At 67.0% G+C, this 111,184-nt stretch carries 106 protein-coding genes, 1 tRNA gene, 3 pseudogenes and 1 riboswitch (1 of these 111 cut by a window edge); of the genes and pseudogenes, 58 read left to right on the top strand and 52 right to left on the bottom strand.

Annotated elements, in window-relative coordinates:
* Window positions 1-145, top strand: the end of a protein-coding gene (locus G0Q01_RS04470) for a GatB/YqeY domain-containing protein (RefSeq protein WP_108968104.1). The gene continues 323 nt to the left of window position 1, outside the view; the window shows 145 of its 468 coding nt (coding positions 324-468); its start codon lies beyond the left edge, outside the window; the stop codon is at window positions 143-145.
* A 54-nt stretch (window positions 146-199) separates the two neighbouring features.
* On the opposite strand, the gene G0Q01_RS04465 is transcribed toward G0Q01_RS04470, so the two are convergent.
* The 7 genes from G0Q01_RS04465 to gatC all read right to left on the bottom strand — a co-directional run bounded on the left by G0Q01_RS04465 (window position 200) and on the right by gatC (window position 6,986).
* Window positions 200-1,111, bottom strand: coding sequence for a hypothetical protein (locus tag G0Q01_RS04465; RefSeq protein ID WP_164190716.1), 912 nt, complete (start codon window positions 1,109-1,111; stop codon window positions 200-202).
* Between the two features lie 17 nt (window positions 1,112-1,128).
* Window positions 1,129-1,623 (bottom strand): DUF2244 domain-containing protein, encoded by a 495-nt coding sequence (locus G0Q01_RS04460; protein ID WP_164190713.1) that lies wholly within the window; start codon window positions 1,621-1,623, stop codon window positions 1,129-1,131.
* A 328-nt stretch (window positions 1,624-1,951) separates the two neighbouring features.
* Window positions 1,952-3,625 (bottom strand): cytochrome c oxidase subunit I, encoded by a 1,674-nt coding sequence (ctaD, locus tag G0Q01_RS04455; RefSeq protein WP_108968098.1) that lies wholly within the window; start codon window positions 3,623-3,625, stop codon window positions 1,952-1,954.
* A 193-nt stretch (window positions 3,626-3,818) separates the two neighbouring features.
* Window positions 3,819-4,526, bottom strand: coding sequence for an N-acetylmuramoyl-L-alanine amidase (locus G0Q01_RS04450; RefSeq protein WP_164190806.1), 708 nt, complete (start codon window positions 4,524-4,526; stop codon window positions 3,819-3,821).
* Window positions 4,487-5,170: a hypothetical protein gene (locus G0Q01_RS04445; protein WP_164190710.1), complete on the bottom strand. Its 684-nt coding sequence runs from the start codon at window positions 5,168-5,170 to the stop codon at window positions 4,487-4,489. The genes G0Q01_RS04450 and G0Q01_RS04445 overlap by 40 nt, the downstream gene beginning before the upstream one ends.
* 44 nt (window positions 5,171-5,214) lie before the next feature.
* Window positions 5,215-6,702, bottom strand: a complete 1,488-nt coding sequence (gene gatA / locus G0Q01_RS04440) for an Asp-tRNA(Asn)/Glu-tRNA(Gln) amidotransferase subunit GatA (protein ID WP_164190708.1) — start codon at window positions 6,700-6,702, stop codon at window positions 5,215-5,217.
* On the bottom strand, window positions 6,699-6,986 hold the full coding sequence (gatC, locus tag G0Q01_RS04435; RefSeq protein ID WP_164190706.1) for an Asp-tRNA(Asn)/Glu-tRNA(Gln) amidotransferase subunit GatC: 288 nt from the start codon (window positions 6,984-6,986) through the stop codon (window positions 6,699-6,701). Before gatC ends, gatA begins: the two co-directional genes overlap by 4 nt.
* A 258-nt stretch (window positions 6,987-7,244) precedes the next feature.
* Here gatC and G0Q01_RS04430 point away from each other — a divergent pair, with 258 nt between their 5' ends.
* Window positions 7,245-7,826: a hypothetical protein gene (locus tag G0Q01_RS04430; RefSeq protein ID WP_108968089.1), complete on the top strand. Its 582-nt coding sequence runs from the start codon at window positions 7,245-7,247 to the stop codon at window positions 7,824-7,826.
* A gap of 3 nt (window positions 7,827-7,829) precedes the next feature.
* Here the strand turns inward: G0Q01_RS04430 and G0Q01_RS04425 are convergent, their stop codons facing one another.
* Window positions 7,830-9,233 (bottom strand): short-chain fatty acyl-CoA regulator family protein, encoded by a 1,404-nt coding sequence (locus G0Q01_RS04425; RefSeq protein WP_108968088.1) that lies wholly within the window; start codon window positions 9,231-9,233, stop codon window positions 7,830-7,832.
* A 39-nt stretch (window positions 9,234-9,272) separates the two neighbouring features.
* A complete protein-coding gene (locus G0Q01_RS04420; protein WP_164190704.1) occupies window positions 9,273-10,505 on the bottom strand; it encodes a multidrug effflux MFS transporter in 1,233 nt (410 codons plus the stop codon).
* 175 nt (window positions 10,506-10,680) lie between these two features.
* Here G0Q01_RS04420 and G0Q01_RS04415 point away from each other — a divergent pair, with 175 nt between their 5' ends.
* The 7 genes from G0Q01_RS04415 (at window position 10,681) to G0Q01_RS04390 (ending at window position 16,659) form a co-directional block, all read left to right on the top strand.
* A complete protein-coding gene (locus G0Q01_RS04415; protein WP_108968084.1) occupies window positions 10,681-12,213 on the top strand; it encodes an acyl-CoA carboxylase subunit beta in 1,533 nt (510 codons plus the stop codon).
* A gap of 13 nt (window positions 12,214-12,226) precedes the next feature.
* The gene (locus tag G0Q01_RS04410) at window positions 12,227-12,565 is read left to right on the top strand and encodes a hypothetical protein (protein ID WP_164190701.1); all 339 of its coding nucleotides are present in this window, start codon (window positions 12,227-12,229) and stop codon (window positions 12,563-12,565) included.
* 33 nt (window positions 12,566-12,598) lie between these two features.
* Window positions 12,599-13,015: a DUF6497 family protein gene (locus G0Q01_RS04405; protein ID WP_164190699.1), complete on the top strand. Its 417-nt coding sequence runs from the start codon at window positions 12,599-12,601 to the stop codon at window positions 13,013-13,015.
* 214 nt (window positions 13,016-13,229) lie between these two features.
* Window positions 13,230-13,373: a hypothetical protein gene (locus tag G0Q01_RS26555; protein ID WP_193989079.1), complete on the top strand. Its 144-nt coding sequence runs from the start codon at window positions 13,230-13,232 to the stop codon at window positions 13,371-13,373.
* Between the two features lie 102 nt (window positions 13,374-13,475).
* Window positions 13,476-13,838: a hypothetical protein gene (locus G0Q01_RS04400; protein WP_108968078.1), complete on the top strand. Its 363-nt coding sequence runs from the start codon at window positions 13,476-13,478 to the stop codon at window positions 13,836-13,838.
* Window positions 13,839-14,289: 451 nt separating this feature from the next.
* Complete coding sequence (locus G0Q01_RS04395) at window positions 14,290-14,496, top strand: hypothetical protein (RefSeq protein WP_095882092.1); 207 nt, start codon at window positions 14,290-14,292, stop codon at window positions 14,494-14,496.
* A 162-nt stretch (window positions 14,497-14,658) separates the two neighbouring features.
* Window positions 14,659-16,659, top strand: a complete 2,001-nt coding sequence (locus tag G0Q01_RS04390; RefSeq protein WP_164190697.1) for an acetyl/propionyl/methylcrotonyl-CoA carboxylase subunit alpha — start codon at window positions 14,659-14,661, stop codon at window positions 16,657-16,659.
* A 117-nt stretch (window positions 16,660-16,776) separates the two neighbouring features.
* Here the strand turns inward: G0Q01_RS04390 and G0Q01_RS04385 are convergent, their stop codons facing one another.
* On the bottom strand, window positions 16,777-17,256 hold the full coding sequence (locus tag G0Q01_RS04385; protein WP_108968074.1) for a DUF4174 domain-containing protein: 480 nt from the start codon (window positions 17,254-17,256) through the stop codon (window positions 16,777-16,779).
* Window positions 17,257-17,420: 164 nt separating this feature from the next.
* Here G0Q01_RS04385 and scpA point away from each other — a divergent pair, with 164 nt between their 5' ends.
* The 6 genes from scpA to G0Q01_RS04355 all read left to right on the top strand — a co-directional run bounded on the left by scpA (window position 17,421) and on the right by G0Q01_RS04355 (window position 23,275).
* On the top strand, window positions 17,421-19,556 hold the full coding sequence (scpA, locus tag G0Q01_RS04380) for a methylmalonyl-CoA mutase (RefSeq protein WP_164190696.1): 2,136 nt from the start codon (window positions 17,421-17,423) through the stop codon (window positions 19,554-19,556).
* Between the two features lie 342 nt (window positions 19,557-19,898).
* A complete protein-coding gene (locus G0Q01_RS04375; RefSeq protein ID WP_370457177.1) occupies window positions 19,899-20,516 on the top strand; it encodes a VOC family protein in 618 nt (205 codons plus the stop codon).
* Window positions 20,516-20,995, top strand: coding sequence for a GNAT family N-acetyltransferase (locus G0Q01_RS04370; protein WP_164213027.1), 480 nt, complete (start codon window positions 20,516-20,518; stop codon window positions 20,993-20,995). The genes G0Q01_RS04375 and G0Q01_RS04370 overlap by 1 nt, the downstream gene beginning before the upstream one ends.
* Before the next feature lie 97 nt (window positions 20,996-21,092).
* A complete protein-coding gene (locus G0Q01_RS04365; protein WP_108968068.1) occupies window positions 21,093-21,776 on the top strand; it encodes a molecular chaperone DjiA in 684 nt (227 codons plus the stop codon).
* Window positions 21,777-21,780: 4 nt separating this feature from the next.
* Entirely contained in the window at window positions 21,781-22,782 is a 1,002-nt protein-coding gene (locus G0Q01_RS04360; RefSeq protein ID WP_164190694.1) for an endonuclease/exonuclease/phosphatase family protein, read from the top strand.
* Between the two features lie 55 nt (window positions 22,783-22,837).
* Complete coding sequence (locus G0Q01_RS04355) at window positions 22,838-23,275, top strand: hypothetical protein (protein WP_203594895.1); 438 nt, start codon at window positions 22,838-22,840, stop codon at window positions 23,273-23,275.
* A 1-nt stretch (window position 23,276) separates the two neighbouring features.
* Here G0Q01_RS04355 and G0Q01_RS04350 read toward each other — a convergent pair whose 3' ends face one another.
* The 4 genes from G0Q01_RS04350 to G0Q01_RS04335 all read right to left on the bottom strand — a co-directional run bounded on the left by G0Q01_RS04350 (window position 23,277) and on the right by G0Q01_RS04335 (window position 29,104).
* Window positions 23,277-24,848, bottom strand: a complete 1,572-nt coding sequence (locus G0Q01_RS04350; protein WP_164190693.1) for a Ppx/GppA family phosphatase — start codon at window positions 24,846-24,848, stop codon at window positions 23,277-23,279.
* A 217-nt stretch (window positions 24,849-25,065) separates the two neighbouring features.
* The gene (locus tag G0Q01_RS04345; RefSeq protein WP_164190691.1) at window positions 25,066-27,240 is read right to left on the bottom strand and encodes an RNA degradosome polyphosphate kinase; all 2,175 of its coding nucleotides are present in this window, start codon (window positions 27,238-27,240) and stop codon (window positions 25,066-25,068) included.
* 80 nt (window positions 27,241-27,320) lie between these two features.
* Window positions 27,321-28,001 (bottom strand): DnaA/Hda family protein, encoded by a 681-nt coding sequence (locus tag G0Q01_RS04340; RefSeq protein WP_164190689.1) that lies wholly within the window; start codon window positions 27,999-28,001, stop codon window positions 27,321-27,323.
* A gap of 2 nt (window positions 28,002-28,003) precedes the next feature.
* Window positions 28,004-29,104: an AI-2E family transporter gene (locus G0Q01_RS04335; RefSeq protein WP_164190686.1), complete on the bottom strand. Its 1,101-nt coding sequence runs from the start codon at window positions 29,102-29,104 to the stop codon at window positions 28,004-28,006.
* Window positions 29,105-29,388: 284 nt separating this feature from the next.
* Between G0Q01_RS04335 and proS the strand changes: the two genes are divergently transcribed.
* Window positions 29,389-30,735, top strand: coding sequence for a proline--tRNA ligase (gene proS, locus G0Q01_RS04330; RefSeq protein ID WP_164190684.1), 1,347 nt, complete (start codon window positions 29,389-29,391; stop codon window positions 30,733-30,735).
* A gap of 217 nt (window positions 30,736-30,952) precedes the next feature.
* The gene (queG, locus tag G0Q01_RS04325; protein WP_164190682.1) at window positions 30,953-32,023 is read left to right on the top strand and encodes a tRNA epoxyqueuosine(34) reductase QueG; all 1,071 of its coding nucleotides are present in this window, start codon (window positions 30,953-30,955) and stop codon (window positions 32,021-32,023) included.
* A 391-nt stretch (window positions 32,024-32,414) separates the two neighbouring features.
* On the opposite strand, the gene G0Q01_RS04320 is transcribed toward queG, so the two are convergent.
* Window positions 32,415-32,954 carry a hypothetical protein gene (locus G0Q01_RS04320; protein WP_164190672.1) on the bottom strand — a complete coding sequence of 180 codons (540 nt, stop codon included), beginning with the start codon at window positions 32,952-32,954 and terminating at the stop codon, window positions 32,415-32,417.
* 314 nt (window positions 32,955-33,268) lie between these two features.
* On the opposite strand from G0Q01_RS04320, the gene msrB reads away from it, so the two are divergent.
* The 3 genes from msrB (at window position 33,269) to G0Q01_RS04305 (ending at window position 34,974) form a co-directional block, all read left to right on the top strand.
* On the top strand, window positions 33,269-33,718 hold the full coding sequence (gene msrB, locus G0Q01_RS04315) for a peptide-methionine (R)-S-oxide reductase MsrB (protein WP_164190669.1): 450 nt from the start codon (window positions 33,269-33,271) through the stop codon (window positions 33,716-33,718).
* Window positions 33,715-34,224 (top strand): peptide-methionine (S)-S-oxide reductase MsrA, encoded by a 510-nt coding sequence (gene msrA / locus G0Q01_RS04310; RefSeq protein WP_164190659.1) that lies wholly within the window; start codon window positions 33,715-33,717, stop codon window positions 34,222-34,224. Before msrB ends, msrA begins: the two co-directional genes overlap by 4 nt.
* 129 nt (window positions 34,225-34,353) lie before the next feature.
* Window positions 34,354-34,974, top strand: a complete 621-nt coding sequence (locus G0Q01_RS04305) for an exopolysaccharide biosynthesis protein (protein ID WP_108968045.1) — start codon at window positions 34,354-34,356, stop codon at window positions 34,972-34,974.
* A 23-nt stretch (window positions 34,975-34,997) separates the two neighbouring features.
* Here G0Q01_RS04305 and G0Q01_RS04300 read toward each other — a convergent pair whose 3' ends face one another.
* The 3 genes from G0Q01_RS04300 to G0Q01_RS04290 are packed head-to-tail and all read right to left on the bottom strand — an operon-like array spanning window position 34,998 to window position 37,087.
* Entirely contained in the window at window positions 34,998-35,216 is a 219-nt protein-coding gene (locus G0Q01_RS04300; protein WP_164190657.1) for a hypothetical protein, read from the bottom strand.
* A gap of 27 nt (window positions 35,217-35,243) precedes the next feature.
* A complete protein-coding gene (locus tag G0Q01_RS04295) occupies window positions 35,244-36,098 on the bottom strand; it encodes a metallophosphoesterase (protein WP_108968042.1) in 855 nt (284 codons plus the stop codon).
* The gene (locus G0Q01_RS04290) at window positions 36,095-37,087 is read right to left on the bottom strand and encodes a diacylglycerol kinase family protein (RefSeq protein WP_164190655.1); all 993 of its coding nucleotides are present in this window, start codon (window positions 37,085-37,087) and stop codon (window positions 36,095-36,097) included. The genes G0Q01_RS04295 and G0Q01_RS04290 overlap by 4 nt, the downstream gene beginning before the upstream one ends.
* Before the next feature lie 132 nt (window positions 37,088-37,219).
* Here G0Q01_RS04290 and G0Q01_RS04285 point away from each other — a divergent pair, with 132 nt between their 5' ends.
* Window positions 37,220-38,203 (top strand): YihY/virulence factor BrkB family protein, encoded by a 984-nt coding sequence (locus G0Q01_RS04285; protein WP_164190653.1) that lies wholly within the window; start codon window positions 37,220-37,222, stop codon window positions 38,201-38,203.
* A gap of 255 nt (window positions 38,204-38,458) precedes the next feature.
* On the opposite strand, the gene G0Q01_RS04280 is transcribed toward G0Q01_RS04285, so the two are convergent.
* The 3 genes from G0Q01_RS04280 to G0Q01_RS04270 all read right to left on the bottom strand — a co-directional run bounded on the left by G0Q01_RS04280 (window position 38,459) and on the right by G0Q01_RS04270 (window position 42,034).
* On the bottom strand, window positions 38,459-39,292 hold the full coding sequence (locus G0Q01_RS04280) for a hypothetical protein (protein ID WP_164190651.1): 834 nt from the start codon (window positions 39,290-39,292) through the stop codon (window positions 38,459-38,461).
* 168 nt (window positions 39,293-39,460) lie between these two features.
* Window positions 39,461-40,498, bottom strand: coding sequence for an AI-2E family transporter (locus tag G0Q01_RS04275; protein WP_108968036.1), 1,038 nt, complete (start codon window positions 40,496-40,498; stop codon window positions 39,461-39,463).
* Between the two features lie 183 nt (window positions 40,499-40,681).
* On the bottom strand, window positions 40,682-42,034 hold the full coding sequence (locus G0Q01_RS04270) for an LLM class flavin-dependent oxidoreductase (protein ID WP_164190649.1): 1,353 nt from the start codon (window positions 42,032-42,034) through the stop codon (window positions 40,682-40,684).
* 249 nt (window positions 42,035-42,283) lie between these two features.
* Here G0Q01_RS04270 and hutI point away from each other — a divergent pair, with 249 nt between their 5' ends.
* The 10 genes from hutI (at window position 42,284) to hutC (ending at window position 52,850) form a co-directional block, all read left to right on the top strand.
* Window positions 42,284-43,489, top strand: a complete 1,206-nt coding sequence (gene hutI, locus G0Q01_RS04265; RefSeq protein WP_164190646.1) for an imidazolonepropionase — start codon at window positions 42,284-42,286, stop codon at window positions 43,487-43,489.
* Window positions 43,486-45,003: a histidine ammonia-lyase gene (gene hutH, locus G0Q01_RS04260; protein WP_164190644.1), complete on the top strand. Its 1,518-nt coding sequence runs from the start codon at window positions 43,486-43,488 to the stop codon at window positions 45,001-45,003. Before hutI ends, hutH begins: the two co-directional genes overlap by 4 nt.
* Window positions 45,000-45,800: an N-formylglutamate deformylase gene (gene hutG / locus G0Q01_RS04255; protein WP_164190642.1), complete on the top strand. Its 801-nt coding sequence runs from the start codon at window positions 45,000-45,002 to the stop codon at window positions 45,798-45,800. Before hutH ends, hutG begins: the two co-directional genes overlap by 4 nt.
* 24 nt (window positions 45,801-45,824) lie before the next feature.
* Window positions 45,825-47,516, top strand: a complete 1,692-nt coding sequence (hutU, locus tag G0Q01_RS04250; protein WP_164190640.1) for a urocanate hydratase — start codon at window positions 45,825-45,827, stop codon at window positions 47,514-47,516.
* Window positions 47,513-48,880, top strand: a complete 1,368-nt coding sequence (locus G0Q01_RS04245; RefSeq protein ID WP_164190638.1) for an FAD-linked oxidase C-terminal domain-containing protein — start codon at window positions 47,513-47,515, stop codon at window positions 48,878-48,880. Before hutU ends, G0Q01_RS04245 begins: the two co-directional genes overlap by 4 nt.
* 183 nt (window positions 48,881-49,063) lie before the next feature.
* The gene (locus G0Q01_RS04240) at window positions 49,064-49,885 is read left to right on the top strand and encodes a transporter substrate-binding domain-containing protein (protein WP_108968022.1); all 822 of its coding nucleotides are present in this window, start codon (window positions 49,064-49,066) and stop codon (window positions 49,883-49,885) included.
* Window positions 49,886-50,009: 124 nt separating this feature from the next.
* Window positions 50,010-50,654 (top strand): amino acid ABC transporter permease, encoded by a 645-nt coding sequence (locus G0Q01_RS04235; RefSeq protein WP_164190635.1) that lies wholly within the window; start codon window positions 50,010-50,012, stop codon window positions 50,652-50,654.
* Window positions 50,654-51,322, top strand: coding sequence for an amino acid ABC transporter permease (locus tag G0Q01_RS04230; RefSeq protein ID WP_164190633.1), 669 nt, complete (start codon window positions 50,654-50,656; stop codon window positions 51,320-51,322). The genes G0Q01_RS04235 and G0Q01_RS04230 overlap by 1 nt, the downstream gene beginning before the upstream one ends.
* Window positions 51,319-52,110: an amino acid ABC transporter ATP-binding protein gene (locus G0Q01_RS04225; protein ID WP_164190631.1), complete on the top strand. Its 792-nt coding sequence runs from the start codon at window positions 51,319-51,321 to the stop codon at window positions 52,108-52,110. The genes G0Q01_RS04230 and G0Q01_RS04225 overlap by 4 nt, the downstream gene beginning before the upstream one ends.
* 11 nt (window positions 52,111-52,121) lie before the next feature.
* On the top strand, window positions 52,122-52,850 hold the full coding sequence (gene hutC, locus G0Q01_RS04220; RefSeq protein WP_164190629.1) for a histidine utilization repressor: 729 nt from the start codon (window positions 52,122-52,124) through the stop codon (window positions 52,848-52,850).
* A 6-nt stretch (window positions 52,851-52,856) separates the two neighbouring features.
* On the opposite strand, the gene G0Q01_RS04215 is transcribed toward hutC, so the two are convergent.
* Window positions 52,857-53,525: a TetR/AcrR family transcriptional regulator gene (locus G0Q01_RS04215; protein WP_164190626.1), complete on the bottom strand. Its 669-nt coding sequence runs from the start codon at window positions 53,523-53,525 to the stop codon at window positions 52,857-52,859.
* A 139-nt stretch (window positions 53,526-53,664) separates the two neighbouring features.
* Between G0Q01_RS04215 and G0Q01_RS04210 the strand changes: the two genes are divergently transcribed.
* The 3 genes from G0Q01_RS04210 to G0Q01_RS04200 all read left to right on the top strand — a co-directional run bounded on the left by G0Q01_RS04210 (window position 53,665) and on the right by G0Q01_RS04200 (window position 59,222).
* Window positions 53,665-54,822, top strand: a complete 1,158-nt coding sequence (locus G0Q01_RS04210) for an efflux RND transporter periplasmic adaptor subunit (RefSeq protein ID WP_108968008.1) — start codon at window positions 53,665-53,667, stop codon at window positions 54,820-54,822.
* Window positions 54,823-54,844: 22 nt separating this feature from the next.
* The gene (locus G0Q01_RS04205; RefSeq protein WP_164190624.1) at window positions 54,845-57,979 is read left to right on the top strand and encodes an efflux RND transporter permease subunit; all 3,135 of its coding nucleotides are present in this window, start codon (window positions 54,845-54,847) and stop codon (window positions 57,977-57,979) included.
* A 274-nt stretch (window positions 57,980-58,253) separates the two neighbouring features.
* A complete protein-coding gene (locus G0Q01_RS04200) occupies window positions 58,254-59,222 on the top strand; it encodes an acetamidase/formamidase family protein (protein ID WP_164213026.1) in 969 nt (322 codons plus the stop codon).
* Between the two features lie 42 nt (window positions 59,223-59,264).
* Here G0Q01_RS04200 and G0Q01_RS04195 read toward each other — a convergent pair whose 3' ends face one another.
* The 4 genes from G0Q01_RS04195 to G0Q01_RS04180 form a co-directional block, all read right to left on the bottom strand.
* Window positions 59,265-60,551: a TRAP transporter large permease gene (locus G0Q01_RS04195; protein WP_108968002.1), complete on the bottom strand. Its 1,287-nt coding sequence runs from the start codon at window positions 60,549-60,551 to the stop codon at window positions 59,265-59,267.
* Window positions 60,548-61,138 (bottom strand): TRAP transporter small permease, encoded by a 591-nt coding sequence (locus G0Q01_RS04190; protein ID WP_203594894.1) that lies wholly within the window; start codon window positions 61,136-61,138, stop codon window positions 60,548-60,550. Before G0Q01_RS04190 ends, G0Q01_RS04195 begins: the two co-directional genes overlap by 4 nt.
* Before the next feature lie 71 nt (window positions 61,139-61,209).
* Window positions 61,210-62,199 carry a TRAP transporter substrate-binding protein gene (locus tag G0Q01_RS04185; protein WP_108968000.1) on the bottom strand — a complete coding sequence of 330 codons (990 nt, stop codon included), beginning with the start codon at window positions 62,197-62,199 and terminating at the stop codon, window positions 61,210-61,212.
* 45 nt (window positions 62,200-62,244) lie between these two features.
* Entirely contained in the window at window positions 62,245-63,315 is a 1,071-nt protein-coding gene (locus tag G0Q01_RS04180) for a 4-hydroxythreonine-4-phosphate dehydrogenase PdxA (RefSeq protein WP_164190619.1), read from the bottom strand.
* Between the two features lie 107 nt (window positions 63,316-63,422).
* Here G0Q01_RS04180 and G0Q01_RS04175 point away from each other — a divergent pair, with 107 nt between their 5' ends.
* Window positions 63,423-64,094, top strand: a complete 672-nt coding sequence (locus tag G0Q01_RS04175; RefSeq protein WP_164190616.1) for a GntR family transcriptional regulator — start codon at window positions 63,423-63,425, stop codon at window positions 64,092-64,094.
* Between the two features lie 327 nt (window positions 64,095-64,421).
* On the opposite strand, the gene G0Q01_RS04170 is transcribed toward G0Q01_RS04175, so the two are convergent.
* Window positions 64,422-65,018: a hypothetical protein gene (locus G0Q01_RS04170; protein ID WP_164190614.1), complete on the bottom strand. Its 597-nt coding sequence runs from the start codon at window positions 65,016-65,018 to the stop codon at window positions 64,422-64,424.
* Window positions 65,019-65,363: 345 nt separating this feature from the next.
* Here G0Q01_RS04170 and G0Q01_RS04165 point away from each other — a divergent pair, with 345 nt between their 5' ends.
* Genes G0Q01_RS04165 through G0Q01_RS04160 form a run of 3 tightly spaced genes read left to right on the top strand, consistent with a single transcriptional unit; the run spans window position 65,364 to window position 66,753 of the window.
* On the top strand, window positions 65,364-65,561 hold the full coding sequence (locus G0Q01_RS04165) for a hypothetical protein (RefSeq protein ID WP_235939605.1): 198 nt from the start codon (window positions 65,364-65,366) through the stop codon (window positions 65,559-65,561).
* A complete protein-coding gene (locus G0Q01_RS26725) occupies window positions 65,551-65,703 on the top strand; it encodes a hypothetical protein (protein ID WP_235939602.1) in 153 nt (50 codons plus the stop codon). Before G0Q01_RS04165 ends, G0Q01_RS26725 begins: the two co-directional genes overlap by 11 nt.
* A complete protein-coding gene (locus G0Q01_RS04160) occupies window positions 65,704-66,753 on the top strand; it encodes a recombinase family protein (RefSeq protein WP_370457181.1) in 1,050 nt (349 codons plus the stop codon).
* Here G0Q01_RS04160 and G0Q01_RS04155 read toward each other — a convergent pair.
* The 7 genes and pseudogenes from G0Q01_RS04155 to G0Q01_RS04125 form a co-directional block, all read right to left on the bottom strand.
* A pseudogene (locus tag G0Q01_RS04155) lies at window positions 66,723-67,154 on the bottom strand (transposase); the annotation flags it as partial. The gene G0Q01_RS04160 and the pseudogene G0Q01_RS04155 overlap by 31 nt on opposite strands.
* Window positions 67,155-67,169: 15 nt before the next feature.
* Entirely contained in the window at window positions 67,170-67,424 is a 255-nt protein-coding gene (locus G0Q01_RS26550; RefSeq protein ID WP_203594892.1) for a hypothetical protein, read from the bottom strand.
* Window positions 67,425-67,821: 397 nt separating this feature from the next.
* Window positions 67,822-68,622: an endonuclease/exonuclease/phosphatase family protein gene (locus tag G0Q01_RS04145; RefSeq protein ID WP_164190610.1), complete on the bottom strand. Its 801-nt coding sequence runs from the start codon at window positions 68,620-68,622 to the stop codon at window positions 67,822-67,824.
* Between the two features lie 25 nt (window positions 68,623-68,647).
* Window positions 68,648-69,193, bottom strand: a pseudogene (locus G0Q01_RS04140) (tyrosine-type recombinase/integrase).
* A gap of 140 nt (window positions 69,194-69,333) precedes the next feature.
* A complete protein-coding gene (locus tag G0Q01_RS04135) occupies window positions 69,334-72,384 on the bottom strand; it encodes an efflux RND transporter permease subunit (protein ID WP_164213025.1) in 3,051 nt (1,016 codons plus the stop codon).
* A gap of 4 nt (window positions 72,385-72,388) precedes the next feature.
* The gene (locus G0Q01_RS04130; protein WP_164213024.1) at window positions 72,389-73,342 is read right to left on the bottom strand and encodes an efflux RND transporter periplasmic adaptor subunit; all 954 of its coding nucleotides are present in this window, start codon (window positions 73,340-73,342) and stop codon (window positions 72,389-72,391) included.
* A gap of 13 nt (window positions 73,343-73,355) precedes the next feature.
* Window positions 73,356-73,637, bottom strand: a complete 282-nt coding sequence (locus tag G0Q01_RS04125) for a hypothetical protein (protein WP_164213023.1) — start codon at window positions 73,635-73,637, stop codon at window positions 73,356-73,358.
* Window positions 73,638-74,252: 615 nt separating this feature from the next.
* On the opposite strand from G0Q01_RS04125, the gene G0Q01_RS04120 reads away from it, so the two are divergent.
* Window positions 74,253-74,951: an SDR family NAD(P)-dependent oxidoreductase gene (locus G0Q01_RS04120; RefSeq protein ID WP_235939596.1), complete on the top strand. Its 699-nt coding sequence runs from the start codon at window positions 74,253-74,255 to the stop codon at window positions 74,949-74,951.
* Window positions 74,952-75,133: 182 nt separating this feature from the next.
* Window positions 75,134-75,481, top strand: a complete 348-nt coding sequence (locus G0Q01_RS04115; protein ID WP_164190548.1) for a hypothetical protein — start codon at window positions 75,134-75,136, stop codon at window positions 75,479-75,481.
* Between the two features lie 184 nt (window positions 75,482-75,665).
* Here G0Q01_RS04115 and G0Q01_RS04110 read toward each other — a convergent pair whose 3' ends face one another.
* The 8 genes from G0Q01_RS04110 to nikR form a co-directional block, all read right to left on the bottom strand.
* On the bottom strand, window positions 75,666-76,418 hold the full coding sequence (locus G0Q01_RS04110) for an ABC transporter ATP-binding protein (RefSeq protein ID WP_164190605.1): 753 nt from the start codon (window positions 76,416-76,418) through the stop codon (window positions 75,666-75,668).
* Window positions 76,415-77,425 (bottom strand): iron ABC transporter permease, encoded by a 1,011-nt coding sequence (locus G0Q01_RS04105; protein ID WP_203594900.1) that lies wholly within the window; start codon window positions 77,423-77,425, stop codon window positions 76,415-76,417. The genes G0Q01_RS04110 and G0Q01_RS04105 overlap by 4 nt, the downstream gene beginning before the upstream one ends.
* 29 nt (window positions 77,426-77,454) lie before the next feature.
* Complete coding sequence (locus tag G0Q01_RS04100) at window positions 77,455-78,495, bottom strand: ABC transporter substrate-binding protein (protein WP_164190601.1); 1,041 nt, start codon at window positions 78,493-78,495, stop codon at window positions 77,455-77,457.
* 70 nt (window positions 78,496-78,565) lie between these two features.
* Window positions 78,566-78,750, bottom strand: a riboswitch (cobalamin riboswitch).
* Complete coding sequence (locus tag G0Q01_RS04095) at window positions 78,730-80,226, bottom strand: ABC transporter ATP-binding protein (protein ID WP_164190599.1); 1,497 nt, start codon at window positions 80,224-80,226, stop codon at window positions 78,730-78,732. It overlaps the preceding riboswitch by 21 nt.
* Window positions 80,223-81,041: an ABC transporter permease gene (locus tag G0Q01_RS04090; RefSeq protein WP_164190597.1), complete on the bottom strand. Its 819-nt coding sequence runs from the start codon at window positions 81,039-81,041 to the stop codon at window positions 80,223-80,225. The genes G0Q01_RS04095 and G0Q01_RS04090 overlap by 4 nt, the downstream gene beginning before the upstream one ends.
* Window positions 81,038-81,967 carry an ABC transporter permease gene (locus G0Q01_RS04085; protein ID WP_164190596.1) on the bottom strand — a complete coding sequence of 310 codons (930 nt, stop codon included), beginning with the start codon at window positions 81,965-81,967 and terminating at the stop codon, window positions 81,038-81,040. The genes G0Q01_RS04090 and G0Q01_RS04085 overlap by 4 nt, the downstream gene beginning before the upstream one ends.
* Window positions 81,964-83,469 (bottom strand): ABC transporter substrate-binding protein, encoded by a 1,506-nt coding sequence (locus G0Q01_RS04080; RefSeq protein WP_164213022.1) that lies wholly within the window; start codon window positions 83,467-83,469, stop codon window positions 81,964-81,966. The genes G0Q01_RS04085 and G0Q01_RS04080 overlap by 4 nt, the downstream gene beginning before the upstream one ends.
* 287 nt (window positions 83,470-83,756) lie before the next feature.
* Window positions 83,757-84,224, bottom strand: coding sequence for a nickel-responsive transcriptional regulator NikR (gene nikR / locus G0Q01_RS04075; protein WP_164190591.1), 468 nt, complete (start codon window positions 84,222-84,224; stop codon window positions 83,757-83,759).
* A gap of 125 nt (window positions 84,225-84,349) precedes the next feature.
* Between nikR and G0Q01_RS04070 the strand changes: the two genes are divergently transcribed.
* The 5 genes from G0Q01_RS04070 to G0Q01_RS04050 are packed head-to-tail and all read left to right on the top strand — an operon-like array spanning window position 84,350 to window position 89,076.
* Window positions 84,350-85,915, top strand: a complete 1,566-nt coding sequence (locus G0Q01_RS04070) for an ABC transporter substrate-binding protein (RefSeq protein ID WP_164213021.1) — start codon at window positions 84,350-84,352, stop codon at window positions 85,913-85,915.
* Entirely contained in the window at window positions 85,912-86,895 is a 984-nt protein-coding gene (locus G0Q01_RS04065) for an ABC transporter permease (protein ID WP_370457172.1), read from the top strand. Before G0Q01_RS04070 ends, G0Q01_RS04065 begins: the two co-directional genes overlap by 4 nt.
* A complete protein-coding gene (locus tag G0Q01_RS04060) occupies window positions 86,892-87,749 on the top strand; it encodes an ABC transporter permease (protein WP_164190586.1) in 858 nt (285 codons plus the stop codon). The genes G0Q01_RS04065 and G0Q01_RS04060 overlap by 4 nt, the downstream gene beginning before the upstream one ends.
* Window positions 87,746-88,468: an ATP-binding cassette domain-containing protein gene (locus tag G0Q01_RS04055; protein WP_164190584.1), complete on the top strand. Its 723-nt coding sequence runs from the start codon at window positions 87,746-87,748 to the stop codon at window positions 88,466-88,468. The genes G0Q01_RS04060 and G0Q01_RS04055 overlap by 4 nt, the downstream gene beginning before the upstream one ends.
* A complete protein-coding gene (locus tag G0Q01_RS04050) occupies window positions 88,462-89,076 on the top strand; it encodes an ATP-binding cassette domain-containing protein (RefSeq protein ID WP_164190582.1) in 615 nt (204 codons plus the stop codon). Before G0Q01_RS04055 ends, G0Q01_RS04050 begins: the two co-directional genes overlap by 7 nt.
* Before the next feature lie 150 nt (window positions 89,077-89,226).
* On the opposite strand, the gene G0Q01_RS04045 is transcribed toward G0Q01_RS04050, so the two are convergent.
* The 3 genes from G0Q01_RS04045 to G0Q01_RS04035 all read right to left on the bottom strand — a co-directional run bounded on the left by G0Q01_RS04045 (window position 89,227) and on the right by G0Q01_RS04035 (window position 90,500).
* A complete protein-coding gene (locus tag G0Q01_RS04045) occupies window positions 89,227-89,772 on the bottom strand; it encodes an AAA family ATPase (RefSeq protein ID WP_164190580.1) in 546 nt (181 codons plus the stop codon).
* A 169-nt stretch (window positions 89,773-89,941) separates the two neighbouring features.
* Window positions 89,942-90,017 (bottom strand) — tRNA-Ala (locus G0Q01_RS04040).
* Window positions 90,018-90,182: 165 nt separating this feature from the next.
* Entirely contained in the window at window positions 90,183-90,500 is a 318-nt protein-coding gene (locus tag G0Q01_RS04035) for a TIGR02300 family protein (protein WP_108967958.1), read from the bottom strand.
* 106 nt (window positions 90,501-90,606) lie between these two features.
* Here G0Q01_RS04035 and G0Q01_RS04030 point away from each other — a divergent pair, with 106 nt between their 5' ends.
* The 3 genes from G0Q01_RS04030 (at window position 90,607) to G0Q01_RS04020 (ending at window position 92,964) form a co-directional block, all read left to right on the top strand.
* A complete protein-coding gene (locus G0Q01_RS04030) occupies window positions 90,607-91,299 on the top strand; it encodes a M48 family metallopeptidase (protein WP_164190578.1) in 693 nt (230 codons plus the stop codon).
* 34 nt (window positions 91,300-91,333) lie between these two features.
* Window positions 91,334-91,987: a GntR family transcriptional regulator gene (locus G0Q01_RS04025; RefSeq protein WP_092423177.1), complete on the top strand. Its 654-nt coding sequence runs from the start codon at window positions 91,334-91,336 to the stop codon at window positions 91,985-91,987.
* Between the two features lie 74 nt (window positions 91,988-92,061).
* On the top strand, window positions 92,062-92,964 hold the full coding sequence (locus G0Q01_RS04020; protein WP_108967954.1) for a DUF1206 domain-containing protein: 903 nt from the start codon (window positions 92,062-92,064) through the stop codon (window positions 92,962-92,964).
* A 724-nt stretch (window positions 92,965-93,688) separates the two neighbouring features.
* Here G0Q01_RS04020 and G0Q01_RS04015 read toward each other — a convergent pair.
* Together G0Q01_RS04015 and G0Q01_RS04010 are read right to left on the bottom strand one after the other, a co-directional pair.
* Window positions 93,689-94,651 carry an acetyl-CoA carboxylase carboxyltransferase subunit alpha gene (locus tag G0Q01_RS04015; RefSeq protein WP_164190575.1) on the bottom strand — a complete coding sequence of 321 codons (963 nt, stop codon included), beginning with the start codon at window positions 94,649-94,651 and terminating at the stop codon, window positions 93,689-93,691.
* A 106-nt stretch (window positions 94,652-94,757) separates the two neighbouring features.
* Window positions 94,758-95,351, bottom strand: a complete 594-nt coding sequence (locus G0Q01_RS04010; RefSeq protein WP_108967950.1) for a LysE family translocator — start codon at window positions 95,349-95,351, stop codon at window positions 94,758-94,760.
* A 72-nt stretch (window positions 95,352-95,423) separates the two neighbouring features.
* On the opposite strand from G0Q01_RS04010, the gene G0Q01_RS04005 reads away from it, so the two are divergent.
* Together G0Q01_RS04005 and G0Q01_RS04000 are read left to right on the top strand one after the other, a co-directional pair.
* Window positions 95,424-95,876, top strand: coding sequence for an Lrp/AsnC family transcriptional regulator (locus tag G0Q01_RS04005; RefSeq protein ID WP_164190572.1), 453 nt, complete (start codon window positions 95,424-95,426; stop codon window positions 95,874-95,876).
* A gap of 70 nt (window positions 95,877-95,946) precedes the next feature.
* Window positions 95,947-97,773 carry a GMC family oxidoreductase gene (locus G0Q01_RS04000; RefSeq protein ID WP_164213020.1) on the top strand — a complete coding sequence of 609 codons (1,827 nt, stop codon included), beginning with the start codon at window positions 95,947-95,949 and terminating at the stop codon, window positions 97,771-97,773.
* Between the two features lie 146 nt (window positions 97,774-97,919).
* Here the strand turns inward: G0Q01_RS04000 and ilvD are convergent, their stop codons facing one another.
* From ilvD to G0Q01_RS03985, 3 genes are all read right to left on the bottom strand, one after another.
* Window positions 97,920-99,749: a dihydroxy-acid dehydratase gene (gene ilvD, locus G0Q01_RS03995; RefSeq protein ID WP_164190568.1), complete on the bottom strand. Its 1,830-nt coding sequence runs from the start codon at window positions 99,747-99,749 to the stop codon at window positions 97,920-97,922.
* Window positions 99,750-99,965: 216 nt separating this feature from the next.
* A complete protein-coding gene (gene rimK / locus G0Q01_RS03990) occupies window positions 99,966-101,363 on the bottom strand; it encodes a 30S ribosomal protein S6--L-glutamate ligase (protein ID WP_164213019.1) in 1,398 nt (465 codons plus the stop codon).
* A 213-nt stretch (window positions 101,364-101,576) separates the two neighbouring features.
* The gene (locus G0Q01_RS03985; protein WP_164190563.1) at window positions 101,577-102,536 is read right to left on the bottom strand and encodes an L-malyl-CoA/beta-methylmalyl-CoA lyase; all 960 of its coding nucleotides are present in this window, start codon (window positions 102,534-102,536) and stop codon (window positions 101,577-101,579) included.
* Window positions 102,537-102,846: 310 nt separating this feature from the next.
* Between G0Q01_RS03985 and dgcN the strand changes: the two genes are divergently transcribed.
* From dgcN to G0Q01_RS03970, 3 genes are all read left to right on the top strand, one after another.
* Window positions 102,847-103,848, top strand: a complete 1,002-nt coding sequence (gene dgcN, locus G0Q01_RS03980) for an N-acetyltransferase DgcN (RefSeq protein WP_164190560.1) — start codon at window positions 102,847-102,849, stop codon at window positions 103,846-103,848.
* A 90-nt stretch (window positions 103,849-103,938) separates the two neighbouring features.
* A complete protein-coding gene (dgcA, locus tag G0Q01_RS03975) occupies window positions 103,939-104,904 on the top strand; it encodes an N-acetyl-D-Glu racemase DgcA (protein ID WP_164190558.1) in 966 nt (321 codons plus the stop codon).
* A gap of 109 nt (window positions 104,905-105,013) precedes the next feature.
* Window positions 105,014-105,874, top strand: coding sequence for a D-amino-acid transaminase (locus G0Q01_RS03970; RefSeq protein ID WP_164190556.1), 861 nt, complete (start codon window positions 105,014-105,016; stop codon window positions 105,872-105,874).
* A gap of 93 nt (window positions 105,875-105,967) precedes the next feature.
* Here the strand turns inward: G0Q01_RS03970 and G0Q01_RS03965 are convergent, their stop codons facing one another.
* Window positions 105,968-107,158 (bottom strand): TIGR03862 family flavoprotein, encoded by a 1,191-nt coding sequence (locus G0Q01_RS03965; protein ID WP_164190554.1) that lies wholly within the window; start codon window positions 107,156-107,158, stop codon window positions 105,968-105,970.
* Window positions 107,159-107,267: 109 nt separating this feature from the next.
* On the opposite strand from G0Q01_RS03965, the gene G0Q01_RS03960 reads away from it, so the two are divergent.
* Window positions 107,268-107,570, top strand: coding sequence for an HNH endonuclease (locus G0Q01_RS03960; protein WP_108967931.1), 303 nt, complete (start codon window positions 107,268-107,270; stop codon window positions 107,568-107,570).
* A gap of 43 nt (window positions 107,571-107,613) precedes the next feature.
* Here G0Q01_RS03960 and G0Q01_RS03955 read toward each other — a convergent pair whose 3' ends face one another.
* Window positions 107,614-108,801: an APC family permease gene (locus G0Q01_RS03955; RefSeq protein ID WP_164190552.1), complete on the bottom strand. Its 1,188-nt coding sequence runs from the start codon at window positions 108,799-108,801 to the stop codon at window positions 107,614-107,616.
* 130 nt (window positions 108,802-108,931) lie between these two features.
* Between G0Q01_RS03955 and ybgC the strand changes: the two genes are divergently transcribed.
* The 4 genes and pseudogenes from ybgC to G0Q01_RS03935 all read left to right on the top strand — a co-directional run.
* Window positions 108,932-109,321, top strand: a complete 390-nt coding sequence (gene ybgC, locus G0Q01_RS03950) for a tol-pal system-associated acyl-CoA thioesterase (RefSeq protein ID WP_164190550.1) — start codon at window positions 108,932-108,934, stop codon at window positions 109,319-109,321.
* A 295-nt stretch (window positions 109,322-109,616) separates the two neighbouring features.
* Entirely contained in the window at window positions 109,617-110,312 is a 696-nt protein-coding gene (gene tolQ / locus G0Q01_RS03945) for a protein TolQ (RefSeq protein WP_108967926.1), read from the top strand.
* Between the two features lie 3 nt (window positions 110,313-110,315).
* Window positions 110,316-110,810: a protein TolR gene (tolR, locus tag G0Q01_RS03940; protein WP_108967924.1), complete on the top strand. Its 495-nt coding sequence runs from the start codon at window positions 110,316-110,318 to the stop codon at window positions 110,808-110,810.
* Between the two features lie 10 nt (window positions 110,811-110,820).
* Window positions 110,821-111,184 (top strand): annotated as a pseudogene (locus G0Q01_RS03935) (cell envelope biogenesis protein TolA); the annotation flags it as partial.

Raw genomic sequence — 111,184 nt, 5'->3', positions numbered from 1 at the left:
CGACGCGGCGGTCAAGGAAGTGGGCGCCAGCTCGATCCGCGATATGGGCCGGGTGATGGGCGTGCTGAAGACGCGCTATCAGGGCCGCATGGATTTCGGCGCCGTAGGGCCGATGGTCAAGGACCGGCTCGCGGCGGCCGGCTGAGGCACGTTCCCTCCAAGAAATTTGCACCTCTCTTCGAAGAGAGGTGCCGCGCGTTCAGGGGGCGGGGAATGCCTCCGCCACCTGCGAAACCTCGGTTGCATCGGCGATCCGGAAGCGCTGAACGAAGCGCGTCTTGAACCCGACCCGCCCGCGCCGGGCGCCGAAATTTTCCCCGTGGTTCAGCACGTAGAGAACAGCAGGCGTGCGGAATGGCACCAGCGTCCGCCCGGCCAGCGCCGCGAGATAGGGGAACATCCGGTGCTCATGCTGGGTCATCTCGCGCAGGAAATCCGCGCTCTGCGGCAGCGCCGGGTCGTGGTGCAGCGCGAGGCATGAGCCGCAGAGCTTCCAGAACGGCTTGCGCAGCGGCAGCGCGGCAGTCGGCGGTCCGGCCAGCGCGACGTCGCCGGTGGCGTGGTCCATGACGTAGCCCTCTTCGACAAGATAGCCCGCCTCCTGCCGCTCCAGCATTTCGGCCACGGTGCCGTCCCGCAGCAGGTCGTCGGCATCGAAACTCATGACGTAGGAGGGTCTCGTGACGATCTTTCCAAGGTGATCGCAGAGCGCCGCAAGCTTGCGCCACTTGTCGTTGCCGGGGGTCGGATCGTCGAAGGGCAGCCAGCTGATCCGCGCATCTGCGGCCAGCGCAGCGGGCAGGGTCGGGCGCTCCTGGCAGCAGATCACTGCCTTCCAGGCGCCTTGCTGCCGCCGGAAGCTCTCCAGCGTCTGCGCCAGCCGGGCGATCACCGCCTCCCAGTCGCCGACGTGGTGCGGGCCGACCAGAGGAATGAGAAAGAGCACCTGCTCGGCGCGGGGGCGCTGCCGTCCGGTTGTCGCGACCCGCAGCGCGAGCGCGGCGCGTTCCGAGGCCACGGGCGAGAGCTTTCCGGCCAGCGCCGGGCTCACGGCGGCGGCAAGGCGCAGCGCCCGGCGCTTCATCTTCTTGGTGGCAGGGACCTGGGCCATGGAAACCTTTCGCGCGGTCAGGGCCGCGCCAGATGCCGCAGCCGGTCGGAAAGCTCGAGATAGAGCATCTTGCGCTCCTCTTCGCTCAGAAAGGCGCCGATCTCAACCTCGCGTCCCGCGCCCTTGAGCGTGACGTAATGGGGCACCGGTCCGCCGGTCTCGTGCATCTGGGCAGTGACCCAATAGGTATTGCACTGCCAGTCCTGCGCCGCGCCCCGCGGGTTCTGGCGCAGCAACTGCGTGATCTGCGGCGAAAGCGTCAGCACCTCGACGATCTGCCGGTCCCGCTCGTTGCGGCGCAGCGCGTACCAGATGCCGCCGAGCGCTGCGAGCATGAAGGGCAGCAGCGCCCAGAGCAGATGCGTGCCGAGCAGCCCGTAGAAGGGGATCAGCGCCATGAAGAAGAAAATCCCGATGAAGGTGACGAAGCCCTTGGCCGAAAGCGACTGGTGCGGCCAGAGCGTCAGCTCGCCGCCCGTGTCGTCAGGGGCTGGGGTCCACCGGTAGGGCATGGGCGGAGACTAGCACCCGCGCGCGGCCTGTCGAAGGGAATTGCCGGTCAACCGCTGATCCTGCCGGACTCGAGCGCCGCGGCCCAGTCGTCGCGGCCGCCCTTGCGGGCAAGGGCAACCATGCGAGCGGGATTGTAGGGTATGTGCTGGTGCGCCACCTGCCAGCACTGCCTGCCGCGGGTCGGCATGGCCGTGGATGTCGGCGATCACAGCGAAGCGGTCGGGCAGGGTCATCGCGGTCTGCTCGGGACGCGGCCCCGCAAAGGAGAACCGGCCCCGAGGGTTTCCCCGGGGCCGGCGCTTGTCACTCTCTCTGAGCGTCAGCCGCTCAGTGGGCGGGATGCTTGTCCCAGTCCTCGCGCTTCGGCAGCTGCTCGAAGGTGTGCTCGGGCGGCGGCGAAGGCAGGGTCCACTCCAGCGTGTCCGCGTATTCGTTCCACGGGTTCGCGGCGGTGCAGGCGGCGCCTTTGCGCAGCGAGTGCCACATGATCCAGAAGAAGAACAGGAACGAGGCGAAGGAGATGATCGCGCCCCAGCTCGACACGTGGTTCCAGAGGGCGAATGCCTCGGGATAGTCGATGTAGCGGCGCGGCATGCCCTGGCGGCCCAGGAAGTGCTGCGGGAAGAAGGTCAGGTTCGCACCGATGAACATGACGTAGAAGTGTAGCTTGCCGGCCCATTCGGGGTACATCTTGCCGGTCATCTTGGGGAAGTAGAAATAGATCCCTGCGAAGATCGCGAACACCGCACCCAGCGACATCACGTAGTGGAAGTGTGCCACGACGTAGTAGGTGTCGTGGTAGGCACGGTCGACGCCTGCCTGGCTCAGCACCACGCCGGTCACGCCGCCCATGGTGAAGAGGATCAGGAAGCCGATCGCCCAGAGCATCGGCGTCTTGAACTCGATCGAGCCGCCCCACATCGTGGCGATCCAGCTGAATACCTTCACGCCGGTCGGCACCGCGATGACCATCGTCGCCAGCATGAAGTAGCTCTGCTGGGTCAGCGACATCCCCACGGTGTACATGTGGTGCGCCCAGACGACGAAACCAAGCGCGCCGATCGCGATGATCGCCCAGACCATCGGCAGGTAGCCGAAGACCGGCTTGCGCGAGAAGGTAGCGATCACGTGGCTGATGATGCCGAATCCGGGCAGGATCACGATGTACACTTCCGGGTGGCCGAAGAACCACAGGATGTGCTGGTAGAGGATCGGGTCGCCGCCGCCCGCCGGGTTGAAGAAGGTCGTCCCGAAGTTGCGGTCGGTCAGCAGCATGGTGATCGCGCCGGCCAGAACCGGCAGCGACAGCAGGATCAGCCAGGAGGTCACGAAGATCGACCAGGAGAACAGGGGCACCTTGAACAGCGTCATGCCCGGGGCACGCATGTTCAGGAAGGTGGTGATCATGTTGATCGCGCCGAGGATCGAGCTGGCACCCGAGACGTGCACCGCGAAGATTGCGAGGTCAGTCGAGAGGCCGGACTCAGTGGTCGAAAGCGGCGGGTAGAGAACCCAGCCGATGCCCGAACCGAGCTGGCCGTTGCCGCCGGGGGCGAAGACCGAGCAGACAGCCAGGGTCGAGCCGGTCACGTAAAGCCAGTAGCTGAGGTTGTTCATCCGCGGGAAGGCCATGTCCGGCGCGCCGATCTGCAGCGGCATGAAGTAGTTGCCGAAACCGCCGAACAGCGCCGGGATGACCACGAAGAACATCATGAGGATCCCGTGGCCGGTGATCATCACGTTCCACAGATGCCCATTGGGGGTACAATTCTCGACCGAAGTCGGGAAGAGGCGTGCGCCCTCCATGCACATGAACTGCACGCCCGGGCTCATCAGCTCCAGGCGCATGTAGACGGTGAAGGCCACGGAGATGAGGCCCACGAATGCCGCGGTAATCAGGTAGAGAATCCCGATATCCTTGTGATTCGTGGACATGAACCATCGGGTGAAGAACCCGCGGTCGTCCTCGTGCTCGTGGCCGTGAATGGCTGCATCTGCCATTGCGTGCCTCCTGTTGGTCCTTGTTAGGTACGTCCCTCGCAAGGGCGCGCACTTACTCCTCCACGCCCCTCGTCTGGCAATCCTTTTAGATGCCGACCAACGGCCGGGCAATCATCTCCTTTGATCTAGATCAAAATTAATTGTCGCACCCCCCCCTTGCGCTTCTCGGGCGGCGGCTTCGCGACCCCGAGGCTCAGGCGGCGGGCCAGCGCGTCGCGAGACCGGCCATCAGCGCGCGGTCGGTGTCGTCGAGTGGGCCGCTGGCGCCAGGGCGGAAACGGTCGCGGAAGGAGGTGAGAAGCGCGGGGAGCTGTTCGGGCGCGACCCGGTAGCCAAAGCGCCAGGCGTCCTTCAGGAAATCGCCCGGCTCGGTGGGCGCGGCGCACACCGCTAGGCCCTTGGCGACGAGGCGGGACCAGTCGAAGAGCGGGCCCGGGTCGATCTTGCGCCCCGGCGCCATGCAGGCGTGGCCGATGACACGTTCGGGGGGAATCGACCAGCGCGCGAGGATGCCCGAAAGCAACACCTCCAGCGCCGCCATTTGCGCCTCGGGGAAGGGCTCGGCGCCGGTATTGGCGATCTCGATGCCGATGGAGCGGGAATTGACCTCTTCCACCGAGCCCCAAGCACCGAGCCCGGCGTGCCAGGCGCGCATTTCCTCGGTCACCAGCTGCCAGCAGGTGCCGTCGTAGCCAAGCACGTAATGGGCCGAGACGCCGGCCTCGGGGGAACACAGCCAATCGCGCGCCGCCTCCGCGCTCTTCATCGCGGTATAGTGCAGCACAACGAGATCGGGCCGCGCGCCGTAGCGTCGCGGCCCGAAATTGTCAGACGGGAACCAGATCGGGTCCAAGGCCCGGTTCAGTAGCCGCGCACCGCGCGGAAGGGCGCGGGATCCCAGCTGCAGGCGAAGCCGTCGCCATCCGGGTCGAGCCCGTTGCGGTCCTTCTCGGGGCCGCCGCCGGACAGGAAGGCTTCCTGTGCACGGTCGCTGGTCTCGTACTTGGCGCAGTTGCGCTGGCCCTTTTCTTCGGAGGCAAAGGCCGAGCGGCTGTAGAGCGGCGTGCCGACCGGGTTGTTGGTCTGCAGCGCATAGGCGACGATGTTCGGCGCATCCGAATCCGGCCGCGCCGGCAGATCGGTCGGGGCGACCACCTCGTATTGCGCGCGGTTCTGCTGGATCAGCGTCTTGTCGTCCTCGATGGTGCGTTCGGACGAGACCGCGTCAAAGCTGTTCTCTTCCGACAGGCCCGAGGAATCGGTGACCGACTGCGGCGCCGGGGTACCGGCTGTCGTGGGCAGCGGCGTGCCCGCGGGGGCGTCGAGCACCGAGGTCGCCGCGGCGACCGCCGGATCGTCGCTCCGCCCCGCCGGGGGGAGCTCCGAGGAGGTGACCGCCGGGCTGCTCTCGAGCACCGCGTCGCGCTGCGCACGCTCGGCCTGGTAGCTGTCGTAGTCGTTGAAGCCCGCCCCGCTGTCGGGGATCGGTGTGGTGCAGGCGGCGAGGGCCAGCAAGGCCGCGCCACCGAGGAGAATGCGTGTCATAACCGCTGCCCTAGTCCTTTTCTGGCGCCTTTTTTAAGGGGCCTTTACCACCATTTCGCCGGTTTTGCCACAAACCCGGCGGCTTGTTCCAGCGCGTAGGCGGTGTTCAGAAGATCACCTTCCTCCCACGGACGGCCGATCAACTGAAGTCCGAGCGGCAGGCCCTTGGAGTCCAGCCCGGTCGGAACTGCAACGCCCGGGAGCCCGGCAAGGTTCAGCGTGACGGTGAAAACATCCTGCAGGTACATCTGCACCGGGTCCGCGGTCTTCATCTCGCCGATGCCGAAAGCCGACGACGGGGTGGCCGGCGCGAGGATCGCGTCGACCCCTGCGGCGAAGGCATCCTCGAAGTCCTTCTTGATCAGCGTGCGGACCTTGCGGGCGCGGTTGTAGTAGGCGTCGTAGAAGCCTGCCGACAGCACGTAGGTGCCGACCATGATGCGGCGCTGCACCTCGAGACCAAAGCCCTCGGCGCGGGTCTTCTCGTACATGTCGTTGATGCCCTCGCCCTGCGCCAGCTTGGCACGGTGGCCGTAGCGCACCCCGTCGTAGCGGGCGAGGTTGGACGAGGCTTCCGCCGGCGCGATCACGTAATAGGCCGGCAGCGCGTACTTGGTGTGCGGCAGCGAGATCTCGACGACCTTCGCGCCGGCATCCTGCAGCATCTTCGCGCCCTCGTCCCAGAGCTTGGAGATCTCCTCGGGCATGCCCTCGACGCGATACTCCTTGGGAATGCCGATGGTCTTGCCGCGGATGTCGCCGGTCAGCATGGCCTCGAAGTCGGGCACGGGCAGGTCGGCGGAGGTGGAATCCTTGGGGTCGTGGCCGCACATCGCCTGCAGCATGATCGCCGCGTCGCGCACGTCCTTGGTCATCGGGCCGGCCTGATCGAGCGAGCTGGCATAGGCGACGATGCCCCAGCGCGAGCAGCGCCCGTAGGTCGGCTTGATGCCGGTGATGCCGGTGAAGGCGGCGGGCTGGCGGATCGAGCCGCCGGTGTCGGTGCCGGTGGCCGCAAGGCAGAGGTCCGCCGCAACCGCCGAGGCCGAGCCGCCCGACGAGCCGCCTGGGGTCAGCTGGGTGTCATCGCCGGTCCGTTTCCACGGGTTCACCGCAGGGCCGTAGCAGGTGTTCTCGTTCGAGCTGCCCATGGCGAACTCGTCCATGTTGAGCTTGCCCAGCATGACCGCGCCGGCGTCGAAGAGCTGGCTGGTCACGGTCGACTCGTACTCGGGGGTGAAGCCCTCGAGGATCGCCGAGGCCGCCTGCGACGGCACGCCCTTGGTGCAGAAGAGATCCTTCACGCCGATCGGAAGGCCGCACATGGCGGGCGCATCGCCAGCCTTGATGCGCGCGTCGGCGGCCTTGGCCTGCTCCAGCGCGATCTCGGGGGTCTTGTGCACGAAAGCGCCGAGCGCATCCGCGCCCTCGATGGCCGAAAGGCAGGCTTCGGTCAGCTCCACCGAGGTCACGTCGCCCTTGCGCAGCGCGTCGCGGGCCTCGGACAATTTCATCTTGGTCAGCTCGGTCATTCCACCACCTTCGGCACGGCAAAGAAGCCCTCGCGGGCATCGGGGGCGTTGGCGAGGATCTTGTCCTGCATGCCGCCGTCGGTCACGCCGTCGGCGCGGCGCTTCAGGCGCATCGGGGTCACCGAGACCATCGGCTCGACGCCCTCCACGTCCACCTCGTTCAGCTGCTCGATGAACTCGAGGATGTTGCTGAATTCCTGTGCCAGCGCCGGAAGCGCCTCGTCTTCCACGCGGATGCGTGCCAGCTTGGCGACACGCGCCGCCGTCTGAATGTCGATCGACATGGGTTCCCCCTGTCCGTGAATGTCCGTCAAAGTCCCGTTGCCTTTACCCCCCCACGCATCGCCCCGCAAGGCGCAGAGAGGGGGCCAGGGGGCGGGTTCCCGGAATCACGGTCGAGCCGCCGGTCGGATGCCGCGCCCCGGCAGGCGCGCGTAGGGGCGACGCTGCGCCATGTGTCGAACGCTCCCCGCTCGACAGGCTCATTCCCGCGCGCTAGGTCAGGCCCTGTTCCATTTCCCAGCAACAAGACCTCCCGAGCCGTGTCCCAGTTCTTCTCCCGCCTCTCCGTGCTGCCGCTGCTGCTGGCCGCCTCGCTTCTCTCGGCCTGCGCGGCTGCGCGCGATCCGCATGTGCCCGCCCCGCCGCCCTCGGAATACGCCGCGCTGGCGCAGTCGATCCAGAATCTTGGTCCCGGCGTCGATCCCGAAGAGGCGCAGCGGATGGCGCGCATCTCGATCGACTACCCGCGCGAGCTCGCAGTGGCGTGGAACGTGACCGACCCGGCCTACATCCACAACATCAAGGTCAACAACGGCACCCGACCCCGCGGGCTGTGCTACCAGTGGGCGGACGATCTGCAGGCGCGGCTCGAGCAGGAGAACTTCCGCACCCTCGACCTGCACCGCGGCATCGCCAACGCGATGAAGACCTTCCGCATCGAGCACAGCTCGGTCATCGTCAGCCAGAAGGGCGGCACGATGAAAGAGGGGATCGTTCTCGATCCCTGGCGCTTCGGGGGCGAGCTCTACTGGGGGCCGGTGGTGGATGACCACAAGTACCCCTGGGTCGAGCGGCAGGAGGTCTTTGCCACCAAGCGCGCGCTGCGGCTACAGGAGGGCTGAGCGCTACTCCAGCGTATAGGGCAGGATGTCCCGGCGCTCGGGGTGAATGGAAATCCGCTTCTCAAGCGGCGGCACCGAGCGTTGGTGACAATCGGTGCGCTCGCAAATCCGGCAGGAGATGCCGATCGGCTCGAAGGCGCGGTCCTGCCCCAGATCCAGCCCGTCGGCATAGACCAGCGCGCCGGCGTGTTTCACCTCGCAGCCGAGCGCGATGGCAAAGCGCCGCACCGGTGCGCCAAAGCGGCCCGCGGGCTTGGTCACGTCGCGCGCCAGCAGCACGTAGCGCACCCCGTCAGGCGTTTCGGCGAGCTGGCGCAGGAACTGGTTCGGCGTCTCGAAGGCCTGGTGCACGTTCCACAGCGGGCAGGCGCCGCCGAAACGGGCGAACTGCAGCCGGGTCGAGGAGTGCCGCTTGGTGATCGTTCCGGCCTGATCCACCCGCGCGAAAAAGAATGGAATGCCTTTTGCGCCGGGTCGTTGAAGCGTCGAGAGCCGGTGCGCCACCTGCTCGACCGAAGCGCCGAAGCGCGCCGCCAGAAGCTCCAGGTCATGCCGGGTCTCCTGCGCGGCTTCCAGTAGCCGCATATAGGGCATCATCACCGCACCGGCGAAGTAATTGGCGAGCCCGAGCTTGGCGATGGCACGGGCCGTGTCGGACTGGAAACGGGCCAAATCGAGCGTCGCCTCGAGCAGCTTGTCCTGCCGCAGCAGCGCCACCTGGATCAGCATCTGGAAGGTCAGCGTCTCGGGCTGCGCCAGCGACGACATGGTCAGCACCCGCTGCTCGGCGTCATAGCTGCGCAGCGGCGCGGATTGCGAGAATTCCAGGGTGATGCCGCGCTCGCGCAAGTGGGCGATGACCGCCCCGCGCAGGTCGGCGCCGCCCTCTCCCAGCGAATGCGCGTAGTGCTCGGCGGCGCGGTCCACCGCGTCGATGTAATTGTCGCAATAATGGAAGAAGTCGCGCACCTCTTCCCAGGGCGACGGCTGCATCTGCGTGCCCTCCCGCCCCAGCGCCTCGTCGAGCGAGGCCAGCCGCTCGTGGGTCTGCCGATAGGCGCGGTGCAGTTCGAGAAAGGCCCGGGCGAGGGCGGGGGCATTGGAGGCGGTGAGCCGCAGGTCGGCCAGCGGCGGCGCATGCTCGCCGAAGACCGGGTCGGCCAGCGCCTCGCGCATGTCCGAGATCAGCCGCTCCGAGTCGCCTTGGCCCAGCTCTGTGACGTCGAAGCCGAACTCCTGCGCCAGCGCCAGCACCACCGTGGTCGAAACCGGGCGGTTGTTGTTCTCCATCTGGTTGAGATAGGGCAGCGACACGCCGAGTTTCCCGGCAAAGTCCTTTTGCGTCAGCCCCAGCCGCCCGCGCAGGTCGCGCAGCTTCGCGCCCGCGTAGAGTTTTCGTGTCGCCATGTTTGCACCTTTGCCCCCATCTCTGGCAATTTTGCAAACTCACCCGGCGGCGTCCAGCCCCCCGAGCCGACGTTCGCGGCGGATCACCAGCAGGATCGAGATCACCGAGCCGACGGCGGTCGCCAGCATGAGCCAGAGCAGCGGCCAGGCGCCCGTGCCCGGTTGCAGAAGCGCCCCCGCCAGCGCCGAGAGCGCGGCGCCGCCGCCGATCATGATCGCCCCGCCAAGGCCCGAGGCGGTGCCCGCGAGATGCGGCCGCACGGAAAGGGTGCCCGCCGTGGCATTGGGGATGGTCATGCCGTTGCCAAGGCCGACAAGGGTCATGAAGCCGAAGAAGATCAGCGCCGAGCCACCGTCGGTCAGCGCGAAGGTGAGTAGTGCGGCCGCGAGTCCGCCGGTGAGGATCAAGGAGCCCCAGAGGATCATGCGGTTGAGGCCGACCCGCGCCGAATAGCGTCCCGAGATTCCGTTCCCGATGAAATACCCCACGGCAGGGGCGCCGAAATGCACACCCAAGGATGCCGGGCTCAGCCCGTAGACCTCGGAGCCGACAAAGGGCGCGCCGCCGAGGTAGGAGAAGAAGGCGCCCGAAGAGAGCGCGCAGGCCATGGCGTAGCCCCAGAAGCGCGGGCTCTTCAGCAGCTCGGGGTATTCGCGGAACTGCGCGGCCAACGACAGGCCGCTGGAGACCGAGGTCTCGCCGAGGTCGCGCCAGCTCAGCCAGAACACCGCACCGCCGAGCGCGAAGAGCAACCAGAAGATCGCCTTCCAGCCCAGCAGCTCGCCGAGCGCGCCGCCGATCACCGGGCCAACCATCGGAACCACCGCGACGCCCATGGTGACATAAGCGATCATCGAGGCGGCCTCTTCCTGGCCGACCATGTCGCGCACCACGGCGCGGCTCAGCACCATGGCCGTGACGATCACCGCCTGGCACATGCGGAACAGCAAGAAGAGCGTGATGTTGCTGGCGAAGATGCATCCCAGCGTTGCCAGCATGAACAACGCGACCCCCCAGAGAATCACCGGCCTGCGGCCCAGCTTGTCCGAGATCGGCCCGATCAGTATTTGCAGCGCGGCATTGACCCCGAGGTAGATCGCAACCGAAAGCTGCATCAGCCGGTACTCGGTGTCGAAATAGGCCGTCATCTGCGGCAGCGACGGCAGAAAAACGTTCATCGCCAGCGCCGACAGCCCGGCAAGCAGGACTAGCGTGACAAGATGCGGTGGGGTCGAGGGGTCGAGAAAGCGCCCGCGCGATGATGTGCTCATGAGGTTTCCGTATGTCGCGCGCTTCTCAAAGTCCACGTGTATCACATCAGTGGGACGATATTTGCTGATTTGCTATTTGCTATCACGGCTGTTTTCAAGATTTGCAAATTTGCCGAATTTGACTTGAGCGGTGGGGCCTCCACTGTATGGTCCGGGCAAACGGAGAGGACTGGCCATGAAAGACATTCTTCACGAACTGGAGGCGCGCCGCGCAGACGCCCGCCTCGGCGGTGGGCAGAAGCGGATCGACGCGCAGCACGCCAAGGGCAAGCTGACCGCGCGCGAACGCATCGAGCTCCTGCTCGACGAGGGCAGTTTCGAAGAATACGACATGTTCGTCTCGCACCGCTGCACCGATTTCGGGATGGAGAACAACCGTCCCAGCGGCGACGGGGTGATCACCGGCTGGGGCACGATCAACGGCCGCATGGTCTATGTATTCAGCCAGGACTTCACCGTCCTTGGCGGGTCCGTCTCGGCCACTCACGCGATGAAGATCTGCAAGATCATGGACATGGCCATGCAGAACGGCGCGCCGGTGATCGGGCTCAACGACTCCGGCGGCGCGCGCATCCAGGAGGGGGTCGACAGCCTCGCGGGCTATGCCGAGATCTTCCAGCGCAACATCATGGCCTCGGGGGTGATCCCGCAGATCTCGGTGATCATGGGGCCCTGCGCCGGCGGCGCGGTCTACTCGCCGGCGATGACCGACTTCATCTTCATGGTGAAAGACACCTCCTATATGTTCGTCACCGGCCCCGACGTGGTGAAGACGGTGACCAACGAGGTGGTGACCGCCGAGGAGCTGGGCGGCGCGACCACCCACACCCGCAAATCCTCGGTCGCCGACGGCGCCTTCGAGAATGATGTCGAGGCGCTTGCCGAGGTGCGGCGCCTTGTCGACTTCCTGCCGCTGAACAACCGCGAGAAGCCGCCGGTGCGGCCCTTCTTCGACAACGTGGAGCGGGTGGAAAGCTCGCTCGATACGATCATCCCGGAAAACGCGAACCAGCCCTACGACATGAAGGAGCTGATCGGGAAGGTCGCCGACGAGGGTGACTTCTACGAGATCCAGGAAGAGCACGCCAAGAACATCATCACCGGCTTCATCCGACTCGAGGGGCAGACCGTCGGCGTGGTGGCCAACCAGCCGATGGTGCTCGCGGGTTGCCTCGACATCGACAGCTCGAAGAAAGCCGCGCGCTTCGTCCGCTTCTGCGACTGCTTCGAGATCCCGATCCTGACCTTCGTCGACGTGCCGGGCTTCCTGCCGGGGACCTCGCAGGAATACGGCGGCGTCATCAAGCACGGCGCCAAGCTGCTCTTCGCCTTCGGCGAGGCGACGGTGCCGAAAGTGACCGTCATCACCCGCAAGGCCTATGGCGGCGCCTACGACGTGATGAGCTCCAAGCACCTGCGCGGCGATGTGAACTATGCCTGGCCGACCGCCGAGATCGCGGTGATGGGAGCCAAGGGGGCGACCGAGATCATCCACCGCGCGGACCTCGGCGACGCCGAGAAGATCGCCAAGCATACGGCGAGCTACGAGGACCGTTTCGCGAACCCCTTCGTCGCGGCGGAACGCGGCTTCATCGACGAGGTGATCCAGCCGCGCTCCACCCGTCGCCGGGTGAGCCGCGCCTTCGCGATGCTGAGGAACAAGAGCCTTAGCAACCCGTGGAAGAAGCACGACAATATTCCCCTCTGACTCGGAGGCCGCGATGCAGGTGAAGGGATGGCACGTGGCACGCGAGGGCGAGGCGGTAACGCTTGCCCGGCGCTGTCCGGCGCGCTTCGATCTAAAGGTCGAGACGCTGCTGCCGCCGGTGGGCCGGCTCGATCGGCTGGCGCATCAGGTGCGGCAGGACATGTGGCGGGCGCTGCGCGACCTGCGCGGCTTCGCCCCGGTGGTGCGCGTGACGCCCCGCGAAGGCGGCGTCACCGTCGAAGCGGGCGGAGAGGTGGCCGGCGCCGTGCCGCGACAAGCCGTCGAAGCGCGCATCGCCGACGTTCTGGAAGATCGCGCCAACCGGGCGCGCTGGGTGAACTGGGCGGCCTGAGTTGCCGCGTAAGATGAGGAACGGGAGGTCCTTGTGACGCTCGATTGCACGAGGCTGAGCAAGATCGGGACTCTGGCTCTGGCGCTTGCCATGACGCCGGGCCTGGCCACGGCGCTAGAGGAGAGCGTCGTGGCAGTGCCCTCGGGCATGCCGGTCACCTTTTACGACGCGCTGTGGGATGCCTCGGCCGCGATCAAGCGCTTCCGCTTTCTGGCACCGCAGATCGGCGGTGCGACCCCTCGCAGCTTCGACGAAGTCGCCGCCGACATGCAGCATCTTTGCGACAGTTTCGCCCTGCCGCAGCTCGGAGGCGCGGAGGTGATTCCGTCCCTGATCGTCATTTCGCTCATGGCCGAACCAGTTGCCCATGGGGAAAGCGCACCTGAGATCCGTCAATATTTCGAAGCCTATAGCCCCCGAAACGGGGTCTGTGTCTGGGAGGCGTTCTGATGTTGTTCTCGTCGTGCGCGGAAATCCGCTCAGATTTCTCCAATTTTGTGCCCCCCGATCGGAAAAATCTGCCGACGAAGCGAGTTACGTATTTCTTTTTCGTAACTTGCGCTATGTTGGGGGGTGATTGCACATTCGCAGTCGAAACACCCGAACGAGGGCAGACCGGGCCGCAAGGTTCCGTAGGGCCCAGAGAATCTGACAGGAGAATAAGATGTCCAAGAGCATCCATCTGCTTGCAATGCTTGGCTTCGTCGCAACCCTTTCCGCTTGCGGCGGCCAGCAGGAAGAAGAATACGTGGTTGTGGATCCGGAGCCCGTTACCGCGGAGCCCGTTTACACCGGCAAGTACAAGTAACTTGTCGCCGGGGCGGGCCTTCGGGTCCGTCCCGCACTCCCGGCCCCGCAGGGCCGCATCTCACCGCCCGCTTCCACGGGCCCTTATAGAGGGGGGCCCGGTATGCTGAAGCACCGCGGCTTTCCGAGCCGACTTCCTGGCACGGACTTTCAATTCACCATCCGCCGCGCGAACCCCAAGGGGATCACCGCCATCATCCGGCGGGAGCGCTTCCGCGACCGCAAGGCGGCGGACAAGCGCGCCGACCTGGCCTTCATGGCCTCGCTCTGGGCGCACTTCGGTACCGAACCTTTCGAACGTGGCAATCTCGACGCCGGGCGGCTTTCCTGGCTCTTCGGCCGCGAAGTGCTGCCCTACGATGATCCCTTCGACCCCGAGAGCTACGAGGCGATGCTGGTGATCAACGAGGCCGCCGCCCGCGCGTCTTTCCCCGAGGCTTTCGACGAGAACGACGAATGGGCGTAAACTCGCTCTTCCTTTCGCGCCATGCGCGAAAAGGGGCCGGTCTGGCCTATCCTACGGGGTATGGCTTTGACCGGGCCGGCGAGTCGTGCACTCTCAAGACGTTGCGGGCAATGACGCAGTCTCTGGCTGCGCCCATTGCTCGCCGTTACCCTTCCCCTCGCGGGCGTTGCGGCACATCCCCTGACCGCGCGCCCGCTTCTTTTTTCTCTCCGTCCGAACAAGGTGCCCGTCTGACGGCGCAGGCAGATCGCCGCGCCGCGCAAAGAGCTTCGGACGGGGGCATTCCGTCGCGTCAGTGGGGCGGGAAATGCGCGGGGTTGCGCCCGCAGGGCGCCCTGCGTCGGCGGAGCGGCGCGCATGCCGCAAGAAAACGAAATGATGTGTGGAACCTTCACCAAATCCGTGGCGTTGAAGAGCAAGTTCAACTTACACAAATCGGGGAGTGTCCCTCATGCAAAACGTTATCCGTATCCTTGCCGTCCTTGGTGTCTTTGGTGTCGCTGCTTGCGAGAACTCCGACCTCCAGCGCGGCGCAATCGGCGCAGGCAGCGGCTATCTCATCGACCGCGCGGTCGGCGGTGACGGCATGGTCGGCGCAGCGGTTGGCGCAACCGCGGGCGTGGTCTGCGACGACGTCACCCCGCAGTACTGCAACTAATCTGACGCGGCACGGCGGCGGCGTTCGCCGCACGCCGGCTTACACGTTTTCCAAGGCCACCGGAGCAATTCGCTCCGGTGGCCTTTTTGCTGTCCTCAGCCAGCATTTTGCCGAAGCCGCGGCGCTGCCCGCCGGCCAAGAAACGCAACGAAAGGGAGAGACATGTTCGACAAGATCCTGATCGCCAACCGCGGTGAGATCGCCTGCCGGGTCATCAAGACCGCGCGCAAGATGGGCATCAAGACCGTGGCGGTCTATTCGGATGCCGACAAGCACGCGCTGCATGTCGAAATGGCCGATGAGGCGGTGCACATCGGCCCGCCGCCCGCCAATCAGTCCTACATCGTGATCGACAAGATCATGCAGGCGATCAAGGACAGCGGCGCGCAGGCGGTGCATCCGGGCTACGGTTTCCTGTCGGAGAATCCCAAGTTCGCCGAGGCGCTCGAGGCGGCCGGTGTCGCCTTCATCGGCCCGCCCAAGGGCGCGATCGAGGCGATGGGCGACAAGATCACCTCCAAGAAGATCGCGCAGGACGCGGGCGTCTCGACCGTGCCCGGCTACATGGGGCTGATCGAGGACGCCGACGAGGCGGTGAAGATCTCGGGGGAGATCGGTTATCCCGTCATGATCAAGGCCTCGGCGGGCGGCGGCGGAAAGGGCATGCGCATCGCCTGGACCGACGAGGAGGCGCGCGAGGGCTTCCAATCGTCCAAGAACGAGGCGGCCAGCTCCTTCGGCGACGACCGCATCTTCATCGAGAAATTCGTCACCCAGCCGCGCCACATCGAGATCCAGGTGCTCTGCGACGCGCATGGCAATGGCATCTATCTCAACGAGCGTGAATGCTCGATCCAGCGACGCAACCAGAAGGTTGTCGAAGAGGCGCCGAGCCCCTTCCTCGACCCCGAGACCCGCAAGGCGATGGGCGACCAGGCCGTCGCCCTGGCCAAGGCGGTGGGCTACACCAGTGCCGGAACCGTCGAATTCATCGTCGACGGCGACAAGAACTTCTACTTCCTCGAGATGAACACCCGCCTGCAGGTGGAGCACCCGGTGACCGAGCTGATCACCGGCGTCGATCTTGTCGAGCAGATGATCCGCGTCGCCAACGGCGAGCCGCTGTCGATCACCCAGGACGACGTGCAGATCAACGGCTGGGCCATCGAGAACCGGCTCTACGCCGAGGATCCCTATCGCGGCTTCCTGCCCTCGATCGGCCGCCTGACCCGCTATCGGCCACCCGCCGAGGGCGAGCTGCTGGGCGGCGTCGTGCGCAACGACACCGGCGTCTTCGAGGGCGGCGAGATCTCGATGTACTACGACCCGATGATCGCCAAGCTCTGCACCTGGGCGCCGACCCGCGAGCAGGCCATCGAGGTCATGCGCAACGCGCTCGACAGCTTCGAGGTCGAGGGCATCGGGCACAACCTGCCGTTCCTTGCCGCGGTCATGGACCACGAGCGGTTTGTCTCGGGCAATATCACCACCGCCTTCATCGCCGAGGAGTATCCCGACGGTTTCCAGGGCGTCACGCTGGGCGCTGACGCGCTGCGCGATGTTGCCGCCGCCTGCGCCGCGATGAACCGCGTCGCCGAGATCCGCCGCACCCGAATCTCGGGCACGCTCGACAACCACGAGCGGCAGGTGGGCGACCATTGGAACGTGTCGCTGCAGGGCGAGAGCCTCGACGTGGTGCTGGCCGCAGACAAGCAGGGCACAACGGTGAAATTCGAGGATGGCGCGGAAATTCGCGTCACCGGCGACTGGACCCCGGGCCACGCGCTCGCGCACATGCAGGTCAACGGCAAGCCGCTGGTGCTGAAGGTCGGCAAGATCTCGGGCGGCTTCCGCATCCGCACCCGTGGTGCCGACCTCAAGGTGAACGTGCGCACCCCGCGTCAGGCCGAGCTCGCACGGCTGATGCCCGAGAAGCTGCCGCCCGACACCTCGAAGATGCTGCTCTGCCCGATGCCGGGTCTCATCGTGAAGGTGAACGTCTCGGAGGGCGACGAGGTGCAGGAGGGCCAGGCGCTCTGCACCGTCGAGGCGATGAAGATGGAGAACATCCTGCGCGCCGAGCGCAAGGGCAAGGTCTCCAAGATCAACGCAGGCCCCGGCGACAGCCTCGCCGTGGACGACGTGATCATGGAGTTCGAGTGATCCATGGCGGACGGGGGGCACATGGTGGCAGACGGGGCAGGGCGCCACGCCCGAGGCCGACCGCTGCCGTGCGCCCCTCGGTCTGTCCGGATCGCCGGTCTGGCTGACTGGCTTGGCTTATTGGCTCGGCGCGTATGGCTCGCGCAGCGTGTCGCGACGGTCGCGGACCTCCTGCTGGCGCAGCGGCTGCTTGTCGATCGACCGGGTGATCTCGCGCACGTCCCAGGGGCTGGCCTTGCGGATGATCACCGAGCCGTCCTTGGCCAGCTGCATCAGCATGAAGCCGCGCGGCCGCATGGCGCGGCGGATCGGGCTGCGCGCGGCCGGGTCGGTGTCGGTGATGACCACCACGTCGCGCTCGACCAGCACGTCGAGCCGCTCGGTGATCAGCTGCATCTGCTGCACGTATCGCGGATCGCTGGGGTTGTCGGCAAAGACCAGAAGGGGCCGCTTGAGCCAGAGAAACTCGTCGAGCGTGGTCTCGCCCGCCGGGCGGATCGACTCGTCGAGGCTCGGCGTTTCCGCGCTCTGCGCCGCGCCGAGTCCCGCGGTGAGCGTCAGAAAGGCAAGCAGGACAAGGGCAATACGGCGTGTCATGCAACAAGATATAGGCAAGCGGGGCGCCACTGCACAGGCCCTGCCTGCTTGGGTGACGAAAAAATTAGCCGCCGCCTGACCGCGGCAGCTCGCGCGTGAACGAAGGGGTGCTGCGCGCGCCGGGACCGCCCGGCCCGACGCCCGCTAGGAGAGAGGACGAGACGATGACGGCGAAGAAGGACGATTGGCGCCAGCTCGCGGAGAAGGAACTGAGAGGGCGTCCGCTGGACGATCTGACCTGGCACACGCTCGAAGGCATCGACGTGCAGCCGCTCTATACCGCCGAAGACACGGCGGATCTGCCACACATGGGCACGCTGCCGGGCTTCGGTCCGTTCACCCGCGGGGTGAAGGCGACCATGTACGCGGGCCGTCCCTGGACCATCCGGCAATACGCGGGCTTCTCGACCGCCGAGGAGTCGAACGCCTTTTACCGCAAGGCGCTGGCGGCGGGGCAGCAGGGGGTTTCGGTCGCCTTCGACCTCGCCACTCACCGCGGCTATGACAGCGACCACGCGCGGGTGGTCGGCGATGTGGGCAAGGCGGGCGTTGCCATCGACAGCGTCGAGGACATGAAGATCCTCTTCGACGGCATCCCGCTCGACAAGATTTCCGTCTCGATGACGATGAACGGCGCGGTGATCCCGATCCTCGCCAGCTTCATCGTCGTCGGCGAAGAGCAGGGCCACGACCGCTCCGTGCTCTCGGGGACCATCCAGAACGACATCCTCAAGGAGTTCATGGTCCGCAACACCTACATCTACCCGCCCGAGCCCTCGATGCGGATCATCTCGGACATCATCGAGTACACCTCGAACGAGATGCCGAAATTCAACTCGATCTCGATCTCCGGCTACCACATGCAGGAGGCTGGCGCGAACCTCGTGCAGGAGCTGGCCTACACGCTCGCCGACGGGCGCGAATACGTGCGCGCCGCGATCAATGCCGGGATGGATGTCGACAAGTTTGCAGGGCGGCTGTCGTTCTTCTTCGCCATCGGCATGAACTTCTTCATGGAGGCGGCCAAGCTGCGCGCTGCGCGCACGCTCTGGCACCGCATCATGACCGAGTTCGGCGCCAAGTCCGACCGCTCGAAGATGCTGCGCACCCATTGCCAGACCTCGGGTGTCAGCTTGCAGGAGCAGGACCCCTACAACAACGTCATCCGCACCGCCTACGAGGCGATGAGCGCGGTTCTGGGCGGCACCCAGTCGCTGCACACCAACGCGCTCGACGAGGCGATCGCGCTTCCCACCGAGTTCTCGGCCCGGATCGCGCGCAACACCCAGCTCATCCTCCAAGAAGAGACCGGGGTGACCAATGTCGTCGATCCGCTGGCGGGCTCATACTACGTGGAAAGCCTCACCAACGAGCTGATCGAGAAAGCCTGGGCGCTGATCGAGGAAGTCGAGGAGATGGGCGGCATGACCAAGGCCGTGGCCTCGGGCATGCCCAAGCTGCGCATCGAGGAGACCGCCGCGCGCCGTCAGGCGCAGATCGACCGCGGCGAAGAAGTGATCGTCGGGGTCAACAAGTACCGCAAGGACAAGGAAGACCCGATCGACATTCTCGACATCGACAATGCCAAGGTGCGCGAGAGCCAAGTCGCCAGGCTGGAGCATGTCCGCGCCACCCGCGATCAGGCGAAATGCGACGCCGCGCTGGCCGAGCTCGAGCGGCGCGCGAAGGAGGGCGGCAACCTTTTGGAAGCCGCGGTCGAAGCCGCCCGTGCGCGGGCCTCTGTCGGAGAGATTTCCATGGCCATGGAAAAGGAATTCGGACGTCACCGCGCCGAGGTTAAGACCCTCGCCGGGGTCTATGGCGCGGCCTACGAGGGCGACGAGGGCTTTGCCCAGATCCAGCGCGATGTTGAGAGCTTCGCCGAGGCGGAAGGCCGCCGCCCGCGGATGCTGGTGGTGAAGATGGGGCAGGACGGGCACGACCGCGGCGCCAAGGTCATCGCCACCGCCTTTGCCGACATCGGCTTCGACGTCGACGTCGGCCCGCTCTTCCAGACCCCGGAAGAGGCGGCGCAGGACGCCATCGACAACGATGTGCACATCGTCGGCATCTCGTCGCAGGCTGCGGGCCATAAGACGCTCGCCCCGCAGCTGGTGCAGGCGCTGAAGGATCAGGGCGCCGAGGACATCATCGTGATCTGCGGCGGCGTGATCCCGCACCAGGACTACGACTTCCTCTACAAGGCCGGGGTCAAGGCGATCTTCGGACCGGGCACCAATATCCCCTCGGCGGCCAAGGAGATCCTCGGCCTCATCGGAGCGCCCCGCGCGGCGGAATGACAGGGGGCGGCTCACGCAGACTGCGTGAGCCCTCTCGCCGCCCGCGCGTACGACGGGCGGCGGCTCCGTGCTCAGATGAACGGCACGAAAGGCACCCCGCAGGCCGCGAGACCAAGCGTTGCGGCGAGCATCAGGAGGAGCGTGCGGGTTTTCATCGGGACTGTCCTTGCCTCGGGGCCCGGTCGTCGCTGCCGGGCATTTGCGCGGCACCCTAACGGCGGCATGCGCGATTGACCACCATCAGACGCCCTTGACCATGCTGCCGCGCAGCAAAGGGACCATTTCACCATTGCGCGCCCCGCGCCCCCGGCTATCGTGATGCGATGCAATCACATCGGAGGGATGATGCTCGAGCTTGATCACCTGGCGGTTCTCGGCGAGACGCTGGCAGAGGCGGTGAGCCATGCCGAAAGCGGGCTTGGCCAGCCGCTGTCGCCGGGCGGGGCGCATCCCGACTTCGGCACCCACAACTTCCTGATCGGGCTGGAAGACGAGCTCTACCTCGAGGCCATCGCGGTCGACCCCTCGGCGCCCGCGCCGGGGCGGGCGCGTTGGTTCGGCCTCGATCACTTCTCTGGCCCCGCACGGCTCGACAAATGGATTTGCCGGGTGCCCGACATCGACGCGGCGCTGGCGCGCTTTCCCATGGCCGGAGAGGCGGTCGCCGTCACCCGCGGGTCGCTAAGCTGGAAGATCTCTGTGCCCCGCGACGGGATGCTGCCCTACGACGGGCTCTTCCCGGCGCTGATCGAATGGGAAAGCCCGGTGCCGCCAGGCGTGTCGCTTGACGGTGCCGGCGTGCGGCTCGAGCAGCTCACCGTGGCGCACCCGCAGGCCGACGAGATGCAGGCGCTGATCGGCTCGGTACTGATGAGCCCGCAGGTTGGTTTCGCGGTCGAGGCAAAGCCTGCCCTGCGCGCCGCTTTCGCCACACCGTCGGGGCGCCGGGTGCTGCAGTGATCATCCGTCCTGCGACCGCGGGGGACGCCGACGCCGTCGCGGCGATCTGGAACCCGATCATCGACGAGAGCGCCGCCACCTTCACCAATCTGCGCAAGAGCCCCGAGGGGCTTCAGGCTGATTTCGCCGCACGCGGCCCGGCCTTCGTCGTCGCCGAGGAGGAGGGGGGGCTGGTGCTCGGCTTTGCCACCTTTTTCCAGTTCCGCGGCGGCCCGGGTTACGCCCGGACGTTCGAGCACACGGTGATCCTCGGCCCCGCAGCGCGCGGGCGGGGCGTCGGGCGGGCGCTGATGGAGGCGCTGATGGACGAGGCGCGGGCGCGGGGCGCGCACAGCCTCTTTGCCGGGGTCTCGGGCGAAAACCCGGCGGGCATCGCCTTTCACGCCGCGCTCGGCTTCAAGCAAATCGCCCGCCTGCCCGAGGTTGGCTTCAAGTTCGGACGCTGGATGGATCTTGTGCTCATGCAGAAGTTCCTCTGACGGGCGGCACCGCCGAGATGCGCTGAAACGCCATAGAATTTTCGTGACCCCTCATTGTCGCACTGACAGTTGCCGCATTGCCGCGTAAACTGGGCGCATGTCGATCTGGACCCGCATCTCCGAAGCCATCGCCGCCCTTGCCAAGGGCGAGGGGCTTGCCGCCGTCTTCGAGCGTCTGCGCCAGCCGCCCGAGCGCAGTGTCGCCTTCACCATCGCCGTCATCGCGCTTTCCGCTAAGATGGCCAAGGCCGACGGGCAGGTGACCCGCAACGAGGTCGCTGCCTTCCGCGAGATCTTCACCATCGCGCCCGAGGACGAGGGCGCAGCGGCGCGGGTGTTCAACCTCGCCCGTCAGGACGTGGCTGGATTCGAGGAATACGCGCGCCGCATTCGGCGCATGTTCGATGGCAATGCGCAGCAGCTTTCGGACCTGCTGGAGGGACTCTTCTACATCGCCATGGCCGATGGCAACTACCACACGGCCGAGAATGCCTTCCTCGAGCGGGTCGCCGAGATCTTCGAGATGCCCGACGCCACCTTCCGGGCGCTGCGCGCGCGCTTCGTTCCGGATTGCGCGCCGGATCCCTTCACCGTGCTTGGCGTCAGCCCCGAGATGCCGATCAAGGACATCCGCAAGCACTGGCGCCAGCTCGTGCGGGAAAGCCACCCCGACGTGATGTGCGCCCGCGGCCTTCCGGAAGAGGCGATCAAGCTCTCGGAAAAGCGGCTCATCGCCATCAACCAGGCATGGGAAGAGATCTCGGCCCGCGAACAGGTCTGAGGCCATGCGCCTTGCCACATACAACGTCGAATGGTTCGATGACCTCTTCAGCGATCGCGGCGAGCTGCTGATCGACGAGCACTGGTCCGGGCGGCGTGACATCACCCGGGCCGATCAGGCCGAGGCACTGGGGATGGTCTTCACGGCCATGGACGCCGATGCGGTGATGATCATCGAGGCGCCCGACACCGGCACCCGCCGCGACACCCGCCGCGCCCTTCGCAACTTCGCCAGCGCCTTCGACCTGCGCACGCGCGAGGTGCTGGTCGGCTTCGTTAACGACACCCATCAGGAGATCGCGCTGCTCTATGACCCGGACAAGATGCGCGTACAGCACGTGCCGGGGCAAAGTGACCGGGCGCCGCGCTTCGACGGCGAGTTCCGCATCGATCTGGACTTCGACGACACCGAGGACGTCGTGGCCTTCTCAAAGCCGCCGCTCGAGGTCGAGCTGACCACGGCCGGGGGCAGGGTGCTGCGCCTGATCGGCGCGCATCTGAAATCCAAGGCGCCGCATGGCGCCAAGGGCGAAGACCAGATCATGCGCACCTCCATCGCCAATCGGCGCAAGCAGCTGACCGAGGCGATGTGGTTGCGGCGGCGGGTCGACGCGCTGCTCGAGCAGGGCGAGAGCGTCATCGTCATGGGGGATCTCAACGACGGCCCGGGTCTTGATGAATACGAGGCGCTTTTCGGCCATAGCTCGGTCGAGATCATTCTCGGCGAAGGCGACGGGGCACTCTACGATCCCCACGCGGCGCAGGCGCTGAGGGGCAAGCTTCGGCCGCATCCCAGTACCGCGCGCTTCTACATCGCGCCCGAGAAACGCTACCTGCAGGCTCTGCTCGACTACGTCATGGTCTCGCGCGATCTGCGCGAGGTGGCGCGCGAGTGGCGGATCTGGCACCCCTTCGAGGACGCCCATTGCTGGCAGGCGCCCGAGCTTTGCGCGGCGCTGCTGACCGCATCTGACCATTTTCCGGTCACGCTGGATCTTGCCGTCTGACCGGGGTGCCGGGGTTTCTCTGTCGCGACTCGCACAAGCCGCCTATAGTTCCGCAATGAGCCGGATTTTCCCTTTTGCCCTAGCGGCATGCTTCCTTGCGGCGCCTCTTGCGCCGCTTACCCCGCCCGCCTTCGCACAGGAGGCGGCCCCCCTCGGAGAGACGGAGGACGCGCCGGACGACGGCCCCGGCCTGATGCAGCGCGGCGCCGACATGTTCTTGCGCGGCCTGCGCGACGAACTCGACCCGGCGCTGCAGGATCTCAAGGGGCTGGCCGACCGCATGGGGCCGGCCCTGCAGAGCTTCGTCGACGAGATGGGGCCCGCCATGGCGCAGCTCTCGGAGCAGGTCGAGGACTGGACGCTCTACGAGGCGCCCGAGATGCTGCCCAATGGCGATATCCTGATCCGCCGCCGCGAGAAGCTCGACCCCGACGCACCCGAGGCGGCACCGGAGATGCCCGAGCACGGGCCGTCCGGCGAGATCGAGCTCTGAGTCAGAGCAGCTCGCGCGGCGCGCCGTCGATCTCCAGTACCAGCGCCTTGGCCGAGAGCGCCTTGGCGAGCGACAGGAGCCGCGCCTCGGCCACCTCGCCGTAGAGCGGCGCCACCTCGCGGGTCAGTCGCAGCCTCAGGCGACGCTCTTCGGGCTCCCAGTCGAACTGCGCGCCGTCCTCGTTGCTGACATCCGACATCCAGAGCATCGAGCCGAAGCGCATCGCCTTGCCGAGAATCTCGGCCTCCTGCGTGCGCTCCTTGTCGAGAAGCGCGTAGAAATCCTCGAACCGGGTGCCCTCGCGCTTGTTGCGGTAGCGGTGCAGCAGGGCGAGGCCGAGATAGACCCGCTCGGGGTGGTCGAGCCCGCCCAAGTTCGCGCGGGTGGCATTGTCGAAACAGGTCTCGGCCCGATAGTCGGGATGGGCGCGCCAGCTCACGTCATGCAGCAGGCAGGCCGCCTTGACGATGCGCAGCGTGGCCTCCGAGGCGTCCGGGAAGAGCGGCAGCACGAAGCGGAACAGCTTCTTGCCGAAGCCGGGCAGGCGGGCGTCCTTGGCCTCGGCGAAGCGGCAGGCCTCGATCAGCGGGTCGCGGTCGCGCAACATCTGCGGCATCTGCTCGTAGAGCAGCCCCTCGCGGATGCCGTAGCTCGAGATCGCGATGCCGGTCGGCTTGAAGACCTTCAGCAACTCGGCCAGCACTTCGGCGGCATAGGGCACAAGGCTCATCCGCGCCGAGGAAATGCCGCAGGCCGAGCGCAGCGCGTCGAGATCGGCGTCCTCGATGAATTTGAGCGTCTCCTCCGCCGACTCCACCGTCATCCGGTACTCGTGCAGCACGTGCAGCGGATAGCCGAGCCGCTCCATGTCGATGCGCGCGATGGCGCGCCACGACCCGCCAACGAGGAACAGTGGCGACGGCTCGGTGCCCATGCGCTCGGCGAGCCCGGCGATCGCCTTGGCGATGTACTTCTCGCGGGCCTTCTTGCCACCCTCGAGGTCCTTGAACTTCAGCGGCCCCAGTTCCGAGGTCGCGCGCTTGCCGATCTGCCCGCCGCGAATCTCGGCGAGTTCCATAGACGAGCCGCCGATGTCGCTGACCAGCCCGTTCGCGCCCGGCCAGCCGAGCAGCACGCCCTGCGCCGACAGCCGCGCCTCCTCGTCGCCGTCGATCACCCAGATCTTCAGACCGGTCGCCTGCTCGATCTCGGCGCGGAAGGCAGGACCGTCCTCGGCCTCGCGCATGGCGGCGGTGGCCACGGCGGTGAGCGGCGGCAGCTCCATGCCTCGGGCCAGCGTCTGGAAGCGCTGCAGCGCCGCCAGCGCGCGTGCCTTGCCCTCGGGGTTCAGCCGTCCGGTCTCGGACATGCCGGCGCCGAGGCCGCACATGATCTTTTCGTTATAGAAATACGCAGGGCTGCGCGCCGCGCCGTCGAAAACCACGAGCCGCACCGAGTTCGACCCGATGTCCACCACGCCGACCTTCGACAGGCGCCGCGCGCGGGGATCTTCGAACAGCGGCCGCCCGAATAGGCCCGCATCGCCGTGGCTGGAGTCGCCGTTACCGTCCATCTGCTCCTCCGGCATTGGTCTCGCCCTACCCTCTAGCATGGAGAGCCCGGGGCGCAAAAGAGCCTAGGGCGCTGCGCGCGCGCAGCAAGCGATGGAGCGGGGGCTCCGCCCCTGCGGCACCTGCGCGCCGCAGGGGCGTATTCAGAAAAGAGAAGGAGGGGCGGCGCGCGCCCTGCTGTCGTGTTGCCGAAACGATGCCCGCCCGAGGCCTCCGCGCTCAGTCACCTGCGTGGGTGAGCTTGGGCACGTCCTTGGCCCCGGCCGAACCGCGGCCCGAGAGCGAGGGATTCTCCATGAAGAAGCGATGGCAGTTGAACGAGAATTCTCCCTCCGGGACCGGGTGCCGGGTGAACTTGCCAGAGGGTTCCATCACCCAGCTCTGCGCCGTGTCGGCGAGGTTCGCCGCCATGATCTGGCTGACGATCTGCGCCTTCACCGTGGGGTTCATGATCTCGACCCCGGTCTCGATGCGGCGGTTGAGGTTGCGTCCCATCCAGTCCGCCGAAGAGATGAGCACCCGCGACTTGCTGTGCGGCAGCCCGTGGCCATTGCCGAAACAGGCGATGCGCGAGTGTTCCAGGAAACGGCCGACGATGCTCTTGACGCGGATGGTCTCGGACAGGCCCTTGACCCCCGGCCGCAGCCCGCAGATTCCGCGGATCACGCAGTCGATCTTCACCCCCGCCTGGCCGGCGGCATAGAGCGCGTCGATCATGTCCGGCTCGATCAGCGAGTTCATCTTCAGCCAGATCTGCGCCGGGCGGCCCGCCCGGGCGTGTTCGGCCTCGGCCTCGATCAGCTCGAGCATGCGGGGCTTGAGCGTGTGCGGCGAGATGACCAGGTTCTCGAGCCCCTCGGGCATGGCGTAGCCCGACAGGTAGTTGAAGATCTTCGACGCATCCCGACCAAGCGCCGCGTCGCAGGTGAAGAAGCTCAGATCGGTGTAGATCTTGGCGGTAATCGGGTGGTAGTTGCCGGTGCCCCAGTGGGTGTAGGTCACCAGCCTGTCGCCCTCGCGGCGCACAACGCTCGAGATCTTGGCGTGGGTCTTCCAGTCAAGGAAGCCATAGACGACATGGGCGCCCGAACGCTCCAACCGCCGCGACTGACGAATGTTGGCGGCCTCGTCGAAGCGCGCCTTCAGTTCCACCAGCGCGGTCACCGACTTGCCGTCCTCGGCCGCCTCGCAAAGCGCTTCCACGATGGGCGAGTTGCGCGAGGTGCGGTAGAGCGTCTGCTTGATCGCCACCACGTCGGGATCGAGCGCCGCCTGGCTCAGGAAGCGCACCACCATGTCGAAGGTCTCGTAGGGATGGTGCAGCAGCATGTCCTTCTGCTTGATCGCCTCGAACATGTTGCCTTCGTGGTCCTGCACCCGTTCGGGCACCCGCGGGGTGAAGCTGGGCCACAAGAGGTCCGGGCGGTCGTCGAGCACCAACTCCTTGAGGTCGGCCATGCCGATCATCCCGTCGAGCTCGATCACCTCGTCCTCGCCGACCAGCAGCTCACGCATGACGATGCTGCGCAGCTGCTTGGGCGCGCCGGCGGTGATCGTCAGCCGGACCACCTCGCCGCGCCGGCGGCGCTTCAGCGCCACCTCGAACTCGCGCACCAGATCTTCGGCCTCTTCCTCGACCTCGATGTCGCTGTCGCGCAGCACGCGGAAGCCGAAGTGGTCCTTCACCCGGTAGCCCGGGAAGAGGCTTTCGATGTGCAGCAGCAGCACGTCTTCGAGGAAGATGAAGCGCTTTGCACCCTCGCCTGCGGGCAGGTCGATGAAACGGGAGATCTGATGCGGGATCGGCAGCAGCGCCTGCCGGGTACGGCGGTCGCGCTTGCGCTCGAGTTCGAGCGCGAGGCAGTAGCCCATGTTGGCGATGAAGGGGAAGGGGTGCGCCGGGTCGATGGCCAGCGGCGAGAGCACCGGGAAGACCTGCTCGAGGAATTGCCTCTGCAGGAACTCGAGGTCCTCGGGCTGCAGGTCTTCGCGCAGCACGAGGCTGATGCCCGCCGCTTCCAGCTCGAGTTGCAAGGCGCCGAGCACCCGCTGTTGCTGCGCCATGAGCTCGCGCGCGTCCTGGTCGATGAGCACCAGTTGCTCGGCCGGGGTCAGCCCGTCCGCCGCCGGCGTGGTGTTGCCCGCATGGGCGAGCTCGCGCAGGCCGGCGACGCGCACCGTGTAGAACTCGTCGAGGTTGGTCGCCGAGATCGACAGGAAGCGCAGCCGCTCCAGCAGCGGCACCTTGGTGTTCTCGGCCTCTTCCAGCACCCGCCAGTTGAAGCCAAGCCAGCTGAGCTCGCGGTTGAAGAAACGGCCCGGCCCGGACAGGTCGATGTCGGGCAGCTTCAGGGGCTCGGGGATCGGGGCTTTGAGAAAATCGGCGATGGTCATGGGGGGCATATGCGTCACAAATTGCAACAACTTGATGAAAGGGCAAGGATGACCGACCGGCGCGGGCGGCGCAAGCTCCTCTAGCTTCGGCGCGCGAGAGAGAGCAAGACGTCGCGCGCCAGGGCCCGGGTGATGCCCTTGGCGCGGCCGAGGGCCCGGGCATCAAGCTCGGCGGCGACGCGCTGTGCCATGGCGAAGCTGCGCGGCATCTGGCGCAGCAGGTAGGGGATCACATCGGGGGCCGGGATGCAGTGCCGGTCGGCCAGCAGCTTGGCCAGCACCGCTGCCAGCAGCGCGTCGTCGGGCTCGCGCAGGGTGGCGGTCTGGGTGGCCTCCATGCGCGACTTGAGATCCGCCAGCCCCAGCGGCCAGTGCCGCGGCGCGGTCTCGGCACTCAACAGCAGCGGCTGGCCCTGCGCCAGCGAGAGGTTGTGCAGATGAAAGAGCGCCTCCTCGGCGGCGCGGTTCCCGGCGATCCGCGGCACGTCCTCGACGCAGATCGGCCTGGCGGCGAGCTCAAGGATCGGCAGGCCGGGCAGGGCGGTGGCAGGCAGGATCCTCGCGCCGCTCTCGGCGGCCCAGACATGCGCAAGATGGGTCTTGCCCGAGCCCGCGGGGCCGACCAGCAGCAGCTTGCCCGCGGGCCAGCCCTGCCAGCCGTCGAGCAGCGCCACGGCGAGGCTGTTGGAGGAAGAGACGAAATAGTCCTCGCGCCCCAGCGCGGCGCGGACCGGCAGGGGCAAGGCAAGCTGCCGGGCCATGCTCACCGGGCCTCGGGGTCCGTCGCCACGCGGCCTTTTCGGTAGCCCTCGGTCTCGAGCCCGCGGTAAAGCTGGCTTTCCTTGTACTGGTCGATCACGAAGCGCATGATCACCCCCAGCGCGGCGGCGAGCGGCACGGCAACCAGCATGCCGACGAAGCCAAAGAGCGTGCCGAAGACCGAGAGCGCGAAGATCAGCCAGACCGGGTGGAGCCCGATCGAGCTGCCCACCAGTTTCGGGGTCAGGAAATTGCCCTCGAGGAACTGGCCGAGGAAGAAGATCCCCGCCACCGCGGCGATCCAGTACCATTCCCCCCAGAACTGGAAGAGCGCCAGCCCGATGGCCAGCGCGCCGCCGATGATCGCGCCGACATAAGGGATGAAGGTCAGCAAGCCCGCGACCACGCCGACGACGAGGCCGAAGTTCAGCCCCACCAGTGCCAGCGCGATGGCGTAGTAGCAGCCGAGGATCAGGCAGACCGAGCCCATGCCGCGCACGAAACCGGCGAGCGTGGCGTCGATCTCGCGGGCGAGATGGCGCACCACCGGCGCGTGATCGCGCGGCAGCAGCTCGTCGATGCGCGCCACCATGCGATCCCAGTCGAGCAGCAGGTAGACCGCCACCACCGGCACGATGACGAAAAGCATCAGGATGTTGATCACCGACATCGCCGAACTGAGCGCGGTGTTCAGCAATTCCGCCCCGCGCTCCTTGACCGTGTCGCCCACCGTGCCGATCGCTTCGCGCATCGGGCTGCCCTCGTCGACCAGCGTCGGGAAGTGCACGCCGATGAAGTCGCGCAGGTCGCGGAACAGCTGCGGCGCGGTCTCGATCAGGTCGGCGGCCTGGCGTACCAGCGTCGGGATCACCGCGAGCGCGAGAATGACAAAGATCAGAATCGCGCAAAGGGTGATCACCAGCGTCGCCATGGCACGGCTCAGCCCCAGCCTCTCGAGCCGGTCGGCGACGGGATCGAGGAAATAGGCAATCGCCCCGCCGAGGATGAACGGCAGCAGCACATTGCCGAGGTACCAGAGCACCACGGCAAAGACGATGGCGGCCACGCCCCAGTACTTCATCTGATCGCGGACGGGCAGCGCCATGGGAATCCTTTCCTTGCGGTGTATCCTTGATCGCCGCTCCGCGGCATTTTTTCAAGTCCGAGAGGCTGTTGCGGCAGGTTCAGGCAGGATCGCCGCTCGGTGCCTGTGCGAAGCCGCCGGCGCGCCCGGCCCGAGGGCTGATGGGTCCGCGCGCGGGCCCCGCGGGAGAGGCGCTTTCCGCATCGTCCGACGGGCCCGGCGCGGCCCAGCCCCCCGCGCGGGCACTTGCCCTTGGCGCGGGCTTCGCCTAACCCGGTCCAAACGCCAATTTCCGGGAGGCCCGCATGCGTCTGAGCCGTTATTTCCTGCCCGTTCTGAAAGAAACGCCGTCCGAGGCGCAGATCGTGTCGCACCGCTACATGCTGCGCGCCGGCATGATCAAGCAATCGAGCGCGGGGATCTATTCCTGGCTGCCGCTGGGCTTCAAGGTGCTGCGCAAGATCGAGGACATCATCCACGAGGAGCAGAAGCGCGCGGGCCATATCCCGATGCTGATGCCGACGATCCAGTCGGCGGACCTCTGGCGTGAATCGGGTCGCTACGACGACTACGGCGAGGAAATGCTGCGCATTCGCGACCGGCATGACCGCGACATGCTGTTCACGCCCACCGCCGAAGAGCTGATCACCGACATCTTCCGCAGCCACGTCGGAAGTTACAAGGACCTGCCGCTGACGCTGTACCAGATCCAGTGGAAGTTCCGCGACGAGATCCGCCCCCGCTTCGGCGTGATGCGCGGCCGCGAATTCTACATGAAGGACGGCTACAATTTCGACCTGACCAAGGAAGACGCGCTGCACGCCTACAACCGCCACCTCGTCAGCTACCTGCGCACCTACGAGCGCATGGGCCTGCAGGCAATCCCGATGCGCGCCGACAGCGGACCGATCGGTGGCGATGACACGCACGAGTTCCTCGTGCTGGCCGAGACCGGCGAGTCCGAGGTCTTCTACGACAGCCAGATCACCGAGCTGAAGTTCGGCGACCGCGAGATCGACTATGACTCGGTCGAGCAGTGTCAGGCCGTGCTCGAGGAGTTCACCTCGCGCTACGCCCGCACCGACGAGACCCACGACGAGGCGCTCTTCGCCGAAGTCCCCGAGGAACGCCGCCGCACCGCGCGCGGCATCGAGGTCGGCCAGATCTTCTACTTCGGCACCAAGTACTCCGAGCCGATGGGCGCCACCGTCGTCGACAACGAGGGCAACAAGGTGCCGGTGCACATGGGCTCGCACGGCATCGGCGTGTCGCGCCTGCTGGGCGCGATCATCGAGGCCAGCCATGACGACAAGGGCATCATCTGGCCCGAGGGTGTCACGCCCTTCCATTGCGGCATCGTCAACCTCAAGCAGGGCGACGACGAGGCGGATGCCGCCTGCGAGGCGCTCTACACGTCGCTGACCGCGCTCGGACTCGAGCCGCTCTACGACGACCGCAACGAGCGCGCCGGTGGCAAGTTCGCCACGATGGATCTGATCGGCCTGCCGTGGCGCATCACCGTCGGCCCGCGCGGGCTGAAGAACGGCGTGGTCGAACTGACCTCGCGCCGCACCGGCGAGAGCGAGGAGCTGTCCCCCGAGGCGGCGGTCGCGCGCATCGCGCAGATCTATGGCGTGGTTGCGAAGGGCTGAGCGCCGGACTGCCTGAAACGGGTGGGGGCGCTGCCCCCCGCTCGGCTTACGGTGACGGCATCCCCGGGGTGTGTCTCCCTGGAAGAAAGGGCCGGTCGCGGGGTTCCGGGGCCGGCCTTGTCGTATCTTGCGCAGCGTCCTTCCGGGCGGGGGCGCGAAAGCCATTGACTGGGCCGCGTCCCGTTCCGATGTCTGGGGTCCAGAGGAAAGGGGTTTCATGGACGATCTGAAGGCACGGTTGGTGGGCGAGGCGGCAGAGGTGGGCTTTGCGGCCTGCCGCATCTGCCGCCCCGGCGACGTGCCGCAGCTGGCCGAGCGGCTGGCGGCCTTTCTCGAGGCGGGGTACCATGGGCAGATGGGCTGGATGGCCGAGCGCACCCATTGGCGCGGCAACCCGGCGGCGCTCTGGCCCGAGGCGCGCTCGGTGATCATGCTAGCCGAGAACTACGGCCCCGAGCACGACCCCCGAACGGTGCTGACGCAACAGGACCGCGCGGCGATCTCGGTCTACGCACAGAACCGCGACTACCACGACGTGGTGAAAAAGAAGCTCAAGCGGCTCGGGCGCTGGCTGATCGATGCCGCTGGCCGCGAGGCAGGGGCCGAGCCGCCGCAGATCAAGGTCTTTGTCGACACCGCGCCTGTGATGGAGAAACCGCTGGGACAGGCGGCGGGGCTGGGCTGGCAGGGCAAGCACACCAATCTGGTCAGCCGCGAGCTGGGATCGTGGTTCTTTCTTGGGGCGATCTTCACCACGCTGGAGCTGCCGGTCGATGCGGCCGAGCGCGACCATTGCGGCTCTTGCCGGGCCTGCCTCGACGCCTGCCCCACGGCGGCCTTCCCGGCGCCCTACCGGCTCGATGCGCGGCGCTGCATTTCCTATCTGACAATCGAACACGCGGGGCCGGTGGACGAAGAGCTGCGGGGGCTGCTCGGCAACCGCATTTACGGCTGCGACGACTGCCTCGCGGCCTGTCCGTGGAACAAGTTCGCCGAAGTCGCCTCGGAAGTGAAATACCATGCCCGCGAGGATCTGCTCTCGCCGCCGCTGGCCGAGCTGGCGGCGCTGGATGATGCGGGCTTCCGGGCGCGCTTCTCGGGCTCTCCGATCAAGCGCATCGGGCGCAACCGTTTTGTGCGCAACGTGCTCTACGCCATCGGCAACTCGGGGCGAGCGGATCTGCGGGAAGCGGCGCAGGGCCTGTGCGAGGATGCCGACGAGACGGTACGCGACGCGGCGCGATGGGCGGTCGCGCGGCTGGCCGAGGCCGAAGGGGCGGCGGGCTGAGGATTGGCTCTGTCCCCGCGGGGACGGCTGCGGTCGCGATCCGCTGTCCCCGGGGGGACACAGGAAAAATGTCCCCGCGGGGACACAGGAAAAAGCGCCGATGCCGAGGGATGGCACCGACGCTCACGAGGGTTCCTGGGATCCAGGAGGTTCTGACAGGAGTACGTGCCTCCTGCTGTAAAGATGGGCGGGGCAGGGGCAGCCTGCAAGCAAAATCACGCGAATGGGATAGCGGGTGTTCGCCAAGTGCGTGTGTCGTGATCATTGATGCGACCTGAGCGTGCACGCCGCAGGGCCAGAGCCGTGCAAACGCCCCCTGCGCTGGAGAACACAGGGGGCTTCCGGGGCCACGAGGCAAGCCCCGGACCGCGCCGCGCGGGCGCGGATCGGGTCAGCTGCGGTCGTCGACCAGCAGCTTGATGTGGTCTTGCGCGGCATAGACACCGATCACGTCGTCGGCGTCGTAGCCCTGATCCGTCAGTTCGGCCGTCAGCGCGTCATTCTCCGAGAGCAGCCCGCGCAGCGCGTCGAGCTCCGGCGCGGCGGCCTTCAGTGCGTCATCGAGAGCGTCCGCGCTCTCGTTTGCCTGCCCCTTCAGCCCGCTAAGCGGCAGGATCTCGACCTTCGAGGCTTCGACCACGGTTTCCGGGTCGGCCATGGAAAGGTCGGCGTTGTGCAGCGAGGAAATCACCTGCCCGTAGCTCTGCGGCACGTCGGCGCGCAGCGCGTCGGCGGTTTGCGGCGAAACTGCCATGGTGTCGGTCACGCCCGAGCCGGTGGCACCGGTGGTGTCGGTCATCTCGGAGGACTGAAGCGGCGCCTGCTCCTGCGTGGCGGGGTCCGCGGTGGTGGTCTGCGCATGGGCCGCGACGGACAGCGAGGCGGCGGTGAGAACGGCAAGGCCGAGTTTGGTGGTGGAACGGAGGGTCATCTTGGGTCTTCCTTGCATTCTTGGTCGGTGACTCCGGTACGCATCTCGTGCCGGTCATCGAGACAATGCGCGGAAGCGGCTTTCGGATCCCGCGGTCGCCGGAAGGTGACGCGCGCGTGTGAAAGCGGCATGGACTTGCCGGAAATGGCCTTTGCGGGCTGGCGGTGGTCCGCCGGTTCCGGGGGCACGGCGAGTTTTGGCGGCGGGCCGCCCTCTGGGTGGGCGCAGGTGGCGGCGCGCCGCTTGCGAAGGGGGCTTTGCATTGCCGCCGCGGGACCCCATCTTAGGGCCAAGACCAAAGACCGGAGGATTCCATGGCGACATACGAACGCAATCCCGACGTGATCGCGGCGCTCGACGCCGAGCAGTACCGCGTCACGCAGGAGAATGGCACCGAGCGGCCGGGCACCGGCAAGTATCTCGACAACAAGGCGCCCGGCATCTACGTGGACATCGTTTCAGGCGAGCCGCTCTTCGCGTCGTCCGACAAATACGAGAGCGGCTGCGGCTGGCCGAGCTTCACCAAGCCCATCGAGCCCGCCCATGTCGCCGAGCTGCGCGACACCACCCACGGCATGATCCGCACCGAGGTGCGCTCGGCGCATGGCGACTCGCATCTGGGACACGTGTTCCCGGACGGGCCAGTGGACCGTGGCGGGCTGCGCTACTGCATCAACTCCGCCTCGCTGCGCTTCGTGCCGCGCGAGGACATGGAGGCCGAGGGATACGGCGCCTACCTTGATCAAGTGGAGGACGTGGCATGAGCACTGAACGCGCAGTTCTCGCAGGCGGCTGTTTCTGGGGCATGCAGGATCTGATCCGCAAGCTGCCCGGGGTCGAGGCCACCCGCGTCGGCTATACCGGCGGCGATGTGCCCAACGCCACCTATCGCAACCACGGCACCCATGCCGAGGGCATCGAAATTCTCTTCGATCCCGAAAAGATCAGCTACCGGCGGATCCTCGAGTTCTTCTTCCAGATCCACGATCCGACCACGCTCAACCGGCAGGGGAATGACCTTGGCATGAGCTACCGCTCGGCAATCTATTACGTCGACGAGATGCAGAAGGCCGAGGCGCTGGAGACGATCGCCGATGTCGACGCCTCGGGGATCTGGCCCGGCAAGGTGGTGACCGAGGTCGAGCCGGTCGGCGACTTCTGGGAAGCCGAGGCAGAACACCAGGACTACCTCGTGCGCTATCCCGGCGGCTATACCTGCCACTTCCCGCGCCCCGACTGGGTGCTGCCGCGCCGCAATGCGGCGGAGTGAGGCAGGGTTTGTAACTCTTGCGGAAGCGGCGCGGCGCAGGCCGCGCCGCCTCTCGATCTCTCGGAAGGGAACCGTCAAAGTGGCGCCCGCGTTTGCCCAAAGTTCGCCAGCCTCAAAGGAGCTCCCCGCATGAGCAGCGCCGCCGCGCCCGAGACCGACGCCGGGTCCTCCACCGATCGTCCGGTTGGCGAGATCGTCGACCGCCTGCAGGATGCCGCGCAGGGACCGCGCGTGTCGCTGCGCGACATGGTGGAGAGCTTCGGCGAAAGCTCGTTCATCCCCGCGCTGATGGTGCCAGCGCTGCTTGTCGTCTCGCCGCTGTCTGGGATCCCGTTGTTCTCGACCTTCTGCGGGTTGCTCATCGCGTTCATCTCGGCGCAGATGCTGATCTCACGCCGCCACCTTTGGCTGCCGGACTTCCTCATGAAACGCAATTTCGACGGCTCGAAGGCGCGCGATGGGCTGGGCAAGCTGCGGGGATTGGGCGACTGGCTCGACCGACACGCGCGCAGCCGGTTGCGACTGATGACCGCCGGGCCGATGCGCAAGCTGCTTCAGGCGGTGTGTCTGCTCTGCGGGCTTGCCATGCCCTTTCTCGAGCTGGTGCCGTTTTCCTCGTCGATCCTCGGGCTGACGGTGCTTTGCTTTGCGACGGCGCTTCTTGTGCGTGACGGGCTCTTTGCCACAATCGGCTGCGTGACGCTGGCGGCGGCGGTGGTGGTGCCATTGATGATCACCGGTGTGATCTGAGGGTGATCTGAGGCGACCTTGGCTCAGCCGGTCACTGCGCCGTTGAAAATGGCGATGATCACAATCGCGGCGACGACCAGCCCCACGAAAAGAAGCACGGCCCGACGCCCCGTGCGGCGGGTTTCGGGCGTCTCGGGAAGCTGGACCGGGCGGTCCGTGGCCCCGGCGTCGCCGGGGCCCGCGCGGGTGTCGTGAGGATGGGCGACGTCATGCGCGCGCTCGTCGCGGCTGTCGGCTGTCATCTCGGCCTCCTTGCGGACTGATGTCTCTCACTTGGAGCCAACGCCCCGCGCGGCGGCGGGTTCCGCCTGCTGGGGTGTGCGCGGCGGCCATTCCGGCGTGCGTTCCCAGCCTGACTCGCCAAAGGTGTAGTGCCGCCGCTCGGCCTCGACGAAATGGTTCTCGCGGGCGATCATCCGGCAAATGTTGGCGCTGTGGCTTTCGAGATCGAGGATGGCGAAATCGTTCTCCTGTCCCCGCAGCCGGGTCGAGAGCCCGGTGCCCACGTGCACTTGCAGCACCTGCGCGCCGTGCTTGCGCGACAGGAAGGGCTCTGTCCGCCAGCGGTGCAGGTGCCCCGAGAGCACGAGATGGGCGCCGCATTCCGACAGCCGCTCGATGGCCTGGTCGGCATCGCGCATCAGCGATTTCTCGACATCCGGGTCCTGTTCGAAGGGGTGGTGGGCGAGCACCACGTTGAGCCCCTCGCTCTCTGCGAAGACCCGGCAGGCATGACGCATCTGCAGCCAACGGATCTTGCCGCGCTGCCAGCGAAAGCGGTCGACGGTGTTGAAGCCGACCACGGTCAACCCCGGCAGGTGCTTCACCGGCATCATCTCTTCGGTGATGAAGCGGCGGTAGCGGCGGTAGGGGCGTACGAAGCGCAGCCAAAGGTTGTCGAGAGACACGTCGTGGTTGCCCGGCACCGCCATCCAGGGCGCCTGCAGCTTGCGCAGGAAGGCGCGGGCGTCGCGGTACTGGCTGCGGCGGGCGCGCTGGGTGAAATCGCCGGTGACGGCCACGAGATCGGGCTTGGCGCCGTTCACCGACCGCAGCAGCGGGTCGAGAAGCTCGGGCGCGGTGCGGCCGAAGTGCAGATCTGACAGGTGGATAATCCGGGTCATGCCGGCAGTGCCTTTCCGAGGGTGGCGTCCGCGGGTCTTTCGAGCTCCGGTTCTTCGCGCGCCGGGACGTTCTCCGCCGGGACCATCACGCGCAGCGGCTCGGACCGGCGGCGGAAGCGGATCGGGGTCTGCATCAGCTCCTTCTCGCCGTCGCGGGCCACCAGCGCTTTGGGCCTGTCTGCATGCAGGGTGATCTCGCGCCCGGTGACGAAGCCGAATTCCTCGCCCTTCTGCGCCTTGCCGATGGCGAGGCGGAAGGAGGCGCGCACCAGATCCCAGCGGCTGGCCCCCTTGGAGGTGAAGAGGACGAACTCGCCGTTGCGGATCGCATCGGCCCCGTCGAGATTGAACTGCTCGAGCTGGTAGGCGCTGTTGGCGACGAAGGCGAGGGGGGTGCGCATCTCGGAACTGTGGCCGTCCACCTCCACCCGAAGGCGCAGGGGGTGGCGGAACCCGGCGAGCGCCAGGACCACCGACCAGTAGGCAGCGATGCGCGAGCGGCCCCAGCGCTGGTAGACGCCCTCTCGGGTGCGCAGGATCAGCGGGTAGATCCCGAGGCTGGCATTGTTGAGGAACACCTCGCCGTTGACCTCGCCGAGGCTGATCTCTCGCAGGCGGCCGGTTGCGAGCACGCGCACCGCCCCCTCGGGCTCTTCGGGGATATCGAGGCCACGGGCGAAATAGTTGAAGGTGCCCTGCGGGATCACCCCCATCGGCACGCCTGCCTCATGCGCGGCGGCGGCCACCGCGCCGATCGTGCCGTCGCCGCCCGCGGCGACGATCATCGCGCAGCCGTTGCCCGCAGCTTTGCGCGCGGTGTCGAGGATCGGCTTGTCGGGGGTGAGGCCGATCAGCTCGACCTCGAGCCCGTTCTGCTCGAAAAGCTCCGTCAGCTTCTCGCGGCGGCTCTGCTTGTCGGGGTGATCCCCGGAGTGCTCATTGAGGATGACACAGATCTTGCGATTGTCGGTCACGGGGGCGCTCTCCATTGGGGTTCACCGGATCAACGCGCGCAAGTGCGGGCGGTTCCGCTGGTGAGGCCCGCATCGGCGTCGCAAATTTGCCCTCCTTCGGGCAACCAGCGGATTGACGCCGCGTTGGCTTATGCGCAGGTTGCGCAGATGCAGAACGCCTCCTCCCCGCCTGACCCCGCGCCGCAATCTGCGGCTTATGCCGCGCGCAAGGAGCGCGTGCACCTGCGTCACGTCGGGCTGCGCGGCTGGCTGCATGCCCTGTGGCGGACCTGGCTGCGGATGGACGAGCGCAATCTCGGGCTGATCGCGGCGGGCGTGGCCTTTTACGCCTTCCTGTCGATCTTCCCGGCGATGGCGGCGGTGATTGCCATCTGGGGCTACTGGGCCGATCCCATCGCCATCGCCGAGCAGATGGAGCTGCTCACCGAGGTCATTCCCGAAACCGCCTTCCAGCTCATCGACGCGCAGATCACCCAGCTGATCTCGACCAACCGCTCGACGCTGCAATGGGCCTCCATCGCCTCGATCGTGGTGGCGATCTGGACGGCGCGGGCCTCGGTGGCGGCGCTGATCCGCGGGCTAAACACGGTGACCGAGGCGCCGCATCGCACCAACCCGGTGCGCCGCGTGCTGGTGGCCTACGGAATGACCGCCGTGCTTGTGCTGGTGGCGCTCTTGGCCTTCGCGGCGGTGGTCGTGGTTCCTGCGGGCATGGCCTTCCTGCACCTGCCGGCGGGGGTCGAGATCGCGGTCGAGGGGACGAAATGGATCGTGCTGCTGTGCGTCGTCTACTTGGCCGTCGCGTTGGTCTATCGCTTCGGGCCGAACCGGCGCCGCGCGCGGATGCCCTGGCTGACGCCGGGTGCGGCGCTTGCGGTGATCGCCTGGGCCATCGGCTCCTTTGCCCTGGCCAGTTACGTGCGCAACTTCGACCGGCTGAACGAGGTCTACGGCTCGCTCGGGGCGGTGGTGGCGCTGTTGCTGTGGTTCTACGTCAGCGCGCTGGTGACGCTGCTCGGCGCGCAGCTCAACATCGAGCTGGCGCAGGTGCTCCTGGGGCGCCGCAGCGCGGGAAAGGACGCGGCGAAGGCAGCATCGGAGCAGGCCACGGAAGGTTCTGAAAAAATGTGACGAATTGCGGGAACCAATGTCCCGCCCCGGTGTTTGAAGCTCAAGGACGCACCATTTGTCCTGTCCCTGATCCCGGGTTGCACCCTGTCCCGACTTCCCTCAGTGGCCCGGATCGTTGCAAGGCTCCACCTTTTCCCCGAGGTGGAGCCTTTTCTTTTTCGGCGGTGGCGCAATCTGCGGCGCGGTGGCGCTGATGGCGCGGACCGAGCCAACGAGCATGAAAGCGTGGTGCTGTTGCCGGGCTGACGCCGGGCTTTAGGGGCTGGGTGCGGCGCTCGCCAGGGCCGCGGCGCCGAGGGCGCTCTCCATGTCGGCCACGGCGGCGATCAGCGGGGTCTGGGGCACCACGGTGAACCCGTCCGAGGCGCGGCTGAGATCCTCGATGGTCACCAGCACCGCGGTCAGCACCAGCGAGAAGACCAGCGTCCGCCAGCTCAGTCGGCGGCCCTGCAGTGCCGCGCGGTTGCCGATGATGAAAACCCCGGAGCCGGCGGCGAAGGTCAGCAGCATCCAGATGCCCGATGTGATCGACTTCGAGGCGGCGGCGACGCGGCGGCTGTGCGCGTCGAGCACCTCGGTGATGCCGCCGGCCACATAGGTGGCGACAGGGGCGGGAACCTCGGGCGTCAGCGCCGCCATGGTGGCGGGCCAGAGCGCCGCCTGCGCCTCGGTACTGCGCGCCACGAAGGCATCGATGTTCTCGCGGGTGGGACGGTAGCCTTGCGGCACGACGCGGGTGCGCGCGTAGCCCAGCAGCGCCTGCTGCAGCGGCCGACCCTCGGCCTCGGGCAGCAGATCGGCGCGCAGAAAGGCGGTGCCGAGTGCTGCCGCCTCCTCGACCACCGCCGAAACGCTGGCCTCGCGCCAGTTCAGCACGGCGCTGAAGGTGAAGCCGAGCAGCAGCCCCAGCAACGCCAGCAGCGCGCCGAGAGAAGCCTCGCCCGGCATCTTGCCCTCGGCATAGCTCGACGGATTCCGCCGGAGCTCGTGGCTACCGAAGCGGAACCCGGCAAAGGCGCAGGCGGGCAATGCGAGCAGGAAGATGAGGAGGATCAGCCCGAAGGGGATCGAATGGGATGCGATGGACACCGGAAATACGCGCCTCCTGAAAACCGCGCAGGGTCCTTCGAGTCGCAAGTGCCGGGACTCCGAGAGCTATCCTGCCCGGACAATGATCCTCTATCCGGGCGTTTTCGCAAAGAGTTTCTTGTGTCACGCGCGGGGACGGGCGCGGTCCCGCGGCGGGGGCGCCGCGCCTCAGGCGGCGCGGCGGGCGGGCGGAGCCTTGCGCCCCTCGCCGATGATGTCGAAGAGGTGCAGCACGATCACCGTGGTCGGAATGGCGACGATGCCGCCGAGCGGCCCCCAGAGCCAGAGCCAGAAAACCAGCGAGACGAAGATCAAGAAGGGGTTGATCTGGATGTGCTTGCCCACCAGTCCGGGGGTGACGAACTGTGCTTCGCACATGTTGAAAAACAGGTAGATCGCGGCCGGGGCAAAGCTCATCAGCCCGTCGAAGGCCACCAGCCCGTTGAGCAGCAGCCCCGCCACCATGGCGGCCGGCCCGACGTAGAGCACGTAGTTCAGCAGCGCCGCGGCGATGCCCCAGATCGGCGCGGCAGGCATGCCGATCGCCATCAGCCCGCCGGTCACCGCGAAGCCAAGACCGATATTGATCAGCGAGATGGTGGCGAAATAGCGCGCGACAGAGCGTTCGGCGGCGCAGAAGCGCTCGAGAATAGACGCGGTGGTGGTGTTGTCGCCGATGCGGTGGGCCATCCAGTTGTAGATGCCCCAGCGGGTCAGAAGGAAGAAAAACAACCCGCCGAAGAAGACCAGCGCCTGTGCCACGATGACCGGCGCGAGATAGAGCGCATCGGTGACGCTGGGCATGGCTGACCCTTCCTCGGCCTTCTTCTGCGCCGCGCCAAGCGCCTGTTCGACTTCGTCGATACCGCGGATCAGGTCGCGGTACTCGAAGAGGAATTTGCGGATCTCGTATTTCACCGTGGGGATGCGGTTGATGGCGGCGGTGACATAGGGCTCGGCGAGGAAAGCAAGCGAGGCAAAAAGAAAAAAGATCAGCACGATCAGGAAGATCGCCGCGAGCCCGCGCGGCATCTTGATCCGCTCCAGCCGGTCGGCAAGGGGCGAGAAGATGATGCCGACGATCACCGCGAGCATCAGCGGGGCGAAGATGTCCTGGGCGAGCTTGAGGCAGACCAGCAGGGCCAGCCCCGCAAGGATCGCGACGCTGACGCGCAGCACGGGGTCGGCGGTGGGGGTGCGGTTCATGAACTGGGCAGTCTCAAATGAGGGATCATGGCCCTCAACTTCGAAATGCGGAATTCGTTCCCGGCCCCGCGCGCCGCGCCGCCCCGATTTTGTGACAGGCGGGCGGAGCGCCCCGCCCCCCTTTCTTCCAGGTTCGGATATCCCGGGAACCGTGGCAGGGCCTCGGCGCGCCCGGCCGACGTTCTATTCCGCTGCGCGGGACAGCGTGTAGCGGTTGCCGGGCTCCGAGATGCCGAGGTTTCCGCGCAGGGTGCCGGCCTCATACTCCTCGCGGAACAGCCCGCGACGGCGAAGCTCTGGAACCACGAGGCGGGTGAAATCCTCGAGAGAGCTGGGCAGCGTCGGGAACATCAGGATGAAGCCGTCGGCGGCGCGGGTCTCGAACCATTCCTGCATGAAGTCGGCGATCTGCACGGGCGTGCCGGTCAGCCCGTTGCCGGTGTGGCGGCGGGCGTAATGGGTGATCAGCTCGCGCATGGTGTGGCCCTGGGTGACGAATTCCTTCAGCTCGTCGAAGAGCGCCTTCGAGCCCTTGGCCTTCTGCGGCATCCGCTCCATCGGGAAGGGTCTGTCGAGATCGACGCCACGCAGGTCCGCCTCGAGGAACTCCTGCAGCATCAGCAGGCCGACGTCTGGGTGCATGAGATCTACCAGCTGCTGCGCCTTGGCCTCGGCCTCTGCCTCGGTCTCGCCGACGTTGATGACGATGCCGGGCATGATCTTCAGGTCGTCCTCGTGCCGCCCGTATTTGGCCATGCGACCTTTGACATTGGCATAGAAGGCGCGGTTCTTCTCGATGTTCGAGGCCAGCGAGAAAACCATCTCGGCGGTGCGGGCGGCGAGCTCCATGCCGGGCTCGGAGCCGCCGGCCTGAGCGATCACCGGGCGGCCCTGCGGGGTGCGCGCGATGTTCAGCGGGCCGCGCACCTGGAAGTGCTTGCCGTTGTGGTTCAGCTCGTGGAGCTTGTGCTGGTCGTGGTAGATGCCGCTGTCGCGGTCGAGCAGCAGCGCATCCGGCTCGTAGCTGTCCCAGAGACCGAAAACGACGTCGACGAATTCCTCGCAGCGCTCGTAGCGCTCGGCATGCGGCGGCAGCCCCTCGCGGTTGTAGTTGTAGCCGGTCTCGTCGTGGTCCGAGGTCACCACGTTCCAGCACATCCGTCCGCCCGACATGTGGTCGGCCGAGGCGAAGAGCCGCGCGATGTTGTAGGGCTCGTAGTAGGAAGTCGAGGCGGTGGCGACGAAGCCGAGCTTCTCGGTGTGCTGCGACAGCGCGGTGATCGCGGTGATCGGCTCGAAACGGTTCATCTTGGTGGGCTGCCGGGCGAGGGCGGCGGGATCGCCGATGGCCGCCGCCGGGCTGTCGGCGAAGAACATGAAGTCGAGCTTGGCCGCCTCGGAGATCTGCGCGACCTTCTTGAGGTGCGTGAGGTCATTGGCGCCATGCACATCGCTTCCCGGATGCAGCCAGGCCGCCGGGTGGAAGCCGAATGTATAGACGAAGGTACCGAGTTTGAGCTGGTCGGGGCGCGACATGGGGAGTCCTCTGGCGGGCGAAAGATGCAGCGAGGATGTCTCTTGGCGGGGCGTTGGACAAGCGGGCCGGGGCTGCGCATTGGTTTAGTTTTTCTAAAGTGAACGCGGTGACGTCAATACCGACCCGCCCGACTTCTCTAACGCCTGTTGGGTGGGCACTGCGGCGCCCGCAGGATGGTTTTCCCGACGCCTCGATTGACAGAACTTCAATTGTATAGACATAAAGACCCAACGACCGGGAGAATCGATATGACAAAGCAACAGGTGCTGCGCGGCGGAACCCTAGTGACGCTGGAGGGGGACAAGGGCTACGGGCTGCTCGAGGGCGGTTCCGTGGCGATCGACGGCGACACCATCGTCTGGGTCGGTCCCATGGCCGACCTGGCCGACACCTTTGCCGACTGGGCGGTTACCGAGCTCGAGGGCCGTCTGGTGACGCCCGCGCTGACCGACTGCCACACCCACCTCGTCTACGGCGGCTCGCGCGCCCGCGAATTCGAGATGCGCCTCGAGGGGGCCAGCTACGAAGAGATTGCCCGCGCCGGCGGCGGCATCGCCTCGACCGTAAAGCACACCCGCGCGGCGGACGAGGGCGTGCTGATCGCGCAATCGCTGCCGCGGCTCGATGCGCTGCTCGCCGAGGGGGTGACGACCGTCGAGATCAAGTCTGGCTACGGGCTCGACCGTGACACCGAACTGCGCCTGCTGCGCGTCGCCCGCAAGCTTGCCGAGCTGCGCCCGGTCAACGTGGTGACCACCTTCCTCGGGGCCCATGCGCTGCCGCCGGAGTGGACGGGGACCAAGGCCGAGTACATCGAAAAGGTCTGCCTGCCGACCCTGCGTGCCGCCCATGCCGAAGGGCTGGTGGATGCGGTCGACGGCTTCTGCGAAGGCATCGCCTTTTCCGCCGCCGAGTTGGAGCCGGTCTTTGCCGAGGCGCAAAGGCTCGGGCTGCCGGTCAAGCTGCACGCCGAGCAGCTCTCGCATCAGGGCGGCATCCAGCTTGCCGCCAAGTATGGCGCGCTCTCGGCCGATCACGTGGAATATGCCACCGAGGCCGATGCCGAGGCGATGGCTGCGGCCGGGATGATTGCCGTGCTGCTGCCCGGTGCCTTCTACGCGATCCACGAGACGCAGGCGCCGCCCGTCGCTTCCTTCCGCAAGTACAATGTGCCCATGGCGCTCTCGACCGACGCCAACCCCGGCACCTCGCCGCTGACCTCGCTCTTGCTGGCCATGAACATGGGCTGCACGCTCTTTCGCATGACGCCGGAAGAGGCACTGCGCGGGGTGACGGTGAACGCCGCCAAGGCGCTGGGCTTCAGTGACCGGGGCCGGATCGTCGCGGGCCAGCGCGCCGATCTCAACATCTGGAACACGGGCAGCCCGGCAGAGCTGTCCTATCGCATCGGGTTCAACCCGCTCCACGCCCGCATTTTCGGAGGCCAAGCATGATCCTCACCCCCGGCGCCGCCACGCTGGCGCAGCTCGAACAGCTCTGGCGAAGCGATGCGCCGGCCCGTCTCGATGACGCGGCGCGCCCGGGCATCGCCGCCTCGGCCAAGGTTGTCGCCGATGCCGCCGCCGGGTCCGAGGCGATCTACGGCGTCAACACCGGCTTCGGCAAGCTCGCCTCGATCAAGATCGCGCCCGAGGACACGGCGACGCTGCAGCGCAACCTGATCCTGTCGCATTGCTGCGGCGTCGGCGAGCCGCTGCCCCGCGCCACCACGCGCCTGATGATGGCGTTGAAGCTGCTCAGCCTCGGCCGTGGCGCTTCTGGCGTGCAGGTGCAGACCGTCGATCTGCTGGAAGCGATGCTCGAGAAGGGGGTTACCCCGGTGGTGCCGTGCCAAGGCTCCGTCGGTGCCTCGGGTGATCTCGCGCCACTGGCCCATATGACCGCCGTGCTGCTGGGGGCAGGGCAGGCGGAATTTGGCGGCGAGGTTCTGCACGGCGCCGAGGCGCTGGCCAAGGCCGGGCTGGAACCGGTGGTGCTGGGGCCGAAGGAAGGTCTCGCGCTCATTAACGGCACGCAGTTCTCGACCGCGCTGGCGCTGGTTGGGCTGTTCGAGGGCTGGCGCAATGCGCAGACCTCGATCGTCACCGCCAGCCTCACCACCGACGCGATCATGGGCTCCACCGCGCCCACCCGCGCCGAGATCCACACGCTGCGCGGCCATCGCGGCCAGATCGAGGTCGCGGCGGGCATCCGCGACCTGATGGAAGGCTCGGAGATCCGCGAGAGCCACCGGATTGGCGACACCCGCGTGCAGGACCCCTATTGCATCCGCTGCCAGCCGCAGGTGGCGGGCGCGGCCATCGACCTTCTGCGCTACGCCGCGACCACGCTCGAGATCGAGGCCAACGCGGTGACCGACAACCCGCTGGTGCTGGGGCCGGGGCAGATCGTGTCGGGCGGCAACTTCCACGCCGAGCCGGTGGCCTTTGCCGCCGACCAGATCGCGCTGGCGCTGTCGGAGATCGGCGCCATCGCGCAGCGCCGCGTCGCGCTGATGGTCGATCCGGCGATGAACCACGACCTGCCGCCCTTCCTGACGCCCGCGCCAGGCCTGAATTCGGGCTACATGATCGCCGAGGTGACCACCGCCGCGCTGATGTCCGAGAACAAGCACCTCGCCAACCCCTGCTCGACCGACAGCACGCCCACCTCGGCCAACCAAGAGGACCATGTGTCGATGGCCGCCCACGGCGCGCGCCGCCTTGGTCTGATGAACCGCAACCTGTCGGTGATCCTCGGGGTCGAGGCGCTCTGCGCCGCGCAGGGTGTGGATTTCCGCGCGCCGCTGAAGACCTCGCAGCGCCTCGCGCGGGTGGTGGGCAAGATCCGCGAGCATGTCGCGCCGCTAGAGAATGACCGCTACCTCGCGCCCGACCTCGAAAAGGGTGCCGCGCTGGTGCGTTCGGGGGAGCTGCTGGCCGCCGCAGGACTGGAGGAAGCGCTGTGAGAAACGAGCCCGTCACCGTCACCCGGGGCGATGGCCCCGTCGTCCTTGGCCTGCCGCACACCGGCACCTACCTGCCGGACGAGATCTTCCGCAAGCTCACCCCGCGCGGGCAGGAGCTGAGCGATACCGACTGGCACATCCACAGGCTCTACGAGGGGCTGCTGCCGGGCGCCACCACGGTGCGCGCCACCTTCCACCGCTATGTGATCGACGCCAACCGTCCGCCGGATGGCGCGAGCCTCTACCCGGGGCAGAACACCACCGGGCTGGTGCCGCTCACCGATTTCGATGGCACGCCGATCTGGACCGAGGAGCCGGACGAGGCCGAGATCGCCGCCCGCCGCGACGCCTTCCACGCGCCCTACCACGCCGCGCTGATGGCCGAGCTAGAGCGGGTGCGGGCGAAACATGGGGTGGCGATCCTCTACGATTGCCACTCGATCCGCTCGCACATCCCCTTCCTCTTCGACGGCAAGCTGCCCGACTTCAACATCGGCACCGGCAAGGGCACGACTTGCGATCCGGCGATCGAGGCCGCCGTGGCCGAGGTCTGCGGCGCCGCCGAGGGCTACACCTCCACGCTGAACGGCCGCTTCAAGGGCGGCTGGACGACGCGCCACTATGGCCGCCCCGTGGAAGGCCTTCACGCCATCCAGATGGAACTGGCGCAGGACACCCACCTCGAAGCCGAGGTGGCCCCCTATGCCTATGACGAGAGCAAGGCCGCCAAGCTGCGGGTCCACCTTGCCGAGCTGCTGCAGCGGATCGAGGCGCTCGCGCCCGCGCTTGCCAAGTAACCCTGCCCACCGAGGAGTCCCCCGATGACCAACCCCCGTCACAACCAGCGCGACGTCTTCCCCGCGACCGGCACCGAGATCACCGCGAAAAGCTGGCTCACCGAAGCGCCGATGCGGATGCTGATGAACAACTTGCATCCGGACGTCGCCGAGAACCCGCACGAGCTGGTGGTCTACGGCGGCATCGGTCGCGCCGCCCGCACATGGGAGGATTTCGACCGCATCGTTTCATCGCTGAAGAACCTCGAAGAGGACGAGACGCTGCTGGTGCAGTCGGGCAAACCGGTCGGCGTGTTTCGCACCCATCCCGACGCACCGAGGGTGCTGATCGCCAACTCGAACCTCGTGCCGCATTGGGCGAACTGGGACCACTTCAACGAACTCGATAAGAAGGGTCTGGCGATGTACGGCCAGATGACCGCGGGCTCGTGGATTTACATCGGTGCGCAGGGCATCGTGCAGGGCACCTACGAGACCTTCGTCGAGGCGGGACGCCAGCACTACGAGGGCAACCTCAAGGGCAAGTGGATCCTCACCGGCGGTCTTGGCGGCATGGGCGGCGCGCAGCCGCTGGCGGCGGTCATGGCCGGGGCCTGTTGCCTCGCCGTGGAATGCGACGAGACCCGCGCCGACTTCCGCATCCGCACGCGCTACTGCGACGAGAAGACCCACTCGCTGGATGAAGCGCTGGCGATGATCGAGCGCTGGACCAAGGCGGGCGAGGCCAAGTCGGTGGCGCTGATCGCCAATGCCGCCGATGTCTTCCCCGAGCTGGTGCGCCGCATGCAGGCGGGCGAGCCTCTGCCCAACGGCCGCCCCGACATCGTGACCGACCAGACTTCGGCGCATGACCCGGTGCACGGCTACCTGCCCAAGGGCTGGAGCGTCGCCGAATGGCGCGAGAAGCAGGAGAGCGACCCCAAGGCTGTCACCAAGGCCGCCAAGGCGTCGATGCGTGAGCATGTCGCGGCGATGGTCGATTTCTGGAACGCCGGGGTGCCGACGCTGGATTACGGCAACAACATCCGCCAGATGGCGCTGGAGGAGGGGCTCGAAGACGCCTTCGCCTTCCCCGGTTTCGTGCCCGCCTACATCCGCCCGCTGTTCTGCCGCGGCGTCGGCCCGTTCCGCTGGGCGGCGCTTTCGGGCGACCCCGAGGACATCTACAAGACCGACCAGAAGGTGAAGGAGCTGATCGACGATCCGCATCTGCACAACTGGCTCGACATGGCGCGCGAGCGTATCGCCTTCCAGGGCCTTCCGGCGCGGATCTGCTGGGTCGGCCTTGGCCTGCGCCACAAGCTGGGCCTCGCGTTCAACGAAATGGTGCGCAACGGCGAGCTGAAAGCACCGATCGTCATCGGTCGGGACCACCTCGACTCCGGGTCGGTGGCCTCGCCGAACCGCGAGACGGAAGCCATGAAGGACGGCTCGGATGCGGTCTCGGACTGGCCGCTGCTGAACGCGCTGCTCAACACCGCTTCGGGCGCGACCTGGGTGTCGCTGCACCACGGCGGCGGCGTCGGCATGGGCTTCTCGCAGCACTCCGGCATGGTGATCTGCTGCGACGGCACCGAGGCGGCGGACAAGCGTCTCGCCCGCGTCCTCTGGAATGACCCGGCGACAGGCGTTATGCGGCACGCGGATGCGGGCTACGAGATCGCCCTCGACTGCGCCCGCGAGCATCAACTCAACCTGCCGGGGATCCTGGGGTGACACATCAGACCGCTTTCGCCGCCCTTGAAGCTGCCTTTCCGGGCCGGATCGAGCGCGGCGAGGCGGTCCGCGCCCAGCATGGGGCAGGGGACAGCTGGCATCCGGCGGCCCTGCCCGACGCGGTCTTCATGGCGCAGAGCACCGAGGAGGTGGCGCGGGCCGTCAGGCTCTGCGCCGGCCATGGCTGCCCGATCGTGCCCTTTGGCGCGGGCAGCTGCATCGAGGGGCAGGTGAACGCCACGCAGGGCGGGCTCTGCATCGACCTGTCCCAGATGAACAAGCTGCTGCGCGTCAGCCCCGAGGACATGGATTGCACCGTGCAGGCCGGGCTCACCCGGCAGGCGCTGAACGAGGAGCTGCGGGCGACCGGCCTCTTCCTTCCCATCGACATCGGCGCGCATGCGACGCTGGGCGGCATGGCCTCGACCCGGGCCTCCGGCACGATGACCGTGCGCCATGGCACCATGGCGGATCTGGTGATGGGGCTGACCGTGGTGCTGCCGGACGGGCAGATCATCCGGACCGGCGGGCGGGCGCGGAAATCCTCGTCGGGCTATGACCTCACGCATCTCTTTATCGGCGCCGAGGGCACGCTGGGGATCATCACCGAGCTCACGCTGCGTCTTTCAGGTATTCCCGAGGCGGCGAAGGCCGGGCTCTACAGCTTCCCCAGCATCGAGGCGGCGACGCAGACCGTGGTCGAGGCGCTGCAGTTCGGGCTCTGCCTGAACCGCATCGAGCTGATGGACGCGCTGCAGGTCCGGGCGATCAACGCCTACAACAAGACCGAGCTGCCCGAGCAGCCGACGCTGCTTGTCGATCTCGCAGGCTCCGAGCAACAGGTCGACACCGACCGTGACACCTTCGACGCGTTGGCGTCGGAGAATGGTGCAGAGCTGCACCCGGTGAACACGCCCGAGGACTACAGCAAGGTCTGGGCGCTGCGCCATTCGGCGCTCTATGCCGCGCGGGGGCTGCGGCCCGGCTGCAAGTCGCTCTCGACCGATGTCTGCGTCCCGGTCTCGGAATTGCCCCGCATCCTTGCCGAGACTGCTGCGGACCTCGATGCAGAGCGGATCATCGCGCCGATGCACGGCCACGTGGGGGACGGCAACTTCCACCTCGTGATGCTCTTCGACGAGGGCGACGCCGAGGAGAAGGCGCGGGTGCAGGCCGCACATGCCCGGCTGGTCGAACGCGCCATCGCCATGGGCGGCACCGCCACCGGCGAGCATGGCGTGGGTCTGGGCAAGAAGAGCTACATGGAGGCCGAGCACGGCGCGGCACTGGAGTTGATGAAACTGCTCAAGCGCGCGGTGGATCCGGCGAATCTGATGAACCCGGGCAAGATCTTCGATCTGTGACCTCGGCTGACCTTTGGGTATGCGCCTGTTTTTTGGGCGAATGCCCTTGCCTGTCACAAACCCGCATGCAAAGGGCCAAAGGCAGGGATTGACATACGGGACAGGCGTGGTCCCTTTTGTCTAGTCAAAATCGGAACCCGGCCCGAGGGATGGCAGGGACCGACAACAGGGAGACTACTGGATATGCGCAACAAAGTCATCTCCGCGCTCGCGGGCGCCGCGCTTCTGATGGGCGGGGCCGCCGCGGCCCAGGCGCAGGACGCGCTGGCACGCATCAAGGAAGCCGGCGTCATGAAGGTCGGCACCGAGACCGCCTTTGCCCCCTTCGACTACATCGACGCAGGCGATCACGTGGGTCTCAACATGGATGTCTTCGCCGCCATCGGTGAAGAGCTGGGTGTCGAGATCGAGTGGATCACCCTCGACTGGGCCGGCGTCCTGCCGGGCCTCGAAGCGGGCCAGTTCGACATGGTCGCCGGCCCCGCCACCATCACCAAGGCCCGCATGGAGCGCTATCGCTTCACGCCGCCGATCGCCGAGGCCACCGTTGCCCTGCTGAAGTCGGCCAAGGACGATTCGATCACCAAGCCCGAGGACATCGCCGGCAAGACCATCGGGTCGGGCCACGCCACCGCGCAGCTTGCCCAACTCGAAGAGTTCGGCGCGACGCTCGACCCGGCGCCCGAAACGAAGGACTACGTGTCGTTCAACGAGGCCTACGCCGACCTCGCGGCGGGCCGCATCGCCGGTGTCGCCAACTCGCTGCCGAACATCGCCTTCGTGGCGCAGCAGCGCCCCGAGATCTTCGAGGTGGTCGCGCCCTTCGGCACCAAGACCTACTTCGGCTTCCCGGGCCTGAAGGACGACGACCACGCCTCGCTGATGGATGCCATCGATGCCGCCATCCTGAAGATGAAGGAAGACGGCCGCCTCGGCGAGTTCCAGCAAAAGTGGTTCGGCCAGACCTTCGACACGCCCGACGCGGTGACCGAGCCCAACATCTAAGACCATCCCTGCCGGTCCGTTCACCCGGGCCGGCCCTTTCGGCCTGGCCGGCGGAGGGTCACGCGACCGCCGCCGGCATTTTTCTCCCCGCAACAGACGCCAAGCCCGAGGCCCTTCCCGGAATATGAGCTGGAAACTCTTCAACCTGCTGCTCGAGGCCTCGCTGATGACGATCTTCGTCAGCACGGTCTCGATCCTGATCGGCCTTGTTCTGGCGATCCTGCTGTCGGCGGCGAACCTCTCGGGCATCCGCCCGCTGCAGTGGTTCTCGAAATTCTTCATTTCCTTCTTCCGCGGCACGCCGCTGCTGGTGCAGCTCTTGCTGCTCTACAACCTGCTGCCGGTGATCGGCGTGCAGATCCCCTCGCTGGTCGTGGCGATCATCGGCCTGTCGATCTGCACGGCCGCCTACCAGGCCGAGAACCTGCGCGGCGGCTTCGAGGGGGTGCCAACGGGCCTTGTGGAAAGCGCCGACATGGCGGGCTTCAGCCCGGTGCAGACCTTCTGGCACATCCGCGTGCCGATCGCCCTGCGGCTGACCCTTCCGGCGCTGATCAACGAGGCGATCCTGATCCTCAAGGCGTCCTCGCTGGTGTCGGTCGTCGGGCTGATCGAGCTGACGCGCATGGCGCAGAACCTCGTCGCCTCGACCTTCATGCCGCTGGAGATCTACGCCAGCGCCGGGCTCATCTACCTGGTGATCAACCTCGTGGTAGCCACGGCGGGCCGCCAGCTTGAACGCCGCCTGCCGGGCGTGGGGAGCAAGTGATGGGCTTTGATTTCAACGTCATCCTGTCCAAGCAGGACGCGCTGCTCTCGGGCATCGCCATGACGATCTTCGTCTGGGTTGTCGGTACCCTCGCCGGGGCGGTGCTCGGCTTTGTCGTCGCCACAGCGCGGCGCTACGGCGGCACGCTGGTCGACAAGGCGCTGACCGTGCCGATCGAGATCATCCGCGGCACGCCCTTCCTGGTGCAGCTCTTCCTGCTCTACTTCGGCGGCCCCTACATCGGCCTGTCGCTCGATGCGCTGCCCGCGGGCCTCCTGGCGCTGAGCATCTACGGGGCCGCCTATTTCGCCGAGATTTTCCGGGCCGGCTACCAGTCGGTGCCGCCGGGCCACGTCGAGGCGGCCGAATGCCTCGGCTTCACCCGCATCCAGATCATCCGCAACATCCTGCTGCCCGAGATGGCGTTGCTGGTGATCCCGCCCTCGGTCAACATGGCGATCATCCTGTTGAAGGAGACGGCGCTGCTCTCGCTCATCACGGTTCCCGAGATGACGATGACCGCCAGCGCCATCGGCTCGCAGGAATATGCCTTCGTCGAGGCCATGGTGCTGATCGCGCTCGTCTACTGGGTGCTGGTCGAACTGGCGGGCGTGCTGGGGCGCTTCGCTGAAAAGAAACTCTCAAGATACAGGCTGGCCAAGGCATGAGCGACAACGCGATCTCCGTTCAGCAACTGGTGAAACGCTTCGGCACGACCACCGTGCTCGACGACATCTCGCTGGAAATCCCGCGCGGGCAGGTGTCCTGCCTGATCGGGCCCTCGGGCTCGGGCAAGTCGACGCTGCTGCGCTGCATGGCCTTCCTCGAGGAAGCCACCGACGGCTCGATCTTCATCGAGGGCAGCCCGCTCGGCTTCGTCTACGACGGTGCCGGCAAGCGCCAGCGCCAGTCGGCGACCGAGCTGCGCAAGGTGCGCTCGCAGATCGGCATGGTGTTCCAGCAGTTCAACCTGTGGCCGCATATGACCGCGCTCGGCAATGTCTCCGCCGCGCTGCGCCGGGTGCGCAAGATGGGCAAGGCCGAGGCCGAGGAAAAGGCCATGGTGCAGCTGCGCAAGGTTGGGCTGGAGAACCGGGCCGGGCATTACCCGAGCCAGCTTTCCGGCGGCCAGCAGCAGCGCGTCGCCATTGCCCGCTCGCTGGCGCTGGAGCCGAAGATCATGCTGTTCGACGAGCCGACATCGGCGCTCGACCCCGAACTCACTGGCGAGGTGCTGAACGTGATGCGCGGCCTTGCCTCCGAGGGCATGACGATGGTCGTGGTCACCCATGAGATCGGCTTTGCCGCCACCGTCGGCAACCAGATCAGCTTCCTCGACCATGGCAAGCTGCTGTTCACCGATGCCCCCTCGAAGGTCTTTGCCAAGCCGCGCCATCCGCGCCTCGAGCAGTTCCTCGACACCTACCTCGACCGCGGCGCCTCGACGCTGGTCTGACAGGAGGCGGCATGAGCAAGGAGAGCGCCCCCAGATCCTCGCTGCACGAGCGCATCCGCGGCGATCTGGAAGGCAAGATCCTCTCTGGGGCCTGGCCGCCCGGGCACCGCATTCCGACCGAGCAGGAGCTGCGGACGGAATACGGCTGCTCGCGGATGACCGTGAACAAGGTGATGACCCAGCTCGCCAACGCGGGTCTGGTGCTGAGGCGGCGCAAGACGGGCTCGATCGTGATGCCGCAGCAGAGCCAGAACGCTGTTCTGGAAATCAAGGACATCAAGGACGAGGTCACCGCCCGGGGCGGCGCCTACCGCCACGAGATCGTCGAGCGGGTGCTGCGCCGGGCGGCGCCCGTTGAGGCCGGGGAGCTTGGCATCGAGGAGCGCAGCGAGGTGCTCGCGCTCACCTGCCTGCATTATGCCGACGAGGCGCCCTTCTGTCTCGAGGACCGGGTGATCAACCTCGAGGTGGCGCCCGCCGCGCGCGACGAGAGCTTCGCCGAGCTGGCGCCGGGCGTCTGGCTGCTTCGGCACATCCCTTGGAGCGAGGCCGAGCACACCATCGCCGCCGTCGGCGCCTCGGCGCGGGTGGCAAAGCTGCTCGATCTTTCGGCGGGCACGCCGTGCCTGGTGATGGAGCGCCGCACCTGGCGGCAGGGCGAGACGGTGACCGAGGTCCGGCTGACCTACCCGGGCGCCGCCAACCGGCTCAGCGCGCGTTTTACCCCCTCGGCGACCTGAGCGGGCTCAGCGGGGGCGGGTGCCGTCGAGAAAGAGCGCGATGGCGCGGTCGCGCCGTGTCGCGCGCACCTCGGGCGAGGAGCAATAGCGCTGCGGGTCCAGCAGCTTGTGGATGCCGTTGCCAAAGGCCATGTCCATCAGCATCTCGGCCGCGGCGTCGCAATCTTCGAGCTTCAACGCGAGCTCGCCGGTCTCGACCGCCTCGGAGAGCTCCCGCGCGATATGGTTGCGCAGCGACAGCGCGCCGGTCTCGAGAATGCTGCAGGCCAGCTTGGGGTAGGTCGGCGCCGAGGTGATTACCGCGCGCAGCAGCTCCAGCGGAGCTTCGTTGAGGCTTGGCTCCTCGTTCAGCGTCAGCAGGTGGCGCAGCCGCTCTTCCAGCGGCGCACCGTCGTTCCGGCTGTCGCGGCTGCGAAAGATGCGCTGGCCGATGCGGGCGAAACAGGCCCCGAGCAACGCCTCGCGGCTGTCGAACATCGTGTAGATCGTGCGCTTGGACATCTGCACCTGCCGCGCGATGGCGGCGACCGAGGCATCCTCCAGACCGCGCTCCGCGATCATCTGCGTGGCGGCGGCCAGCACCATCTCTTCCCGGGTTCTTTGGTCCATCTGCACCGGCCGTCCACGGCGGCGCGGGGCGCTCTGAGTGTCGTCGGGCTCGGAAGAATCGGTCATTGGTGTCCTTAGGTCACAGGGCAGTATCGAAATCGCAACGCTGGTACATCTGGGCGCTTTACAAAACCTATGAGTTTCCTTATCGCGATTCACGACTTGCGTGCAAGATGTACGTTATTGATGTTACCGGAGCCCTCCCATGCCGATCCGACCCGCCTCCGCCTTGCTGCGGCCTCTCGCCTTGGCAACCGCCGTGATGTTTTCCCCTGCCGTCTCCGCTCAGGAACAGGGGCAGCGGCCCCCGCAACCTGTCACCGTGGTGACGCTGCAATCCTCCGATGTGACGCTGACCACCAAGCTGCCAGGCCGAGTGCAGGCCTCCGGCGTGGCCGAGGTGCGTCCGCAGGTGAGCGGCATCATCAACGAGCGGCTTTTCGAAGAGGGCACCACGGTCAACCGCGGCGACCCGCTCTACCGCATCGATCCGGCCACCTACGAGGCGGCGAAGGCTTCGGCGGAGGCCGGTCTTGCGCAGGCGCAGGCCACGCTGGCCTCGGCGGAGCGCGAGTTGAAGCGGCAGCAGGAACTGCGCGACCGCTCGGTGACCAGCCAACAGACCCTGGATGACGCCATGGCCGCGCGCGACGTCGCCGAAGCGGCGGTGAAGGTCGCCGAGGCACAGGTGCTGTCCTCCGACATCGACCTCGAGCGCACCACCATCCGCGCCCCGCTGTCGGGGGTCGTCGGGCTGTCGGACGCCACGCAGGGGGCGCTGGTCACCGCCAGCCAGGCCACCCCGCTGACCACCATCCGCTCGATCGACACGGTGAACGTCGACGTGACGCAATCCGCCGCCGAGATGCTGCGCTGGCGGCGCAGCGGTCAGGCCGCCGCGCGTGAGAGCGAGGCCGAGGTGAGCCTGCGCCTCGCTGATGGCGAGCTCTACGAGCACACCGGCCGTCTTGCCGCCGCCGAGCCGCATGTGAACGAGCAGACCGGCGTTGTCGTGCTGCGCCTCGAGTTCCCCAACCCCGACCATTTCCTGCTGCCCGGCATGTACGTGCAGGTCGAACTGCCGCAAGGCTCGGTCTACGGCGCCGTGCTTGTGCCGCAGGAAGGCGTGACCCGCGACCGCCGCGGCCGCCCCATGTCGATGGTGGTGAACGGCGAGAACGTGATCGAAACCCGGCAGCTGACCATCGAGAGCGACCAGGGCAACCAGTGGGTGGTGAGCGAGGGGCTGCAGCCCGGGGACCGCGTGGTCGTTGCGGGTCTTCAGAAGATCGCCGAGGGCCAGACCGTGGCACCGGAAGAGCGGGCCGCGCCCGCCGACGCAACCGCCGCGGCCTCCGAGTAAGCCCGACGCAAGGAATCTGACAATGGCACGCTTTTTCATCGACCGTCCGGTCTTTGCCTGGGTGATCTCGATCCTCATCATGGGGATCGGGGTGCTCTCGATCCTCAACCTTCCCATCGCGCAATACCCCGAAATCGCCCCGCCCTCGGTGCGGATCAGCGCGCAATACCCCGGTGCCTCGGCCGAGACGGTGGCCAATACGGTCACCCAGATCGTCGAACAGCAGATGACCGGTCTCGACGGCATGCGCTACATGTCGTCGTCGTCGACCTCGGCGGGCACCTCGTCGATTACCCTGACCTTCGAATCCGGCACCGATCCGGACGTGGCGCAGGTGCAGGTGCAGAACAAGCTCTCGCAGGCGACGGCCCTGCTGCCCGAGACGGTGCAGCGCCAGGGCGTCACCGTCGAAAAGGCCTCTTCCTCCTTCATGATGGTGATCGCCCTCATCTCGGAGGACGGCCGCTTGGATCAGGCCGACCTTTCGGACTACCTGAACTCGAACCTCGTGGATGAGTTCAGCCGGATCGAGGGCGTCGGCGGGGCGCAGGTCTTCGGCGCGCAATACGCGATGCGGATCTGGCTCGACCCGTCCAAGCTCTCGGCCTTCGAGATGACGCCCTCGGACGTGGTCGGCGCCGTCTCGGCGCAGAACGCGCAGATCTCGGCCGGCGCCTTCGGCACGCTGCCCGCCCCCGAGGGTCAGCAGCTCAACGCCACGATCACCGCGCAGTCGCTTCTGAGGACCCCCGAAGACTTCCGCAACATCGTGCTGCGCTCGGAGACCGACGGCGGCCTCGTGCTGCTCAAGGACGTGGCGCGGGTCGAGGTCGGGGCCGAGAACTACTCGACCATCGCGCGCTACAACGGCAAGCCCTCCTCGGGCATGGCGCTGCAGCTCGCCTCGGGGGCCAACGCGCTCGACACCGCCGAGCGGGTGAAACAGCGCATCGAGGAGTATTCGGAGTTCTTCCCCGAGGGCGTGAGCTACGTCATCCCCTATGACACCACCCCGTTCATCGAGATCTCGATCCATGAGGTGCAGAAGACGCTGATCGAAGCCATCGTGCTGGTGTTCTTCGTGATGCTGCTCTTCCTGCAGAACATCCGCGCCACGATCATCCCGACGCTCGCTGTGCCGGTCGTCATCCTCGGCACCTTCGCGATCCTCGCCATGGCGGGCTTCACCATCAACACGCTGACCATGCTCGCCATGGTGCTGGCCATCGGCCTGCTCGTCGACGACGCCATCGTGGTTGTGGAGAACGTCGAGCGGATCATGGAGGAAGAGGGGCTGAGCCCGCGCGAGGCGACCCGCAAGTCGATGGGGCAGATCACCGGCGCACTCGTCGGTATCGCGCTGGTGCTGTCGGCGGTGTTCGTGCCGATGGCCTTCTTCGGCGGCTCGACCGGGATCATCTACCGGCAGTTCTCGATCACCATCGTCTCGGCCATGGGCCTGTCGGTGCTGGTCGCGCTGACCCTGACTCCGGCGCTTTGCGCCACCATCCTCAAGTCCAAGGACGCGCATCACAGCAATCGCGGCCCGCTCGGGTGGTTCAACAAGGGGTTCGACAAGCTGACCGGCGGCTATGCCGGCACCGTCGGCCACATCATCAAGCGCCCGCTGCGCATGCTGGTGGTCTACGTGGCGCTCGGCTACGCCATGGTCTTCTTGTTCAACAACACGCCCACCGGCTTCCTGCCGGACGAGGACCAGGGCATCCTGATGACCCTGATCCAGGGGCCGACCGGGGCCACCGCCGAGCGCACGCTCGACGTGGTCGAGCAGGTACAGGACCATTTCGCCTCGGAAACCGAGGCGGTGGACTCGATGTTCGGCGTGGTCGGCTTCTCCTTCGCAGGGCAGGGCCAGAACATGGGTCTCGCCTTTGTCCGGCTGAAGGACTGGTCCGAGCGTCCGTCGCCCGCGCAGAGCGTGCAGGCGGTGGCGGGCCGTGCCTTCCCGGCCTTCATGGGGATCCGCGACGCACAAGTCTTCCCGATCGTGCCGCCTGCGGTGATCGAGCTGGGCAACGTCTCGGGCTTCGACTTCTACCTGCAGGCGCAGGGCGGGCAGACGCATGAACAGCTGCTGACCGCGCGCAACCAGCTTCTGGGCATGGCCTCGCAGAGCCCGCTGATCGCCTCGATCCGCCCCTCGGGGCTGGAGGACGCGGCGCAGTTCAACCTCGACATCGACTGGCGTGCCGCCGGCGCGATGGGCGTGACCCCGACCAATGTCGGCAACACGCTGTCGATCGCCTGGGCTGGTCAGTACGTGAACGACTTCAACGACAATGGCCGGATCAAGCGGGTCTACGTCCAGGGCGAGGCAGACAGCCGCGCGACCCCCTCGGACCTCGAGAAGTGGCGGGTGCGCAATGCCAACGGCGATCTGGTGCCCTTCGCCAACTTCACCAAGGAAGAGTGGACCTACGGGCCTCAGGGTCTCAACCGCTACAACGGTGTGCCGTCGATGCAACTTCAGGGCTCGCCCGCCCCGGGCGTGACCACCGGCGAGGCGATGGCGGAGATCGAGCAACTCGCGTCGCAGTTGCCGCCGGGCTACCAGATCGCCTGGACCGGTCTTTCGCTGGAAGAGCGCGATTCCGGCGGTTCGGCCCCGCTGCTCTATGGCCTCTCGCTGGCGGCAATCTTCCTCTGCCTCGCGGCGCTCTATGAGAGCTGGACCATCCCCTTCTCGGTGATGCTGGCGATGCCGATCGGCGTTCTGGGCACCATGGGCGCGGCCTATTGGTTCGGCTTCGAGAACGGTGTCTTCTTCCAGGTCGGGCTGCTGACCGTCATCGGCCTGACGGGCAAGAACGCGATCCTGATCGTGGAGTTTGCCCGGGAACGCTACGAGGCCGGCGAAGAGCTTCTGGTTGCGGTGAAGGAGGCGGCGCGCCAGCGCTTCCGTCCGATCATCATGACCTCGCTGGCCTTCTCGCTGGGCGTGGTGCCGCTGGTGCTCTCTTCCGGCGCGGGCGCCGGCGGGCGCCAGGCGGTGGGCTCGGCGGTGCTCGGGGGGACGATCACCGGCACCGTGCTGGGCGTGCTCTTCGTGCCGCTGTTCTTCGTCGTGGTGATGAAGGTCTTCGGCCGCAAGAAAGAGCGCGAGCTGGCGGTCAAGCGCGCCGAGATGGCGCGCTGAAGAGACCCCGCCGCGGGACATGGAAAAAGAGCGGGCCCCCGGGCCCGCTCTTGTCGTTTTGGCGGAGTGCCTGCCCCCCTGGCGCCGCACGCGATGATCGGCCTTTCCTAACCCGGCTGGCATGTGGTGCTGACCTCTGAGCGTGCAGGCCATCCGACCGGCCGACGCGCCTGCGGCTTGCGTTGCGCCGCGGCTGCGGACCCCTAATTTGCGCTCTTTACTCTCGATCCGCGCGTCGCGAAGCTGCGCCCGACTCAACCCGGAGCCCCTTGCCATGACGCATCATCACCTCGCCGCCACGCCGCAGACCGTCCATTGGGGGCGATTCTGGTCGGAGCTGCCACCGGTCATGACCGTGACGCCCGGCGACCGGGTGACCATCCAGACCTTCTCGGGGCGCGAGGAGCTCTTGCCCGCCGAGGGCTCCGGCATGACCGTCGCGCCCGAGCTGCGCGACATCCTTGCCGCGGACCTGCCGCGCGTCGCCCACCTGCTGACCGGCCCCGTGGCGATCGAGGGGGCCATGCCCGGCGATGTGCTCAAGGTCGAGATCGAGCGTATCGAGCTGGGCGCCGACTGGGGTTTCAACCTGGTGCGCCCGGCCTCGGGCACCTTGCCCGGCGAGTTCCCGGTTTCGCAGAAAGCCCTCTCGCTGATCCCCATCGACCGCGAGGCGCAGACCTGCCGTTTGCCCTGGGGCGCGACGCTGCCGCTTGCGCCCTTCTTCGGCGTCATGGGGGTGGCCCCGGCGCCGGAGTGGGGCGAACTCACATCGATCCAGCCGCGCCTTCACGGCGGCAACATGGACCTCAAGCTGCTGACCGACGGGGCGACGCTCTACCTGCCGGTGCAGGCCGAGGGCGCGCTCTTCTCCTGCGGCGACGGCCATGGCTGCCAGGGCGATGGCGAGGTCTGCATCACCGCGCTCGAGACGGCGCTCACCGGCACGTTCCGCTTCGATCTGCTGAAGGCCGGGACCACGGCGATCGACCATCCGCGCGCAGAAACCGAGGCCGAGCTGATTTCGATGGGCTTTCATGCCAGCCTCGACACCGCGCTGCAAATCGCCCTGCGCCAGATGATCGCGATGGTCCGCGAGCGTGTGGAGATCACCGAGACCGAGGCCTACCAGCTTTGCTCGCTGGCGGCGGATTTCGCCATCACCCAGTCGGTCAACCAGGAAAAGGGCGTACACGGGCGCTTGCGGAAGTCGATCCTCGAAAGCGGCACAGTGGCCCGCTGATCACGGGCCGGCCCCGGGGAGAGCCGGCCCGCGACGGATCTGCTACATGCCGTAGACCAGATCCACCAGCGAGAGCGATACCGCCGGCACGTAGGTGACGAGCAGCAGCACCAGCACCAGCACGCCCACGAAGGGCAGGTTGGTGACCGAGGTCCGCCACACGTCGGTTCGGGCGATTGAACAGGAGGTGATCAATACGCTCGCGACCGGCGGGGTCTGCTGGCCAAGCGCGATATTCAGCGTGAGCAGAATACCGAACTGGATGGGGTTGATGCCAAGCTCATGCACCAGCGGCATGAAGATCGGCACGGTCAGGATGATCGCCGCCGCGCCATGCAGCACCATGCCCACGAACAGCAGGAAGATGTTGATGATCATCAGCACGGCGAAAGGATTGGTGGTGATCTGGGTGATGCCCGCTGCCAGACGCTGCGGCATCTCGGTCTCGGTCAGATAGAGGCCGAGCACCGCCGAGGCCGCAACCATCAGCATGACAACCGAAGTCTGCAGCACCCCGTCCACCAGCGCCTTATAGAGATGGCGCAGATTGATCTCGCGGTAGATGAAGACCCCGATGAAGAGCGCCGCCACAACCGCCAGCGCTGCCCCCTCGGTCGCGGTCACCACGCCGCCGAAGATGCCGCCGAGGATCACCACCGGCAGGATCAGCGCCCAGGAGGCGTCCTTAGCGGTCTCGCCGAGGCGGCGCAGCGAAAACGCCTCGTCGCGCGGCAGGTCGTAGCGCCGGGCCATGTAGTAGCACAGGCCCATCAAGAGCCCGCCGCCCAGCACGCCGGGCACGATGCCCGCGACGAAGAGCTTGACCACCGAAGTGTCGGACATGGCGCCGTAAAGGATCATCGGGATCGATGGCGGGATGATGATCGCCAGCGAGGCCGAAGACGAGGTGATCGCTGCCGCCATGCGCGGCGTGTAGCCCTTGTTCTTCATTGCCGGGATCAGCACCGAGCCGGTCGCCGCCACGTCGGCCACGGCCGAGCCGGAGATCTCGGCAAAGAACATCGACACCCCGACGTTGACCATGGCGAGCCCGCCGCGCACGAAGCCGATCAGCGCCGAGACAAAGGCGATGAGCCGGGTCGAGATGCCGCCGGTGTTCATCAGCGCGCCGGCAAGGATGAAGAGCGGGATGGCGATCAGCGGGAAGCTGGTGGCGCCGTCGTAGAGCGACAGCGCGGCGTTGAGAAAGCCCAGCTCGCCGTTGAGCAGGAACACCCCCAAGAGCGCGGAGCCGAGGATCGAGAAGGCGATGGGCATGCCGACCGCGATCAGCACGAACATGAAAAGCAGGATGCCGGCTTCGATCATTGGGTGACCTCCTTGTGCGCGCCCGGGGTGCGATGGCTCTTGCCGCGGGCCTCGGCCAGCTCGGCCTCGGCGCGGGCGATCTCATGTTCGATCTCGGCGGTGTCGGGGTCGACACCGTCACGGACGGCCTGAAGGCGCTCGGGCAGGGTCAGCAGCCGGCCGAGGATCATCAGCCCGAAGCTCACCGGCAGGATGCCCTGCAGCACGGCGCGCGGCACGAAGCGCACGGTGGTCATCACCTCGTCGCCGAAGATCTCGAGGATCGCCCAGCCGGCCCAGGCGGTGATGGCGCAGATGGTCAGGAACAGCAGCTCGACAAGGCCGAAGAGCACGAAGCGCCCGGCCCCCGGCAGGCCGAACATCAGCCCGTTAAAGCCCATGTGGGAATTGCGCACCACGGCCAGCGCGGCCCCGGTGAAGGTGATCCAGGCGAGGAGCGCCGCGGCGACCTCGTCATACCAGATCAGCGACTGGCCGCTGTAGCGGTAGGCGACGCCCAGAAGGACGACGCAGGCCAGCGCGACGATCATCGCGATGGTGGCGATCTGCAGGAACAGGTCGAGCCAACGGGTGGGACGGGACAGCAAGGTTGCCTCCGAGAATTCAGCGAGGGGAGAGGCGGCGCGGGACGCCCGCGCCGCCGGTTCACCTGTTGGGCTCAGGAGCCCGAGCCATTGGCCAGCGACAGCGCCTGGTCGATCATCTCCTGACCGCCCTCGACCTCTGCCGCGAACTTCTCGTAGATCGGCTTGGAGGCGTCGACAAAGGCATCCCGGTCGGTCTTGTTGACCGCGAGCCCGCCTTCTTCGAGCTTGCCCACCAGCTCGCCGTCCTGCGCCTCGCCGGTGTCGCGCGCCCAGAAGGCGACCTCCTTGGCGGTCTCCTCGATGATCTGCTGCACCTCGGGGTCGAGCTTCTCGAAGGCCTTCACGCCGACCGTCGGATAGGCCGGGGAGTAGACGTGGTTGGACAGCGACAGATACTCCTGCACCTCGTTGAGCTTGCCGCCGTAGATGTTGGTCATCGGGTTCTCCTGCCCGTCGACCACGCCGGTCTGCAGTGCCACGAAGAGTTCCGAGAAGGGCATCGGCGTCGGGTTGGCGCCGTACTCCTGGAACATCGCCACGCGCCAGCTCGAGTTCGGCGTGCGGATCTTCAGGCCCTTGAGGTCGGCGGGGGTGGTCACCGGGTGCTTGGAATTGGTGATCTGGCGGAAGCCGTTCTCCCAGATCGCCAGCGGCCTGTAGCCCTTGGCCTCGGCGGCGGGCTTCAGCACGCTGTCGAAGAGCGCCTCGTCGATCTTGGCCAGATGCTGTCGATCGGCAACGAGGAACGGCAGGTCGAAGAGCGCGTATTCCGGCGCGATCTCGGGCATGGTCGAGCTGGGCAGGGTGATGTGCATCGTGCCCAGCTTGATCTTTTGCAGCATGTCCTTGTCCTTGCCCAGCTGCGAGCTGTCAAAGACCTTCACCACCGCCTTGTCGCCAAGCTTTTCGTTGGCGCGGCGGGCAAATTCCTCGGCGGTCTGGTCCTGCAGCGAGCCGTCGGCGGCGCTGAGGCCAAAGATGATCTCGGTCTGCGCCAGCGCAGGCGCGGCCTGCAGCGTTGCGGCGACGGCGCCGATCAGTGCGATATGCTTGAGTTCCAAGTGTGTCTCCTCCCTGAGTGCTTGGTCCGGTTTGTGGGGTGTCGCTCAGCCGGCCAGAACCTCTGGCTCGGTGAGCGCCGCGATGGCCCCGGCCGCGTGCTGGCGGTCCTCCTCCGTGGCGGGCGGACGGGGTTGCAGCCCGGCCAGCTTGCGGCCGAGAGCGATGGCGTTGAAGGTGGCGCCAGTGTCGGCGCGGCCTTGGCCCGCGATGTCGAAGGCGGTGCCATGCGCCGGGGTCACGATCGGGAAGGGGTAGCCGGCGATCAGCGTCACCCCCCGGTCGAAGCCGATCAGCTTCATCGCGATTTGCCCCTGGTCGTGGTACATGGTCATCACCGCGTCGAACTCGCCCCCCTTGATGGCCCGCACGAAGACGGTATCCGAGGGTACCGGGCCGGTCACGTTGATCCCTTGGGATTTGGCGATTTCGATGGCGGGCGCGATCACCTCGTCATCCTCGTGGCCGAAGTTGCCGCCATCCCCGGCATGCGGGTTGAGCGCGGCCACGCCGATACGGGGGCTCGGGATGCCCGCGGCGGTCATCACCTCCGAGGTCAGCTTGAGGCTGTTCGCAACGCGTTCGGTGGTGATCGTGCTGGCCACCTTGCTCAGCGGGATGTGCGAGGTCACCCGGGCATTCCACACCTCGTCGAGCACGTTGAATTCACGCCCCGACTGCTCGGCCTCGATCACCGCGTCGACGAAACCGATCTCGTCCACGTAGCTCGACCGGGCAAGCCGCATGGAGTGCTTGTTGAACGGCGTGAAGGCGCAGACGCCCGCGATGCCCGCCTTGCCCAGCAGCAGCGCCGTGGCGAAGTTCTGCAGCGAAGCGCGGCCCCCGGCCTCCGAGGATTTGCCCGGCGGCACCGAGGCAGGATCGCAATTGCGCAGGTCGAGCAGAACCGACCCGGCGGGCAGGGGCTTTGCCAGATCGGCGGTGGAGATCACCGGCAGGTCGATCTTCACCCCGGCGGTCTGCGCGCCCTTTTCCAGCAGTCGCGCGTCTCCGATGACGATCAGGTCGCCAAGGTTTGCCTGCGCATCCGCCACGATCTTCGCGGCCAGTTCTGGCCCGATCCCGGCAGCATCCCCGATCGCCAATGCGACTCGCATATTCGATTCTCCTCAGCATGTATTTTGTATATTTTGTTTTCCGATACGGTATCGCATGGCAAGGAAAAACTTGCTAACCTAGGAAAAAGATCAGAACCGGAGGTGTCATGGACCTGTCTTCTGCCTCGGACATGCCATTGCAAATAAAGAAAGAATCCCTGCATGATCAGGTCGCGAACCGGATCCGGGATCTCATCATCGAGGGCTACCTCGAGCCCGGCAGCCGCATCGACGAGGTGCAGCTTCTGGAACAGCTGGGCGTTTCGCGCACCCCGTTCCGCGAGGCGCTACGCACGCTGGCGGCCGAGGGGCTGATCGTCATTCAGCCTTCGCGCGGGGCAACGGTGCGCAAGCTATCGTCGCAGGATGTCTTCTCCATGCTCGAGTTGCTGGGGCATCTGGAAAAGCTCGCCGGGCAGACCGCCTGCGAACGGGCCAGCGACGCCGAGATCGCCGGGATGCGCGCGCTGCACGAAGAGATGCTGGGCCACTACCGCACGCGCGATCGGCTGCCCTATTACAAGCTCAACCAGGAGTTCCACTCGCGGCTGGCGGCGCTCTCCGCCAACGAGACGCTGCAGGAAATCCAGCAGAACATCCAAGGACGGCTCAAGCGCATCCGCTTCGTCGGCAATGGCACCGAGGATTACTGGGCCGAAGCCGTCGCCGAGCACGAAGAGATGATCGCCGCGCTCGAGGCCCGCGATGGCGACCGGCTGGGCGAGGTCATGTCGCGCCACCTGACAAATACCTGGGACCGGGTGAAGGAGTCGCTCTGAGCGCTCCTTCCCACCTTCGCGTCATCGCCCAATCTCGGGCGCGCAAGTCGGCGCGCGCGAGGTGGGCTGGCCTGGATCATCAAAAGGAGGGCCACGCCTGTAAGCGTAGCGGGGGCGATGTCGTTCACCCGCGGGATGGCGATATCTGGTGATCTGGTGCGGATGGGAATTCTCACAAAGTTCTGCCTCTGGATGCGGAAATTTCCCTTTGATATCAGAGCGTCAAAATCTAAATTTCGAACTAATCCTGCCTTTTTCGTCAGATAGTTTCGACACCGACCGCTCATAAAAACCCAGCGCAGTGGCCGGCTTCTCGTGACTGATGTTTCAAAGAACGTCGCTTCGCCTAAAAATCATGTTGGCGCGCGGCCCAAGTGGAAGGGACTGCGCCCCGCGGTCGAGTTGGATCACGGCCTCGACGCCTGGTAGCCGCCCGCTTTTCACTTCCTCTATGTCGCAGGACTTCAGAACGTCCGTGTCCATCAGACTGTGGATCGTCCGGAGATTGATGCCGAGGATCTTCGCAGCCCGGGTCGGTCGAACGGTTCCATGGTGATCGGTCGCGATGACCTCACGCAGCACGGCTGGCGACACGCGGAAATCCGGGAAACGTGCGGTGGCCGGATCGACTGCATGCAGCGGAAAGCGGTTTCTCGGAATAGTTTCGCCCACGCGCTCGGTGGGTATGCGGACACGATGCGATGCCGGCGCAATGTCCAGTAGGTCCTCCGCCTTGGAGCGCTCGACGCCCGCCCGCAGCTTCCCGATGAACCCATCAAGATGGTGTGGGTGATACATCGGCGAGGCGTTCCTGTATCGACCCAGCGGAATCTGCTCAGGATAGGCCGCCAATGTGAATGCCTCGGCAGGCGTGCGCATGGCAAGCGCCTGATCAGGGCGGCGGATATTGTAGAGCTCAATCACAGACCACCCACGGGACCGAGGAGCGCGAGGTGCTCTACCCTTGGCAGCCCTGGACGGGGCGAGCTATTCACGTACACGACGTGATCGCGAAGGCGGGCTGGGTTGCGTTTCGCTGTAGCCTGAGCGGTATCTCGTCGGACCGACGGCTGGAGGTTCCCGTCTGGATGTTCGATCGCGCGGCCTGCCGGTGCTGGCAAGTCGCGGTGACGCCGGTTGCCTCAGTGGCGGCTTTGCGAGCTCTGGCGGCATTGCTGCACGATGCGGCCGGCGTTCGTGATGGCGCATCCCCACTGCCAGACCCGAGCGCAACATCGAGCGCCCAACAGGCGATTCCGGGAGATGCCGATGCCACGCCGCCCAGCACCACAACAGCTCGAGTTGTTCACTCGCCCCAGCGACGCCGATCTGGTCCCGGCGCCGCACTGGCAGACGCTGCCGGAGGAGGCGCGGGTGACGCTGACCGAACTGATGACCCGCCTGATCCTCGACCACGCCGCCGGCGCTCAGGCGCCTCGCCGGACGGAAGCACGATATGAAGCATGAGAAGATCAGTTCGCACCACCTGGAGCGCAAGGCGATCCTCCACGTGCGACAGTCCTCCGCCCACCAGGTGCTGCACAACCGGGAGAGCGGCGCTCTGCAATATGCGATGCGCGACCGGCTGGCGACGCTCGGCTGGTCCTGAATCGAGACGATCGACGACGACCTTGGCCGGTCCCCGGCGGGCGGCGTTGCGCGGGCGGGCTTCGGCCGGATGGTCGCCGAGGTCTGCCTGGGCAAGGTCGGTGCGGTCGCGGCGCGGGAAGTGTCGTGCTTTGCGCGCGACAGCCGCGACTGGCAGCAGCTGATCGAGATGTGCCGGGTCGTCGACACCGTTCTCGTCGACCAGGAGGCGGTATATGCGCCACGCCAAGGCAACGACCGTCTACGTCTCGGTTTGAAAGGAAGTCTCAACGAGTACGAGTTCGATCTGCTGCGGCAACGGTCGCTGTCTGTCCGTTACGAGAAGGCCCGGCGCGGCGAGTTGATCGTCGCAGCTCCCGTCGGCTTCGTGAAGGCCGGCGACAGGCTCGACAAGGACCCCGACCGCCGCGTCCAGGAGGCCATCACCCTTGTCTTCGACAAGGTGGCCGAGCTCGGCAGCGTCCGGCAGGTCCTGCTCTGGTTCCTGGAGCACGGGCTGGACCTGCCCGCAAGACACGCCAATGGCGACGTGATCTGGCGCAGGCCAACCTATGCCACCATCCACCGCATCATCGAGAACCCGGTCTACGGCGGCGCCTACGCCTATGGTAAGATCCGAGTTGTGCCAAGACACGGCGCGGCCGTTCCGCGAACCGGCAGCCGCCGCAAACCGCGCGCTGAATGGCTGGCGCTGAAGCCCGGCGCACACGAAGGTTATATCAGTTGGGACGGGCAGAGGCGATCCACGCGAGGGTCAGCGACAACACCCCCACGAGCCGGCACCGTTGTGCTGGAAGCACGCCTCCGGCGTGACGGGGCGCCCAAGCACGGCGATGCCCTGCTCGGCTTCACGACGAAGACACTCAGACTCGCCGCCGAAGCCGGCAGCATCGAGGACGTTCATCCGTTACCGGACGGTCCGTGGATCTTCGCTTCCGCGGAACTCGGCAAACCGCCAGCCCAGCAACTCACCCAACGCGCCCGGCAGAACCCCAAATACCCCACCGCATCGCACCCAGATCAGCAAAACCTATTTACTTCAGAGGCATAGAGAGATGGGCGCAATGAAGCAGGATTGTAGAAGGCGATCCAGTCACCGATGACGCGCATCGCGTGTTGGATGCTTTCGAAGCGGTGGCGATGCACGCACTGCTCCTTCAGCGTCCGGATGAAGCGCTCGACCATGCCATTCTGCTGCGGGCAGTGTGGGGTGATGAACTCCTGCTTGAGCCCGTAGCTGCGGACGATGGCCGTGGAGTGGTGGCTGGTGAAGACCAAACCGTTGTCTGAGCGCAGCAGGAACTCCTCCTCGACCCGGCCCAGTGTGCCGAACCTCGCGATCAGCGCATGCTCGCGGGCGGCGCTGGCCGTCGTGGCCTTGCCCGACGTCGACAGGTGCCAGCCCTGCAACTCGCGGGTGTGGCAGTCGATCACCAAGGCCAGTGAAGCCCAGCCGTCCTTGCCGGTTCAGATGCGTGCGAGATCGGTCGACCACCTCTCGTTCGGCCCAGCTGCGACAGACGGAACAGCCTCGATGCGGGGCCGCATGCCCACGGCGCGCTTGCGAACCTGCCAGCCCTTGATCTGGAAGATCCGCTGTACCGTGTTCTTGTTGAAGCCCAGGAGCCAGGCCACGGTCCGATAGCCGAAGGACGGCTCCTCCTCGATCATCTTCTTGATTGGTTCGGTGAAGCGGGGATCGACCTTCGGCGCGGCTTTCACCGGCTCGCCTCCGACACGGTCGCCTTGCACTGGATGATCTCGATCACCCGGGCCGTCTTCCGCTTCGCCGTCCACCGCTTGATGTTGTCGTCCATGGTCATACTCATCGCTACGTTCTCGCTTGTAGCATGAGCAGGTTTTCACTGGGTCGATACGCAACTCCGCTGCCTGACCCCGAAGCCCGCTTGATCCAGGGCGGCGAAAGGGGTCACACGCCACCTCGCGGCAAGCGCCGAAGCGGAACGACCCAGCCTTCCGGAATAGCGGGACAGAGGATGGCGATCACGGGGCCGCTTCACGCTGCCGATCCCCTCCGCCCGGCCAAATTCAGTGAAAAATCGAGATGCCCTTCCCCGACATTCCGCAACTTTGAGGGAAAGGCCGTTCCTGAACGACGCTAAACTTCGAGGATGATCGGACAGTGGTCCGAGACTTCAGTTTCGTAGATGACGTCAAAACTCCTTACGGCATCTTGGTTGTCGATCAGCATGTAGTCGGCGAAGCGGCCTGGCTTCTTGTAGTGCGAGTTGCGAGTCCCGCTGAATCCGTAGGTCGTCACGAGTTCAACCATTCCGGCATCGGCGAGGATCGAAAGCGTTTCGCTGTTCGGCTCAACGTTGAAATCGCCACAGATCACCTTCAGGTCGCCAGGCTCTGCCAATTGGCTTGAGAGATCACGCAGTCTATGTGCCTGTTCGGCACGTTCGGGCGTGTCCATTTTTCCTGCCAAGTCGCGCAGCCCATGCATGTGCGTGACGCTCAAGGCTCTGTCCGCTTCGTAGTCCCACACACGCACGCCATGGGCGTTTCGGGAGCGTGGGTGCTCGCCAAAGCCGACAGGAGAGTAATCCTTGTGAACGAAGCCTTGGACCTGTCCGATGATCGGGAAAGAGCGATGCACAAAGGTCGCCAAGCCCCATTGCGAAGGGATCGGCATTTCTCCGTCCCACAGGACTCCTTGCGCCGCTGGACAGAAGAAAGCAACGTGGTTTGGCAGCGCCGTGGTGACGTCGCGAAAGAGGTTTGCGCGTTGAGGCAGGATATGATCGCCGTCGCGATAGGTCAGCCAATCCTTTCCGGACGAGGGGCTATGGATGACCTCTTGGAGGCAAAGAATATCGGGCATAATTGCGGCCAGATAGGGCAGCATCACTTCATGGAGCTTGCCGCCCCAACCGTTCAAACACATGATTTTCATGAGCTATGACCTTTCGCCAAGGGTATCAAATGTCGACCGCCTCCGCGAGGCTCAGAGCCTCCTCGAGTTCGCCGTCCAGGTAGCGGACCGTACTGTCCACCTTGGTGGGACCGAGCAGGAGCTGGACCGCGCGAAGATTGCCTGTCTTGCGGTAAGCCTGTGCCGCCTTGGTGCGCCTCAACGAGTGCGTGCCGTAGCCGCTCGGCTCGAGACCGATCGCCGTCACCCACTCTCGGACGAGCCGCGTGTATTGTCGCGTCGAAATGTGCGGCCTGGCATGAAACCGGCGCGCGAACAGGAAGGCGCAGTCGATCATCTCCGGTCGTTTCACCCAAGCCGAGATCGAAGCACGGGTGTTTTCCGTGACTTAGACCTGATAGGGGCGGCGCGTCTTGCTCTGGATGACCGATACGCGTTCGCGGAGACGATCGCCGACAACGGGCTGGGCGACCTTCAGACCGACGCGGTCGCAGCCCCGCACCTTGGTGGCGATGGCGAGATTGAACAGAGCGAGATCGCGAAGGCCGCTCGCAAGTCCGAGGCGCGCACGGATCGACACCACAGCTAAGATCGAACCCGCGCTGTCACCGCGGACTGCAGCACATCATTGGCACGCGTCATTCACCGTCCTCCGGCTCAGTTCCGGGTGACTGGCCGCGCACCGGTCTCTCGCTGCCTGGCACGCCCGTTCCGATTGGGACCACGCGGCGCTCAGGCCGTTCCGACCTCTGCGGGTTTTACGGCAAAGAAGATGGCGTAGAGCGTGGGGACGACCACCAGGGTCAGGATCGTGGCGAAGCTCAAGCCGCATATGATGACGACGGCCAGGGACCTGAAGAAGGGATCCCAGAGAAGCGGCACCACCCCCAGAACGGTGGTCAGCACGCCAAGCGACACGGGCCGCACGCGGCTGACCGCGGCATCGACGACCGCGGACATGCGCGCCTTGCCCTGCGCGATCTGTGAATCCGTTTCGTCGATCAGCACGATGGCGTTCTTGATGAGCATCCCGGTCAGCGACAGAATGCCGAGGATGGCCATGAATTCGAGAGGCGTCCGGCTGAGGGCGAGGCCGTAGATCACCCCGATCAGCGCCAGCGGCACCGCGAGCCAGATGATGAGCGTCTGGCGCCACGCGTTGAACAGGAACAGCACCACGATGAACATGGCACCGAACCCGACGGGCATTGTCTTGGCGAGACCCGCGTTGGCTTTCTGGCTGTTGCCGTATTCGCCCTTCCACTCGAGGCTGTACCCCGGCGGAAGGGCAATCGCCTCGATCTTCGGGCGCACGGCGTCGAAAAGGTCGCCCGACCGGATGCCGGGCGCATTGTCGGACTGCGCGGTGATCGCCAGTTGGCGGTCGATCCGGCGCAGGCGTCCCGCCTCGAAGACGACATCGAAGCGGTCCACCACCTGGCTGATCGGGATGTAGCCGCCCGTTGCCTGCGCGTAGACCTGGATGTCCCGCAACTCACCGACGTCGTCTCGTGCGGATGCCACTGGGCGCATCACGATATCGCGCAGCTCGTCGCGCTCGCGGTACTGTCCCAGGCGCGTCCCGATCAAGTGGCTGTAGGTCGCATTCGAAATCTCGGCCTGCGTCAGCCCGACACGGCGGGCGCTCTCGATGTCGATGATCGGCCGCAGAACCTTTACCTGCTCGCGCCAGTCGTCCTTGACCGCGATCGCGCCGGCCTCCGACATGATCGCCTTGGCCTGGTCTGAAAGCTCACGCAGGATGGCCGGTTCGGAGCCGAAGAAACGCGCTTCGATGCGCGAGCCACCGCCCGGGCCAAGCACGAATTTCCACACCTTGGACTTGGCGTTCGGATAGGATTCATCGATATGCGCCTGAATTTCGCCGCGCAGCTTATCGATGACCCCATAATCTTTCACGTCCACCAGGATCTGGCCGTAGGACGGGTCGGCGTCCGCGGAATCGTAGATCAGCATGAATCTCTGGTGTCCGCTGCCCACCATGCTGTTGGTTCCCGTCACGCCGTCGAGGCCGCGCACGAAACCCGCGATCTCGCGCATGTCCGCCTCGGTGCGGGTGATGTCGGTCCCCTGCGGCAGGTAGTAGTCGATGACGAATTGCGGGCGGGTGGACGCCGGGAAGAACCCGGGCGGCACGAGGTTGAACATAGCGACCGCCGAAACGAAGAGCGCAACGATGCCCGCGACGGTCAGCCAGCGCACCCTGATGGCCTTGTCAAGGAGCGCGCGATAGCTCTTTAACACAGCATTTTCCTTCGGCGCGTCGCCGGCTTTGCCAGGCTTGAGCAGCAGCGTGCAGAAATAGGGCGTCAACCAGATCGCCACCAGCCAGGAAAACAGCAGCGCGATGCCGATGGTCCAGAACAGCGAGCCGGCATATTCGCCGGTGTTGTCGGGTGAAAAACCGATGGGCGAGAAGGCCAGGATACCGACCACCGTTCCGCCCAGCAGCGGCCAGATCGTCTGCCGCACCACCGAGCGCGAGGCGGCGGCGACCTCTTCGCCGTGCTGCACGCGCACCAGTGTGCCTTCGACAACCACGATGGCATTGTCGACGAGCATCCCCAGCGCAATGATCAGGGCCCCCAGGGAAATGCGCTGCATGTCGAGCCCGAAGACATACATGCCAAAGAGCGTGCCCGCGACGGTGACAAGCAGAATGCCCCCCATCAGGATGCCGGATCGCACGCCCATGAAGACCAGCAGCGTGCCGACCACGATCGCCAGCGCCAGCCCGACGTTGACCACGAAGTCATCGACGGACTCCTTCACGCTCGCGCCCTGGTCCGAGATCGGCAGGACGTGGATGCCGATGGGGCGTTCACTTTCCAGCTCGGCGATGCGCGCCCGCACCGCATTGGCCATGTTCACCACGTTGCCGCCCCGGACGTTGGAAATGCCCATGCCAATGCCGGGTTGCCCGTCGCGGAACAGAAGCGTCTTCGCCGGCTCCTCCAGTCCACGCGTCACCGAGGCGATATCCCTGAGCCTGAAGGACGCGCCGGTCTCGGGGTTGGTGAGCATCAGGCTCTCGATGGCTTCGATGGAGTCCACCGCGCCTTCGGGCCGCAAGGCCAGGCGCGTCGGACCGGCCAGGATGGAGCCACCGGGTGTCACCAGGTTCTGCCCCTCCAGCAGGCGCTGGATCTGCGCGGGTGCGAGGCCGAGCGCGGTCAGCCGCGCCGGCGCATACTCAACGTAGATGACCTCCTTGCGGACGCCATTCAGCGAGACCTTCGAGACCCCGTCGACCGTGACCAGCTTGCGCTGCAGCTCCTTGACGTATTCGTAGAGATCGGAAAGAGAAAAACCTTCCCCGACGATTGCGTAGTATTGGGCGTAGACATCGCCATAGTCATCGTAGACCTGGCTGGGGTAGGCATCGGGCGGCAGCTGCGACTGGGCGTCCGAGATCTTTGCCCGCATCTGCGCGAATTTCTGATCGAGCTCCCGATAATTCGGTGTCGAGGCGATGGTGAATTCCACCGTCACCGTGCTGAGCCCCGGCGAGGAGACCGACCGGACCTCGTCCACGCCGGGCAATTGTTGAAGCGCACCCTCGATGACCTCGGTCACCTCTTCGACCACTTCTTCGGCCGAAGCCCCGGGATAAGGCGTGATGATCTGCGCCTGCCGGATCACGAACTCCGGATCCTCGAACCGAGGCAGCGCGGTATAGGCGAAGTAACCGGCGAAGAGGATCAGCAGCGTGGCCACGGCCGAGATCAGCCGCTTCCGAAGAGCAAAGGATGCCAAATCCATGGCCCTAGTTCCCAACTTGGGTGATCGGGCGGACCGTCATTCCCTCAACGATGTCGCCCACGCCCGCCGACACCACGCGCTCGCCGCCCAAGAGCCCCTCGGTCACCACCACATCCCCGCCGCTGGCCGCCCCTAGGGTCACGGCCCGTCGCGAGACCTTGCCCGCGTCATCCACCAGCCAGACGAGCGGATCGCCGTTCGGCGCCGCGGCGACGGCAGTCAGCGGGATCGTCACCTCTTCGCGCGCTCCCCCGATTGTGGCGCGGATATTGGCCACCATGCCGGGCAGGATGAGCGCGTCTTCGGGCACCGAGACGGCGGCGCGTCCGCGGTAGGTCTGCGTCGCGCTGTCCGCCTGAACCGAAAATTCGACCAGCTCCGCGGGAAATTCCTGTCCCGGGAGGGCGTCGAACGTGGCGATACTTCCGCCCGCTCCATCGCGGCGCGCCGTCAAAATCTTCACATCGGGGCCGGGGATATCGAACGCGAGGTGAACGACGCCGAGACTCTGGAGCAGCACGATCGGCTGCCCCGCCTGCACATTGGCAAAATTGTCGATGTCCCGCCGGGCGACGATCCCGTCGAAAGGCGCCCTGAGCGTTGCATCGTTGATCTTGTCTTGCGCGGTCTCGATCTGCACATCGATGCCCCGCAGCGTGGCCTCTGCCGCAGCGATTTCCTCGGGCCGCCCGCCAACCTCTCCGATCCGAAGCGACTCCTGCTGCGACTTCAAGCTGGCTTCGGCCACGCGCGCCTCGGCCTCCGCCGCTTCCAGTTGGGCACGCGTTGCGACCCCGCGCTCTTGAAGCTCGCGGGTCCGGTTCAGCACGTTGTTTGCGGCATCGACCTGGGCCCGGGCGGAGTCCACCGCGGCCTCCAGCGCGGCGATCTCTTCGACCCGTGCGCCGGACTTCAACGCGTTGAGCTCGGCTTGCGCCTGCGCCTTCTGGCTCTGCAACTGGCTCAGCTGGTTATCGAAATCCCGAGTCTGGATCTGGGCAATCGTATCCCCCCTCGAAAACCTGCGACATCGCGCGCACCGGAAGCGCGATCACCTGCCCGGAAACTCTGAAGGACAATTCGACCTCCCGTGAAGGCAGGACGAGCGCGGGATAGGACAGCGACACTTCCGCCGCTGTTTCCTGTGCCACGGTGACCTTCGCGGGGCGTGCATGGCTCTCCTGCGCCATGGCTCCGTCGGAAATTCCCGCGCCAATCGTGGCAAAGACTGGAAAGAGCAAAACGGTCTTCATCAAAATGGAGTCTCCCCATGAGGCACCGAACCCAGATGATGATGGCAACCATCGACCCGGCGCGTTCACTCAAAAGAGGACCAATTTCCGAAACCGATAGTACAGGAAAGTCCCGGGGTTCGTCATTCTGTTTCGACGGCAGCCACGCACGTGGCGCCCTTGGCCTCGGGCAAGCGTGGTTCCCGTCTCGATCCCTCCCGCGCGCCCAGCCTTCGAGGATGGACTGCGCGAGCTCGGATTTTTCCGGCGGACAAGCCTCGAAGGACCGCTTCTGCGGTCCGCAGCTGAGCTTCGTTTGGCGCGGCAGCGGGTCTTTCGCTATGATGCGATTGCGTCGAACGAGTAATCAACAGCAGGAAGGTCCGCACGACTGCCGCCCCATGCTCACGGGGCGAAGGGAAAGTTAGGGCTGACTGCAGACCCACAGGATGCGCGTTACCGCAGTTCATGGCGCGAACAGACGGTGGGTTGGCGCATTGGTCCAGCCCAGGACATCCCTCGGAACGCATGAAAGCTCTTGCAAAGCCATCGCGGCGGCCAGCCCCTGTGCATGCGGCGGGTCCAGCCTACCTCGTGTCTCCAGCATGTACGGAAATCCCTGGGTAGGAGAACGGTTTGAACTTGTCCGGCTCGAAAGATGACACCCCGTTGCACAGGCGCGCCCTTGTCATTGGCGCTTCAGGGGGCATCGGAGCTGCGCTTTGCGCAGCGCTTGCCGAGCGTGGAGCCGAGGTCACCGGTCTTTCCCGATCCGTTGACGGCGTCGATTTCGCCGACCCTGCCTCCGTGGCCGCTCGGATGGAGGCACTGTCTGGTCCATTCGAGATGATCCTCGTCGCGAGCGGAGTGCTGGCGCCGGAAGGGGCCAGGCCGGAGAAGTCCCTGGCCGAGATCGACGCCTCCAGGATGGCCGAGGTCATGGCGGCGAACGCCATCGGACCGGCACTCGTCCTCAGGCATGTTCCCCGGCTTCTGCCCCGGAAAGGGCGGTCGGTTGTCGGGGTCCTGACCGCTCGTGTCGGCTCCATCGGCGACAACCGCCTGGGCGGCTGGTACAGCTACCGCGCCTCGAAGGCTGCCGCCAACCAGATCGTCCACACCGCCGCGATCGAGATCGCCCGCACCCATCCCGGTGCCGTCGTCGTTGCCCTTCATCCCGGCACCGTGGCCACGGAATTCACCCGCGACTACCCGGCCCATCGCAAGGTCACGCCCGCCGAGGCCGCGGGCAATCTTCTCGGTGTGCTGGCCGGCCTCGAGCCGCGGCAAACGGGGCAGTTCTTCGACTGGGCCGGCAACCCGGTACCTTGGTGAAGACCCGTGGGTGTCGTTGCAGCTCCGGCTCACGCGCGCCTCCTTGCCAGAACCGGGAGGTCCCGCCCCGCCGCAAGCCCATTGCGGAAGTGTCAAATTCTCGCTGCGTGCGCTCGCAGCGGAATTTTTGCTGTGACGCGGCAAATCCCCATGCCGTATCGAAGCAACGGATCCTGTCGTTCATGCGCCGCGCAGCGAACTCCTTCGGAATAGCGACCACAAAGCGGACAAACAGGACACTCTTGTGTGGCTCAGTTTTTAGTCTGACGGTTCAGACCGAACCCTATCTCGAACCTCATATTCCGCGGCCCGAGCAGGAAGCGGAAGCAGCCGAGAAGCTCGCGGCGCTCGCGGAGAAGACCGGTGGGACGCCGAACATCCTGCTGCTGCTCGTAGATGACATGGGCCGGGGCGATCCCGGCTCCTATGGCGGCGGCATTGCGGTGGGCGCGCCAACGCCCGAAGTGGACCTTCCGGCGCGCTCGGCGTGCCGCAGGTGCCAACCGACTGGCGCATTCTCCGCACGCTGATGCTGATGGCCGTGGCGGCGGGGGTGTTCTTCCCGCTGGTCGGCCTGCCTATGGTCGAGTCGAACTCTGCAGTGCTTGAGCGGCGCTCACGTTCGGTCCGTGAGGGTGGGTCGTTCTGCCGGCAACCGGGCCCTGTAGTGAAAACTGCAACCGCGAAGCGTCCGAAAACACCGCGCGGCCCCGCTCAGAAGAAGGAAACCCTCGGGCCAGTCGGACCGCAGTCGATCACCGCCTCGACCCCGAAAACCTCGCGGATCAGGCCTGCTGTCAGCACCTCTGCAGGTCGTCCCTGCGCGACCAAGCGCCCCGCGCTCATCACGGCGACCTCCTCGCAGAATGCCATCGCCTGGTTCAGATCGTGCAGCGCGACGACGACCCGCGTGCCCAGTTCGGGCAGCAGGCGCATCAGGTCAAGCTGATGCCGGATGTCGAGATGGTTGGTCGGCTCGTCCATGAGCAGCTCGCGCGGCTGCTGTGCCAGCGCCCTGGCGATCTGGATGCGCTGGCGCTCTCCGCCGGACAGCGTGGCCCAGGACTGCTCCGCGCTGCGCGTCATGCCGGTGCGTGCCAGCGCATCCAGCACGATCTCTTCGTCGCGCGCGCTCCAGGGGCCCAACGCGCCGCGATGCGGCAACCTGCCAAGCGCCACCACATCCCGCGCGGTCAGCCCGACATCGGTCGTCGCGTGCTGCTCTACCAGCGCAAGCCGCCGCGCGATCTCGGAACGACGTATCGTCTCGATTGGCCGCTGGTCGACGAGGACCGCGCCGCCGCTGCCGCGGCGGACCCCGGCCAGCAGGCGCAGCAGGCTCGATTTGCCCGAGCCGTTAGGCCCCACCAGGCCGAGGACACCTTGGTCGGGCACGCGCAGGGTCACGCTCTTGACGATTGCCGCGCCACCTGAGGACCAAGAGACATTTTCGCTCCGAAGGCTCATTCCCGTCCCCGCGAACGCCACAGCAGGACGGCAAAGGCCGGGGCGCCGAAGAGTGCGGTGATCACCCCGATCGGCAGCACCTGTCCCGGCAACACGAGGCGCGACAGCACGTCAGCCAAGACCATGAAGGCCGCGCCCGCAATTGCCGAGCCTAGGATGAGCCGCCCGTGCGCCGGACCGACGAAGAAGCGGGTCGCATGCGGGATCACCAGCCCGACGAAGCCCACGGCCCCGACGATGCTGACAACGCAGGCGGTGAGAAGTGCGGTAAGTCCCAGAAGCTCGACGCGCACACGCGCGACATCGACCCCGAGCGAGGCGGCCGCATCCTCGCCGAAGGCGAAGGCATCGAGCGCCCGCGCCCGGTAGAGGCAGACAGACAGCCCCACGAGCAACACGGGCAGGGCCAGGCCGGCATCCGGCCAGCGCACACCGCCAAGGCTGCCAAGCAGCCAGAACATGATGCCACGGGTCTGCTCGGCGCTGGCCGAGGAGGTGACGATGAAGGATGTGGCGGCATTGAACAGCTGCGAGCCGGCGATGCCGGCAAGGATGACCCTCTCGGCACCGCGGCCCGCGCCGAAAGACAGCACCGCCACAAAGCCAAAGGCGAGGAGCGCCCCCGCCATGGCCCCGGCCGAAACCGTGACGGCCCCGGCACCGAGCGCGAGTACGATGACCAGCACCGCGCCGGTCGAGGCGCCGGCCGAAATCCCAAGCAGGTAGGGCTCGGCGAGCGGGTTGCGCAGCAGCGCCTGCAGCACCACGCCGCAGATCGCCAGAGAGGCTCCGGCGCACATGGCGACCACCGCCCGGCTCAGCCGGTAGTGCCAGACGATCCCCTCGCGGATCGGATCGACCGGAAGGTCGAGCCCGAAGAGTCGGTTGGCCAGCGTGGACAGGGCCTCGCGCGGGGTCACGCTGATCTCGCCGAAGAGAACCGCGCAGCAGGTCGCGAGGGTGAGGGCGACGCCACCGGCAAGCACGAAGGACCCCAGCCCCGTCAGAGGGCCGGAGCGGGTCCGGCGCGAAACGCTCACCGCGTAAGACCGATGTCTTTCAGGCCCGTCGAAAGGACCTCGACCCCGTCGACGGCCCGAAGCGTTGGGTTCATCGAATGCGCGGGCATCTCGATCAGATGTCCCGCACGCACCGCGCGCAGCTGGCTGGCAACCGGATCGCTTTCCAGGAACGCGCGTTTCGCGCCCACGTCGTCGCCGGGGAGGTTGCGCCGCTCCATGGTGCCCAGCACGATTACATCCGGATCGAGCTCTGAAATCGTCTCCCAGCCAACCAGCGGCCATTCCTCGTCCGAGGTGATCACGTTGCGCACCCCCACAACTTCGGAAATCCATGCCGGGGCTCCGAACCGCCCGGCCACATAGGCTTCGCCGGCGATCTCGGGCGACGAGAACCAGTAGAGCACCGAGACGTCCCTTGCCTGCAGCGCTGCCGCACCCGCCGTTGCCGCCTCGATCCGGGCGGCATTGGCAGCAACCAGGTCAGCCCCCCGCGCCGGCACGCCGAAGATCTGGGCCAGTTCGGTGATCTCCCGGTTCAGCAGATCGTCGCTCCAGGCCTGCGCGCGGGCGCCGTCGCCGCTGCCCGCAACGAAGTCGCTCTTGGCGCATTCCGCAGGCGAGACATAGGTGCTGATGCCGAAATCGTCGAACTGGGCGAAGGTGCCAACCCGGGCCTGATCCGGGGCGATGTCGTTGATCCACTGCGCCGCGACGAAATCGGGGCGGGCTTTCAGCACGGCCTCGAAACCGGGCGAGTTGTCGGCGATGCGCGGCACGGCTTGCCCCGCGTCGACCAGCGGCGCTGGTAGCGGCGCGAGCCAGATGGCGGTCCCGACGATATGCTCGGCGAGGCCGAGCGAGAGCAGGATCTCCGTCGTGCCTTGGCCGATCGAGACCACGCGCTCGGGCGGCTTGGCATAGGTCGTCACACGGTCGCAGTTGGGGATCTGCAACGGGTAGTCGGTCGATTCAGCAAATGTGGTTTCAGGAATGGGCAGCAAGGCGCAGCACAGCAGCGCAAGGCCGCGGAGGCGGCCCGAGGTTGCAAGAAACATCAATATCCTTTCCCGGACACCCCGTCCGGTCGGTTGCGCAGGTGACGCCCCCGCGGGATCGCGGGGCCGGAACGGCAGGTCTCCTGACTTGCGGCCATGGTCCCGAAACCGCCTTCCCGCGCCGTTTGGCGCAGTGGCTTCGCCCGGAGGGGCGGGTGGCTCGGAACGGACGCTTACAGTTGCGGGGGCAGTCCCGGAGTCCGCGGCCCAAGGCCGCGTCACCGGGTTCCCTTTTCATCCCGGATGGGAACCGTTCGCGGCGAACCTCGGGGCGGCGCCGTGCTTTGTCAAGTTGCCATGCTCGCATCGGCCCGGCGTATCGGGGTCGCCCTGCATCCCGGCCGGGCAGTGAAGCGAAAGCCCTCGGTCGGCGGTCTTTGCCACCAGCGCCGGATCGTGGCTGACCAGCATGATGGCGCAGCCGTCGCGCTCGGCGGTGTCCACAAGCAGGCTGATGACCTCTGCCTGGGTGATCGGATCAAGCCGCGAGGTCGGCTCATCGGCAAAGATGAAGGCCGGGCGCACCAGCAGCAGGCGCAGGATCGCCAGTCGCTGCAACTCCCCGCCCGAGACCTCGCCCGGCTTGCGACCCAGCAGCACTGGGGCAAGGCCGAGGCGCTCCATGTGGTGCTCGATCTGCCGCGGGTCCTGCCCATGCAGCCGCGCCACATCGCTCAGCGTGCGCTGAAGGCTCTGGTGCCGCGGAAAGGCCGCGACGGGATCCTGATACAGCTTCTGGTAGGCGCGCGCCCGAGATGCAGTGCGGGTGACGCGCCCGGCGGAGGGGCGGTGCAGCCCGAGCAGCACATCCCCCAGCGTCGATTTCCCACAGCCCGAGGGCCCAGTGATCCCGAAGATCTGCCCCGCGGCGATATCCAGCGACACATCACGGAAAAGCTCCCGGTCGCCGCGGGTCGCGGCGAGCCCCTCGGCCCGAACCACGCTGCTGCCCGCGGGCGCGGGCGCGCGCTTTTGCCATGTCTCGGGGTCCGCCGCGATCAGCCGGGCGGTGTAGTCGGATCTTGGCGCGGCAAGGACATCGGCGGTGGGGCCGGTCTCGACCACGCGGCCCTTGCGCAGCACGATGATCTGCCCACCGACCCGCCGCGCCAGCGCAAGATCGTGGGTGATGACGATCAGCCCGCCGCCGCTGCCGACCTCTGCCATCAGCAACTCGGCCACATCGTCGCGGCGCGCGGCATCAAGCCCCTTGGTCGGCTCATCGGCGATGACGATCCGCGCACCCCCGGCCCGCGCCGCGGCGATGGCCACACGCTGCGCCATGCCGCCGGAGAGTTCATGCGGCAGTTTTGCTCCGGCGCCCTGAAGCCCCAGCGCTGCCAGATCGTCACCGGCGCGGGTGCGGGCTTCGGCGGCGCTCAGGCCGCGCACCAGTTGATGCGCCTCGGCGACCTGCCGCGCGGCGGGCATCAGCGGGTCCAGCGACAGCCACGGCTCCTGCGGCAGCACCGCGATCTGCCGCCCCCAGAGGCCGCGGAACTCGCGCGGCCGCGCGGCGCTGATCCGTCGCCCACCGATCTCGACCTCGCCCCGCGCCGAGAGGCTCTCGGGCAGCGTGCCCATGATTGCCTGCGCAAACAGGCTCTTGCCCGAGCCGGTCTCGCCGAGGATCACCAGCGGCACCCCCGGCTCCAGCGTGATCGACAGCGGCTCGACAAGCTGCGTGCCGCCGTCGTGGATGCAGATGTCCTTTGCGCTCAGAAGGGTCATGTCTCGCGGCTCCCGGCCAGAAGGGTGAGGCCCAGCAGCAGGCCGAAGGTGGCAATCACCGGCGCAAGCAGCGCATGCGGCGCCTCCTGCCAGTAGGGCATGAGCTCGACCATCATCAGGCCAAGCTCGGGCGTGGGCGCGCGCATGCCGACGCTGACAAAGCCGAGCGCGGCGATGCCCATGATGGCCGTCGCCATGCCGAAGGCCCCCGCCGTCAGCATCATCGGGGCGATCTCCGGCCAGAGGTGCCGGCGGAAGACGTAGACCGGACCAAAGCCCAGAAGCCGCGTCGCCTGCACCGCCGGGGAAGCCAGCGTGTCGCGCACCGCGGCGCGGGTGAGGCGGAAGAACTCGACCCAGAGCACCAGCGACAGGCCTAGCCAGAAGCCGGTAGCGGTCGAGGGCATGATCGCCAGCACGATGAGCACCAGCAACAGGCCGGGCAGCGCCAGCAGCGCATCGGCGAGCGTGGTCAGCACGCGGTCGGTCCAGCCGCTCCGCGCCGCGGCGAGCGTGCCCAGCGTCAGGCCCAAGGCTCCGGCGGTGGCAACCGCCGCCAGAGCGATCAGCGGCGAGAGCCGCAACGCATCGGCCAGACGGTGATAGATCGATCGGCCCAGATGGTCATAGCCCAATGGCGCGCCCGCCTCGGGGCCGGCCAATGCCTTGAGCAGGGATTGAGCGAAGGGATCGCCCGGCACCAGCACCGGGCCGAGGATGGCGAAGGCCAGCGCCAGCGCCACCAGCGCGGCGCCAAGGCTGCGCGCCCAAGGAAAGCCCGCGCGAGCTGCGGGAGGATGCGCGATGCTCGTCATGCCAGCCCCCTCGGGTCGAGTTTGCGGGTCATCGCATCGACACCGGCGTTCACCAGCACGAAGCCCAGCCCCAGCACCAGCGCGGTGGCCTGCACCATCGGCACGTCGCGGGCAAAGATCGCATGCACCAGCGCGTGGCCGATGCCGGGCCAGCCGAAGACCGACTCGACAATGACCACGCCCTCGACCAGCGTGACGAATTGCAGCCCAAGGTAGGTCACCAGCGGCACCGCGACGTTGCGCAGCCCGTGGCGCAGCAGCACCTGGCGGCGCGACAGCCCCTTCCACTCGGCAAAGCGCCAGAACGGCATGGCCGCGATGCGCGCCATGGCATCGCGGGCGATCCGCGCGTTCACCGCGGCAAGGCCAAGCGCGAGGGTGACGGTCGGCAGGATGAAATGCCGCGCCGCGCCGTGTCCGGCGGCGGGCAGAAGGCCGAGCCCGACCGACAGCAGCAGGATCAGCACCAGCGCCAGCAGGAACTGCGGCACCGCCCGCAGCCCCGTCGAGAGCACCAGCAGCCCCCGGTCGAGCAGGCCGCCGGGCCGCAGCCCGGCGAGGATGCCGAGCGGCGGGCCGATCAGCAGCGACAGCGCCAGCGCCGCAACGGCAAGCTGCAGCGAGGCGCCAAGCTGGTGGACCACCTCGTCCATCACCGGCGCGCCCGAGACCAGCGAGTTGCCGAAGTCCAGCCGGGCCAGATCGCCAAGCCAGCGCAGCAGCGCCGGAAGCGCCGGCCCGTCGAGCGCCAGCTCCTCGCGCACCGCATCGGCGGCGGCGGCGTCGACATTGTCATATCCGTAGCGGTGCGACGCGATGCGCCAGGCCATGTCGCCGGGCAACGCGCGCATCATGGCGAATGTGGCGGTGCCGATCAGCCCCGCCACCAGCCCCGCCTGGATGATCCGCGAGATCAGTGACTTCATTCAGTCCGCTCCAGATCCTGCAGGCCAAAGCTGCGCTCGTAGGGATCGATGGTGACGCCGCTAAGATCGGTCGCTGCCGCGAGCGTCTGCTGGTACCACGCGATCGGGATCACCGGCAGCTCGGCTTGCAGGATCTCGGCGGCATGGGTGCGGTCCGCGTCATCGCCGTCGCCGCGCGCAATGCCCGAGACCAGCTCCACGAACTCCGGGTTGTCCCAATTCATCGCGCCCCAATCGCCGGTCGGCACGAAGTCGGACATGACCGTGCCGATGGGATCGGGGATCAGCGAGAAGTTCCGCGCGATCAGCCCCAGGTCGAGCGAGCCATCCTGATGCCCCGCGGGGATCTCCGAGGAGTTGGTGGAATTGATCGTCAGCGCGACGCCGATCTGCCGGAACTGCTGTTCGAGCACCGCCGACACCAGCGGCAGTTCGGGACGGTCGGGATAGGTGGTCAGCGTCAGGGCAAAGCGCGCGCCGTTCTTGGCCAGAATACCATCGGATCCGGCGCGCCACCCCAGGCCCTCGAGCAGCGCCTTGGCGGCCTCGGGATCGTAGGCCAAGGGCGCGACGCTGTCGCTGTGCCAGGCTGAGACCGACGGCGGGAAGAGTTGGTCGGCGCCCTCGGGATAGCGCAGCACGGCCTTGGCGATGCCGTCGCGGTCGATGGCGAGGCTCAGCGCCCTGCGCGCCTCGGGCGTGTCCAGGAAGGGGTGACCCGCATTGACCTTCAGCAGCAGCGTGCGCGGGATCGCCACCGAACGCACCTCGACCGCGTCCGACATCCCCAGCCGCGCCACCGAGGCGGGATCGAGCCCGAACACGAAATCCGCATCGCCCGACTGCGCCATCAGAGCGCGCGTCTCGACCCGGCTGACCGCATCATAGGCAACCTCGGCGATATGCGGCTGCGCCCCCCAGTAGCCTTCGAAGGCACTGGCATCGAGCGACAGCGGCGGCGTAAGATTTGTCACGCGGTAGGGGCCGGTGCCGATGACGGCGATCCCCTGTCCGTCGGCGTCATAGGCGGCGGGCGCCATGATCTGCGAGCGGAACTCGGCGAGATAGGCGGGAAGCGCCGCGCGCGGCTCGGTCAGCGTGATCACCAGCGCGCCGTCTTCGGCCGTCATGCCCGAAATCGGCAGCGAGGCCAGCGGGCCGGGCTTGGCGCGGGCAATGGTCAGCGCTTTGAGCACGGCCTCGGCGTCCATCGGGCTGCCATCGTGGAAGCTCACGCCGGGGCGCAACGTGAAGCGCCAGTTCAGCCCGCCCTCGGACACCTGCCAGCCAGTGGCGAGCCCCGGCACCAGATTGCCCTCTGCGTCCGCATCGACGAGGGTTTCGGTGATCCCCATGCGGGTGAAGATGTAGCCGCTGGTCGAGGGCTCTGCGCCCTTGATCTCGAACTGTGCCGCCACGGTCAGCGGCCGGCCCGGCTCTGCGGCGGCAAGCGCCGGAACCGAGAGCATCAGGGCTGCGGCGAGCGCAGGAATTCGTGTCATCGGAGGGAGACCTTTGTGCAATGGAACCTCGGCCCGAAGGCGTCGCGAGGCCATTACGTTATATCATAACATACCGCAAGCACGTGATCGCCCCATCAGAAGAGATTGCTCCGTGCCCGCATCAATCGGGCTGCCCGCATTCTCCGGGATTTAACCCGCGCGGTCGATCAGCCATCAGAAGGCTGCGTCTGTGCCGACACTGATCCTGCACCGCGTGCCTGAGCCACGTAGATGGCCACCGCCAGAAGGTCGGGCGCGAATCTCAGCCCTGGACCAAGTTTCTCAATTCAGAACCCATCCTTGATCTTTAGGTGGCTGTGCATGTGCGGTTCGCTTCTGCCGTGCTGGTGGATTTGCTGGACATCTTCCAGCGGCACCAGGGACAGATGGCCGTGACGAATTCCCCGTTCGGCGAAGAGACCATGCGCATAATCCTCCACATCTTCCACCCGGCCGCGCATCACGGTCACCTCCATGGCATTCGTGTGGTCGAGCGGCACCGACAAGGCCGCGATGGCCTGGTCGTGACGGGAGTGGCGGGTTTGGGGGACGCGGCGCCCCAGATCCCGGGTCGCGAGGTCCAGGGCATAGCTGACGATCCCGATGCAATCCGCCTCCTGGGGTGCGTTGCGTGTCAGGGCACGGCGCATCAGGTCCCGGATCGCCTCCGACCTGTTGGTGGCGCCGGACCGTTCCATGTGCCTGTCCAGCTCGGCCAGTAGGTCGTCTTCTATTGCGATCGTGATCCGTTGCATGGCGCTCTCCGTGCTGATGCGCCAAGCATCCGCGCTAAGAAACCGAGGCGCAAGCGGGCTGGCACTTTACACTGCCGGGAGCCGGAGTATGAAATATCGCAAAGTTTTTCATACTCAAAGGCGCCATGATCCGTCCACTGACACCCCTCGCGCTCGCAGCTTCGCTTCTGCTGCCTGCGCCCACCGAAGCGCGGCCTCTTGTGCTGGCGATCGGCGGCGAGCCCGACGGCGGCTTCGATCCGATCATGGGTTGGGGCCACTATGGCAACCCGCTCTTTCAGTCGACCCTGCTGCGCTACGATGCCGAGCTCACTCTGGTTGGAGACCTCGCGACCGACTTGACCCTGTCGGGAGATGGGCGTGTCTGGCGGCTGCGCCTCCGCGGCGACGCCAGGTTCTCGGACGGAACGCCGCTGACGGCCGAGGATGTCGCTTTTACCTACAACACGGCCAGAGCGGCCGGTGGGCTGGCCGACCTGACCGTTCTGAAGGAAGCCCGCGTCCTTGATGAATTGACAGTCGAGCTGGAACTGACCGAACCGCGGATCACCTTCGTCTCGCGCCTTGCCACGCTCGGCGTCGTGCCGGCTGCGACTTATGGTGAAGGCTATGCCCGGCAGCCTGTGGGCTCCGGGCCTTTCCAGATGGTCGAATGGCGCGAGGGCGAGCAGTTGCTGGTCGAACCGAACCCCTATTGGCATGGTGGCGAGATCGCCTTCGAGCGTGTCAGCTTTGTCTTTGGCTCGGAAGAGGCCGGGCAGGCGCTGGCACGGACGGGGGCAGCGGACGTCGTGGCCGTGCCGCCATCCATGGCGGATGCCGCCCCCTCGGGACTGGCCGTGCTTCATGTCGAGACGGTCGACAACCGGGGGCTGGCTTTCCCGATGCTGCCAGACACTGGCGCCACGACCGATGCGGGCACGCCGATCGGAAACGATGTGACGGCGGACAGGGCCATTCGTGTCGCGGTAAACCAGGCCCTCGACCGCGAGGCGCTGGTGGCGCTGGCCCTGAACGGTCACGGTCGCCCTGCCATGGGTCCCGCTGACGGCCTGCCTTGGGACAACCCCGAGGCCGCGATCCCCGGAAATGACCCGACCGCCGCGATGGCCACGCTGGAGGCGGCGGGATGGCGCGATACCGACGGGGACGACATCCGCGAGAAGGCCGGTCTGCGCGCTGCGTTCCGGGTGCTTTACCCCGCCAGCGACAGCACGCGCCAGGCGCTGGCTCTGGGCGCGTCGGAACAGTTGCGCGGCATCGGCATCGACGCCCAGCCGACGGGCAGCAGCTGGGATGAGATCGGGGCGCTGATGCATTCGCAGGTCGTTGTGCTCGGCTGGGGCGCGCATGACCCCTCCGAGCTTTTCTACCTGCACCATGGCGACTATGCCGGTGTCGACTATTACAACACCGGTCACTATGCGAACCCGGCTGTCGATGCGCGCCTCGAGGCTGCCGAGGCCGCGAGCAGCTTTGACGCATCTCTTGGCGAGTGGAAGGCAGCGGCCTGGGACGGCGAGACGGGTTTCGGACCCAAGGGCGATGCAACATGGGCCTGGATGGTCAACCTCGAACATTCCTACTGGGTCTCTGATTGCCTGGACCTGGGGCCGCTTCAGATCCACCCCCATGGCCACGGCTTTCCCATCACCCACGACCTGCCGTCCTGGCGCTGGACCTGCGAGTGAGGGCATGGCTGCCGACCCTGCTGGCCGGACGCCTGGTCCGGCTGACCTGGCTGCTGCCGCTGGCGGCAGTCGGGCTGTTCACGCTGATCTCGCTTGCCCCCATTGACCCGGTGCAAGCCTATGTGGGCGGCCGCAGCTCGCAGATCGGCCCGGAGCAGCGCGACGCCATCGCCGCCGCCTGGGGTCTGGACCGACCGGCAGCCGAACGATTTGCCAGTTGGCTCGGTCAGCTGACCCAGGGTGACCTGGGGCAATCCATCACCTTCAACGCGCCCGTGACGCAGGTCATCGCCACGCGCCTGCCTGCCTCGCTGGCGCTGGTCGGGCTGGCCTTTGTGCTGTCCTTCGTGCTGGGCACTCTGTTGGGCCTGACGGCGGCTGCGATGCGCGGGCGCTGGCCCGATCGTGTGATCCGCACGCTTGCCGTTGCCTTGGCGGCAAGCCCGGGATTCTGGGTGGCAATCCTGCTGGTCGCCGTTTTTGCCGTCGGGCTGGGTTGGCTGCCCGCCTGCTGCGCGATGCCTCCCGGACAACTGGCCACCGAAATCACTTTGGCGGATCGCTGGCGTCACATGGTCCTGCCGGTCGTCACCCTATCGGTCGTGGGCATTGCGCCGCTGGTGCTGCACACCCGGCAAAGCTTGATCGCCTTCCTCGACAGCCCCGCCGCACACCACCTTGCGACCCATGGAGCGACGCCCCTGCGGCTGGCACTTGGACCCGGCCTGCGCCACGCGGCCGGGGTCGCGCTCACCCTGCACCTCGCCGGAGCGGGAGAGATCTTCGGAGGCTCGGTCCTGGCCGAGGCCGTCTTCGCCTGGCCAGGCCTGGGGCAGGCCACCGTGCGCGCGGCGACGGGGGCAGACGCGCCGCTTCTGATGGGGATTGGGCTCGCGACGCTGCTGTTTGTCTTCGCGGGCAACCTGCTGGCCGACATCGCCGCCCGGCTGGCCGACCCGCGACTGAGGCGCCCCGCATGAGCAAAGCGGCCGAGCGGATCCTAGTCGTGCCCACGGGCCGACGGCTTCCGGAGCGCCGGGCGCAACGACAGGGTCTCGTCGCGCTGGTGCTGCTGGGCGCGGTGCTGACGGGGGCCGCGCTGCTGCCCGAGGGTGCCCTGTCGGTCGACGCGGCCGCACGTGCGCTGCCACCGCAGCGGACGCATCTGATGGGCACCGACCTGCTGGGCCGCGACATCGCCGCCCGCACCCTGGCAGCCCTTGCGCAAAGCGTGCAGGTCGGGCTTCTGGCGGCGGGCGCATCGACCCTCGTGGCGATAGTGCTGGGGCTGGCGACGACCTTCGGGCGCGTCGCCGATCACGCGGTCGGGATGCTGACGGAACTGGCGCTCGGACTGCCGCACTTCGTGCTGCTGATCATGGTTGCCTTTGCCACGGGCGGTGGCACGACAGGTGTGATCGTCGCCGTGGCGCTGACCCACTGGCCGCGCCTCGCGCGCGTCCTGCGACACGAGGCACAGACGATCGCCACGTCGGAGTACGTGGCAATCTCGCGCGCGCTGGGACGGTCGCGGAGCTGGGTCGCCCGGCATCACCTCGTGCCGCACCTCGTGCCGCAGATCGTCGCCGGTTTCATCGTGATCTTCCCCCATGCGATCCTGCACGAGGCAGGGCTCAGCTTCATCGGCCTCGGGATCGAACCGCACCTGCCGTCGATCGGCGTGATGCTGTCCGAAAGCCTGCGCGAGATCATGGCGGGACACTGGTGGGTTGCCGCCGCGCCCGGCCTTGGTCTGATGCTGGTCGCCGTAACCTTCGAACGGTTCGGCGAGGCATTGCGCCGGCTGACGGATCCGGCGGGAGGCATGGCATGACCCTTAGGATCGAAGACCTGGCTGTGACCTTTCCGACCGGCCCGGTTCTGGAGGGCGTATCCCTGTCGCTGGATCGCGGCGAGGTCGTCGGGCTGACCGGCACCTCCGGCGCGGGCAAGAGCCTCGTCGCCGAGGCTCTGGTCGGAGCATTGCCGCCGAACGCCATCCGGACAGGCCACATCACCATTGCAGGCAATCCAGTCCGCCCCCGGACGATCGCACTGGCCCCGCAGCGGCTGGATGCGCTGGATCCGCTGGCGCGGGTCGGCCGCCAGATCCAGCGGTTCGCCCGCCTTGCAGAGCGATCCGCCGATGTGACTGGCGCGCTGGCCAGTGTCGGCCTGCCGCCGGACACGGCCCGGTTCTACCCGCACGAGCTGTCGGGCGGCATGGCGCGCCGCGTGCTTCTGGCCACGGCACTGGCCACAGGCGCGGACTGGATCATCGCCGACGAACCGACGGTCGGGCTGGACGAGGCCGCCGCGGCCCGCGTCCTGTCGCTGCTGGCCGATCTGGCTGCTGCCGGGCGAGGGGTAATGGTGATTTCGCACGACCTGATCGGTCTGGTGAGGATCGCGTCACGTATCGTCATCCTGCGAGAGGGCAGGCAAGTCGAAACGGCGCCGAAAGCCGCATTTGCCGGGACCGGTAGCCTCCTGCGCAAAGCCTTTTCACAAGCGCTGTGGGATGCGCAGCTTTCGCCGGATGCTCAATGCTGACCGCCCGCGACCTGCGCCATGCCTATGGCAATCGGCAGATCCTGACCGGCGTTGACCTTAAGCTCTCCCCGGGCGAGGTGATGGGCGTTGGCGGAGCATCGGGCTCTGGCAAGACGACCCTTTGCCGGATCCTTGCGGGCCGGTCGGTGCCCGATTACGGCGAGGTTCTGCTCGACGGAGCAAGGCTCGAAACGGCAAGACCGGGGCTCCCGGCCCCGGTGCAGTACGCCCCCCAATCCCCCGAGCTGGCGGTCGATCCCCGCTGGCACGTGCGCAAGGTCTTGGAAAACGGCATGGTCCCGGACCCCGAGGTGCTTGCGGCGCTCGGCATACGCGACGCGTGGCTAAACCGACGGCCGACGCAACTTTCGGGGGGAGAGCTGGCGAGGGTTTCCCTCGCGCGCCTGTTCCACCCGCGTCTACGGGTTCTGATCTGTGACGAAATCACCAGCCAATTGGATGCGATCGAGCAGGATCTGCTTCTGAGGGCCCTGCTCGATCTGACCCGCCAGCGACGGATATCATTGCTCCTTGTGTCTCACAGCAATGGCTTGAGGTCCCGTTTTTGTAGCACAAGCTTGGTGCTCGACAGTCAGGACAACAGATAGGCCTGCCAACTGCGACCGTTCGTGCGTGACGCAGCGAAAGGGGGAGCTTCGCCCTTCCTCCCGGACAGCGTCGCAGTCGCAGCACAAACTGAGCAGCTGAGGCAAAAGCGCGGTTTGTCCGCTTTGGCAGCTTCTCCGTCCATCTCGAGATTACGGTCGGATCGCCAAGTGCGCACATACAAAGCTGGCGCGTGTTGCAATGTCGGCGCGCGGCAGCTCCGTGGTTTTGTATCCGAGCGCGGTGTACGTCTCCCGCATGACGGCGCAGGTCGCTTCGGCCTCGGCGCGGGTCTGCGTGCGTTCGGTATCCTGCGTGAAGATCTCGTCCCAGTAGGGCGCAAGGAAGACGCGGGCGTTGTAGCGGGCTGCCTTGGCTGCTGCGGTGACGTGGGTCGGCACGGGGAGGCCGCAGAGGGTCAGGTAGCCTAGGGTGTCGGAAAAGCCGCGGTCGAAGATCACCGGGCCTGAGAGCGCCTGTGCGGCGCTGTAGGCGCGGAGGTCCTGCTCCAGCATCCGTTCGGCATAGGCCATGCGGTCCGCCCAAGGGAGGGCGTCCCCGCCGCTCTGCATCTCCTCGCGGATGATCGCGCGGCCGGATTCTGGGATCGTGTGGAAGCCGCGACGGGCAAGCTCGGTGATCAGGCTGGTCTTGCCCGCACCTGGGCCGCCCGTCACGACGAAGAAACGGTCGCTCATGGGCCATCCTCGGTTGTGAAGGGGGAAGGGCTGCGACGGGATCAACACGCCCGAAGGCGCGGATCAAAGCAGCATGAATCTTCGCAGGGAAAACATCACCTGTCTGCGCGGCAGAGGCAAATCCTCTGACGAAAAAGGCAGACCTATCTGGTGCTTTTAAGTGGAGGATTGGTGGAGCCTAGGGGGATCGAACCCCTGACCTCTTGCATGCCATGCAAGCGCTCTCCCAGCTGAGCTAAGGCCCCAATCGCGGTGCTCTTTGCCTTGTCCGTCGTGCTCTTCAGAGCGTTTCGGCTTCGGTCCGGAGCGGTGTCCGCCGCGCCGTCTCCGGCGCTGTGCGGCGTGATCTATGGGATGCTGCGGGCGGGTTCAAGCGAAAAAATGACCGCCCGCAGAAAAAACTTCAAAGCTTACTCGTCGTCATCGCCGGGAACGTCGGTGATCTCGTCGAGCGAGACGTTGTCATCCTCGTCATCGTCGAGAACATCATCGTCATCGAGTTCGACCTCGACATCATCTTCCAGCAGATCGACGTCTTCCGACTCCTCTTTCTGGGCACGGCGCGGGGCGCCATCCGGCTGGTCCGCCGACAGCATGGTGCGCTTGCCGGTATCGAGAGTCAGCACCTCGCCGGTGTACGGCGAGACGATCGGATCCTTGTTCAGGTCGTAGAAACGCTTCCCGGTGGTCGGGCAGATGCGCTTCGTGCCCCATTCTTCTTTGGGCATGGGTGGTCCCCTTCAGCTGGCTTGTACGGTCGACAATCTGAAGCCTCTGCCATAACACAAGGGGAGTGTCAAAACTTTTGGCCCAAGCAGTCCAGAGGCGCAGAAAATGGGGCAGATCACCCTTCCGGGCAACCCGCCGATCTCGGTCACCCTGCGACGCTCCGCGCAGGCGCGGCGGCTGTCGCTGCGACTCTCGCAGCTCGACGGTCGGGTGACGCTGACGCTGCCGCGGCGCCTGCCCGAGGCCGAGGCCATCGGCTTCCTGCGCGAGAAGGAGGGCTGGCTGCGCGGCCACCTCGAAAGCCGGGGTGCCGACGTGGCAGTGGGCCTTGGCGCGCGGCTGCCCTTCGAGGGGCGGGCGCATGAGATCCGTCCGGGGCAGGGGCGCAGCGTGAGACGCGTTGACGGCGCGCTCGAGGTGCCCGGCGCGGCACAGCAGGTGCCCGCGCGGCTCGTGGGCTGGCTGCGGGCCGAGGCGCGCGACCGGCTGGCCGCGGCCTCCGACCGCCACGCCGCCGCGCTCGGGCTGCCCTACAGCCGGCTGACGCTGCGCGACACGCGCTCGCGCTGGGGATCGTGCACCGCCGAGGGCGGGCTGATGTATTCCTGGCGGCTGGTCATGGCGCCGCCCGAGGTGCTCGACTACGTCGCGGCGCATGAGGTGGCGCATCTGGCGCAGATGAACCACTCGCCGGCGTTCTGGGCGGTGGTCGAGCGGCTCTACGGCGACTGGCGCCCGGCGCGCCGCTGGCTGCAGGTCGAGGGCGCTTCGCTGCATCGCTATCGTTTCGGCGATTGACGCCGCCCGCGCCGCGTCGGAGATTGCGCGGATCATGATCCAGCCCCAGCCCCGCACCTCCGATATCGTCCTTTCCGCCCATGAACGCGTCTACCGCGGGCTGCGCCAGCGCATCATGCTGGGGCAGATCGCGCCGGGCGAGTCGCTGACATTGCGCGGCATCGGTCGCGAGTTCGATGTCTCGATGACCCCCGCGCGCGAGGCGATCAACCGGCTGGTCGCCGAGGGGGCGCTGTCCATGTCCTCTTCGGGCCGGGTCTCGACGCCGGAGCTGTCCAACGAGCGGATCGAGGAGCTGGCGGCGCTGCGCGCGCTGATCGAGGTCGAGCTGGCCTCGCGCGCTCTGCCGCGGGCCCACATGGCGCTGATCGACCGGCTGCAGACGATCAACGGCACCATCTCCGAGATGATCCAGGCGCGCGACGCGGTGGGCTACATCCGCACCAATCTCGAGTTTCACCGCACGCTCTACCTGCGGGCGCAGGCGCCGGCGATGCTGGCGATGACCGAGACCGTCTGGCTGCAGCTCGGGCCGACCATGCGCAAGCTCTACGGCCGGTTGCGCCGCACCGAGGCGCCGCAGTATCACCGGCTGATGATCGCCGCGCTCAAGGCCGGCGACGAGCCGGGGCTGCGGCTGGCGGTGCGCTCTGACGTCACCCAGGGGCTGCGGATGCTCGCCACCTGACACAGGCTGCCGGGGAACCCTGGCGGGGGGAGGGGCATTGAGGGGATATCCCTCAGCCAGCCCCGGAGCCCGCCATGACCCTCGCCGACTCTCTTTCGCTCAAGCCCGACTCGCGCCGCGCCCGCCGGCTGGAGGATGTGAACCCCGAGGATTTTGCCTGGTCGATTCCGATCATGCGCGCCGGCTACGCCGGGCGCGGGCTGGTTTACCTCGTGGTGGCGGGTGTCTCGCTCTGGTCGATGCTGCGGGGTGGGCAGGCAGAGGGCACCTCGGAGGCCATGCAGAGCCTGCAGGGAGGCTGGGGCACGGCGGTGATCGTGCTCATCGCGCTCGGCATGTTCGCCTATGCGCTCTGGCGGCTGGTCGACTGCATCTGGGATCTCGAGGCCTACGGCCGCGATGCCAAGGGGCTCGTCGCCCGCGCCGGCATGCTGGTGACCGGGGCGGCGCATCTCGGCATCGGGGGGCTGGCGCTGACGCTGCTCATCGGCCGGAGCGGCGGCAGCAGCGGACGGCAGATGCTGGATACGGTGCTGCAGAACCCGGGCGGTCAGCTCGCCGTGGGCGTGGCCGGGCTGCTGACCATCGGGGCAGGGGTGTACTACCTGCACAAGGCGATGACCGAGGAATATCGCAACCACCTGCGCGCCAACAGCGTCACCACCCATATGAACGGCGCCCTGAAGGCAGGGCTGGCCGCGCAGGGCGTGGTGATCGGCATCATCGGCATGCTGATTTGCTACGCGGCGCTGCAGGCCAACGCCTCCGAGGCCGGCGGGCTGGGATCGGCCTTCGACTGGCTGCAGGGGCAGGTTTATGGCCGGGTGCTCGTGGGGCTGCTCTGCCTCGGCCTGCTGGGCTTCTCGCTGTTCTGCTTCGTCAATGCGGGCTACCGGATCATTCCCAAGGCGGCGGACCGCGGGATCGAGTCGCTGGGCGCGCGGCTGCGCGCGGCTGCGGAGAATGCGACGGGATAAGGGCGGGCACGCCTGCGACGTCGGGGCCGCTGCGAGGCGGCCCCACGGGGCGTCATCCATCGCGTGAAGAAGTCGGGAAAAACATTCCCGGATGGGCATTTGACAGGGCAGGAGAGCGCATCTCATGAGGGCGGCCCCTCATGACCATCCGTGGTTTTTCGGAAAAGGGTCTTGTTGAATCCCTGAAGTATGTGTCAGGAATAGGGACTTCGAAATTGTTGAGAAATAATTAAGGCGGAAATTCAGCAGGTTTGACCGTGGTTCAGCGGCGTTTATTCCGAAAGAGGCTGCGGTAGCAAATAATTTTCAGCTGACAATCATGCAAAGCTGGAAGCCTCTTTATTGCCGTATTGTCCTCGGTTCGAGTCGCGGTGCGGCGCATTCTGAAACTCAGTTCGGGGCTCTATCTATGCAGAATTACAGGGATTTCCGCGATTCCTGTGCCTGCGTAGGAAAACGTCCTGTGCCTGCGTAGGAAAACAGCGCGGTTCGGAATCGGCGGCTTGTGCCGTCCGCCCAAGGCGGCAGCGGTTCGCACAGCCTCTCGCAAGCCGGATTTGCGCCGTCGCTGCACGCGAAATTCCACCGCGATGCCAATTCGATGCGCGGCGGGCTTCATCCATCGCCGTCAAAGCAAAATGCCCCGCCCTGCGGAAGAGAAGCAGGCCGGGGCATTTCAAATCGGTTGTCGCTTGGCCCGCCCGTTGCCGGGCGCGGCCTGGGATCAGGCCGCGAGGCCCTTGGAGCCCATCGACAGGAACTTCTGCCGGCGCGCCTTGATCAGCTCCGCCGGTTTCATGCCGTCCATCTCCTCGAGCAGGGCGGCAATGTTGTTGCCGACCGCCGCGATGGCATCCGCAGGCGCCCGGTGGGCGCCACCGAGCGGCTCGGGGATCACCTTGTCGGCGACGCCCAGCTTCAGCAGGTCCTGCGCCGTGAGGCGCAGCGCCTCGGCGGCTTCGCGCATCTTTTCGGCGTCCTTCCAAAGGATCGAGGCGCAGCCCTCGGGCGAGATCACCGAATAGACCGAATGCTCGAGCATCGCCACGCGGTTGGCGGTGGCAAAGGCCACGGCGCCGCCGGAGCCGCCCTCGCCGATGATCACGGTCACCAGCGGCACGCCGATCTGCAGGCATTTCTCGGTCGAGCGGGCGATCGCCTCGGACTGGCCGCGCTCTTCCGCGCCCTTGCCCGGGTAGGCGCCGGGGGTGTCAACGAGGGTGATCACCGGCAGGCCGAACTTGTCGGCCATCTCCATCAGGCGGATCGCCTTGCGGTAGCCCTCGGGGCGGGCCATGCCGAAGTTGCGCTCGATGCGCGATTGGGTGTCATTGCCCTTTTCATGGCCGATCACGACCACGGGTTTGTCGTTGAACCGGGCAAGCCCGCCCATCACCGCGTGGTCGTCGGCAAAGCCGCGGTCGCCGGCGAGCGGCGTGTACTCGGTGAACAGGGCGTCGATGTAGTCTTTGCAATGGGGACGGTCAGGATGCCGCGCCACCTGGCACTTCCGCCAGGGGGTCAGCTTCTTGTAAAGATCCTTGAGCAGATCGTCGGCCTTGCGATCGAGCGCGGCCGCCTCGTCCTCCACATGCATCTCTTCGTTCTTCCGCGCCATGGCGCGCAGTTCTTCCGCCTTGCCTTCGATCTCGGCGAGGGGTTTTTCAAAGTCGAGATAATGCGTCATGCTCGGGCACTCTTGTTGGTCGCGGCCTATATGGCCTCGAAGGCGCGCGGATGCAACAAAGCAAGCTCGATTGCCACATCTGCGGGCCCTTGGCGGCGGGTGCGGCTCAGCCCAGAAGCACCGGCAGCATCGAGGCAATCAGCAACGCGGCCATGCTCCAGTTGAAGAGCCGCAAGCGCGCGGGGCTCTTCAGCACCCGGCGCAGGCTGCCGCCGAGCACCGTCCAGGTGGTGGTCGAGATCGCGCCCATGGCGACATAGGTGCCCGCCACCAAGAGCACGGCGGGCAGGTCGCGGCTGACCGCGTAGAGGGTGATCGCCCCCAGCGCCATCGACCAGGCCTTGGGGTTCACCCATTGAAAGGCCGCGGCCTGCAAAAAGCCCATCGGCCGCGCCCCCGCCTGCGCCTCGCCCGGAGCGGCGGCATGGGCGATCTTCCACGCCAGCCAGAGCATGTAGAGCACCGACAGCACGGTAAGGGCGCTGCGCACGAGCGGAAAGGCCTCGAAGACCTGCATAGCGCCGAGCCCCACCAGCAGCACCATCGCCGGGAACCCGAGCGCCACGCCGAGCATGTGCGGCACTGTCCGCGCGAGGCCGAAGTTGGCGCCCGAGGCGAGCAGCATGAGATTGTTCGGCCCCGGCGAGATCACCGTGACGAAGGCGAAGCCCGCCAGCGCGAAGAGAAGGTCCTGTGTCATGGCGCAAGACTTACCCGTTTGAGATGGAGAAAGATTGCAATCAACGGCGTATTGCGGCTTTTATCGCAAGTTATGAGCGACCTTGATTACATAGACGACCGGATATTGCGTGTCCTTGCGCGCGACGGGCGGATCAGCAACCTCGCGCTGGCCGAGCGGGTGGGGCTTTCGGCCTCGGCCTGTCTGCGGCGGGTGGCGGCCCTGGAGAAGTCGGGGGTGATCCGCGGCTACCGCGCCGTGCTCAGCCCCGAGAAGACCGGCATCGGCTTTGTCGCCTATGTCACCGTCGGGCTCGGGGTGCACACCAAGGAATCGCAGCTTGCCTTCGAGCGGGTGATCACCCGCGCCCCCGAAGTGAAGGAATGCCACAATATTACCGGGAACGTGGAATATCTTCTGCGCATCGAGGTGACCGATCTGGCCGCCTACAAGGAGTTCCACACGGAGGTGCTCGGCACCTTGCCGCAGGTAAGCGCCATAACCTCCTATGTGGTGATGGGATCGCCAAAGGACGACAGAGCCTGAGCGCGCCCGAATCGGACGGCACCGGTTCCCTTCGGGGCGCCGGACGAAAACGGAAAAGTTTGACCGGATCATGACCGAGGCGCAGGCGGGCGAATTCGACTACATCATCGTCGGGGCAGGGGCGGCGGGCAGCGTTCTGGCCGAACGGCTGTCGGCGGACCCCGACACACGTGTGCTCCTGCTCGAGGAGGGCAAGGGTGCCGGCGGGCATTGGGCGAGCAGCGTGCCGGGGGCCTCGGGCTGGCTGCTGCGCGATCCCTCGCGGGTCTACCGCTACCATGTCGAGCCCGGGGCGCGGGGGCCTGCCGAACGCTGGCTGCGCGGGCGGATGCCGGGTGGCACCAGCGCGGTCGGGGCGATGCTCTGGCTGCGCGGCGGCGCGGCGGATTGGGCGCGGATGGCGCAGATCACCGGCAGCGAGGATTGGGACTGGCCCGAAATGTCGGACACCCTGCGCCGGCTCGAGCACCATGCCTTTGGCGGCAGCGAGCTGCGCGGCCGCGGCGGTCCGGTGTCCCTGCGGCTGGCCGAGCCGCTGCGGCCCCTGATGCAGGCGGTGATGCAGGCCGGGGCGGAGTCGGGTTGGCGCCAGCGCGAGGACCCGAACGAGGCCGACCCCGATGGGCTTGGCCCCGCCGCCTGGACCCTCGACGACAAGGGCCGCCGGGTCACAGCCTGGACCGCCTTCCTGCGCGGTGCCAAGGACCGGCCAAACCTCAGGATCGAGACCGGGGTGCGGGTTGACCGGGTGCTCATCGACGAGGGCCGCGCCTATGGCATCGAGGGGCGCCGCGGCAGCGCCCAGCTGCTGTTCCGCAGCCGCGGCGAGGTGATCCTCTGCGCCGGCGCGGTGATCACGCCGAAGATCCTCATGCTCTCGGGCATTGGCGACGGCATGGCGCTGCGCCGCGCGGGGATCGAGACGAGGCACCACAGCCCCAACATCGGCCGCGGCCTGCGCGATCAGGTGATGCTGGCGACCAACTGGCGGCTGCGCCACTGGCGCGACAGCGACAACCGCGCCTACAGCGGCGGGCGGCTCTGGATCAACGCGCTGCGCTACCTGCTGTCCGGCAGCGGGGTGATGAGCCAGGGCGGGGCCGAACTGGTGGGCTTCCTGAGCTCGCAGAAGACCGCCGAGCCGCCTGACATCATGATCACCGCTGCAAGCCATTCGCACGAGGTGGTCCCGGGCATTGGCGGGCTCGAGACCGAGCCGGGCATGCGGCTCACCGGCCACGCGCTGCGGCCCGAGAGCTCGGGCTACGTCTTTGCCGCCGGACCCGATCCCGACATGGCACCGCGCATCGAGGCCAACCACCTCGCCACCGAGCGCGACCGCACCCGCGCCATCGCCGTTCTGCGCCGGCTGCGCGAACTGGCCCGGCGCCCGGCGCTGTCGGAGTTCGTCGAGGGGGAGACGGTGATCTCGGCATGGGCCAAAAGCGACGATGACATCCTCGATCTCTATCGCCGCTACGGCCGTTCGGCGGGCCACGCGGTGGGCAGCTGCGCCATGGGGCCAGACGACCTCGACCCGCTCGACACACGGCTGCGGCTGCGCGGCATCGACCGGCTTCGGGTCTGCGACGCCTCGATCTTCCCCGAGGTGCCGGCGGGCGGCACGCTCGCCCCGGTGATGGCGGCGGCGCTGCGCGCGGCGGAGTTCATCCTCTCCGACGCCGCCGAGCGCGACGGCGACATCGCGGCGGAGGCAGAGCTCGAGGCCGCCGCGGAGACCGGCGATGAGATCGCCGAGGTCGCCGCGGAGGATGTGGCTGCGCAGGCGGAGGCGCCGCCCATCGCCGAGACGCCCGCCGCCCCTGTGCAGGCCCCGGACGACGGGACCGCTCCCCCCGCCGAGCCCGAGCCGCGGCCGTCGCTGCCCGCCGCCTGATCCGCGGCGCTTTCTTTCGGGCAGAGATACCCCTGCGAGGCCGCGCGCGGCGCGGACGCGGCCAGAGCGCCCAGGACCCCTGCCACAAAGAGAAACGGCCGCCCCGGCAGGGACGGCCGTTCGACACTGCGCGGGCGCAGCCGGGGTCAGATCTGCCGCACGGCGCCCTTGGCGGCCGAGGTGGTCAGCGCGGCATAGGCCTTCAGCGCCTTGGAGATCTTGCGCTTGCGCTTCTCCTCGGGCTGCCAGCCCTTCTCCTCGCGCGCGGCGCGGCGCTCGGCGATCACCGCGTCGTCGACGGCGAGGTTGATCTTGCGGTTGGGGATGTCGATCTCGATGAGATCGCCCTCTTCCACGAGGCCGATGGTGCCGCCCTCTGCGGCTTCCGGCGAGACGTGGCCGATCGACAGGCCCGAGGAGCCGCCCGAGAAACGTCCGTCGGTGACCAGCGCGCAGTCCTTCCCGAGGCCCTTCGATTTGAGGTAGGAGGTCGGGTAGAGCATTTCCTGCATGCCCGGACCGCCGCGCGGGCCTTCGTAGCGGATCAGCACCACGTCGCCCTTGTGCACCTTGCCGGTGAGGATCGCGCTGACCGCGGTGTCCTGCGATTCAAAGATGCGCGCCGGGCCGGTGAAGGTCAGGATCGACTCGTCGACGCCCGCGGTCTTCACGATGCAGCCGTCCTCGGCGAGGTTGCCGTAGAGCACCGCCAGCCCGCCATCCTTGGAGAAGGCGTGCTCGGCCTCGCGGATCACGCCCGCCTGACGGTCGAGATCGAGCGTGTCGTAGCGCATCGACTGCGAGAATGCGGTGGTCGAGCGCACCCCGCCCGGGGCGGCGCGGAAGAAGTCGTGCACCGACTCCGAGTTGGTCCGGGTCACGTCCCAGCGGTCAAGCGCATGGGCCATGGTCTCGGCGTGGACGGTGTGCACCGAGCTGTCGAGCAGCCCGGCGCGGTCGAGCTGGCCGAGGATCGACATGATGCCCCCCGCGCGGTGCACGTCTTCCATGTGCACGTCGTCCTTGGCGGGCGCGACCTTGCACAGCACCGGCACGTTGCGCGACAGCCGGTCGATGTCGGACATGTCGAAGGGCACCTCGCCCTCGTTCGCGGCGGCGAGCAGGTGCAGCACGGTGTTGGTCGAGCCGCCCATGGCGATGTCGAGCGTCATGGCGTTCTCGAAGGCCTTCACCGTGGCGATCGAGCGCGGCAGCACGGTGGCATCGTCCTGTTCATAGTAGCGCTTGGCGAGATCGACGATCAGGTGGCCGGCCTCAACGAACAGGCGCTGGCGGTCCGAGTGGGTGGCCAGCGTCGAGCCGTTGCCCGGCAGCGACAGACCAAGCGCCTCGGTCAGGCAGTTCATCGAGTTGGCGGTGAACATGCCCGAGCACGAGCCGCAGGTCGGGCAGGCGGCTTCCTCGATCGCCTGAACCTGCGCGTCGGTGTACTTGTCATCGGCGGCGGCGACCATGGCGTCGACCAGATCGAGCGCCTTCTCGGTGCCTTCCCACTCGACCTTGCCCGCTTCCATCGGGCCGCCCGAGACGAAGACAACGGGGATGTTGAGCCGCATGGCGGCCATCAGCATGCCGGGGGTGATCTTGTCGCAGTTGGAGATGCAGACCATGGCATCGGCGCAATGGGCGTTGACCATGTATTCCACCGAGTCGGCGATGATCTCGCGCGAGGGCAGCGAGTAGAGCATGCCGTCGTGGCCCATGGCGATGCCGTCGTCCACCGCGATGGTGTTGAACTCCTTGGCGACGCCGCCGGCCTTTTCGACCTCGCGGGCGACCATCTGGCCCAGATCCTTCAGGTGCACGTGGCCGGGCACGAACTGGGTGAAGCTGTTCACGATGGCAATGATCGGCTTGTTCCAGTCGCCATCCGTCATGCCCGTGGCGCGCCACAGGCCGCGGGCGCCGGCCATGTTGCGGCCGTGTGTGGTGGTGCGGGAGCGATAGGCAGGCATTGGGCATCCCCTCGGAGTTTGGATTACCGGGGGTGTTTAGCGCCCATGCGGGCCAGCGGCAAGGGTCCGGGGATGCCGCGGCGCGGCATCACGCAAGAAGGTTGCGTAATCTGACGTTCGCGCTTCGCTAAAGTTCCCCCTGGTCGGGTGAGGAATGTAATTTCTCGCGTCGCGTTTGGCGTCTGAGTGTGCTCGCCCGGCGCGCCTTGCCGGGGCTTACCCGGCGATGCGCTTGCCCCGGCTCTTCGGGCGCGGCGGCTTCGGCGCGACCTTGGTCTCGATGTGCTCGATGATCAGCCCCGAGATGTCCTTGCCCGAGACCTTCTCGATGCCCTCGAGGCCCGGCGAGCTGTTCACCTCGAGCACCTTCGGCCCGTCGGCGCCGCGCAGCAGGTCGACCCCCGCCACGTCGAGCTTCATCGCCCGTGCGGCCTTGATCGCCACCTCGCGCTCGGTTTTCGAGATCCGCACCGGCTCGGCGGTGCCGCCCTGATGCAGGTTCGAGCGGAAGTCGTCGGGTTTGCCGCGGCGGCGCATCGTGGCGACCACCTTGCCGCCGACCACGAGGCAGCGGATGTCCTCGCCCGCGGCTTCCTTGACGAAGCTCTGCACGAGGAAGTCGGCCTTGAGCCCCTGGAAGGCCGAGATCACGCTCTCGGCGGCCTTGGGGGTTTCCGCCAGCACCACGCCCTTGCCCTGGCTGCTTTCCAGCAGCTTCAGCACCAGCGGCGCGCCGCCCACCAAGTCGATCAGGTTGCCCGAATCCTTGGGGCTGCGGGCGAAGGCGGTGGTCGGCATGCCGATGCGGTGGCGTGCCAGCACCTGATGCGCGTGCAGCTTGTCGCGCGAGACGGTGATGCCCTCGGAGCCGGCAAGGCAATAGGTGCCCATGCTCTCGAACTGGCGCACCACGGCGGTGCCGTAGCTGGTGATCGAGGCGCCGATGCGCGGGATCACCGCGTCGTAATGGGGCAGGCGGCGCCCATCGTAATGCACCTCGCCGCCGACGGCGCGGATGTTCATGTAGCAGCGCGAGGTGTCGATCACCTCCATGGTGTGGCCGCGGTGCTCGGCGGCCTCGATCAGCTTGCGGGTCGAGTAGTTGTGCGGCTCGCGGGTCAGCACCGCGAGGCGCAGCGCGCGGCGGTGCTGCTTGCCGCGTGCGATGCCGCGGTAGGCGTCGAAATCGAGCTCGGGCTGCTGCAGGCGCTGGCTGGGAGAGACTACCATGTCATCTTGCAGCGCACTGCGGCCCAGCAGCATGCGGTAGGCCATGCTGCCGCGGTCGGTGAGTGTGATCTCGATCGGCCAGCGGCGATCGCCCATGACGACCTCGGTCTCGATCACGAAGCGCAGCTCGGTCTCGCCGTTCGAGGAGGTCACCTCGCGCCGATCCCTGAGCGGGGCCGAGCAGATCACTTCGAGCCCCGGCTCGGCGGGATCGGGGTGGATCGCGAAACGGACCATCGGCTTGTCGGAGGAGCCGAATTGCTCGATGGCAAAGGCGTGCAGCGCCGAGGTCCGCGCGCCGGTGTCCACCTTGGCGCGGATCGCGGGCAGGCCAAGGCCGGGCAGGGCAAGCCATTCTTCCCATCCAAGCGTGAACTGCGTCATGTCTACCTCCTTCGCGGGCCGGGGTCGGATTGACGGCCTCTATCCGCGCAATGTGACAGGCGCAATACGGCACGCGGCGCTCCCAGAGGGGAACGCTCATATCGACAGGGCGTGACGTAGGGGTGCTTTGGCGCAGGGCAACTCGGGCGATGGACCCGGGGGGTGCAGTGACCCCGCGAGAGGCTGTCCCCGCGGGGACAGCGCGCTTGCCCCTTAGGCGCTTGCGATCATCTCGGACTGGCGCACGATCACCTCGGCCTGCTTGATCGAGGCGATGTCGACCAGCCGGCCTTTGTAGACCGTGGCGCCTTCGCCCTTGGCCTTGGCGGTTTCCATGGCGGCGAGGATCTCGCGGGCCTCGGTCACCGCGCCCTCGGAGGGGGTGAAGACCTCGTTGGCCAGCGCCACCTGCTTGGGGTGGATCGCCCATTTGCCGACCATGCCCAGCGTCGCCGAGCGCAGCGCCTGCGCGCGGAAGCCTTCGTCGTCGGAGAAGTCGCCGAAGGGGCCGTCGACCGGCAGCACGCCATGGGTGCGGCAGGCGGCGACGATGGCGGCCTGCGCCCAATGCCACGGATCTGACCAGTGCTTCGCGCCCTCGTGCAGCATGTAATAGGTCTCCTGCGTGCCGCCGATGCCGGTGGTCGCCATGCCCATCGAGGCAGCGAAATCCGCCGCGCCGAGGCTCATCGCCTCGAGCCGGGGCGAGCCGGCGGCGATCTCTTCTACATGGGCGATGCCCGCGGCGCTCTCGATGATCACCTCGAACTTAATCGGTTTGCTGCGGCCCTTGGCGCGCTCCACCGCGGTCACCAGCGCGTCGACGGCGTAGAGGTCGGCGGCGCAGCCCACTTTTGGGATCATGATCTGGTCGAGCCGCTCGCTGGCCTGCTCCAGCAGGTCGACCACGTCGCGGTACCACCAGGGGGTGTCGAGCCCGTTGATGCGCACAGAGAGGGTCTTCTTGCCCCAGTCGATGTCATGGGTCGCCTCGATGATGTTGGCGCGCGCACTATCCTTGTCGGAGGGCGCCACCGAATCCTCGAGATCGAGGTTGATCACATCCGCCGCCGAGGCGGCCATCTTCTCGAAGATCGCCGGGCGCGAGCCGGGCCCGAAAAGCTGGCAGCGGTTCGGACGGGCAGGCGCGGCGGGCTGGATGCGAAAGCTCATGGAGGCACCTCGTTGGGGTAATGAAGTTACATATTCGATATCCAGAGAGTTATTAAGTTGCGCGTCGCTGCGCAAGCGAAATTTGCCGCGCTGCGGCGCAGGCCTCCTCCGTGATGTCCGCAACGCATGCACGATTCTTCGGCGCTGGCGTCGAAATGCGTGGAATTTTGGCGTTGTTGCGCGAGGGTACGTGCAATTCGAGACGGATTTGCGTGCCATGCAGGGCAGACTGAGCGCCGACACCACCGAGCGGGCGGCCTCCCAGGAAACGCCCTGCCGGATAACGTACACGAACACAGGGAATACAAGAATGATCGAGACGCCGTACCTCCTCTTCCTCGGTGACGCTCCCGACGGCCTGGCCGCCAAGGTGGCCCAGGGCATCAAGGACTGGCGCCCCGAGAACTGCGTCGGCCAGTTCCGCCTCGACGGCTGCAAGGCCGACCTCGGGCTGCAGGACATGACGCTTGCCGAAGCCAAGGCCGCCGGTGCCAAGACGCTGGTGATCGGCGTCGCCAACCGTGGCGGCAAGATCTCGCAGACCTGGAAGAAGGTCCTGGTCGAGGCGCTGGAAGAGGGCTTCGACCTCGCGTCGGGCCTGCACAACCTGCTGCGCAATGAGGAAGACCTCAAGGCTGTCGCCAAGGCCACCGGCCGGACGCTGCACGACGTGCGCATCCCTTCCGTCGAATACCCGATCGCCAATGGCGAGAAGCGCACCGGCAAGCGCCTGCTGGCCGTCGGCACCGACTGTTCGGTCGGCAAGATGTACACCGCGCTCGCGATGGACGCCTGCATGCGCGAGAAGGGCATGAAGTCGACCTTCCGCGCCACCGGCCAGACCGGCATCCTGATCACCGGCGACGGCGTGCCGCTCGACGCGGTCATCGCCGACTTCATGGCCGGCTCGATCGAATACCTCACCCCCGACAATGATCCCGACCACTGGGACATCATCGAGGGCCAGGGCTCGCTGTTCCACGTCTCCTATTCGGGCGTGACCCTCGCGCTGGTGCATGGCGGCCAGCCGGACGCGCTGGTGCTCTGCCACGAGCCGACCCGCAGCCACATGCGCGGCCTGCCGGGCTACAAGCTGCCGACGCTGGAAGCGGTGCGCGACACCGCGCTGCAGCTTGCCAAGGTCGGCAACCCCGATTGCAAGGTGATCGGCGTGTCGATCAACACCCAGCACATGGGCGACGCGGAAGCCAAGGCCTATTGCGCCGAGGTCGAGGAAAGCCTGGGGCTGCCCTGCGTCGACCCCTACCGCCACGGTGCGGATCGCCTGGTCGAGGCGCTGGCCGCGGTCTGAGACCTCTGGCACAGTGACCACATCATCCCCGGCGGCGGCGCGTCCGGCGCCGGGGAGTTCGTATTTATGGAACAATGAAAGGGGCAGGGTTTGAGCATCGAGGTCACCCGCGACACCTTCAAGCTGGCGCGGGTTTTCACCATCTCGCGCGGCAGCCGCACCGAGGCACATGTGATCACCGTCAAGATCACCCGCGGCGGTTTCACCGGCTATGGCGAATGCGTGCCTTACGCGCGCTACGACGAGACGCTCGACAGCGTCGAGGCGCAGATCAAATCGCTGCCGCAGGACGTCACCCGCGCTGCACTGCAGGATCTGCTGCCCTCGGGTGCCGCGCGCAATGCCGTGGACTGCGCGCTCTGGGATCTCGAGGCCAAGACCGCGGGCAAGCGCGTCTGGGAGCTCTTGGACCTGCCCGCGCCGCAGCCCGAGGTGACCGCCTACACGCTCTCGCTCGCCGCGCCCGAGGAGATGCAGGCGCAGGCGGCCAAGAACGCCTTCCGACCGCTGCTGAAGGTCAAGCTGGGCACCCCCGAGGACCTGCCGCGCCTTGAAGCGGTGCGTGCCGGGGCGCCCGAGAGCACCATCATCGTAGACGCCAACGAGGGCTGGACCCCCGAGGTCTACGCCGAGCTGGCGCCGCACCTGCAGCGCCTTGGCGTTGCCATGGTCGAGCAGCCGCTGCCGGCGGGCGAAGATGACGCGCTGCTGGGCATGGACCGCCCGGTGCCGATCTGCGCCGACGAGAGCTGCCACGACCGCGCCTCGCTGCCGAAGCTCAAGGGCAAGTACGACATCGTCAACATCAAGCTCGACAAGACCGGCGGGCTGACCGAGGCGCTGGAGCTGCTCGAGGCCGCCAAGGCCGAGGGCTACGGCATCTTCGTCGGCTGCATGGTGGGCTCGTCCCTGGCCATGGCCCCGGCGGTGATCGTCGCGCAGGGCGCGCAATATGTCGACCTTGATGCGCCGCTGCTGCTCGGAGAGGACCGCGCGCACGCGATGCTCTACGACGAGGCGGGCGTGCATGCCCCCGAGGCGGCGCTCTGGGGCTGACCGACCCCGACCCGGTATGACCGACTTGAGGGGCGGCCCGCCCGTGCGGGCTTGACCCCGGGTCCGCTTTGGCGGAACTGACCCACAGCGAATTATGGAGAGAGCTGCAATGCGCACCGTTTACGTCAATGGCGAGTACCTGCCCGAGAGCGAGGCCAAGGTGTCGATCTTCGACCGGGCCTTCCTGATGGCCGACGGGGTTTACGAGGTGACCTCGGTTCTTGGTGGCAAGCTGGTCGATTTCGATGGCCACGCCAAGCGTCTCGCCCGCTCGCTGAACGAGCTGGACATGAAGGCGCCCTGCACCGAGGAAGAACTCCTGGCGATCCACCGCGAGCTGGTGGCGCGTAACGAGATCACCGACGGTCTGGTGTACCTGCAGGTGACCCGCGGCTCCGCCGGTGACCGCGACTTCGCCTTCCCCGACCCCGAGACCACCGAGCCGACGCTGGTGCTCTTCACGCAGAACAAGCCCGGCCTCGCCGACAGCCCGGCTGCCAAGACCGGCATCAAGGTGATCTCGCTCGAGGACATCCGCTGGGGTCGCCGCGACATCAAGACCGTGCAGCTGCTTTACCCGTCGATGGCCAAGATGGCCGCCAAGAAGGCCGGCTGCGACGATGCGTGGTTCGTCGAGGACGGCAAGGTGACCGAGGGCTCGTCGAACAACGCCTATATCGTCAAGGGCGGCAAGATCATCACCCGCGAGCTGTCGCATGACATCCTGCACGGCATCACCCGCGCCGCGGTGCTGCGCTTTGCCAAGGAAGCGCAGATGGTCGTCGAGGAGCGCAGCTTCACCGTCGAGGAAGCCCAGCAGGCGGACGAGGCCTTCGTCACCTCGGCCTCGAGCTTCGTGATGCCGGTGGTCGAGCTCGACGGTGCAAAGATCGGCGCAGGCACCCCGGGCCCGGTCGCCGCGCGGCTGCGCGAGATCTACCTCGAAGAAAGCATGAAGGTGGCCGTCTGAGGCCTTGCCGCGTGATCTGAAGAAGGGCGCCGCTCCGAATGGGGCGGCGCCTTTTGCATCTTCGGGGTGCCCGTTGCGGGCCTCAGGGCTTGGTCAGCCCCTGTTCAGCCTCTCGGCCGCTGCCCGCCCGGCCCAGAGCCCGGTCGCAAGGCAGCCGGTCAGCAGGTAGCCCCCGGTCGGCGCCTCCCAGTCAAGCATCTCGCCTGCCACGAAGACCCCCGGGCGATCCTTCAGCATCAGCCCCGCGTCGAGCGCCGCGAAGGGTACGCCGCCGGCCACCGAGATTGCCTCGTCGATCGGGCGCAGGCCCTCGTGCGGCACCGGCAGCGCCTTCAGCAGGGCCGCCCGCGCGGCGGGCTCCTCGGGCAGGGGGCGGGCGCATTCCATCAGCAGGGCGCGGCCCGCAGGAGAGAGGCTCACCGCCTTGCGCAGGTGATTGGACAGGCTCTGCTTGCCGCGCGGGCGGGACAGGCGCTTGGTGAGCGTGGCCAGCTCGACATCGGGGCAGAGGTCCACGGTCAGCGCGGCCCCCGAACGCAGCGCCGGGGACAGCGGGTAGAGCCCGCCGCCCTCGAGCCCGCGCGCCGAGATCACCGCCTCGCCGCGCGAGACCAGAGCGCCCGCATGGAAGGCCACGCCCTTGAGCGGCGCGCCGAACTGCGCCTTCATATGCGCCGACCAATCCACGCAGAGCCCGGCGTTGGCCGGGGCGAACGGTGTGACCGGCAGGCCCGCGCCTGCGAAGATATCGGCCCATTGCCCGTCCGAGCCGAGCCGCGCCCAGCTTGCCCCGCCAAGCGCCAGCACGGTGACGTCGGGCGTCAGCCGCAAGGCGCCCTCGGGTGTGTCCATCAGCACTGCGCCGGCGGCGGCGTCGTCCCAGCCGGTCCAGCGCCAGCGCATGTGCCGCTCGAGCCCCATGCCATCAAGCCGCGCCAGCCAGGCGCGCAGCAGCGGCGAGGCCTTCATCCCGTGCGGGAAGACCCGCCCGGTGGAGCCGGTGAAGAGCGACTGGCCGAGCCCTTCGGCCCAATGCATCACCTCCTCGGGCGGGAAGGCCGAGAGCATCGGGCGCAGGGCAGGGGCGGCCGCGCCGTATTGTGCAAGGAACTCCCCGAGCGGTTCGGCCTTGGTGAGGTTCAGCCCCGACTTGCCGGCCATCAGGAACTTGCGCCCGAGCGAGGGCTTGGCCTCGGCCAGCACCACGGCGTGCCCCGCCGAGAGCAGCGCGTCGGCGGCCATCAGCCCCGCCGGGCCGCCGCCGATCACCAGCGCGCCGCTCATGCCCCGGCCTCGGGACGGCTGCCCGCGTGCGGGCGGTGTGGGGGCGGGGATGTCCTATGTCGCATTCCTCCGTCTTGCCTCGCGGCGGCGCTGGGCGCAAGTTGCACGGATGGAGGAGAGCGATCCCATCTGTCCGCTCTGCCTGCGTCCGATCCCGCCGGAGGCCAAGCAGAGCCTGCATCACCTGATCCCGCGGCTGAAGGGCGGCAAGGGCGGGCCGGTGGTGCGGCTGCACCAGATCTGCCACAACGAGATCCACGCGACCTTTACCGAGGGCGAATTGGCGCGCGCGTTCAACACCCCCGAGGCGCTGCGCGCGCATCCGCGCATGGCGGGGTTTCTCGACTGGGTCGCCAAGCGCCCGCCGACCTTCCATGCGCGCAGCTCGGGCGGGCGGCGTAAAAAGCGCTGAGTGTCTGCCCCGGTCCTATTCCACCGGTCCTATTCCACCGGCCCTATTCCACTGGCGCGCCGAAGACGGCGATCACCAGTCCCAGCAGCGCCAGCGCCTCGAAGCTCCGCGCCCGGAGGGTTTGTCCTTCGGCCCGGGCACCCAGGGCCGCGATGCCTGCCTGCAGCGCGTAATAGAGCGCGAAGGCCCGGCTGGCGAAGGCGATGATCTCGAAGACGTCCAGCGTCCATGTCAGCGCCAGCCCCAGCCCGACCAGCAGCGCATAGGCCGAGCGCACCCGAATGCGGCGGCGGGTCAGCTCCTCGACGAGCCCGCCGGCGCCGCCGGTGTCGGCCACCGCCGCGCTGAACTGCGCCGCCAGCGCCGCACCGGTCAGCATCAGCGGCAGGATCGGCGCCACCAGTCCCATCAACCCGATGATCGCGGTTTCGCTGGCGTCGCCGGTGCCGGGCGGGAAGACATAGGCGATAAGCCCGATATAGGCCATGTAGATCAGCGCCGAGAGCCCCTGCGCCAGTTTCATCGCGCGGATGCGGGTGGGGGCAGTGTACTCGGCCCCGAGATAGCGCGTGGTCTCGAAGCCCTGCACCGTGACGATCAGCCCGAAGCCCAGCGTCAGCGCCGCCCAGCCGGTCAGCGTCGGCGGGTTGGCGAGCAGCGCCCCGGTCTCGGCCTTGTCCCAGAAATAGGCGGCGAGCCCGGCCAGGAGCCCGGCAATGATCGCGAGCTTGAGCCCTACGGCGATCTGCTCCATCCGCTCCAGCGCCGAGAAGCCGCGGGTCCAGCCGACGCCCAGCACCAGCAGGAACATGGCGGAGGTCAGAAGCTTGGCGTGGAGCGGGTCGTTCCAGGGGGTGAGACGCGTGCCGAAGGCACCGAACAGGTTGAGGTAGTAGGCCACCGAAATCACGTAGGCGAAGGCCAGCGCCCATGAGGCGCCGCTTTCCAGCCGTTCCTCGGCGGGGCTGCGTGGACCGCGCGCGCGGCGCGCGATGTTGACGCGCACCGCCGCGCCGAAGAGCCAGGCGCCGAGGCAGAGCGCCGCCATGACGGCGGGCGCCCAGATGCCGTAAGCGCTCTCGAGGATGGGGCCGAGCACGAGAAAGCCGCTGCCGATGATCGAGGCGAGCGGGGTGACGGTGGCACGCCAAAGCCGGGCACGGGACAGCCGGGGCCAGAGCAGCAGGAGTGCGGTGCAGAGCGCAGCGCCGAGGATCAGGGAGGTCAACATGCCCGCACGTTAATCCCGTACAACGCCAAAGGAAATGCGTCACGGTAGGGGGCGTTCCAGGCGCCGGCGGCAGGTTGCGGGCGCGACCTCAGCGCACTAGGCTCGCGCCGCAACCAGCAAGGAGCGGCGCATGGCCCACGAGTTTCCGGTGCATGTCTATTACGAGGACACCGACATGGCGGGGATCGTCTACCACGCCAACTATCTCAAGTACATTGAGCGCGCCCGCTCGGACTGGGTGCGCGGCCTCGGGATCGACCAGAACGCCCTGCGCGTCGCAGAGGGGCTGGTCTTCGTGGTGCGCCGGATCGAGGCGGACTATCTCGGTCCCGCGCGCTTCGAAGAGGAGCTGCTGGTGCGCACCGAGGTGAAATCGGTTTCCGGCGTGCGTCTGGGTCTGTCGCAGGAAGTGGTGCGCGACGGCAAGCCGCTGTTCCGCGCCGAGGTGACGCTGGTGGCGATCACCTCTGAGGGCCACCCGGCGCGCCTGCCCGCCGCGATCCGCCGGCAGGTGCACTGAGCGCTGCGGCGGCACTTTCTTCGAGGCGTGATTTTTCTGGGGGAGTGCGCGCGCAGGCGCGGACGGGGGCGGGGCCGCTCCCGCACAGGTGCTTTGCGCCGGCCGCGGCGGGTTGACGCCGCGAAACCTGCACCTTCCCCAGCGGAAATGGGCGACTTCCCGCGAGATTTCCCCGGTCTCGCGGCGCGGATGACGGCAATGTGTTGGAGATGCGCCTGCAAATCAGCTACACAGACCGGTAATCAGAGCCTCGGCACCAGAGGCCATTTCATAGCCCATGAGGAAGAGCAGGCTTATGGACGCAAATACCCTCGCGCTCGCGCAGGAGATCGATTTCTCCATGTGGGGGCTCTTCGCCCGCGCCACGCTGACCGTCAAACTGGTGATGCTGATGCTGATCCTGTCGTCGGTCTGGGCTTGGGCCATCATCTTTGAAAAGATCGTCGCCTATCGCAAGGCGCGCCGCGAGGCCGCGGTCTTTGACCGTGCCTTCTGGTCGGGCGAGCCGCTGGACGAGCTGTTCGACCAGATCGGCCCCGAGCCGCGCGGCCGGGCGCAGCGGGTCTTTGCCGCCGGCATGACCGAATGGCGGCGCTCGCATCGCGGCGACGGCGGTATGATCGCCAATGCCTCGGCGCGCATCGACCGCTCGATGGATGTCGCCATCCAGAAAGAGGCCGAGGATCTGCAGCGCGGTCTGCCGGTGCTGGCCACGGTCGCCTCGGCGGCGCCCTTCGTCGGGCTTTTCGGCACCGTTTGGGGGATCATGCACGCCTTCATCGAGATCGCGCAGCAGCAGGACACCTCGCTGGTCGTCGTGGCCCCCGGCATCGCCGAGGCGCTCTTCGCCACCGCGCTGGGTCTGGTCGCGGCGATTCCGGCGGTGATCTTCTACAACAAGCTCTCGGCCGACTCGGATCGCGTTATCGCGGGCTACGAGGCCTTTGCCGACGAGTTCTCGACCATCCTCTCGCGCCAGTTGGACTCCTGATCCATGGCCGGGGGCGTGATGAAAAAGGGAGGCGGCGGAGGCCGCCGTCGGCGTCGCCGCAGCGGTGGCGGCGGGGGTCAACCCATGGCCGAGATCAACGTCACGCCGATGGTGGACGTGATGCTGGTGCTGCTGATCATCTTCATGGTCGCGGCGCCGCTGCTGACCGTGGGTGTGCCGGTGGAGCTGCCGAAGACGGCAGCCTCCTCGTTGCCGAACGAGGCCGAGGAGCCGCTGACGGTGACCATCGCCGCCGATGGCATGGTGATGATCCAGACCACAGAAGTGCCGATGGACGAGCTGACGCCGCGCCTGCAGGCGATCGCCACCGAGCGCAGCGACGACCGCATCTTCCTGCGCGCCGATGGCGCGGTGCCCTATGACACCGTCGCCAAGGTCATGGGCGCGCTGAACCGCGGCGGCTTTTCGTCGATCGGTCTTGTGACCGATGCCGGTGGCCCGGCGCTAGACGGCACGGCCCCCGCGGCCGGCAACTGAGGGAGCGCCCTTGCGCAGGAACCTCTATACCTCGGGCGGTTTGCACCTTGCCGTGATCCTCTGGGCGATCTTTGGCAACGTGTTCCGCCCCGATCCGCCGCAGGTCGAGACCTCGGCGGTCACGGTGATCTCGGAGGCCGAGTTCGCCGCGCTGACCCGTGCCGCGCAGTCCCCCGAGACGGCGCAGGAGATCGACGCGCCGCCCGCGCCCGAGCCTGATGCACGGCCCGCGGCGCGCCCGGAGCCCGCCGAACCTGAGCCCGCGCCCAATCCCGAGCCGCCGGCGCCGACGCCCGAGCCGGACACTGCCGCCACCCGCCGCGGTCCCGCGCCCCGCGCCACACGGGCGCCCCGGTCACAGCACCGTAGGGCCG

Origin of the sequence: Salipiger sp. PrR007 (assembly GCF_010499845.1) — a bacterium.
GTDB lineage: Bacteria > Pseudomonadota > Alphaproteobacteria > Rhodobacterales > Rhodobacteraceae > Salipiger > Salipiger pacificus_A.
Note: the sequence above shows the minus strand (reverse complement) of the source record. Positions and strands in the feature narration are given on the sequence as shown.

Bases quoted from the DNA above. Each gene is read 5' to 3' on its own strand.
- G0Q01_RS04465 (WP_164190716.1), bottom strand. From the start codon at position 1,111: ATGGCCCAGGTCCCTGCCACCAAGAAGATGAAGCGCCGGGCGCTGCGC.
- G0Q01_RS04460 (WP_164190713.1), bottom strand. From the start codon at position 1,623: ATGCCCTACCGGTGGACCCCAGCCCCTGACGACACGGGCGGCGAGCTG.
- ctaD (WP_108968098.1), bottom strand. From the start codon at position 3,625: ATGGCAGATGCAGCCATTCACGGCCACGAGCACGAGGACGACCGCGGG.
- G0Q01_RS04445 (WP_164190710.1), bottom strand. From the start codon at position 5,170: ATGACACGCATTCTCCTCGGTGGCGCGGCCTTGCTGGCCCTCGCCGCC.
- gatA (WP_164190708.1), bottom strand. From the start codon at position 6,702: ATGACCGAGCTGACCAAGATGAAATTGTCCGAGGCCCGCGACGCGCTG.
- gatC (WP_164190706.1), bottom strand. From the start codon at position 6,986: ATGTCGATCGACATTCAGACGGCGGCGCGTGTCGCCAAGCTGGCACGC.
- G0Q01_RS04425 (WP_108968088.1), bottom strand. From the start codon at position 9,233: ATGGCGACACGAAAACTCTACGCGGGCGCGAAGCTGCGCGACCTGCGC.
- G0Q01_RS04420 (WP_164190704.1), bottom strand. From the start codon at position 10,505: ATGAGCACATCATCGCGCGGGCGCTTTCTCGACCCCTCGACCCCACCG.
- G0Q01_RS04415 (WP_108968084.1), top strand. From the start codon at position 10,681: ATGAAAGACATTCTTCACGAACTGGAGGCGCGCCGCGCAGACGCCCGC.
- G0Q01_RS04410 (WP_164190701.1), top strand. From the start codon at position 12,227: ATGCAGGTGAAGGGATGGCACGTGGCACGCGAGGGCGAGGCGGTAACG.
- G0Q01_RS26555 (WP_193989079.1), top strand. From the start codon at position 13,230: ATGTCCAAGAGCATCCATCTGCTTGCAATGCTTGGCTTCGTCGCAACC.
- G0Q01_RS04400 (WP_108968078.1), top strand. From the start codon at position 13,476: ATGCTGAAGCACCGCGGCTTTCCGAGCCGACTTCCTGGCACGGACTTT.
- G0Q01_RS04395 (WP_095882092.1), top strand. From the start codon at position 14,290: ATGCAAAACGTTATCCGTATCCTTGCCGTCCTTGGTGTCTTTGGTGTC.
- G0Q01_RS04390 (WP_164190697.1), top strand. From the start codon at position 14,659: ATGTTCGACAAGATCCTGATCGCCAACCGCGGTGAGATCGCCTGCCGG.
- G0Q01_RS04385 (WP_108968074.1), bottom strand. From the start codon at position 17,256: ATGACACGCCGTATTGCCCTTGTCCTGCTTGCCTTTCTGACGCTCACC.
- scpA (WP_164190696.1), top strand. From the start codon at position 17,421: ATGACGGCGAAGAAGGACGATTGGCGCCAGCTCGCGGAGAAGGAACTG.
- G0Q01_RS04375 (WP_370457177.1), top strand. From the start codon at position 19,899: ATGATGCTCGAGCTTGATCACCTGGCGGTTCTCGGCGAGACGCTGGCA.
- G0Q01_RS04365 (WP_108968068.1), top strand. From the start codon at position 21,093: ATGTCGATCTGGACCCGCATCTCCGAAGCCATCGCCGCCCTTGCCAAG.
- G0Q01_RS04360 (WP_164190694.1), top strand. From the start codon at position 21,781: ATGCGCCTTGCCACATACAACGTCGAATGGTTCGATGACCTCTTCAGC.
- G0Q01_RS04355 (WP_203594895.1), top strand. From the start codon at position 22,838: ATGAGCCGGATTTTCCCTTTTGCCCTAGCGGCATGCTTCCTTGCGGCG.
- G0Q01_RS04350 (WP_164190693.1), bottom strand. From the start codon at position 24,848: ATGGACGGTAACGGCGACTCCAGCCACGGCGATGCGGGCCTATTCGGG.
- G0Q01_RS04345 (WP_164190691.1), bottom strand. From the start codon at position 27,240: ATGACCATCGCCGATTTTCTCAAAGCCCCGATCCCCGAGCCCCTGAAG.
- G0Q01_RS04340 (WP_164190689.1), bottom strand. From the start codon at position 28,001: ATGGCCCGGCAGCTTGCCTTGCCCCTGCCGGTCCGCGCCGCGCTGGGG.
- G0Q01_RS04335 (WP_164190686.1), bottom strand. From the start codon at position 29,104: ATGGCGCTGCCCGTCCGCGATCAGATGAAGTACTGGGGCGTGGCCGCC.
- proS (WP_164190684.1), top strand. From the start codon at position 29,389: ATGCGTCTGAGCCGTTATTTCCTGCCCGTTCTGAAAGAAACGCCGTCC.
- queG (WP_164190682.1), top strand. From the start codon at position 30,953: ATGGACGATCTGAAGGCACGGTTGGTGGGCGAGGCGGCAGAGGTGGGC.
- G0Q01_RS04320 (WP_164190672.1), bottom strand. From the start codon at position 32,954: ATGACCCTCCGTTCCACCACCAAACTCGGCCTTGCCGTTCTCACCGCC.
- msrB (WP_164190669.1), top strand. From the start codon at position 33,269: ATGGCGACATACGAACGCAATCCCGACGTGATCGCGGCGCTCGACGCC.
- msrA (WP_164190659.1), top strand. From the start codon at position 33,715: ATGAGCACTGAACGCGCAGTTCTCGCAGGCGGCTGTTTCTGGGGCATG.
- G0Q01_RS04305 (WP_108968045.1), top strand. From the start codon at position 34,354: ATGAGCAGCGCCGCCGCGCCCGAGACCGACGCCGGGTCCTCCACCGAT.
- G0Q01_RS04300 (WP_164190657.1), bottom strand. From the start codon at position 35,216: ATGACAGCCGACAGCCGCGACGAGCGCGCGCATGACGTCGCCCATCCT.
- G0Q01_RS04295 (WP_108968042.1), bottom strand. From the start codon at position 36,098: ATGACCCGGATTATCCACCTGTCAGATCTGCACTTCGGCCGCACCGCG.
- G0Q01_RS04290 (WP_164190655.1), bottom strand. From the start codon at position 37,087: ATGGAGAGCGCCCCCGTGACCGACAATCGCAAGATCTGTGTCATCCTC.
- G0Q01_RS04285 (WP_164190653.1), top strand. From the start codon at position 37,220: ATGCAGAACGCCTCCTCCCCGCCTGACCCCGCGCCGCAATCTGCGGCT.
- G0Q01_RS04275 (WP_108968036.1), bottom strand. From the start codon at position 40,498: ATGAACCGCACCCCCACCGCCGACCCCGTGCTGCGCGTCAGCGTCGCG.
- G0Q01_RS04270 (WP_164190649.1), bottom strand. From the start codon at position 42,034: ATGTCGCGCCCCGACCAGCTCAAACTCGGTACCTTCGTCTATACATTC.
- hutI (WP_164190646.1), top strand. From the start codon at position 42,284: ATGACAAAGCAACAGGTGCTGCGCGGCGGAACCCTAGTGACGCTGGAG.
- hutH (WP_164190644.1), top strand. From the start codon at position 43,486: ATGATCCTCACCCCCGGCGCCGCCACGCTGGCGCAGCTCGAACAGCTC.
- hutU (WP_164190640.1), top strand. From the start codon at position 45,825: ATGACCAACCCCCGTCACAACCAGCGCGACGTCTTCCCCGCGACCGGC.
- G0Q01_RS04240 (WP_108968022.1), top strand. From the start codon at position 49,064: ATGCGCAACAAAGTCATCTCCGCGCTCGCGGGCGCCGCGCTTCTGATG.
- G0Q01_RS04235 (WP_164190635.1), top strand. From the start codon at position 50,010: ATGAGCTGGAAACTCTTCAACCTGCTGCTCGAGGCCTCGCTGATGACG.
- G0Q01_RS04230 (WP_164190633.1), top strand. From the start codon at position 50,654: ATGGGCTTTGATTTCAACGTCATCCTGTCCAAGCAGGACGCGCTGCTC.
- G0Q01_RS04225 (WP_164190631.1), top strand. From the start codon at position 51,319: ATGAGCGACAACGCGATCTCCGTTCAGCAACTGGTGAAACGCTTCGGC.
- hutC (WP_164190629.1), top strand. From the start codon at position 52,122: ATGAGCAAGGAGAGCGCCCCCAGATCCTCGCTGCACGAGCGCATCCGC.
- G0Q01_RS04215 (WP_164190626.1), bottom strand. From the start codon at position 53,525: ATGACCGATTCTTCCGAGCCCGACGACACTCAGAGCGCCCCGCGCCGC.
- G0Q01_RS04210 (WP_108968008.1), top strand. From the start codon at position 53,665: ATGCCGATCCGACCCGCCTCCGCCTTGCTGCGGCCTCTCGCCTTGGCA.
- G0Q01_RS04205 (WP_164190624.1), top strand. From the start codon at position 54,845: ATGGCACGCTTTTTCATCGACCGTCCGGTCTTTGCCTGGGTGATCTCG.
- G0Q01_RS04200 (WP_164213026.1), top strand. From the start codon at position 58,254: ATGACGCATCATCACCTCGCCGCCACGCCGCAGACCGTCCATTGGGGG.
- G0Q01_RS04195 (WP_108968002.1), bottom strand. From the start codon at position 60,551: ATGATCGAAGCCGGCATCCTGCTTTTCATGTTCGTGCTGATCGCGGTC.
- G0Q01_RS04180 (WP_164190619.1), bottom strand. From the start codon at position 63,315: ATGCGAGTCGCATTGGCGATCGGGGATGCTGCCGGGATCGGGCCAGAA.
- G0Q01_RS04175 (WP_164190616.1), top strand. From the start codon at position 63,423: ATGGACCTGTCTTCTGCCTCGGACATGCCATTGCAAATAAAGAAAGAA.
- G0Q01_RS04165 (WP_235939605.1), top strand. From the start codon at position 65,364: ATGCCACGCCGCCCAGCACCACAACAGCTCGAGTTGTTCACTCGCCCC.
- G0Q01_RS26725 (WP_235939602.1), top strand. From the start codon at position 65,551: ATGAAGCATGAGAAGATCAGTTCGCACCACCTGGAGCGCAAGGCGATC.
- G0Q01_RS04145 (WP_164190610.1), bottom strand. From the start codon at position 68,622: ATGAAAATCATGTGTTTGAACGGTTGGGGCGGCAAGCTCCATGAAGTG.
- G0Q01_RS04135 (WP_164213025.1), bottom strand. From the start codon at position 72,384: ATGGATTTGGCATCCTTTGCTCTTCGGAAGCGGCTGATCTCGGCCGTG.
- G0Q01_RS04125 (WP_164213023.1), bottom strand. From the start codon at position 73,637: ATGAAGACCGTTTTGCTCTTTCCAGTCTTTGCCACGATTGGCGCGGGA.
- G0Q01_RS04115 (WP_164190548.1), top strand. From the start codon at position 75,134: ATGCGCCGCGCAGCGAACTCCTTCGGAATAGCGACCACAAAGCGGACA.
- G0Q01_RS04110 (WP_164190605.1), bottom strand. From the start codon at position 76,418: ATGAGCCTTCGGAGCGAAAATGTCTCTTGGTCCTCAGGTGGCGCGGCA.
- G0Q01_RS04100 (WP_164190601.1), bottom strand. From the start codon at position 78,495: ATGTTTCTTGCAACCTCGGGCCGCCTCCGCGGCCTTGCGCTGCTGTGC.
- G0Q01_RS04095 (WP_164190599.1), bottom strand. From the start codon at position 80,226: ATGACCCTTCTGAGCGCAAAGGACATCTGCATCCACGACGGCGGCACG.
- G0Q01_RS04090 (WP_164190597.1), bottom strand. From the start codon at position 81,041: ATGACGAGCATCGCGCATCCTCCCGCAGCTCGCGCGGGCTTTCCTTGG.
- G0Q01_RS04085 (WP_164190596.1), bottom strand. From the start codon at position 81,967: ATGAAGTCACTGATCTCGCGGATCATCCAGGCGGGGCTGGTGGCGGGG.
- G0Q01_RS04080 (WP_164213022.1), bottom strand. From the start codon at position 83,469: ATGACACGAATTCCTGCGCTCGCCGCAGCCCTGATGCTCTCGGTTCCG.
- nikR (WP_164190591.1), bottom strand. From the start codon at position 84,224: ATGCAACGGATCACGATCGCAATAGAAGACGACCTACTGGCCGAGCTG.
- G0Q01_RS04070 (WP_164213021.1), top strand. From the start codon at position 84,350: ATGATCCGTCCACTGACACCCCTCGCGCTCGCAGCTTCGCTTCTGCTG.
- G0Q01_RS04060 (WP_164190586.1), top strand. From the start codon at position 86,892: ATGAGCAAAGCGGCCGAGCGGATCCTAGTCGTGCCCACGGGCCGACGG.
- G0Q01_RS04055 (WP_164190584.1), top strand. From the start codon at position 87,746: ATGACCCTTAGGATCGAAGACCTGGCTGTGACCTTTCCGACCGGCCCG.
- G0Q01_RS04050 (WP_164190582.1), top strand. From the start codon at position 88,462: ATGCTGACCGCCCGCGACCTGCGCCATGCCTATGGCAATCGGCAGATC.
- G0Q01_RS04045 (WP_164190580.1), bottom strand. From the start codon at position 89,772: ATGAGCGACCGTTTCTTCGTCGTGACGGGCGGCCCAGGTGCGGGCAAG.
- G0Q01_RS04035 (WP_108967958.1), bottom strand. From the start codon at position 90,500: ATGCCCAAAGAAGAATGGGGCACGAAGCGCATCTGCCCGACCACCGGG.
- G0Q01_RS04030 (WP_164190578.1), top strand. From the start codon at position 90,607: ATGGGGCAGATCACCCTTCCGGGCAACCCGCCGATCTCGGTCACCCTG.
- G0Q01_RS04025 (WP_092423177.1), top strand. From the start codon at position 91,334: ATGATCCAGCCCCAGCCCCGCACCTCCGATATCGTCCTTTCCGCCCAT.
- G0Q01_RS04020 (WP_108967954.1), top strand. From the start codon at position 92,062: ATGACCCTCGCCGACTCTCTTTCGCTCAAGCCCGACTCGCGCCGCGCC.
- G0Q01_RS04015 (WP_164190575.1), bottom strand. From the start codon at position 94,651: ATGACGCATTATCTCGACTTTGAAAAACCCCTCGCCGAGATCGAAGGC.
- G0Q01_RS04010 (WP_108967950.1), bottom strand. From the start codon at position 95,351: ATGACACAGGACCTTCTCTTCGCGCTGGCGGGCTTCGCCTTCGTCACG.
- G0Q01_RS04005 (WP_164190572.1), top strand. From the start codon at position 95,424: ATGAGCGACCTTGATTACATAGACGACCGGATATTGCGTGTCCTTGCG.
- G0Q01_RS04000 (WP_164213020.1), top strand. From the start codon at position 95,947: ATGACCGAGGCGCAGGCGGGCGAATTCGACTACATCATCGTCGGGGCA.
- ilvD (WP_164190568.1), bottom strand. From the start codon at position 99,749: ATGCCTGCCTATCGCTCCCGCACCACCACACACGGCCGCAACATGGCC.
- rimK (WP_164213019.1), bottom strand. From the start codon at position 101,363: ATGACGCAGTTCACGCTTGGATGGGAAGAATGGCTTGCCCTGCCCGGC.
- G0Q01_RS03985 (WP_164190563.1), bottom strand. From the start codon at position 102,536: ATGAGCTTTCGCATCCAGCCCGCCGCGCCTGCCCGTCCGAACCGCTGC.
- dgcN (WP_164190560.1), top strand. From the start codon at position 102,847: ATGATCGAGACGCCGTACCTCCTCTTCCTCGGTGACGCTCCCGACGGC.
- G0Q01_RS03970 (WP_164190556.1), top strand. From the start codon at position 105,014: ATGCGCACCGTTTACGTCAATGGCGAGTACCTGCCCGAGAGCGAGGCC.
- G0Q01_RS03965 (WP_164190554.1), bottom strand. From the start codon at position 107,158: ATGAGCGGCGCGCTGGTGATCGGCGGCGGCCCGGCGGGGCTGATGGCC.
- G0Q01_RS03960 (WP_108967931.1), top strand. From the start codon at position 107,268: ATGGAGGAGAGCGATCCCATCTGTCCGCTCTGCCTGCGTCCGATCCCG.
- G0Q01_RS03955 (WP_164190552.1), bottom strand. From the start codon at position 108,801: ATGTTGACCTCCCTGATCCTCGGCGCTGCGCTCTGCACCGCACTCCTG.
- ybgC (WP_164190550.1), top strand. From the start codon at position 108,932: ATGGCCCACGAGTTTCCGGTGCATGTCTATTACGAGGACACCGACATG.
- tolQ (WP_108967926.1), top strand. From the start codon at position 109,617: ATGGACGCAAATACCCTCGCGCTCGCGCAGGAGATCGATTTCTCCATG.
- tolR (WP_108967924.1), top strand. From the start codon at position 110,316: ATGGCCGGGGGCGTGATGAAAAAGGGAGGCGGCGGAGGCCGCCGTCGG.